The following is a 115,343-nucleotide window of genomic DNA, read 5'->3' on the forward strand; positions in this document are numbered from 1 at the left end:
TCTCCTTGAAGGGAAAGCCCATGAACGTGTTAGGGCAAAAACTCAATATTCTCTACAAAAACGAAGAGATGTATTCCCTGATGAGGGCTCTTGATATCGAGGAATCCATCTCCACTCTTCGTTTTGATAAGATCATCCTGGCCACCGATGCCGACGTCGACGGTCTCCATATCAGAAATCTGCTGCTCACTTTTTTCCTGCATTATTTCGAGCCGTTGGTGAAACTTGGGCATATTTACATCCTGGAAACCCCTATTTTCCGGGTGAGGAATAAACAAGAGACAATCTACTGTTATTCCGAAAAGGAAAAGGTTGCCGCCACCAAAAAACTGCAGGGCAGAGGCAAGCGGAAAGTCAATGTGGAAACCACTCGCTTCAAAGGGCTTGGAGAGATTTCGCCGAAGGAGTTCAAACAGTTTATCGGACCTGATATTCGGTTACGCGATGTTACGCTGGACTCTCTGAGCGAAGTACCGAAGGTTCTTGCCTTCTACATGGGGAAGAACACACCCGAGCGTAAGCAATACATCATGGACAACCTCCTCTCGGTTGAAGAGCAGGCATAAGATAGAGTGGTAAAGAGGCGATTAATTAAGACCAGCAATAACAGCAGAGGCAAGATCGAGTAACTGAATGGATTCTTCACCAGGTAAACTGCATAAGCTTTTTGACGAGAATTTTCTTGAGTACACCTCCTATGTTATCAGGGAGCGAGCAATCCCTGCCATTGAAGATGGATTGAAGCCAGTACAGCGACGCATTCTCCAGACCTTGTTCAATATGGAGGATGGCAGGTTTCACAAGGTAGCTAACCTTGTCGGTGAGACCATGAAGCTTCACCCCCACGGTGATGCTTCGATTTTTGCTGCTCTGGTCAATCTGGCCAACAAGGGCTACCTGATCGACAGACAGGGAAATTTCGGTAATATCTTTACAGGTGATCAGGCTTCTGCCGCGCGATATATTGAGTGCCGCCTGTCACCCCTTGCCAAAGAAGTCCTTTTTAATAAGGATCTTACAGAATTTATCGAGTCGTACGATGGCAGGATGATGGAGCCGGTAACTCTACCTGCTAAAATTCCGATGCTGTTGCTACAGGGGGCAGAGGGGATTGCGGTGGGCATGGCCACCAAGATTATGCCTCATAATTTCTGTGAGTTGCTTGAAGCACAAAAGGCAATTTTACAGGGTAAAGAGTTTATTCTATATCCCGATTTTCCTAAAAAAGGTCTGGTAGATGTCTCAGGGTATGATGACGGAAATGGTAAGATCCGTTGTCGGGCACGGATTGAGGAAGAGAACGATAAAACGGTCATTATCAAGGAAATACCTTATTCTACGACCACTACTTCCCTCATAGAGTCGGTAGAAAAAGCTGCCAAGGCCGGCAAAATTAAGATTGTCTCAATCAGTGATTTCACCGCGGAAGATGTCGAAATTGAGATAAAGCTGGCTCGTGGTATTCACGCCGCCGATACGATAAAGGCGTTATATGCCTTTACCGATTGCGAAATTTCAATTTCACCGAATCTGACCCTGATTTGCGGAGATCGGCCTGATACGCTCTCGGTTTCTGAAGTCTTGCGTTCAAACACCGAAAAGCTGGTAACCGATCTGACCAGGGAGTTGGAAATTGATCTTGGCAGATTGAAAGACAAACTTCACGCCAGGATGCTGGAGCAGATCTTTATTGAAGAGCGACTGTACAAAAACATCGAGGAACAGACTACATACAAGAAAGTCGTCGATACGGTTGAAAGCTCTCTCTTGCCTTTTGCTGACGAGTTGATTCGTCCCGTTGTGCTGGAAGATATTGAGCGGTTGCTGGAAATCAGGATCAAGCGTATTTCAAGGTACGATATTCAGAAACAGCAGAAAGAGATTCGTCAGATCAATAAGGAAATTAAGGTAATAGAGAAGTCTCTCAAGGATATGGTCAAGTACACCATATCGTATCTTGATAAAATTCTGGAAAAATATGGCGCAAACTTCCCACGACAAACCGAGATAACAGAATTCAAGGAAGTGAGTGTCAGAAAGGTTGCGCTGTCAAACCTCGTTGTTGGCTATAACCGTGAGACCGGTTTTCTCGGACACCAGATTAAAGCTGAAGATGAGAAAAAAGGGGACTTCTCAATACCGTGTTCGGAATATGACAGAATATTCCTCCTTTTTGAGAGCGGTGTTTATAAGATCATTCCGGTTTCAGAGAAGATATTTATTGGTCATGACCTGCTTTGGGTTGGCAAAGTCTCTAAAGACCTCGTCTTTAACATGATATATCGGGATGGTGCGGAGAATCTTGTTTACATCAAGAGATTCAAAATGCCGTCCTTTATCATGGAGAAAGAATATCGGGTCTTTGCCGAAGATAAGCGCTCAAAAATATTGTTGCTCAGTTTTGGCGAAGGTAAACATGCCAGGGCCAATCTTATACCATCACCACGTGCCCGCTCTAACTCGGTAAATATCAGTTTTGATGAATATCTCCTGAAAGGGGCGGCCGCAAAAGGCAAACGACTGTCAAACAGAGTGGTTCGGCGTGTTTATGAAACCACAGAAAAAATAAAAGTGACGGAAGAGGAAAAACAGAATCTAGTCCTGCCGGGTCTGGGGGAATCCCAAATTTCCAAAAAAGAATTACCAAATGGCAAAGAAGGGCAGGAGGCTGACTCCAGCCAGACGCCAGAGGTGAAACCAGCCGGGGAAAGCGAGGAAAGTTAATCTGTGTGACAGGTTGATTAAATCTCTTGCCGCAAAATCAGAAAAGGGCTGACAGTATTTTTACTGTCAGCCCTTTTCCGGTCTTAAATATGTTGCGTTCTGAGTGAAGAAATTCGCTTTACCCTGATATCAGCTGTTGATTTTCCCCTTGAGAGAATGCTGACCGGCATGATAAATCTCTGTCATCAGAAGGTCACCGGGGCGGATATTGTCACCAAGCCCTGAACTATCGACATGGACAATGTGATTGGTAGTGGTGCGGCCCTTGATACTGTCACTATTAATGGATTCCACCATTATCTCTTTGGTCGAGCCAAGGTATTCCCTGTTTCGTTCAAGGCTGATCTCATCCTGACGTGCTTGAAATTCAATGAGCCTTCTGGTCTTCACATCCTCAGGGACTTTATCGTCAAAATCGGCTGAACGCGTACCAGGCCGATCTGAGTATTTAAATGAGAATGAACCGTGATAACGGACTTGCTCAAGCAGATCCATCGTTCCCTGAAAATCTTCTTCGGTTTCCCCTGGAAATCCCACAATGATATCAGTGCTTAACGCGATTTCCGGGCGATACGAGCGAAGTGTATCAACCAGTTCAAGATACTGCTGAACAGAATATTTTCTGTTCATTCTTTTAAGAACGGCATCGGATCCAGCCTGTACGGGCAGGTGAAACTGCGGACAAAGTATGGGTATATCCCTGAAACAGCGCATTAACTGATCGGAAAGATCTTTAGGATTTGAGGTAGTAAACCTCAATCTGGACAAGCCGGGTATTTCCGCAACCAGGTGCAACAGGTCGGCAAAAGAGCAGGGGAGTCCGTTATCTGTTACAATATTGGTTTTACCGTAGGAGTTCACGTTTTGACCAAGCAGGGTTATCTCTCTGATACCACCCTCAATCAAAACCTTAATCTCGTCGATTATGTCACTGACTTTACGTGATACTTCACGCCCGCGTGTGTAGGGGACAACACAGTAGGAACAGTAATTGTTGCAGCCCTGCATGATGGTGACAAATTTCCTGAATTCTGCGGGTTTGTTTGCAGATAAATCACTATCAGGCATGAATCGGGGAATATCGTAATTATCCTGCAGATCGATAGCAATAAAACCGGGATTTTTCCTGGCATACTCAAGACACTCGCCGATCCGGTAAATATTTTGTGTTCCTATGATCAGGTCAACATGGGGCATACGTTCGAGTAATTTTTCCCCTTCCTGCTGAGCAACACAGCCAGCGACACAGATTTGCATCCCTTTATTGCTTGCCTTTGCTTTTCTCAGCATTCCGAGCAAACTCATAACCTTCTGCTCTGCCTTGGCCCGGATGGAGCAGGTGTTCAGGATAACAAGATCAGCCTGTTCCATAACCATGCCTTCGACATAGCCGTGCATGGAAAGGGTTTGGGACATGATCTCGGAATCCCGTTCGTTCATCTGGCATCCAAATGTCTTTACAAAAAATGTTCTTTGATTCATCACTTCTAAACAGAGTAAAATTTACCAGCCCTTATAAAAAAAGGAATTTACACCAACTTCGGGGCAATAGAGCTGAGAAGACCATAAAGCTCTTTTGCTGAGTCAGAAATATAACGAACGCGGACTATACCGTTTTTTCTGTCGTGGCTGGAAAGGATGGCCAGATTATCATATCCCTCCAGGATAAATTTCAATATATGAAATTTATCCGGAGAGATTCGCAAAAATATTTCCTGGGAAAAGCTCATTTGATCAAACGGAGAGTGAGGCGTCATATTCGCCTATAAATTCTTTATTATCCTCTAAAACAGGGGATACTATTTCTTTTAGGAATTCTTCAGTCTGCTCGGCGGCCCGACCGGTAAATTTCTGGTAGTCGCCAATGAGTTCATTGAGTTCAGCTATAGAGAAGGGGACACGATCATCGGCGGCCAGACGGCTGAGCAGATCATTATCTCCTCCTTCCTCTTTCACAACCTTACCCGCAGCAACCGAATGCTCCTTAATTACTTCATGCATTTCCTGTCTGCTTTCGCCACGCTCAACTGCCTCCATGAGTATTACTTCGGTTGACATGAACGGCAATTCTGATTTGAGATGCTTTTCTGTTTGTTTCGGATAAACAACCATATCAGAAGTAATGTTAATGAATAACTTTAAGATCGCATCTGTTAAAAGAAAAGCTTGGGGGATGTCCATTCTGCGAATTGCAGAGTCATCCAGTGTTCTCTCAAACCATTGATTGGCATATGTTCCAGCGAAATTCTGTGGCAATCCCATAAGTTTACGGGCAAGACCAGTCATACGCTCAGAGCGCATTGGGTTGCGCTTATAGGCCATGGCAGAGGAGCCGGTCTGTTGCTTGGCAAAGGGCTCTTCCTGGGTTTTCAGATTGGAAAGCAGACGCAGATCAACCGCAAATTTATGCGCGGTAGCACCAATTCCGGAAAGTGTTTCAGCAAGCTTCATATCAAGCTTTCTGCTGTACGTCTGACCGGTCACAGGAATTGTACCTGCAAATCCAAGCTTTTTAGCGACCAATTCGTCGAGTTCACGAACCTTTTTATGATCTCCCTTGAACAGCTCGAGAAAGGTGGCCTGGGTGCCAACAGTACCTTTGGCTCCGCGCGCCTGAATGCGGCTTAAGAAGAAATCAACATAATCAAGATCAGAGAGCAGATCCTGAAGGTAAAGGGTATTTCGTTTACCTACAGTGGTGGGTTGGGCTGGTTGGTAGTGGGTATAACCGAGAGTTGGCAGGCTTTTGTGCTCATTACAAAACTCACCAAGATTTTTGATAACCTGAAGCAGGGCGCTTCGAATAAGTTCGAAGGCTTTTTTCTGTACAAGGAGGTCGGTATTACATACTACGAACTGAGAAGTGGCGCCGAGGTGGATGATGCCGGCAGCCTTAGGGCATTTGGTGCCGAATTCAAAGACATGTGCCATGACATCATGCCGAATTTCCTTTTCCTTTGCAGCAGCCATGTCGTAATCGATGTTATCGACGTTGGCTTTCATTTCGGCAATCATCTCTGCAGAAACGAGCTCAGTGAGACCAAGCTCATATTGAGCTTCAGCGAGAGCAACCCAGCACTTTCTCCAGGTAGTGAATTTCGTTTGCTCAGAAAAGAGCTGCTGCATCTCTATGCTCGTGTATCTACTGACAAGTGGCTCTTGATATATCTCTCTGTTCATTCTCTTCACCAGTGTAGTTTGTAATGTGGTACCCAGAGTTAACGCAAAATTATATAAACTGTCTGCAGACCCTCAAGCGATACGTCGTGTTGAGAAGCCTTTGGGAATTGTAAAATGCAAAACTACCTACTTTACCACTAAACAGCAAAAAGTGAAACCATCCTGTTATCCACATCGACCAAAACCATCGCAAACTCACAACCATCACAATCGACTTTAAATAAACCATTTAAGCAATGTCGCATAATGTATATTATGTATATATATAAATAATACAATAAGAACAAGCACATACAGTCTTTGTCTCCCCGGGTCGTTCTCACCTTCATTGCTGAATCAGCCGAACATCAAGAACTTAAAGAACTGCATGAACAATACATTTAGGCTGATCGATAACCAGGGTTATGCTTTGTTCCAGAGAAAATCTGATGATGGTTTGGGTGTTCCCATTGAATCATTTGCTTTTGGCAATATGCATTTTATTTCTGTCTCATCCTCCAGTGGAAAAATCTGCAGCATGTGCGCTATGCGATTTGCCCTGCTCTGATAAAAATGGATTTACGCATCCCATTGAGAATTGAGAAAACGTAGATGTTTTTTATTCACCTGAGAATTCCTGCTTTATAGAGCCTTCCTGTTCCTTTGGGCGCGTTGAGAATCACAAAATTCTGATCAATATTTTTCAACTCATAAATATTCGCCCTGGAAACAGCTAACTTGACCTTGTTTTCTTGCCGGATAGGATCTGAATGGCAATTGAAGTCAAATCAAGCAATACGCTTCTCCAGAAAATCGTCTGATTTGGATATGTGGCTGTAAAGCCGCAATTATTTACCTTTTAAAGAGAAAAAACAGGCTATTGGCTGAATTCAGACCCTGATCTGTAATCTGATGCTCAGTAAGACCTCTCCTCAAAGAAAGATAAGACGACTTTTTCCAAAAAAAGAAATTTCCTCCAGGGATGGCTAAAATACAAGCATTAGCAACACATGACAATGCTTTCTCTTCGGAATTATTGCAGGAAAAAATACAGTTGGATTGGATTTTGGCGGTCAGGATGCTATGTGTGCCTCGTATGAAGCGGATAATTCGTTATAAAAATAAAATTTCTTTAAATTCGCACTTCTGAAGGCATAATTCTAAAAAGCACCCGGCAATGTCGCATAATGTTAGCGGTCGGGATGTTAATGATGACGCTTATTGACAAAAAGTCAGTGAAAGTGTGTTCTCAGATCTCTATTATTCGGAGTTGCCACTCCACAGAACCTCGAAATCTATTCATCATTGGTGTAAAAGTGATTGATCTCTCAGGTTGCTTCTTCACTTCTGAGATCCGCTCCCCTAAACCGAAACCAATAGCACGATAATTCGAGTATTTACCACGCACAATAAGCTGTAAATGCTGTCCAAGCCCACCTATTGCCTTGCAGGAAATTACCTGCGCTTTTGGATCGGTGAAAGTCGGTTTTTCGTTTTCCGGGCCAAACGGCTCTAATTTCATCAGGTAATCAATGGCATTCCCGGACATTACCTCGTCCAGATTACATTCTATGTTGAGAGTGTTGCCTTGAGCACCCTGTAAAATATTCATTTTTTCAAGCTCAACATGGCGACTCATCTCTTCTCTGAAAGATTCTATGTTGTTTGCAGCAATTGATAAGCCGGCAGCCATAGCATGCCCGCCGTATTTTCCCAGGAGATGTGAACAATTGTGAAGACAACCCAGCAGGTCTATTCCCTCAACAGAACGCCCAGACCCTTTGTATGAAGTCGATTCATTTTCACCCTCTTCTGCAAATACAACGGTTGGCTTCCGGTACACATCCACTATTTTTGACGCGACAATACCGATAACTCCCGGGTGAAAATCACCAGCAACTACTATAGCGGATTTTTCAGCAAGGTTACCCCGCTGTATCAATGTTAAAGCAGTTTCTAGGTTATCTGAACAAATAGACTTTCTTCTTTCATTGTATGATTCCAGCTTTTTTGCCAGATCGCTTCCTGAGGTATGGTTGTCACAGGTCATCAGCTCGACAGCGACATCAGCCGTACCAAGTCTTCCAGCGGCATTGATGCGTGGCCCAATTGAAAATCCTATGTCTTCAGAGGTTAAAAGTGAGCCGTAGAGTCCGGCACTCTCCAAGAGATATCGCAAGCCTGGAATTGAAGAATTGGGTAATGCCTCCATACCTGCCCGTACCAGGATACGATTGGTTTCTGTTATTTCCACGAGATCCGATACAGTTCCAAGAGCTACAAAGCCAAGATAATCTTTGAGATTTGGCTTCTCGTTCTCCCTGAAGTACCCATGTTTTTCTAATTCTGACCTGACGGCTGCGGCAAGGTAGAAGGCAACACCAACTCCGGCCAGCTTTTCGCTGGCAAAATCACAACCGTCCTGATTAGGGTTGAGGATTACACAACCAGGTAAATCCCCTAAAGGGAGCTGGTGATGATCTGTGACTATAACTTTTCCACCAAGTTCGAGAATTTCTGCAACTTCCTTGCTGTTTGAAATTCCGCAGTCGACAGTAATGAGAAGGAAATTATCAATTGAATGCGTACTCTTGAGTTGTTCAAACACCTCAGTGTTCAGGCCATAACCATCTTTTAACCTGTTCGGGATATGCCAATATGGTTCAATGCCTAATTTTCTGAAGAAATTTACTAAAAGTGAAGTCGCTGTGGTGCCGTCAACGTCATAATCACCCCAAATGACGATATCATCGCCCTCCTCTACCCCTTTGACAATGCATTCAACTGCCTGCTGCATGCCCTTCATATTTAAAGGATGCGGAAGAGTTTCGAGTTTAGGGTGAAGGAAGCGAAAAATATCCTGATCATCTGTGATGTTTTTTTTGGCGAAGATTTTTTTAATAAGTTCTGGAAGTTCGTCTTGCATATTGTCTCTGGCTTTAAGGAATTTAGTATCTATTTATTGCTGTTTTTGCAGCCAGTTAGACATATGATCAATTATGATTTTTTTGTTTTCAACTTCAAACCATTCAAGATCGGTAATTTTGTTGAACCAGGTATACTGGCGCTTAGCGTATCGCCTGGTATCACGGGCAAGATATTCCATCATTTCCTCGTAATTCCACAATCCGCTCAAGAAGTTCAACATATGCCGGTAACCTATAGACTTCATGGAGTTGAGATTTTCATGATAACCCATCTTGAGGAGCCCCATAACCTCCTCTTCCAATCCCTGTTCAAGCATGATCTCAGAACGCATATTGATACGCTCATAAAGTTTCTGCCGATCGCAGGTTAAACCAACCTGCAAGATGTTATTCACTATCCCGTTTTGCTCTGACTGTTTCTGGCGACGCAGATGCTCAGACCAGGGAACCCCGGATGCAAGGTAAATCTCAAGCCCTCTGATTATTCTCAAAGTATCGTTGGGATGGATTCTATCGGCGCTAATACGGTCACATAGGGATAATTCCTCGTGTAGTTTCGAGGTGCCTTCGCTTGCCGCTCTCAGCTTAAGCTGTTCCCTGATTTCACGATCTTCGGGAACACCGGCAAAGAGACCGTCAACAAGTGCCTTGAGGTAGAGTCCAGTGCCTCCGGTAAGTAAAGGTGTTTTACCTTTTGCAATGATTGCAGCAATTGCGGCGGCAGCTTCTTTGACAAAACGTGCCGCATCATATTCCTCATCGGGGTAAGCAACATCAATAAGATGATGAGGGATCCCCGCCATCTCTTCCGGCTTGATTTTCGCGGTACCGATATCCATGAATTTGTAAACCTGCATGGAGTCAACACTAATGATTTCGCAGTTACAAACCCTGGCTATTTCCAGGGAGAGATCTGTTTTGCCTATAGCTGTGGGACCAACAAGAGCAAGTACCGGGGTGTTCGTCAGTTCTTGGTAAATAGTGTCTGTGGATTCGGTCATCATTTAAAAGTGATATGGTTTGCGAGCTGTGCTGATCGCTTTTCGCCTATTCCAGGTATTTTTTCAAGTTGTTTTATCGTTGTTACCGGACCATACTGCCTGCGGTGTTGCACTATCCGTTCTGCCATGGCAGGACCGATCCCGGGCAGTGTCGACAGAAGCGAGTAGTCAGCGCTATTGATAGGTACAGGTTCAAAGAAAAACGGTGTCAGATGAGAAGCTCTATCTCTATCATCATCAACGGATTCATCATGTTGCTCATTTACAAGTGTCAACTCACCATTTACCTGACGAAGCATTACCTTCTCCGTTACGACAGTGCTGCACCCCAGTTCAGAGTAAAATTGACCTAAAGCTTGGGTTATCAGGTATATGGCAGCTAATACGAGCAGAATCAGCTGATTAGCATCTAGATTACGAAATTCTCTCATTAGATCTGACGTTAATCTCACAATTAGAAGATTGAACCGCATGGATATCTAATCTATCGCATCAGAAGTCACCAGGAGTCTGTTGGATTAAACCCTTTTTGACTAACTCATCGTTATCGAATGAAAAATAATGCTCGCAATGTCAAAAATATGGCTCTGCTTATTTTTCCTTCGATGCCTCGATTTGAGTGAAAATCGCAATAGTCCGACAGTCTCCTAGAATGTATCTTGAAAAGGGATTATTGCAATATTCATTTGCCGCTGTCAGAATTCGATTAGCCAAAAGGAACGTTTTTTCCTTGTGTTGCCTGAAATCTGGCTGTATAAACCTTGCTTCCAGTCAAAAAATGTTACCGAACATCCCTTGATGGGTACAAGGTGCTTTCGGTAAATGCTAAAACCCATGTAAATCAAATCGGATAAGTAAAGTGATGGATTCAGCAAACACATTTAACATAGTACTCGTTCAACCTGAAATTCCACCAAATACCGGCTCTATAGCCAGGCTGTGCGGAGCAACAAAAACCATTCTTCACCTTATTCATCCACTGGGTTTCTCCACTGATGATAAACATTTAAAGCGTGCAGGGCTCGATTATTGGCAATATGTAGACATTGTTTACTGGGATAGCCTTGATGACTTTTTAGAACAGCAGGATGAAAAAAGGCTCTACTTTTTCACCACAAAAACTGACAAGCCTTTTACAGACGCACAATACAAACCCGGTGATTTCCTTATTTTTGGCAGAGAAACAAAAGGGTTGCCTGAAGAGATAAGAACATTGTATTCTGACCGTTGCTATACGTTACCCATGCAAAGTCCTGATATCAGGAGTCTGAATCTAGCAATGACCGCGGGTATCGTCCTCTACGAAGCACTACGACAGAACAATTACACGATTTAAGTTAACAGTTTTCAGTAAGGAAATTGTGTTGTTATCCAAGGAGAATCCTAAAATGCCAGAGAGAGTCTTTAATTTCAGTCCAGGGCCCGCCACCCTTCCCTACGAAGTTCTGCAGCAGGCAAGCAAAGATATTGTCAATTTCAAGGATTCAGGTATCGGACTCATCGAAATCAGCCATCGCTCAAAAGAGTTCATGGCAGTTATCGAAGATGCCGAATCGCTTTTGCGCGAGCTTATGGCGATTCCCGATAACTACAAAGTACTCTTTCTTCAGGGCGGAGCTTCAAGCCAATTTTTTATGGTGCCGATGAATCTTATGGTTGGGAAAAAGGCAACTTATCTCAATACCGGCACCTGGTCAAAAAAGGCCATTAAAGAGGCAAAGCTTTTCGGTGATGTCGATGTGGCATTTTCCAGTGAAGAGGATAGTTTCAATCGCGTGCCAAAGCAGCAGGAATACAGTGTCGCAGATGATTCAGAATTTCTCTATTTTGTCTCGAACAACACCATCTACGGCACCCAGTTTCATGAGATGCCGGAAACTGAAAAGATGCTTGTTTGTGATATGTCTTCCGACATTCTTGCCCGAAAGATAGATGTTTCCAAATTCGGTCTTATATTTGCGGGTGCCCAGAAAAATCTTGGGCCGGCTGGTGTTACCTTGGTGATTATCAGGGAAGATCTTCTTGGTAAAGCACCTGAGAGTACGCCTACCATGCTGAACTATAAGACCCATGCGGATAAAGGGTCTATGTTCAATACCCCCCCTACTTTTCCCATTTACATAGTGGCTGAAGTATTGAAATGGCTGAAGGCTAAGGGTGGTGTCACGGAGATGGAGAAAATCAATCGGGAAAAGGCAGCTCTCATCTATACTGCTATTGATGCCACTGACTATTATCGTGGTCATTCAGATGCTGATTCACGATCAATCATGAATATTTCTTTCAACCTTCCCACGGCTGAACTTGAAGCAAAATTTATCGCCGAAGCAGCCGAAATCGGACTTAACGGACTCAAGGGCCACCGCTCCATAGGTGGATGTCGTGCTTCCATATATAATGCATTCCCAAGGGAAGGCGTTGTCAAACTGGTTGAGTTTATGAAAGAGTTTGAGGCAAAAAATCCCGCATAACAGATGTGCTTAACATGGGGTGTTGCTGTAATGTTTTCGGGCTGGGATACAACACGTTATCCCGGCCCTTTTAGGTCTATAGATTTCTAAAGACTACAACTGAATCACACCAAAAGCAGTGATAAATTCGCCGCTGCGCTGAACTAAGCTGGTTGATTTTCATTTCTTCAAATATCTTATTTAAAGAGGACTATGCATTACGTAGGACAAATCATCCGTCCACCGAGCGAAGCTCATTCGATCATCCTTCAGGTGACTGTGGGCTGCTCACATAACAAGTGCACTTTTTGCGGTGCTTACAAAGATAAGCGCTTTGAAATCAAAGAAGATCCGATTGTGCAAAGTGATTTAGATTTTGCGGCGCAATATTGCCGGAATCAGAACAAGGTCTTTCTTGCAGATGGTGACGCACTTGTTATCCCCTTTAAGAGATTAAAAAAAATATTTTCAGATATTCGGATAAAACTCCCATGGGTAAACCGTATATCTCTTTATGCCAGCGCCAGGTCAATACGAAGCAAAAGTGTCGAACAGCTCGTTGAACTGAAAAAGCTAGGACTTGATCGGGTCTATCTTGGTCTGGAGAGCGGTAATGACAAGGTGCTCGCTTTAGTAAAAAAAGGCGAAACGGCTGAGTCCATGATTGCAGCGTCCGAAAAAATCAGAGAGGCCGGGCTGTTTCTTTCCGCAATGGTTATTTTAGGTTTAGCCGGGCGTGAATTGTCCAGCAAGCATGCGATAGAGACTGCAAAAGTCTTGAATAAGATGCAACCCAAAAGAATTGCTGCTCTGACTCTTATGCTGCTCGACAATACAGAGCTTGCCAGACTCTATCGCGATGGCCGGTTTGAGCTACTCGAGCCATTTGAAATGTTAAAAGAATTGAGATTGTTGATAGACAATCTCGATACGGCCAGTCAGTTTTTTGCCAATCATGCCTCCAATTATCTGCCGATCATGGGACGGGTGCCCAGAGACAGGGAGAAAATGTTGGAAATGATTGATGATGGATTACAGGATACACACCAGCTTGTACCTGAAGGTTTTAGAAGGTTATGACAGAAAAAAAGACAGATTTACGTAATTTTGACCAGGAACAGCTGATTCAGTTTGTGGAGAGCCTGGGACAACCGGCATTTCGAGGTAAACAGATCATGGCATGGCTCTATCGGCCAGGGATAAATGATTTTGCCGAAATGACCGATCTTGCCAAATCTTTTCGAAAAGTATTGGCAGAACACGCATACTTATCGAGTTTTACGAATCCGATTATTGAGAAATCATCGGACGGTTGTGTGAAGTTCGGTTTTATTCTCGATGACGGACACATTATAGAATCGGTGCTCATTCCAGAGCCAGATCGAAATACGCTCTGCATTTCGTCCCAGGTTGGTTGTGCTATGCACTGCTCTTTCTGCCTTACCGGAACAATGGGTTTCAAACGTAATCTCACCGCAAGTGAGATCGTAAACCAGGTCTGTGCAGTACGGGATTATCTGTTGGCACAGCCGGAGGAAGATCTCATCGGCCCCGACAGGGTGACAAACCTGGTATATATGGGCATGGGAGAGCCACTCAATAATCTGAAGAATGTTATCACTTCGCTCTCTATTCTTACGGAACCGAAAGGCCTCGACCTGACTGCTCGCAAGATCACAGTTTCCACCTGCGGAATTGTGCCGAAAATGAGAGAGCTTGGCTTAAACTCAAAGGCCAATCTGGCAATTTCCCTCCACGCGGTGGACGATAACACCCGTGATGCACTTATGCCTGTCAACGAACGATATTCACTCGACGAGTTGTTGCAGGCCTGTAGGGATTTCCCCATGCCGAAGCGTAGACGAATCATGTTCGAGTATATTCTGCTTGCAGGTATTAACGATTCTGATAAGGATGCCAGAATACTGGCTAAAAAACTTCGAGGTATCCCCTGCAAAATCAATCTGTTGCCGTACAATGAATGTGCTGAACTTCCCTATAAGAGTCCACCTCGTGACAGGATGCTGGCATTTCAGAAAATCTTGCTGGACGCTCACTATTCAGTCTTTATAAGAAATAGCAGAGGATCAGATATTTCAGCAGCCTGCGGGCAGTTGGCTGGCAAAGATCAAGCAAGCTAAGGAGGGGCCGATATGGCGTCTGGAGATATGGTTTCGATGCAATTTATGCAAAAAAGCAGTATCTCAAGAAACGGATTGAAAGCTGAGAGATCGCCGATGCTCAAAGCCGCCCCACCCTTTAAAACCTATCCCGATGCTCAACGCTTTAATCTGCCGGAAAAAAGCAGCGGCTTCACACCTCAAGAACCCGATCTGAACAAATTGCTTAAAAAGAGGAGATCTGGTCGGGTTTATTCAAAAGCACCAATAGCTTTTGATTCTCTCGCCCACATTGTCTGGGCAGGACAAGGAGTAACAGCTGCAGCCGGAGACAGGCTTTTTCGTACGGCACCATCAGCCGGAGCTCTCTACCCCATCGAAACCTATCTCTCTGTTCAGAATGTCGACACTCTCTCTCCCGGCCTGTATCATCTCGATGTAACCAACTTGGCCCTCGAATACCTTCAGGAGGGGCATCTGGGGAGCCAGATCACCAGGGCGTGCCTCGATCAAACATTTCTCTCCCAGGCTGCTGTTATATTTATCTGGACAGCAGTTTTTATGAGAACTTTACCCAGATATGGCGATCGCGGTCTCCGGTTCATTTTCATGGAATCAGCTCATATCTGTCAGAATATTCTGCTTGCAGCTGAAGCGAATGATGCCTGGGGGTGTCCGGTTGCAGCTTTTTTTGATGCCGAGATGAATGATATTCTAAAAATTGACGGGGTACATGAGGCAACTATCTACGTGGCTGCTATCGGAAAGCGATAACAATTGGATTGGTTGCAAAAAAACTGCCGATAAGCGAAATTGATTATGACGGATACTGTCACCTACAAGAACCTCTGAGCACTGCCGAAAGGACGTATGATATGCCTGATCTAAAACAACGTATATTGGAAATCATTGCTGAGCCGCATCTTGCCAGTTTTGCGACACTGACATTAGAAATGAAACCCTGGGTAAGATATGTAATTGCTGTTGGTGATGATGATTTGACGATTCGTTTTGCCTCGTATGTTGACTCGAGAAAGATTGAACAGATACGGGCAAACCCGGAAGTGCATATGACTTCCGGGGTATCTGGTTTGGCCGATATGAACCCTTACCTGCAGATTCAGGCGACAGCAACTTTTTCAACAGACCATCACGACAGGCACGGATTCTGGAACGAAAAACTTCGCTCTATCTTTGCCGGACCTGATGACCCGTTGTACTGCGTGGTGATCATATCACCTTACAGAATCGAATATTGCCGACAAGGCCCCTATGAGCCTGATGTGTGGATAAAAATATAAACTCTGCCAGAGGGTGTTTTTCGTTTCTGTTGAATGGCCAATTAGAATGAGCCCGAGCATACCAGAAAATAATATCAAGACAGCAGTGTTTCACGTATCTGAGTGACCAACTCTGACACATCCCTTCAGTCTCTGTATAGATTGAAGGGATGTGTCGTTGCTAAAAGAAGTTACTTAAAATAGTTCAGCAAAGCATGCAAAGTTGTCAACGGATGTGGCGGACAACCGGGGATGTAGAGATCGACAGGAACCAGGCTGTTTAAGTCACCGATGACCTCTTCACTGCCGCGAAACGGGCCGCCTGAAATCGAGCAGCAGCCGCTTGCAATAACGACCTTGGGCGACGGCACCGCCTCATAAGTATCTATAAGTGCCTGCCGCATATTGCGCGAAATTGGCCCGGTGACATGAATACCATCTGCGTGTCGCGGAGATGCGACAATATCAATACCAAATCGAGAGAGGTCAAAAAACGGTGTATTAAGTACATTGGTATCAGCTTCGCAGGAATTGCAACCCGCTGCCGAGACCTGGCGAAGCTGAAGAGAACGTCCAAAGAGTTTTTTGAAGTGCTGTTTTGAGTGATCAGCCAAAGCTGGCAGTGCCCCACCGGTAACAAGATCTTCCCGGTTCGCTGCCCCTAGTTCAAAATTTTCGCTGAAGCTGACAAATGCACCCCCTTCCCCTTCCACCGATTCGCATTGACCGCAAAAGGTACAACGCCCCAGATCAATAGTTTTTTCCGTAGCGTCAATTGCTTCCTGCGGGCATATACAAACACACTCAGCTATAACATCTGCACTGCAATCTGTGTTGATTACCGGCATCCCTCGATAGCGATGATACAGAGCAATAGGCTCTTTGGGGTACTTTGAGGTTTTGTTCCCCTGCTCAAGTTTGTTCTTTAGTATTTTCAGCATAGTTCAAACCTTATATATCACTCATTGCGGTTTAACCGTTTTACAGATCAAAGCCGCAGTAAGAAAGATTGTAGCTCTTGTTGCAGAGCGGGAAGTCAGAAATTTCCTGATTGCGAAGAGACATTGCCAGGCCGGTCCAGTTATGAAAAGACGGATCTTTAATCTTATAGCGCTGCACCTTGCTTTTATCATCGGTAAGGATGCAATGTGACACTTCCCCCCTCCATCCCTCGTTTATGGTCACCACGAACGAATTCGGGCTAAGAGCGCACTCCTGCATATGAACAGGCTTTTCGGTTGTATCTATTGAATCCAACAGCATGGTTATGAGTTTCAGTGAATGCATGATCTCTTCACGTCTCACCGTTGCCCTGCTGTTCACATCACCGCTGGTTACCTCATTTGTATTAGCAGGCAACTCTGCATAGCATTCCGTCGGGAACGCTACTCGCGCATCATAAGCTATGCCGCAGGCTCTGCCGGAATAACCCACCAACCCAAGATCCTTGGCCATCTTATGCTCTACCATACCAGTATGTTCAAATCGGGCCTGAACGGTGTGGGCGCTGAATAGCAAATCACAGACATTTTCAATTTCAGGCGTAATTTCAGCAAGCTTATCGCGAATCAACTGTCGTTGTTCCTCGCCCATAACCAGCGCAACACCACCGGGTCGAACCAGCCCTTTTCCAAAACGGTTACCGCTCAAGACCTGTAGCAGATTGAGAAATTCACCCCGGATTCTTCCGAAATATGCTGCCGGCGGGTTAAAAGCCACATCTCCACTCAGCGCTCCCAGGTCACCAATATGGTTGGCTATCCGTTCAAGCTCAAGAGCTATGGTGCGTACGATACTCGCACCTTTATCTACACTCTTACCAGCGAGTCCCTCAAAAGCCTGGCTGAAACAGAGTGTATGGGCAATGGTCGTATCACCTGCGATTGATTCACAGATACCGGGATAACGCTTCTGAGGCAGGGTCGGCAACAGTTTTTCTATGCCGCGATGCTGGTAACCAAGCTGAATCTCAAGGTGCAATACCTCTTCACCGGCACACTGAAAACGAAAATGTCCGGGTTCGATGATGCCGGCATGCACCGGACCTACTGCAACTTCATGTATAGACTCGCCTTCTATGGTGAAGTATGGATAATTACCGGGGATTTCTTCAACGTAATTATTTTCGAAGACATCCTTCTCACCAGTGTAATTTTTGTGATAACGAACCATCTTCAACCATGGATGCCCATCCGGTTTAAGCCCGTACTGCTCGGCAATCTCCCGCTCAAACATATGAAATTTTTCACTGGCTGATCCTGTCAGCGATTGAAAAGTAGTTCCTGTTTCAGAACCAATCACGTACAGCGCGGTGTTTCGAACAACAGCTATAAGTCTATAAACACCACTCTCCTCATAGGCGAAAAACTGGACAATATAGCCGTCATTTTTAACAAAAGCTGAGAGAGTCTTAAAAAACTCGCCGTATGGCACCTGAGGAATGTCAGCCCGTAAGATCGCTTTACCATTTTCTATTTTCAGGAGGTTATCCATGAATTCCACCTCCGACAGTTTCGATTGTGTTGATAATTGCCTGGTAAATTACATCCGGCATCCAGATACAGAGAACCACAGAAGCGACTAATAAGGCATAGGGCGGTAAGAGGCGGAGTTTGAGCTCTCCGTGTTCGACCTTGCCACTTGGCTTGCCGAAAGACATCGACATAAACACCCGTCCGGCACCTGCAAAAACAAGAAGCAGAGCAAAGAGGAATACTGCCACGCTTAGATAACGGCCACTCTGAAAAGCGCCTGTAATAATAATGATTTCACTGATAAAAAGCCCAAAAGGCGGTAATCCGGATATCCCGATAAAACCGGCAAAAAAAGAGACGAATGTTTTAGGCAGATGGTTTATTACCCCGCCGATACGCTGGACCCGCTTGGTGCCGAAGGCAAGCAGAATGTTGCCGGCGGAGAGAAATAACGACGACTTCAGCAAGGAATGATGGATCAAATGCAGAAAAGCGCCATACATCGCAAAACCGCCTATGCCGACGCCAAATGCAATTACGCCCATATTCTTGATACTGGAGTAGGCGAGCATTCTTTTATAATCAGGCTGACCGATAATAAAGACTGCCCCAACCAGCATTGAGACCAGCCCGAAACCGATAAGGACATTACTGGAAAAATCACCAAGACCAGCAACATTCATCAGTACGTGCACTTTAAAAATACCGAGAAAAGCACAATTGAGCAGCGCGCCGGAGAGCATTGCCGAGGCAGGGCTCGGTGCCTGGCTGTGGGCATCCGGCAGCCAGGTATGCATAGGTGCTAACCCCATTTTTGTGCCAAATCCAATGACTACAAAGATAAAACCGACTTTTAACCATACAGGGTCAAGCTTTGTGGCCACTTCGTTTAACGAATTAAACGACAAGGGAGCATCTATGTTGCCAAGATCCATGGCGAGTGTAATAAAGAAACACCCAAGGAGTGCAAGAGCAATACCCACAGAGCATATCAGTATATATTTCCAGGTAGCTTCAAGCGCGTCACGGGAATGGTGGACAAAGATCAGTGGAGCGCTGACAAGTGTCGTCGCCTCTACAGCTATCCACAATACAATTGGATGTTCGGCCAGAGTCACCATCGACATTGTACCCAGAAACAGCAGCATACAACAGTTGAAGACCGGTTTATTCTCTACCTCCGTTTCATTCATATACGAGTATGAATAGATGGATATCCAGATAAAAATAAATGAGGTAACCAGCAGAATAAGCAGCCCCTCAGGTGAGGCGCTGAAAAAATTGGGAAATGTCGGGGTGAGCTTGCCGATCCAGCTCATTATGGTCAGCTGAAAATGAAGCAGTGCCGTTATCATGAGCAGTATCCTGCCCATACTCACAGGTAATGCCAGCGCTGTAAGCCCTGCTACTATCGGGAGTATAAAAACAAATTCTATCATAGTATCAATCCTTTAATCGTCCCAGCAAGGTAGTGTCGACATCCTCGAAGGTACTGTTAATGTTGTGCAGGATGATCCCCATAATCATTACACCTACCAAAAGATCGAGCAACACACCGAATTCCACCACATAAATTGTATGGCGATGGTTTGTCAGGGCTGTACCAATCAGGTAGATACCGTTTTCAAGCATCAGGTAGCCGATAATCTGGGTGATAGCCTTGCTTCTGCCCATCATCAGAAAAAAACCGGACGCCATTGTGGTAATGGCGGTTATCAACACCATACCGTGTCCTTCCGGTAGAGAAAGACGAAGGTTATTCGTGATAAAAACTGAAACGAGGATGATTACCAGACCAGCCAGAATCGACGCGTGATAACCGATAAACGGTTCAATCTCACGTTTAATCGCGACCCGCTTGACTGCCAGATATAAAAGGCCTGGAATGAGCAACCCTTTAATAAGAATCATTACCTGGAAAAATATGATTGCCCCGCTGCTGAGCGATCCATGACTCTTTAAGAAGAGCGGTGTAAGCGATACCATAATTCCCTGCAGTGCCATTACCTTCACCAGCATCATCAATCTGGTTGAGCCTAGAGATAGCAACACGGAAAGGAGGGTAATAACCAATATTATTTCTGTAATATTTATCATTGAAACACCCCCATGGTGAGTATTGCTGCAAAGAAGACCAGGGCAAAGGATGTAAGAACAAACTTGGGAACAAGGTCCATTTTGAATCTTGCCATCATCGACTCAGTTACTCCAACAACAGCATAAACCACGGCCAGAAGGCCATAAAACATAAACCAGTTACCGATACCGTCCGCTGTGGAAAACGGATAAATCAGATGGGTAATAAAGGCAGAATAAAAGAAGAGTTTATAGAATGAGCCGAGCTCTATGAGGGCCAGATCAGGCCCGCTATGATCGAGGATCATAACCTCATGAATCATAGTCAACTCCAGATGCGTTGCCGGATCATCGACCGGAACCCTTGAGTTCTCGGTAAGCAGTACCATAAACATCGCAAAGACCACCAAAAATAACAGTGCTCCGGTATCACTCATAAAGGATATCGGGTTCTCCCCGATAAAATACTCAGCGAAGCTCAGTGATCCATTCATCCTGCAAAACAACAGCAGAACTGTAAATATCGTGATTTCGGCAAGCGTTGAAAAAAAGACTTCCCGCGCTGCTCCCATCCCCTCAAAAGGCGAGGCGGTGTCAAGAGCTGCAATAACGGTGAAGAATCGCCCTAATCCCATAAGGTAGAAAAGGACAATAACATCTCCGTGAAACGAAAAGAGCGGCGTAGCGCCAGCAAACGGAAAGAACAGCAGCACAATAAAGGCTGACGCAAAACCGACTACAGGCCCCAGCGTAAATACAAAACTTGTACTATTGCTGTATACAGATCCTTTTCGAAAAAGTTTGGCCACTGTGTAATATTTGATAAACAGCGGCGGCCCCTGTTTACCTGCAAAAAATGCCTTCACCTTCAAAATGATACCGGGGAAAAGCGGCGCTGCCAGTATCGCTATGGCAAGTGATATAAATGTTTCCATATGTTACCTCGAGTATGAAAATGCAATTCTTTCCGCAGCTAGAAAAACAGCAAAAGCGCAATGATAGTCACGACAATATAGCCAATATACAGCTGGATATATCCATGCTGTATCCAGCGGAATTTGCCTATAAGGTAGAGAAGAGGAGTGACTATCCTGTCGACAAGTGCCACTTCGGCAATATCATCTACCCGTGATTCATACGTTGTTCGACCCGGAAAAATCCGATTAATACCGGAATATCTGGTCCTGATCAGAACAAAGGGACGGAAAAAATCGACAATACTCATTGCATATGATGTACCGGTATACTGCATTCGAACGGTTGGCTGAGTAAAACCACAGCCCCATGTCGGCCCCCTGGAAATCTGTTTGCGAAGATACAGTACCTTGCGCAGCAATACGCAGATGAGAAACAGTGCCAGAAACAACCGCGCTGCCAGAGCAAGATTTGCCGTTACCACCGCAATTTCCTCAGCACCGACAGGAGCAAGAGCTTTGACACTTGCAAGCCCCATAAAGGCCAAATCGACAAAAGGTGCTGGAAACAGGCCGATGAGCAGACATGACGCAGCCAGTAAAATCATCGGTGCAGTCATTGCAATACCTACCTCAGAGCCATTAGCCGCCTTTTCAGTCCGTGGTTCACCAAGAAAAACAACGCCTACGACTTTGGTAAAACATGCAGCGGCTAATCCTCCGATAATCGCTAGTGAGAGAATAGCGAGCATCACAAAAATAAAGGAAGAACCATTCAGGGTGATTCCGTGAAAGGCACCGTAGTAGATAAGAAATTCGCTCACAAAACCGTTGAACGGAGGCAGACCGGAGATAGAAATAGAACCAGTCAGAAACGTCTTACCTGTTGTCGGCATGCGTTTCATCAGACCGCCAAGCTGATCGATATGCCTAATTCCGGTTTTTTGCAGCACCGCTCCGGCGCCGAGAAACAAGAGCGATTTGAAAATTGAGTGGTTGAGCACATGGAGAAGGCTGCCGGCAAAACCGAAGCTAGCCATGACCATATTATTGGATGAAATACCGATCATACCTATACCGGCACCGATCAGGATTATACCGATATTCTCAACGCTGTGATATGCGAGAAGTTTTTTCAAATCATGTTTACCGAGCGCATACACCACACCCAGTATTCCAGAAATGATACCAAGACTCAGAACAACCTCGCCAAAAATCAGTTCAGTGACATCGAGGAGCGCATAAAGACGGATGATGCCGTAAATACCCATCTTGATCATCACCCCCGACATCACCGCCGAGATATTACTTGGTGCTGCAGGGTGGGCATATGGTAGCCATATATGCAGAGGGAAAATACCGGCCTTGGAGCCAAATCCAACCAGAGCAAGAAAGAATATGATGACTTTAAAATTGGCAGGAATCGTAGAAAAAGATGAGAAATCGAATGTGCCGGTATGGCTGTATGCCATCGCCATTGCGGCAAAAATAAACAGTGCTCCTGCCTGGGTAAATATAAAGTAGATATACCCTGCTTTACGTGCAGATATCTTCTGATATTCAAAAAGTACCAGCAAGAATGAGGAGAGGGACATGCACTCCCACACCAGGACAAAGCTGATAATGTTATCCGCTGTTGCCACCAGTGCCATTGAAATAATAAGTAAGGTACAAAAGAAAAAACTCACCCCTACTCTTCCCTGTTGCTCCGGGTGATCCATATAGCTAAAGCTATAGACTACTGCCAGAGGGCAGACAGCGAAAATTGGGATGAGAAAAAAGGCTGAAAGCGGATCAAGTGAAAAAGATAATGTGAAAATGTGCAGCCATGATACGGAAAATGTAACAATTTCTCCCCCTTGCAGGGGTGTTGCGATTGCATATAATCCTATCAGGCAGCCAACTGCAGTGATAGCGATATAACCTGCTTTCATCAGGCTGAACAGTCGGTAGGTCAGTAGTGCAAATAGCCCGCCGGCGAGTAAAACAGTAAGTGAAAGTAGAAAGGTATCCATCGTTCCTCGTGGTAATAAATCTTGAGGATATCTTGAAATAGCGGGTTATTCGATCAGGGTTCAAGGCATAGAAAAACATTGTCAGAGATTGGAATCTCTCACGAAATGCTTTCCATAACGCAGATACCCGAAGGAAAATCTCTATTGAAGATAGCCTTAAATAACCTATGGTGAATGTTGTGTTGCCTGTGCGGCCCATTGTGTCAGCATATTAGTGCCATTTACCCTCCATGTTGTAGTTTCTGAAAATGTCATAGTTTCTGTATATTTAATTTATATTATTATATTTTAGTTCGTTCTCCAGTCCCCCGGTTCCCCCTGAAAGGAATATTGAACATTTGCAGAGGGGCGGGTTATTAGACAGCAGATTGGTGATGATCATCAGTAGATTCGATGCATTCGCAGGTAAACCCATACCAATGCTCTCCGACGTCAGAAGAAGGAGACTGAATATGTTTGTACGCGCCGGAGCGCGACATCATGAAATGCATCCAGTTTGAAGCCTCATCTGAGGACTTGAACGGACCAACTATCGCCGTTGTTCCGACTCCTTTAAATTCTGTGAAAATCTTTTGCTCTGTTTTCTCCGAGGCCTGAGTGATTCCAATAAGAACTGTCATTATGGTTTCCTTTGTGGAAAGCTGTGATTAAACATCTATATGGTTGATTCAGTTTCGAGCAATATTCAGAATAACGTCACTCACTATTCACAATGCACGTGCATCACATCATCAAATATCTGCAACTTCTTCATAGGTAAATCCATACCAGATCGAATCTTTACCCGATTGCAGTTTTGGAATTATTTCCTCAAAATCTCCTATCACACTTTTGAGATAAACCAGCCAGTTAAGCGCGTCCATTTTTGATAGAAACGGACCAACCTCTGTCACTGACCCTGATTTCCCATGGTGCAGAAAAAGAAATTCTTTTAATTTTGCCGGTTCCTGAGTAATGCCGATGATAATTTTCACGTTCAACCTTTCCGGAAAGCAAGTTTTAAATGTTGAGCATCCGAGGAATTGATGCAATATGCGTGCCACTACCAATACGGAAGCAGCTAGCAGATTGTTATTGTGAGGTATTTATACATACCATTACAGGTAGTTGGGGGGGATTTGTCGTGATACTGCAGGATCTAGGAGAGATAACTGATGATACGAGAGAAGAATAACGTACATATGGGGCAGGATGCCCCGATGAAAGAGCGATTGTGAAGCAAGCTATTGCAGGTAATTGAATTTACTGCTGAAATATATACAACTCGGCCCTAATCGCAGGCTGTTCCAAACCGTATAGCTCTATCTCGCTCAGGTATTTTGTTAAATGAGGATCATTGGAATTGCCGGGAAAACACAACGGGGCATTTTACCCCACAGTGGCAAAATGCCCCGGCGTCAGCAATATGGTCCTATTATGTGTTGGGCTGTTTTGGCGATCAGCTCTCAACAATTACTGCTCTTCATATCGCTGTAATTTCCTATACAGTGTTTTTCGGTCAACCTGCAGAATTCTCGCGGTTAATGTTCTATTGCCGCCTGTGGTTTTGAGGACATGCATGATATACCTCCGTTCCATCTCTTCCATAGAAATAAGCTCCATGGGATCCTGATCGCCTACCAGGAAATAATCATTTCTGAACAGCCGTATTTTTTCCGGCAAATCTTCAGGAACAATCTTATCAAAGCGTGTCAGGGCTACAGCATGCTCTATGGCATTTCGGAGTTCACGAACATTACCCGGCCATGAATAATCAAGCAGTTTTTCGGCAGCACCATCTGAAAGACCTGTAACCGCTTTGTTCTGTCTGGCTGAAAAATTTTCCACAAACTTTCTGGCCAATTGGAGAATATCCGCCCCTCTGGAGCGTAGCGGCGGCATCTCGATCTGGATGACATTAAGCCTGTAAAATAGATCTTCTCTAAAAACCCCGTCTTCAACAGCAGATTCCAGATCGCGATTGGTTGCCGCAATTATCCGGACGTTAAAAGGACGTTCCGTCGTTCCGCCAACCGGTCTGACGCAGCGTTCTTCCAGAACTCTTAAGAGTTTCGGTTGCAAATCGAGAGGGATCTCCCCCACCTCATCAAGAAAGAGCGTGCCGCCATCCGCCTCGAGAAATAGGCCCTTATTGTGTGATCTGGCATCGGTAAAGGCTCCTTTTTTATGTCCGAAAAGTTCACTCTCCAATAGCTGTGCCGGCATCGCTGCACAATTTATTGTCACCAGGGGATGATCTTTTCTTCGGCTATGCGTATGCACGGCTCTGGCAGTAAGTTCTTTACCAGAACCACTTTCGCCGGTTATCAGCAGCGATGCTTCCGAGTCTGCAATTCGACTCAATTGCGAGAACAGCTCTTCCATCGCAGGGCTTTCACCAATGAGATTATCAAAGTGCAGCGGTTGTCTAGCAGCATTACTGAGTTTTTTTACAGTTTGCTGCAGGTTGCGATACCGGACAGCCCTCTTAAGTGACAATGCCAGAATATCCAGATCCAATGGTTTGGTGACAAAATCGTAGGCACCGGCCCTGATCGCAGCAATTGCTGTATCCATACTGCCGAAAGCAGTCATCATTATCACCGGGATATCAGGCATATTGCTAACAATTGCATTACAGATATCAAGACCATTAATATCCGGCAGGTTTATGTCGGCAAGCACCACATCTGTTAAATGCAGATCAACAGAAGCAAGCCCTTCTTTACCTGAGACAAACGTTTTGACAGAAAAATCCCGCCGGCTCAGTCCTGCTGTCAACAGATCACACATATCCTGGTCATCCTCAATGACTAGAATGTTCCCGCTCATTATTTATTCTCCTTCATAGGGAGGTACACTGAAAAGCATGCACCGTTTCGGATACTGTTCTCGACGTCTATCCAGCCGCTGTGTTCTTCTACAATGCCGTGGGCAATTGAAAGACCAAGGCCTGTGCCGGTGCCAACGGTTTTAGTTGTGTAAAATGGGGTGAAAATATGTTCAATATCCTCCTGGCAGATTCCTTCACCTTCATCAACAATTCGTACTTTTATATATTTTTGTGGTAGTTGATCCGCTTTAAGGGGAGCCTTCAGCATTTCATTTGTAATATTGACTGAAACGGTTCCGCCATCGGGCATTGCCTGGACACTGTTCATCAGCAGGTTAATCAAAACCTGCTGAATTTGTGAACCATCAACACTCAGTTCAACTTCGGCATCTTCGCTTCTGTTAAAACTGAAGCACACATGCTGTCGACTTGCCATAGGGTGAAGTAACTGAAATATCTGTTTCACAAGAAAAGCAATATTTTCTTTTGAAATTTGCTGTTTAGGACGTCTGGTGAAATCGAGCAATTGCCTGATGATAAGCGTCATTCGCTCGGCCTGGCTTTTAATTATCGCCGCACATTCCTTTATTTCCTCGTCACGCAAATCTTCGTTAATGATCATTTTTGCTCTGCCGTCAACGACATTCAGCGGCGTTCCGATTTCATGGGCTATTCCTGCTGAGATGAGACCAAATGTAGATAACCGCTCAGTATGACGAAGCTGATCCAAAGTTTTGAGACGGGCATCATACTCAAATTTAATTTTCTCTTTGGCAATGATCAGACTTGAGCACATATCGTTCATGGTTCTTGCCAGGTCAGCAAGTTCATCATTACCAGCAATATCGGTCTCTACTCTGAGATCACCCTGTCCTATCCGTTTAGCCTGACTTGTAAGACGATTAAGCGGTACACGTATTTTATTATTGATAAAGAGATACAGAATTACGCCGCATATGACGGCAAGAAAAGCAGTAATGATGATTGCACGGGTCAGCATTCTACCAGAATACAGCTCTAAAGCAGTAAACGACTGGCGTAACTCCAGTGCCCCGATTCGATTCAGCCCTATATCTACAGGAACATATGTATAGAGGAGAATTTCCCCTCTTTTGTCATGAATTTTTAAGGTAGTTGTTTCCTGTAATGTCAATTTTTCCAGCTGCTCTTTATCACTGCCGGCCATCATTGAATTATCAGGAAAGCTATCCGCCCATACCCAGCGGATATCAATTGTTCCGGAACTACTGGCATCACGTATCAATTCAAGCGCTTTTTCTTCACCACTTTCCCTCCATACATGAGCAATCATACCAGAAATGCTGTTGCCGTTTTGCACGGCATTAGTAACCATGTCTGCTTCGAATTGCTTTACTTCTGCATGAAAACTCAAATATTCATCCGTTACAATAAGGATGATCATGCCGAGAAGAAGATAGCCGAAGATGTGATAGAAGAGTTTCATTATTTCTGCAATATTTTGAAGGTCGTTAACTAATAATCTTCTTCCAGCCAGAGCAGACCATTAGCCCACCAAATCAATTATGCTCAGCACATTTTGCCAGCTTAATCGTGGAAGAATGATTCTGTATGTGGGGCAGCCCCGGGCCTGAAGGCGAAAAGGGAAACGGGTGGACATGACAAGATAAAAAGCTACCTTGAAAAAGTACATTCTCAGGCAAGTAATTAACACCGGATGCGACAGATCACAATATCAAGATATTATGATCTGTGCAGAACTGGGATAATCTTCAGGCAGAAAAAACAGATTAAGCCTAAGAATCAACACTTCTAAATTCTGAATACTGAACCACAACTGGCATACTTACAGTAACAAAACCGATCAGAAATGTAACATTTTTGAGTATCCCTGATTTCAGAAATTACGTGAGGTGCAGAAACACCAGATTCAGACAACCTAATATAAAACCAAGCAAGGCACCAAAGAGGTTGATATACTTGAACTGCTCTTCCATAATCGAAAGTAGCAACCGTTCCAGGCGCAATAAATCCAGCGAGTTCAGCTTATCGGCAACAATTTGTCTGATATCAAGTGAGTCGACCAGACCGGGAACCTCTTTCTCAAGCATTGAGGAGGCCATTTTCTGGATTGAGAGGTAAATTTCTTTACGGACATCACCTGGCAGCACATTTGATATTTTGCCGATCTTCTTATGAACTACTGTGTCGACCAGGCTTTCAAGCAGTGCATCAAGCGTTTTTTTGGTATCAGCAGAGCGCAGCAGGCTCACACATTCTTTCTTGGCCCAGTTTTTCGCTGTAACCGAACCTGTTGGGCCGAAGAAATCAAAGAGCAGCGTTCTGATACGGACATTGCCATCATCAAGATGAGTCTCAACATTATTCTTGATCATAGCCGAGAGAGCCACTGATACTTCTTTTTCTCTTAACAGAGCAGAAATCTGCGCAGAGGCAGTAGCGCAGAATGTATCAACCTTATCGGCATCTGCTGTATTTATGAGTTTGACCAGTGGCGTGGTGCAAAAGTGTGCAAATCTCTCTGATAAAATCGCCCCAACCTTCTCCTGGAGCTCTTCTGACCCAAGCCAGTTCTGAATATCCTCTTCTTTCTCATCGAGGTATTCTCTGATCTTGACCTCCACAGTCTCCATACTGATGAAATTCTGCACCATGGCAGACATGGGACCAAGAGAAGTAATGAAACTCTCAACTCCACCACAGGCGCCCTGAACTATATTTGTTCGTACCTGCTCGTCTTTGAGAATTTCGGCGAGCTTTTTCAGGATATTGGGAGTCTGTTGACGTATAGAGGTCTCAATCAGCTCAAGCAGCGTTTCAGGGAGAACTTCCGACAGACATTTCTCCTGCTGCAAAGTTTCATACACCTTCTGGCGTACAAACTCATTAACCCATTCCTCCATAACCGGGCTTGCCAGCATTCTCTGCAAAGATTCCTCAAGAAATCCGTAGACAAAGTCACGCTGACCACTGTTCAGCATGTCACCGACCTGACGGTCCAGAATATGCTCGAACTTATTTTCGATAGCCTGTCCAATCTGCTCTTCAAAGTCGTCTGAGTCTATAAACTCATGAACATTTTCCTTAAGCTGATGTTTTACTGTCCTGAGGCCCAGATCAAAGTAGATCGAGAATTTTTGCGGCACCAGCTCGGCAATGGACCCGAGATCCCGGTGGAGGATGTCCCCTACCCTTTCAGAGATAACATTGAGCAAATGTTGTTGGAATTTATCTTCTTTGAGCGCGTTACCAATCTCTGTGCTGGTGAGCAGATGATCCCCGACAACCTCACCCATGTTATCAGCAAGTTGGGCCCTTTTGGAGGGAATGACACCCGGAGTCATAGGCACGCGCAATCCGAAAACCCGCCACTCTTTGAGTGGCCTGAACAGCATGCGGATGGCGACACGATTGGTTAAATAGCCAATGAACGCACCAACCAGGGGCGGTGCAGCATATTTCAGGTAAGGTGCGAGTTCAACTGGTAGCAAGGACATATTCAACGATCTCCTCAGGGCTTGAAACAATTATATCGGCGTTGTTCTGTTGTAACTCTTTCTTTTCCCGAAAGCCCCAGAGAACACCTATGGTATACATACCAGCTGATTTACCCGTTCGCATATCCACAGAGGTGTCGCCAACGTAAATGCATTGAGCTGGATCAACCTGCATAATATTCGCTATCTCTATGGCCCCGGCCGGGTCAGGCTTTTTCTCAACGCCTTCACGTTGACCAAAGACAACTTCAAAATCGTCTGAGTTGAAAAAACGATCGATATAAATCCTGGTAAACTGATGCGGCTTGTTCGAGAGAACGCTGCACCGGATGCCTTGACTCTTCAATTCATGAAGCATTTTGATAATACCGGGATATGGGCGGCTATTCGCATCCCAGCAGCTATCATAGATTTCATTGAACAAGGAACAGCAGGCTTGAATTTCACTCTCATCAACATCAGCTGGAGTAATTCTTTCCATCAGCACCTTTAAGCCATCGCCAACAAAATGTTTATATGACTCGACAGGGTGTTGGGGAAAACCCCGCTTCATCAATACGCTGTTGCCGGCATATGCCAGATCATGGAGGGTATCGAGCAAGGTACCGTCAAGATCAAAGATTGCAGCTTTACAATTCATAACATCATTCTCAAAAAGGGATTGGTGAATGGCTCGGCAAAGCGTTCGACCTAACCAATTTCATTATTATAATCATCTGAATTACTGATATATTCCGAGTCAGAAAGTACTTTCATTTTTACTTAAACTGTAGAACTATTACCGATGTCAACCATTGTACGCTTCCTTAAACCTTCAGCTTCAAGGGTGTCTTCATGTGGTTCATCAATTTTTTCAAAACGTCCATCGGAAGAAAGTATGTCATGGCAATTACCGGTTTGTTACTGGTGCTGTTTCTCTGCACCCACGTCTTCGGTAATGTCACAATCTACCTGAGTGCGTCGGCATTTCAACACTATGCTGATGCATTGCACAGCCTCCCTGTACTGGTATTTATTTTCTCTACATCGTTGTTTACGGTTCTTGCCGCGCATATCGGCTTCGGCCTCTACCTGTTTTTTCAAAACAGAGAGGTCAACAGCTCACGCTATGCTGTACAGGCTGAAATCGTGACAGAGAAGAAATCAATCGCGGCAAAGACCATGCCCTATTCCGGTCTTCTTTTGTTATTGTTTCTGCTGGTTCATGTCTCAGGTTTCACCCTTTCCGGAGGTGAGATGCCAATTTCAGAATTGGTTAAAGAGCGATTCAGCGGCTTTTTCTACAGCCTCTTCTACCTCATTTCATTTGCAGCGATGGCACTGCACCTGACGCACGGTTTCTGGTCTATGCTTCAGACTCTGGGAGCCAACCACCCTCGCTACAACGACGCAATTGACAAACTTACGTATATCGTTCCAGCGTTTTTCCTCATTATGTTTGGCGGAATACCACTCTATTTCATGACCGGTCTGGGATCGAATTTTTAATCCAGGATCTAAAAAAAACAGTGTGGTCTGATACCTAGACACGCAAACATACTCTAAACCTCTGCCCGAAGATGTTTACATCCGGGTTAAAAACACGTCAAGGTTTTATACTATGGAACTTAATTCTCATATCCCTTCAGGCCCCCTCTCAGAAAAATGGGATAATCATAAATTTGCCAATAAGCTTGTCAACCCTGCAAATCGTAGAAAATTCTCCGTGATTGTGGTGGGAACAGGACTCGCCGGCGCTGCCGCCTCCGCCACTCTCGCAGAACAAGGATATAAAGTAAAAACATTCTGTATTCAGGACAGCCCGCGCCGTGCACACTCCATTGCAGCCCAGGGCGGCATCAACGCTGCAAAAAACTATCAGAACGACGGCGATTCGGTTTACAGACTCTTTTACGACACCATTAAAGGCGGTGACTTTCGGGCCCGTGAAGCTAATGTGTATCGTCTCGCCCAGGTGAGCAACAATATTATCGACCAGTGTGTTGCACAGGGAGTGCCGTTTGCCAGGGAATATGGCGGCACTCTGGCTAACAGGTCTTTTGGTGGCGCCCAGGTAAGTCGTACTTTCTACGCCCGGGGCCAGACAGGTCAGCAGCTGCTGCTTGGAGCATACAGCGCCCTTTCACGCCAGATACATGCCGGTAAAGTAGAGATGTACCCCCGACGGGAGATGATGGATCTGGTCGTAGTAGATGGCAAAGCCCGTGGCATAACGGTTCGCAATCATATTACCGGTGAAATTGAAAGTCACAGTGCAGATGCCGTGCTGCTCTGCACCGGCGGCTATGGTAATGTCTATTTCCTCTCCACCAACGCCATGTCATGTAACGTTACTGCAGCCTGGCGTGCCCACAAGCATGGCGCGGGTTTTGCCAATCCATGCTTTGTACAGATTCATCCGACATGTATTCCGGTTCATGGAGATTATCAGTCAAAACTCACTCTCATGAGTGAAAGTCTGAGAAATGATGGCCGGGTCTGGGTGCCGAAAAAACAAGGTGACACGAGACCACCTGCCCAGATACCTGAGTCGGAGCGTGACTATTACCTCGAAGGTAAATATCCGAGTTTCGGAAACCTGGTACCACGTGATGTTGCCTCCCGTAACGCCAAGGAACAATGCGACCTCAACAAAGGTGTCGGTTCGACCGGCCTTGCTGTCTATCTTGACTTCGCAGATGCAATCAAGCGAGATGGCGAACAGACCATTCTCAAGAAGTATGGCAACCTTTTCCAGATGTACGAAAAAATTGTCGACACCAATCCTGTAAACGAGCCAATGATGATCTACCCAGCTGTGCACTATACAATGGGCGGGCTCTGGGTTGACTATAACCTGATGACCACAATTCCAGGTCTTTTTGCCCTTGGTGAGTGCAACTTCTCAGACCATGGTGCCAACCGATTGGGTGCAAGCGCCTTGATGCAGGGACTGGCGGATGGCTATTTTGTTGTTTCGCCTGCAGTCGCCAATTATTTTGGTTCTACCCCGATTGATAAAGTAACAGCCGACAATTCAGAATTTTTGGCATCCCGTGAACGGGTTAACAACCGGATCAGCAAAATTCTCAAAAACTCAGATAAAGGACCCAAAGGTACCGTCACAGTAGATGAGGTCCATAAAGAGCTCGGCAAACTTATGTGGGATAATTGCGGTATGGCCCGCAACAAGGAGGGGTTGAAAAATGCTCTTGAGGCTCTGCCAGCCATTAAGGATAAATTCTGGGACAAAGTATATGTACCCGGTTCCGGCAAAGACCTGAACCAGTCCCTGGAAAGAGCCGGAAGAGTAGCAGATTTCCTGGAATTTGCCGATGTGATGATTCACGATGCGCTGGAAAGAGAAGAATCATGCGGCTGCCATCTCAGAGAAGAGAGCCAGACTGAAGAAAATGAGGCCAAACGTGACGACAACAACTACTCACACGTTAGTGTCTGGGAACATAAGGGTGAAGATGAAGCTCCGGTAATGCACAAGGAGCAACTCGCGTTTGAAAACGTTACCCCAAGCCAGAGAAGTTACAAATAATGGCGAACCATGGTTCTCAGAAAGTGTCGATACCAACTTTCCTAATCGCATTCGATTTTAAAACAGGTGGCTAATATGAGCAGCATTGACCTCACACTACAGATCTGGCGCCAGAGAAATAATGACGCGCTTGGCAACTTCGAATTTTACAACTTAGACGATATCAGTACCGATATGTCCTTTCTTGAAATGCTTGACGTGCTGAACGAAAAGCTGACCAAGGAGGGAAAAGACCCTGTTGCTTTTGACCATGATTGTCGGGAAGGGATTTGCGGGCAGTGCGGTTCTGTCGTCAACGGTATAGCACATGGCCCTGAAAAGGAAGTTACCCTTTGCCAGCTGCACATGCGCAACTTCAAATCCGGCGATACTATCGTTATCGAACCGTTTCGCTCGCGTGCTTTTCCTGTCCGAAAAGACCTGGTCGTAGATCGTTCCGCTCTGGATCGGATAGTCCAGTCTGGTGGATACGTATCGGTGAATACCGGCGGAGTTCCTGATGGCAACGCCACCCCTATTCCTTCAGAAACAGCAGAGCTTGCAATGGATGCCGCTGCCTGCATTGGCTGTGGCGCATGTGTTGCCAGTTGCCCCAATGGGGCGGCGATGCTTTTTACCAGCGCCAAGATCAGCCAGCTCTGCTTATTGCCGCAAGGCCAGGCCGAGCGGAAACAAAGGGCTCTATCCATGGTGGAAACAATGGATAAAGAAGGGTTTGGCAATTGCTCAAACTACAAGGCATGTGAAATAGTGTGCCCTAAATCCATATCCATCCGAAACATAGCCAGAATGAATCGGGAATTTGTGACCGCTACCCTTACTGAGGGATAGCAAAGAGTTCGCTATTTGAGTATACTTTGCTGCCGTACATCCTTCGCAGGCTTTCGTTTACGGGTGTACGGCACTTTTTTTTTCAACATACTCAACCCCATATATGACATTATGCAGTATTCAGTTGTAATTGCCGGCGGCGGCCCCGCAGGTCTTTCCTGTGCCAAAGTTTTGGCTGAGAATGGTACCGACGTACTGGTGCTTGAGAGAAAATCCAGGTTCGGACCGAAGGTATGTGCTGGAGGTATTACCTGGAGCGGTCTGATAAACACTATCCCAGGCCAGATAGAAGAAAAGAGATTCCCAACCCAACACGTCTTTACCAGACTACAGCACGCTAAAGTCGTCGAAAAGGAACCAATTATTGCAACTGTAAGCCGGGAAAAACTCGGCCAGCATATGGCTCAGCTTGCAACAAAGTCCGGCGCAGTACTCAAAGCCAGTTGCCAGATTATCAAGATCAAAAAACACTCGTTAATTTACCTCGATCGCCTTACCGGTGAAGAGCATAAAGTAGATTTCGGGTTTCTGGTTGGCGCAGACGGCTCAAGCTCTGCAGTTCGTAGATATCTCAAAATTCCGACAGAATCAATGGGAGTGGGAATTAACTACCAGGTACCACGACATGCAAATGAAATGGAATGGCATTTGGATAATCGCTTTTTTGGAAATGGGTATGGATGGATTTTTCCTCATACCGACAGCGTTTCGATCGGTGCCTACGCTGATCGAAAAACCATGCCAGCCCAGAAATTGAAATCCGGTCTTATAGACTGGGCCAGAACCCGGGGCTACAGGCTTGATAGACACTGGGCCAGAGCGGAGTATATTAATTTCGATTATCGTGGTTGGGATTTTGGCAATATGTTTCTGGCTGGAGATGCAGCTGGTTTTGCCTCAGGGCTGACCGGCGAAGGGATTTACCCGGCGATTGTATCAGGAGAATATATCGGCAGACAGCTTGCCTCTATAGAAGGTAATGACAAGAATTTCCATAAACTGGTTCGAGTGCAGAAGATTCATGCCAGAGCATTGAAACTGACAGGTAGAAACAGCCTTTTGACCGGGCTGCTTGCAGAGTCGGTTGCTTTAGCCCTCCGCACTGGGCTGCTTGACTTCAAAAATCTCGAAATGGGAAACAGATAGTCAGCAGGAAAGTATCGAAACGTTACCTTTCACCTTAATCTTAGAACGAAACAACGGGAGCTATGCCAAAGTTTTCAAAAGGAAAAATGATTATTCTCAATATCTGCTTCGTGGTGATCGGTGTTTTTATTGTCACCTTTTTATTGCGTGCTCCCAAAGCAACGACTTCGACTTTGCCGCACGATGAGTTGCATGAGGAGTTTTTTGCTATTGAAAGCAAGAAAGAGGCAGAAAAAAACTGTGTATCCTGTCACGTGGAGGGTGGCTCCTCTCCTCTATCAGAAAACCACCCGCCCAAATACCGGTGTCTTTTCTGTCATAAAAGAGACTAGAACGACTACTTCAACTCCCTGTTTTCAATAATATCCTCACGGGGAGTACCACATTGCCAACAGGCAGTGAACTGCTGCTCCAATTGTTCCCCGCAACTGGAACAAACCCAATACTCCCCTATCGTCCCCTCTTCCTTCATCTTGCTGTCATACTCTGTCACAACATTAATGGCCTGCTGGTGATCACTGTCTTGTAGTATCCAGACAGTGGGAAAGGTGTCACCAACCATGGGTAACTCTCCCCGCACGCTGAACAATGCCTCGCCACGAACTTCTGCGATAATATTGTGGGATTCAAGTATTCCACGAACAATATGCGCTTCAGCCGGGTTCGCTGCCGTATACACTTTTTTCATAGCGTTCTGTTATTGTTGAAACTCTCGCACATCTGTATATGCGCCGCTCTTCACCACATCAGGAAGCCGGTCGATGCAATTTGCTACTATGTGTGCTGCTTCGGCAGGTTGTGGCATATATTTTGTGTTTCTGGCTTCTTGTAGCTTCTTCAATACAGGATAATCATTGCTTGCATCCAACCCACAGAGATGTTCCTGCATTGCGGAATCAATTATTCCAGGTGCCAGGGCGCAAAAGTGTGTTTCTGACCGTTCCGCCGCATAGAGCTTCACCATCATGTTCAGCGCAGCTTTGGATATTCCATACCCGTTCCAGCCTCTTGCCCCGCTTACAGAAGCACCGGAAGAGATTGCCACCACCTGTTGTACCGCCACACCATTTTGGAATAGATAATCGAGAATGACCTTGTTGACCCAGAGGTTCACATCCATCACCTCTTTCATCACCTCAAGCCTGGTTGTGGTCATATCTCCAAAATCACCGAGGATACCAGCGTTCAGGACAACGAGATTTATGTTTTTAGTCTCAATGTGTTTCTTTAGAGATTCTTCGGTTGCCGCAAAATCTCTCAGATCAACAGAGCTGAATAAAAATCTTTCATCTTTCATCAACTCGGCCGGCTCTCTTCTACTGAGACCATATACGGTACAGCCCCGCTCCAGATACAATCCAGCCAGCGCTTTGCCAAGGCCGCCACTCACTCCTGTAATCAGTACTTCAGCTCCCATAATCTCTCCTTTTTATAAAAGTTTCAGCTATTGGCTAAAGGATATTACAGTCATCGAAACAACGTTCTGCTTCTGCACTTATTTAGTGATTTTGATTCATTCAGATGGTGCCTGCAGACACCCGCTCTATTATTTTCAGCATTTTCTCATAATGGGTGCCCTTCCAGTACACTTTACCGCACCCTGTGCATCTGGAGAATTCGTCGTAATATTTCCTGGTGAGCGGTTCCAGCAGCTCAAACACTTCTTCTTTACTGACTCTTTGCAGCGGAGAATTGCATTCAAGACATCGACTGAATAATGCAAGAGAATCTGTTTTGAGACAACCAAAACGTTCCAGAACCTCTCGTAACTGCTTTTCAGGATCTTCAGAACGTAATAACTGTCCATAGGCCAGGGATTTAAGCTTTAACAACTCTTTGTTTCTGGTAAGAATAATGCGTTTTTGCTGCCTGGCACTTTCAGCCACTGCACGAATCCTTGTGGAGTGTGCCTGTGAGGTATCAACCCCGAGCATTCGCAGGATTCTTGCCAGTTTCAAAACGTTTACGTCTGCGAGAAAACGTAAGCTTAAAGGAGTCTTCGGGCGTAAAGGGGAATTGACTGCGATGGTGAGGTCTTTCGAAAATGGCAGTATTTCAATAAATTGTGATGCGTCCGGAATGTGTTCGAATTCCGATTCCACACCATTTACCAATATCGCTCCCACCTCGGTATGGGGAATACCAAGGGCTTCGATGATATCTTTCATTGAAGCCCTTCGCTTAAGAGGATAGCGCACTACTCCATCATCGTTGCATGGATATTGCCTCGGCAGCAATGTCTGGTTGTTGCCGATTATCTTGATGAGAAGTATTGATTCAATCATGTGCTGTTCTGCGTACCGTTTGTGCGACTATTGTCTTCAAATTTAGAGGCTTTTCTTTACTATCTCATAAACATCACGCGAAAGCCCTTCTAAACTCACAATTTTTTCAAGCTGATCTCGCATCATTGCCTGACGTTCACTGTCATATTTTCGCCAGGTAGTGAATGGCGAAACCATCCGCGCTGCGATCTGAGGGTTGATTTCATTGAGCTGAATAATTCTGTCTGCCAGAAATGCATACCCTTCGCCTGAATTATCGTGGAACCGGACGTGGTTCATCGCGCAGAAACTTCCGATCAGCGAACGTACCTTATTCGGGTTCTTGATTGAAAATACCGGATGAGCAAGGAGCTTTTTCACCTCTCCAAGGGTTTCCTTACGCTTTGAAGTCGCCTGAAGTATAAGCCATTTATCAGTTACCAATGGATCCTGACGCCATTTCTCCAGGAAATCTTCCAGCATTTCTTCCCGAACATCAAGTTCGCTATTGGAGATAAAGTTCAAAGCGGTTACCACATCCGTCATGTTACTCCCATTCTCATATTGAGCAAGACAGATATCCACCACCTCCTGCGGTAAAGGATCAAGGCTCATCAGGTAACTGAGAGCGGTATTTTTCAGGCTCCGTTGTCCCATTGCCTCCGGAGTTATCTGATACTCACCAGCAACATTATTTTCCTTATACAACGTGAGAAATACATCAGAGAGGCTGCTTGCCAGTTGTCTGGCAACAGCCTCTTTGGCTTCGTGCAAAGCATCTGGATCGATAACGTCCATCTGGGTGGCCAGATATGTTTCAGGCGGCAATTGCAGTGCCTGGGCCAGCAGCATTTTATCTGTTTCCCTGCCGCTGGCGATGTTGGTTGCTACGGCTTGAACATATGCGTCGTCAAGTGTAAATCCCTCTCCCTTCTGATGTGCGGATATACCGTCAAAAATAACATATTCAGCAAGCTTTGAGGCTGCTTGCCACCGATTGAATAAATTTGAATCATGGGCCATTAAAAACGACAGGTCCTGCCTGGACTGGAAATCTTCAACCTTCACCGGGGCAGAGAAATCACGCAGGAATGACAGAACCGGTTCATTTTCAACTCCGTAGAAACTGAATTGTTCTTTTTCCTCCTTGAGTTCCAGAACTATTGAATCTTCTCCTGTTATTGAAATGTCATTGCCATCCTGGTCGAGTAAGCCGATTTTGATAGGGATATGGAATGGTTTCTTTATTTTTTGGCCCGGGGTCGGCGCGCATTTTTGTTCAATAACAACAACGAATTCCTGATTATCGGCGTTAAATTCCGTTGTTACTGCAAGTTGAGGGGTACCTGCCTGGCGGTACCAGCGTTTGAACTGGCTGAGGTCATAACCGTTTGCATCTTCCATGGCAGAAACAAAATCGTCACAGGTTGCCGCCTGACCGTCATGACGCTCAAAATAAAGATCCATCCCCTTGCGATACGACTCGGCACCAAGCAGGGTATGCATCATACGGATCACCTCAGCTCCCTTGAGATACACGGTAGTTGTGTAGAAATTGTTAATCTCCACATAGGAATCCGGGCGAACCGGATGGGCCATGGGACCACTGTCTTCACGGAATTGGGCGGTGCGCAGCACTCGAACGTCATCAATTCGCTGAACCGGCCTGGAATTCATGTCCGCTGAAAACTCCTGATCACGAAAAACGGTCAACCCCTCTTTCAGGCTCAGCTGGAACCAATCCTTGCAGGTCACCCGGTTTCCGGTCCAGTTATGAAAATATTCGTGGGCGATAACACCTTCGATACCGAGATAGTCATTATCTGTAGCAGTTTCAGGAAGTGCCAGCACATATTTGGAATTAAAGACATTGAGGCCTTTATTCTCCATGGCGCCCATATTGAAATCGTCCACGGCCACTATCATGAACTGATCAAGGTCATACTCAAGCCCATACACTTCCTCGTCCCACTTCATCGACTTTTTCAGGGAGCGCATGGCGTGCTCGCATTTGGCTATGTTCCGTTGCTCCACATAAATCTGCAGCGCTATGTCTCGTCCTGATCTGGTGGTGAAGTTGTCTTCGATATATTTCAGGTCACCAGCCACCAGGGCGAACAGATAGCACGGTTTTGGGAAAGGGTCTTCCCAAACCACATAATGCGTGTCTTCATCGAGGTCGCCCTCCTCTATCTTGTTGCCATTGGAGAGCATCACCGGGCAGGAGGTTTTATCCCCTTCAATCCTGGTGGTGAATTTGGCGAGGACATCAGGTCTGTCCAGATAATAGGTGATCTTTCTGAACCCTTCTGCCTCACATTGTGTGCAGAAATTGCCACTGGAACGATAGAGTCCTTCCAGTGAGGTGTTGGCATCCGGGTTTGTTCTGGTAGTGATTTCAAGAACAAAGGCATCATCACTCACATCAATCGACAGCCCTTTCTCACTCACTTCGTAACACTGGTCGGTTAGCGGCAAATCGTTATAAAAAATAGTCAGCAATTCAAGCTGCTCGCCATCAAGCTTGAGTGTTTTGCCGCTGTCACGGGAGGCCGGGTTTTTTCGTATCTCTGTTCTGGCGGTTACATCAGTATGGTTTGCACCGAGCTTGAAGGTAAGCTGGATGGTATCGACAAGGAAAGGCGACGGTTGATATTCTTTTCTATATATAGTGCGATGTTCCTCTGTTTTCATACAGGGCATCTCCTTGGTTAAATTTTATGGTTACAGCCAGGATTGTAACGTTTGTTTATTGACAGAGTTTGTAAGGCCATTATAATCGTTAGTATTCAATCTACTATGCAAGATTTTCACTGTTTTTACCAACAATGGGAACTGTCTGTTCTGAAGCAGTTACCCCCATCTCTTTCCATCCCGCTGCAGAAATTACGCCAACAGCTATATTTAGGCGACAGCAGCACATATCAAGAGAACAATTTTATCGGGGACAGCAGTGATCAAGATTAACGCAAAGTATCAACCAGAGAACTTCAAACAGAGACCACTACAGGAAGCATTTCAATGATTACAATCAATGAGCATTACTTAAAACTTCAGGCATCCTACCTCTTTTCCGATATTGCCAAGCGCGTCGAAACTTTTCAAGAGAACAATCCGGACAAGGAAGTTATTAAACTTGGCATTGGTGATGTAACCAGGGCTCTCCCCAAGGCGAGTACCGATGCATTTCATGCGGCGGTTGACGAGATGGCGACCGAGAAAGGCTTTCGTGGTTATGGCCCTGAGCAGGGGTATGCATTCCTGCGTGAAGCCATTGCCGAAAATGATTTTGCTTCCCGCGGAGCCGAAGTTTCCCCCGATGAAATTTTTATAAGCGACGGTGCCAAGTGCGATACTGGTAATATTCAGGAGTTATTCTCTCAGGATATCACAATTGCAATTCCCGACCCTGTATATCCGGTTTATCTCGATACCAACGTAATGGCCGGTCGCACTGAAGAGTTCGCCGATGGCCGTTTTAAAGGTATTGTCTACCTCGATTCAACTAAGGAAAATCAATTCGTTCCAGCCTTGCCAAAAGAGCAGGTAGACCTGATCTATCTCTGTTTCCCTAATAATCCAACCGGTTCCACCATCACCAAAGAAGAACTGAAGACCTGGGTAGACTATGCACGTGACAACAAGGCACTGATTCTCTTTGACGCTGCATATGAAGCATTCGTGCAGGATGACGATCTTCCGAAATCAATCTACGAAATAGAAGGCGCCAGAGAGGTCGCGATCGAATTCCGCAGTTTCTCCAAAAGTGCCGGTTTTACCGGCACCCGTTGCGCCTTCACTGTAGTGCCTAAAGAATGTGTTGCCTATGATAAAGCAGGCAACAGCCACTCAGTCCACACACTTTGGAACCGTAGGCACTGTACTAAATTCAACGGGGTGTCCTATCCTGTGCAGAGAGCTGCAGAAGCTGTTTACAGTGAAGCAGGAAAGGCAGAGTGCAAAGAACTCGTCGAGTACTACATGAAGAATGCCGCGTTAATCTGTGAAACCATGGACAGCCTCGGATACAAGTATGACGGCGGAAAAAACTCACCATATATCTGGATTGAAGGCAACATGGACTCCTGGGAGTTCTTCGATATGCTGCTCAATAAAGCCGGTGTGGTGTGTACTCCGGGTGCAGGCTTCGGTAAATGCGGAAACGGCTACATTCGTATCTCCGCCTTCAACAGTTATGAGAATGTCGTGAAGGCCATGGAGAGAATCAAGGAAGCTTTGGCTTAGTAAAGGGGCCAAAATGCACTTTGCCTGAACCGGTCAGTAATTCGGGTTTAGGAACCGATACATCAAAAAGGCGAGTTGAATACTATTCAACCCGCCTTTCTTGTTTATTATCTTCGCTTTCTACCTATTATTCCAACTCGGCTGGTTTGAAATGAATGTTCTCCTGCAGGCCATTCATGGTGGCAATATCCTTTGCGCCATGTTTTTTCAAACAATCCGTTACGCCTTCGACCAGTCTCTCAGGAGCTGAGGCACCGGCTGTAATGCCAACGGTTTTCACCGAGGTAAGCCATGCCGGGTCTATATCTGTCCAGTCATCTATCAGAAATGCATCTGTTCCTGCTTTCAGGGCAACTTCCCGTAACCTGTTCGAATTTGAACTGTTTTTGGAGCCAACTACAAAAATCAAATCCGTTTCCATGGCCAGCTTCTTTACAGCGTTCTGTCGATTTTCAGTGGCAAAGCAGACGTTAGACTTCGGCCCGCGAAGCATGGGAAACCGCTCTCGCAGTATTTTTTGGATACCGGTAATATCATCCTTACTCAAGGTGGTCTGGGTTACAAATGCCACTCTTTTACTGTTTTCGATTTCAAGTTCCCTGGCCTCGTCCTCAGTGGAAATTACATGAACCTTTCCGGTGACTCGACCTGCTGTTCCCTCTACTTCCGGATGTTTATGGTGGCCGATAATTATCACATTATAACCCTCAGTGAAGTACCTTTCGACCATATGGTGGACTGAGCCAACCAGTGGACAGGTTGCATCAATGGTACGCAGCGAGAGCTCTTTTGCCCTTTCTTCGACTGCCACAGCAACACCATGAGCACTGAAGATACAGATTTCACCCGACGGAATTTCATCCAACTCCTCTACAAAAATGGCACCGAGTTTTTCAAGTTCATGAAGCACATGCTTGTTATGGACGATCTCATGTAATACATAAACGGGTTTGCCATGGTCCTTTATAGCCTGTCGTACTGTTTCGATGGCGCGTTCAACTCCGGCGCAAAAGCCCCGTGGAGAAGCGAGAATGATGTTAAAACTGTTCATCAGTTAATCCGAATATAATTATGTAAAGAAAAAGGGGATTCTGGTAGCTCAACTGAGCTGGTTCAAGATTCAAGTTTTCTGTATATGCAGTGAAAATCACTATACTTCAGGTTACTGGTTCGGCACAATAAGAACAGGTACTTTTGCCAGACGGTTTACCCATCTGGTGGTTGAGCCCATGACCAGACTGCCCCGTACCTTATGGGTTGATTTTCCAATTACTATCATATCCACATTGTTTTCTTCAGCAACTCGCAGAATTTCCTCACTGGGCTTGCCTGCGACCACTATTATTTCTTCAATAGGTTCACTCTTCAAGCTTTTACCGCCAACTTCTTCCTGCAAAAAATTATCAATGCGCTTTTTCATGTAGTTGAGCACCTTTTTCATACCATCTTTACGTACCTTTTCAACCTGTTCATGAGACAGGTAGGTTTGAATCACTGCGTTTGCTGTTTCTGTCATCGGCTCAACCACGTGCAGAACAGTTAATGATGCATTGTTATTTTTGGCTTGGCCGAGAGCATGCAGGAACACAGGTCTGGTATGCTTGCCGAGATCTGTGACATAGAGGATTTTACGTATAGCGGGAATGTTCATGACAGCCTCCGGTGATTTGTTGACAGAAGACAATTTTAACAGCCTGTTTAAAGTATAATGATCTTTAAGCCAATGGCCAAAATCAGAACATTCGAGCAAAAACTTTTAATGAATGAGCAACAAAAAAAAAGCCTTCAGTTCCAGGTTGGAACAGAAGGCTTTTTTTATTGGCAAGCTAAGAAATCTAACGAGTCATTCGGCTCAATCAATATCCCTGAATTTTATCCAGCAGCTCAGGCAGGAACAGAGATATCTGGGGAACATAGGTGATAAGAATGAGGAATGTAAGCAACACTAATAGCCAAGGCAGAGCTGATTTTATAGCCCAGCCCATACTATGCCCCGTTATACCTGATATGACGAAGAGATTGAGGCCAACGGGCGGTGTGAGCATTCCGATTTCCATATTTACAACCATGATGATACCGAGATGAATCGGATCGATACCAAGCTGGACTGCTATTGGAAAAAGGATAGGTGCCATGATAAGCAGAATTGCGGAAGGCTCCATGAAATTGCCGGCTATCAGCAGCAGGATATTTACGACAATGAGGAACATCCACCAGGAAAGACCAAGATTGACTATAATCTCAGCAATATGGTGAGGAATTCGTTCAGTGGTGAGTACGTGGGCGAAAAGCATTGCATTGGCAATGATAAAGAGCAACATGATGCTCACCTTGGCAGCATCGAGAACAACCTTGTTCACCTCTTTATCATAAATACATTTCGGGAAAGAAATAATAATGCCGGAAATATTTCTAAACAGCATCGCACCAACTGATTCACCATCTTTACGCCAGGGCTCGCCTTTCATGGGCCCCATATCTCGATAGCCGAAAACTGCAACCAAAAATGCATAAATCGCGGATACTGCAGCAGCCTCGGTGGGACTGGCAATACCACCGTAAATTGAACCAAGCACGATAATGATCAGCATCAGGCCGCCAAGGGCGCTGATACCTGAGCTAAACATCTCTTTAAATCCACCCCATGGCTGACATGGAATATTTTTGTACCTGGCAACGAAATAGATAACAATCATCAACATCAAACCCATCATAATGCCCGGGATGAAGCCCGCCATAAACATTCTGGCTGCGGATTCTTCCGTTGCAGCGGCGTAAACCAGCATTACGATTGAAGGTGGGATGAGAATGCCAAGGGTTCCTGCGTTTGCGATAACACCGGCTGCGATTTTTTCAGGGTAGCCGGCCTTTACCATACCGGCGATGACGATCGAGCCAATTGCGGCAACTGTTGCCGGGGAAGAGCCGGACACGGCGGCGAAAATCATACATGCCAGGACAGATGCCATGGCGATACCGCCACGAATGTGGCCAACCACACTCAATGCAAAGCGAATGATGCGCTTGGCGACACCACCAGTAGACAAGAAAGCCGATGACAAAATGAAGAACGGAATTGCCAGCAAAGTGTAATGTTCGGACAGGGCCTCGAAGAGTTTCAGGGCAATGGAAGCAAGGGAGTCACTGGAGAACATCAGGATAGTTGCAATACTCGAGAGACCGAGAGCCATAGCGATCGGCAAGCCAAGCATCATACAGCCAAAGAGCAGGATAAACAGGCAGGCAGTTGTCATTTGTTCTCCCCCTCTTTCTTCAATTCTTCTGCAATTTCCATACTTTCCTTTGCTTCATCGGCGTGTTTAAAACCGTCAGACTGATCGGTGATAATGGACCAGAGAATCTGCAACAGACGAATAGTGATAAAAGTGAAGCCTACAAGCAACATGCTGTGGGCAATCCAGGTAGGAATCGGTACATCTTCGAGATCGATACCGATCATTTTCATTTTTGCCAGGTATATCCAGCTGCCGTAGAGTATCAGGCCACAGTAAACGATACCGATTATGGCTGCGATGCCACTCAGTATCCTGCGCCCTTTTCTGGGAAACAGCTTGACGAAAGCATCCATTCCTATATGGGAGCCGACCTTGAGCCCATAGGATGTTCCAAAGAGAACGAACCACGCCGACATATGCAGCGTAAGCTCCTGCGACCACATAAAACCAGTGTTAAAACCAAATCGCATGACTACGTCGACAAACACGAGTAGTGTCGTTAGCACCAGCAGTAACGATATCACCGCCTCTTCGGTGCGATTCAGGATGCGCCAAAACATATTTTTCCCCTTCTCAATACGAACAGCCGGGGCAGGTATCCACCTGCCCCGGCAGGAAATACTCCACTTCTCCCAGGTACCTCTACAACTAGCAGTTACTCTTACTGATTAGAAGCGTATGCAGCGTCGATAAGGTCTTTGCCGATCTCATCTTCAAACTGTTTCCACACTGGCTTCATGACCTCTACCCACTGAGCGCGCTCTGCGTCGTTAAGGGTTATGATTTCAGTACGTTTGGAGTCGATAATTTTCTGCTTGTCTTCGTCGTCTTTCTTCGCTGCTACTTCGTTACCGAAAGCAATAGCCTCGTCGAGAGCGGCCTTTACTTCAGCGCGAATATCTTCAGGCAGTCCGTACCAGAATTCCTTGGAGGTCACGACCATGTAGTCAAGCAGACCATGGTTCGATTCGGTGATGTAGGGCTGAACTTCAAAGAATTTTTTGGAATAGATATTAGACCAGGTGTTCTCCTGACCATCGATGGCTCTGGTCTGAAGAAGGGTGAAAACCTCTGAAAAAGGCTTTTTGAGCGGGTTGGCACCTACAGCATGGAACTGCGCTTCCAGTACCTCAGAAGACATGATGCGGAATTTCAGGCCATCGGCGTCGGCTGGAACTTTCAGTATCTTGCTGGCAGAAAGCTGCTTCATGCCATTATGCAGATAACCAAGTCCAACCAGTCCCTTTTTCTCAAGAGATGTGAGAAGCTCCTGGCCTTCCTGAGACTGTTGGAACTTATCTACAGCGGTCATATCTTTGAACAGGAATGGCAGATCGTACAGCTGAAGTTTCTTGGTGTATCGACTGAATTTGGAGAGACTCGGAGCGCCCATCTGGACATCACCAAGCAGCATTGCTTCCAGAACCTTATTATCACCAAAAAGCTGCGAGTTAGGGAAAACCTCTACAACAACTTTGCCCTCAAGGCGTTCAGCAACTAAATCTTTGAACTTATTTGCTGCCTGTCCTTTCGGGGTGTTTTCTGCGACAACATGGGAGAATTTGATGGTGATTGGAGCAGCAAAAGCTGACCCAGCGACGATCATGGCGGATACTGCAGCGGTTGCAACCAGGGTGGTGATTGTGCGAAACATACTTTTCCTCCAGATTGATTTTAAGGACTTCAGCACTGCGCCGGTAATAACGTTTGAGATATCACTACCAGACAGACCAACCAGGCAAACACTTGCCTATGTTAACCTTAACGGTAGCAACATGGAGGCCAACTGAAGGAAAAAAATGAATATTCGGGTTAATGGCCCTACCTAAAGGGCTCCCGAAGAAATGTATCAATAATTGTGATGAAAAACATTTGGAGGATTGGTGGATTCCCGCCATTTTCAGAAGTACACTTTGGGGATTTCCGCCAATTTGAGGAGGGATTGGTCTACAAACGATACCGAAAGGCACATTAGCACGCTACGGCAGGGACTTATAGTCACTCTTGTCCAGTCCGTACTTTCGCATTTTATCCGAAAGAGTTTTTCTGGGTACTGCCAGTGCGTCCATTACATCTTTGATCGAACCATTGGAAACAACCAGCGCCTGCTCGATAAGGCTTCGTTCAAAACAGTCAACATGCTGGGACAACGTACGCTGCTGTTCCTTCTCAGCCCCTGATAATAAGGCATCTATCGACCAACCGGATTGTCCTCCCAGCAATACGTAACGCTCTGCTACATTGCGTAGCTCGCGAACATTACCAGGCCAACCGTATGCCATAAGCGAGTTGAGTTGTGCTGCACTGGGCTGTGGAACCTCCTGCTGGTATCGATGGCAGGCCACCAGCAAAAAGTGATGAAATAACAGTGGTATATCTTCTCTCCTATCCCTGAGAGGTGGGATTTCCAGGGTAACTACATTGAGCCGGTAGTATAGATCTTCCCTGAATTCACCTATTTCGGCATGGTTTTTCAGGTCTACCTTGGTTGCTGCAATCACTCTGAAATCAAGCGGTATCAACTCATTGGAACCAAGACGCTCGAGGCTGCGCTCCTGCAGAACCCGCAGCAGATGAATCTGAACACGCAAAGGCATCGATTCGATCTCATCCAGCAGTAAAGTGCCACCATTTGCATACTCGATTTTGCCAATCCGCTGGGATTTGGCATCAGTGAACGCTCCTGCCTCATGACCGAATAATTCACTTTCAATCATTGTCTCAGGCAAAGCTCCGCAATTTACAGCCACAAAATTTTTTCTACGGCGATTACTATGTTCATGCAGAGATCTTGCGACCAATTCTTTGCCTGTTCCTGTTTCACCAAGAACCAATACGTCAGCACCGGTATCGGCCACCTTGGAAATTGTTGTCCTGAGTTTTTCCATCGCCGGGGTATTGCCAATAATTCTGGGCCCAGGTGTTGAGTGAGCTTCGAGCTCGCGTCTGAGATTTCTGTTTTCCAGAGTCAGACCTCTTTTTTCAAGTGCCCGTTGTACTGTTTTGACTAACCTTTCAGCTGAATATGGCTTCTCAATAAAATCATATGCTCCATCGCGCATAGCCTGCACAGCGGTTGAAACGTCGCCATGACCGGTTATCAGAATAATAGGCAGATCCTTATCGATCTTTTGTGCTTCCAGCAGAAACTGAAGTCCATCCATTTTGGGCAACCGGATATCGCACACGACCACCCCCTGCAACTCACTGCTTATGAGCGGCAAAGCCTCTTCTGCAGACTCCAGGCATATCACCTCTAAATCGGCAAGTTCAAGGGTTTGACGGTTTGCTTGTCTGATATGCTTTTCGTCATCTATAAAGAGTACTTTATTAATTTCCATCACTGCGCCTTCTCAAGCTCTATCTCAAAACAGGCACCAGGTTCTGACATTTTCACATACCGAATAGCGCCATTCATATCACGCAAAATTCTATCGGTTATGGCAAGTCCCAATCCCAGACCCTGTCCTGATTTTTTAGTTGTGAAAAATGGATCGAAAATGAACGGCAGGTTGTCTGCATGAATCCCCGCTCCACTATCTGTTACAGTAATAATTACACGTTCTTCTTTACAATAGGAATCTACCAGTATTTTTCGTTTTTCAAGGCCTTCAACTGCATGTACCGCATTGCCAAGCAGATTCACCAATACCTGCTGCAGCAATAAATTATTTGCCTGTACTTCAAGGTGGTCCGGGATGATTGAAATATCTATTGTGACATCATGCTTACGAATAGAAGGTCGTAATATTTCCAAGGCGCCATCAATTACCCCGTGTAATGGCACCACATACATATTGCCACTGGTCTTTCTTGAGAAGGCTTTAAGCTGAATGCCTATCTGCGCCATCCTTTCAGTCAATTCACCAATCTGTTCCAGATTCCAGAGGGCTTCTTCAAGTCTACCTTTTTCGAGGAACTGCCTGCCATTGTCTGCATAACTTCGTATAGCTGCCAGAGGCTGGTTCAGTTCATGATTGATACCTGCCGACATTTGGCCAAGCACTGCCATTTTTGCTGCATGGATCAATTCATTTCTGGCAGTTCTGAGTTTAGCCTCTGTCTGCTGTCGATCTTTTATTTCCCTGACAAGCAACTTGTTTGTTTTGGTCAGCTCGCGGGTACGCGCATCAACTCGAACTTCAAGTTTTTCATTGGCACGTTGCAGAGCCCTTCTGGTTTTCTCTCGTATTCTGGCAAGCTCTTTCAATCGGTACTGGCGTTGCATTAACAACAGGAACAGCAAATAGGTAAGAAGCAGTATACCACCGGTCATCACGTTGACCCACAGTACACGTTTACGTACCGGGAGTGTATCGGTCATTATGTGCACACTCCAACCGGCTTCAGACATCTGACGTGATAATTGCAGATGGTCACGCTTTTTTTTGATGTTTGAATCATTCACCTGAACCAGCTGCCAGCCTTTATCGCGGTTTTCTCTGACATACGACAACTGGGTGAGTGAGGCATTAGGATATCGTCGACTGGCAATAATGCGCTTTTTTGCAGCTGGTTCCAGTTGCTGAATGGTCTTGAAACGCCAGTCCTGGTTGGTGGTCAGGAAGATGACTCCATCCGGATCTGTTACCAGAAAACTGTCTTCACGATCGCCCCAACTCTGTTCCACGTGGTCTATATTTATTTTGATAACAACTACGCCTAATATTTCGCGGGCTTTACGAACCGGATACGCAAAATAATAGCCCCGCTTCGATGAGGTTGTGCCAAGGGCAAAATATCGCCCCAATTCACCCCTCATTGCTTTTTCGAAATAAGGCCGAAACGAAAAGTTTCTGCCGACAAATGGACGTTCCGCCTGCCAGTTGCTCGCAGCGATAGTCAGGCCTTCACTGTCCATCAGGTAGGTATCAGCGGTATCGCTGATGCTGTTGATTGTTTCCAGATACCTGTTGAGTTTTGCTATCCGGTCTTTTTCATGCGGATTCTGTAAGGTATTCACGAGGTTTTTGTCAACCGCAAGCAGTTCTGGGAGACTTTCATATTTTTCCAGAACACCCTGCAGGTATGTGACAAATAGTTCGAGCTTAATAGTTCCCTTTTCAGAGAGAAGATCAAGTCCACGCTGATAGGTGAACTGGGAGGTGAACCAGAGTACGAATATGCTGAATATCAGAAACAATGTTCCGCTTAACAGGAAAAACTTCTTTCTGGGGTTTCTGGTTTTTCCCTTTAACATTGTTCGATCAGCACCTCGTAATAACTTGCTTTTGCTACGGCTGCCTCTCCGGGAAAGATTTTCTTTTCCCGGAGCATTATATCAATTGCAGCTCATTGACTTGTATTGGCTGCAGAAAACATTTTAACGTGTTTCGATCCCATCAGCTGCAACAACCGACTTTACTTCGGAAATAGGTACCTCACCACGGTGAAATATTCCCGCAGCCAGGGCTGCATCCGCATTTGTTTTCTTAAACACTTCAGCAAAATGTTCAGCTGAGCCCGCTCCGCTGGAAGCAATAACCGGAATAGTAACCGCATCTTTGACCATCTGGATCAACTCGAGATCAAAGCCTGAATTGGTACCATCCTTATCGATACAGTTGAGTAGAATCTCACCCGCTCCAAGCGCTTCACAAACTGTCACCAGTTGTACCGCGTCAATATCTCGCCCTTCCCGGCCACCACTTACAGTGCATTGATACCAGCAATATTTTTCACCATTAGGGCCCGGGGTGGCGCATTCGATGGTGTTGTGGCTTGTCTCATCCGGAGAATTTACATAAACTCTGCGCGGGTCGACAGATATGACCACAGCCTGTGCTCCGTAAACAATCGAAATTTGCTCAATGGCAGTCTTGCCGCTCTTTTTCCCCGTAGCAAGATATTCTTCAACTGCGTACACGGCATCGCTGCCAATAGATATCTTGTCTGCGCCAGAGCGAAAATAACGTGAAGCAACGTCAAGCGCGGAATAGAAGTTTCCCTCGCTATCGGTGAATTCACGAATTCCGCCGCCTATTGTAAGGGGTACAAATACATTTTTTGAGGTCTGCTTCAGCACCTCGAGCATAGGCTGATCCTGAAGCGGGAAATCCCTGAACCCTGTAATATTGAGAAATGTTACTTCGTCAGCTCCTTCCTCGTAGTATCTGCGGGCCAGTTCCACAGGTTTACCGAGATTTCTCACCTCCCCTTCTTCACGCACATCATACTGATCGCCCTTGGTGACAACCAGGTCACCAGTATCATTGCTGCGAACATCAAGGCAGGCAATTATTCGCTTGGCGATTCTGGTCGGCTCGGTACGTAAATTCCCTTCTGTGACAACAGACTCAACAACTTCTCTATTCTCGAGGAATCGCTGCAAAAGTCTGAGACCTGCGTCACCACTTTTCTCCGGGTGAAACTGAGTCGCAATAACCTGTCCTCTGGAGACAGAAGATATGAATTCTTCACCATAATCAGTGGTAGTCAGAATCCAATCTTTGTTTTCTTCACTTGGAGTGGCTTTAAAGGAGTGAACGAAATAAAATTTTTCTCCCCGGTACTGTTCAAATATTGAATTGTTTTTCCGTAACTTAATACCATTCCAACCGATTTGAGGAACCGAAAGGGCGTGGTCGGGAAACCGCTCAATCTGTCCGGGGATAATACCAAGACCAGGAACCCCCGGAGACTCTTCGCTCCCTTCGAAAAATGTCTGTAAGGCAACGCAGATACCGAAAGTTGGTTTGTTCAGACCAATTCTCTCGACCAGTTTTTCTGCATATCCGTCCCGAACCAACCTCTCCATTACCACGCCAAAATTGCCCACCCCAGGAAAAATGAGTTTATCCGCGGTAACAATATCATCTGGAGACTGGACATTCCGTACCTCGAAACCGAGCTTGTGTATTGCGTTTCTCACGCTTCGAACATTACCTGCGCCATAATCAAGAAGAGTAATCATCTCAAATCACCACTATATAGTTCAATTACTGATATTTTTTGTGAAATAGCAATTTCCTGCACAATTTTTGCAGTAGACTTTTCCATTTACTTCAACATCTCTACTGTCTTGCACCCAATCGCCGCATTGCTGACATTGAACTCTCCGCGTTGGTTTGCCGGGTAAGTTCTCCTGGGGAATGTCAACCTGAACATGTTCTACACGAAACAGCTCATGTTCAGGCATTATCTTATACGCCTCCAACTGGCGCTGGTGCTTATCGAGTATATGGTCGCAATATTTCTTCGATAGTTCCCGGGACTCCTCCAAGGCAACAATCCGTACAGCCTTACCCGTACCCAGGTGAACAAATGTTGCAGCCATTATGCCGTTATCCTGCCAGTAGAGTGACCGTTTACCAATGGAGCAACCCGTAACCGACTGGATTGCGTCCGTGGCGCAACGATCGATTTCCACTATTACATAAAGATTTTTCCGGTCAGCACCCTTGGGATCATAAATTCCTATCTCTGTTAAACCAAGCATACTGAGACGGACACCGAGCACCTGGCCCGGACAAATATGGCCGTGGATTCTGGTTGATATTTCAAGTAACTGATCAAAAGATTCCATGCGCTCTCCATAATCGTTTCATCTCTATCCCTGATTTTTCATCAGCTCAGGAATACATTGTCATAAAATAATGATGTTTCAAAATTCGGACAAAATAGAAATGAGAAGTGACGGCTAGAAATCGAAGCCTTTCTGGGCTTTAATTCCGGAAGAATACGGATGACGGGTATTTTCCATCTCTGTCACCAGATCCGCAGCATCGATAAATGAATTCGGGGCGTGACGTCCCGTAACTACAACATGAACATGCTCTGGCCTGGACAAAATAGCATCAAGTATCTCATCTTCAACAACCATTTTGTACTTGACGAGGTAGGTGAGTTCATCAAGTATCACCAGTTGATGTTCACCCGCAGCAATGATTTCAGCTGCTCTCTGCCAGGCTTCCCGGGCCAGGGCGGTATCTTCTTCAATATTATCCGATTTCCAGGTGAAGCCCTTGCCGCACACTTGAAAATCCAGTAACCCGGGTTGACTGTTCGAAAGAACTTCTGCGAATTTCTGTTCTCCTGTTCGCCAGCTGCCCTTGATGAACTGAATGACAGAAACTTTCTGGCCATGTCCCAATGCCCTGAAAACAAGTCCTAACGCAGCGGTGGTCTTTCCTTTACCATTGCCGGTGTGAATTGCGAACAACCCTTCAGTCACACCTTGCCTCTCTGGTACCGTGACTGAACCCGGCATCATAAAGTTTAGAGACTGCACTTAGCTCGTCCTGGCCAAATACTTTGCCAACACAGATCATGGCAGTTTTCACAATATTTTCAGATTTCACCAAGGGGCAGATGGTACTCAGGGTACCGCGCACAATTTTTTCATTTTCCCATGTCGCACGCTCAACTACTGCAATAGGGGTGTCGGAGCTGTACCCACCTGCAATGAGTTCTTCGACAACTTTTTCCAGCATACCGACTGAGAGAAAAATCATCATGGTTGTCTGGTGACTGGCAAGATCCCGAAGCTTTTCGAGTTCCGGTACCGGGGTTCGGCCTTCCTGCCTGGTAATGATGACAGTCTGAGAAATCTCAGGCAAAGTAAGCTCAGCTTTTAAGGAGGCAGCTGCTCCTGCAGCCGAAGTCACACCGGGAACGACCTCATAAGGCACACCGAGCGAATCCAGTTTTTGCATTTGCTCTTTTATAGCACCATAAATTGAGGGGTCGCCGGTATGTAGACGAACGACTTTGCCACCTTTTTGCCAGCTACCATGCATCACTTCAATTATCTGTTCCAGATCCATCCCTTTTGAATCATGGATCTCAGCTTTACACCCGGCTAATAACTGTGGATTTACAAGGCTGCCTGCGTAAACGATACAATCTGCATCATCAAGCAGTTTTCTCCCTTTCAGAGTTATCAGTTCTATATCCCCGGGGCCCGCGCCTACGAAATGGATCGAATTTGCTTGGAGTTCAGTCACGTATTTATTCCTTTCTTGCCTGCTTTCTACCAACTATTATGGTAATCGGGTTGAGTGAATTTTCTACCCTTTCCGGGTAACTGGAACGTGTCACGGAGATGGTGTGCATATCAACTTTCAACCCACATTTATGCATGATCTCCGGGGCCATTTCCCGCGTTTTATCCAGCACTGCTGTAACGACCATCAGGCCTTGCCCGGTTAAGGCTTCGTTGCAAAAAGTTATGATATCAGAAAGGTTACCACCACTGCCACCAATAAAAATGCGATCTGGTTTTGGCAGCCCTTGCAGGCTCACTGGTGCCGACCCTTTGATAAGCTGAAGGTTTGTCAGTCCGAATTTCTCTCTGTTCGTCAGGATATTCTGGTGCTGTTCCTGATTCTTTTCGATGGAATAGACGAGTGTATCCGTATGCATTCTGGCAGCTTCCAAACCGACCGATCCGGAACCGGCACCCACATCCCAAAATATCGAGTTATCTGGGATTTGCAAAAGATGTAAGGCTGCGGCCCTGACCTCATGCTTCGTTATCAATCCCCTGGAGTGTTCAATATCCTGTTCTCTCAGCCCGAATGAATAGGGGCAATTATTCTCAATGGTATGGCTATTTTTGGTATTGCAGTCGTTCTTCACCACAATCACCACGGAGAGACTGCCAAAAGATTCCCTACGTACTTCTTCTGGTGAGCCTGAAAAAATCCTTTCATCCTCAAGACCTATATTTTCAGCTACATGCAATGTGAAACGTGTCTGGTCAGCACCCAAAAAAGAACAGATATTTGAGGCGATGATTTCGGCCCGATGAGATCCATCAGTAAGAATGGCAGATTTGTCTGAGCTGAGAATTTTACCAAGATAATTGATTTCCGTTCTGCCATGAAGACTTATAAATTTTGCATCATCCCATGGAATACCAAAACGAGAGAAAGCAAGCTGGATAGAAGAGACCGCTGGGTAGACTGTTGTGTTCTCGATGCCAACCAACTGAATCAATTTCCTGGCTATACCGTATAAGAGTGGATCTCCTGAGGCCAACACCACCGCATCTTTTCCGTTTTGCTGTTTATCGCAGGCAACCGTGAGGGCATTTTGAAGCGGAGTTATTGCAATACGCTCGCAATTATCAATCAAACTGTTTCCTGAGGGAAGAGCTTTCAGGAAACGATCAGTTCCTATGATGGCAGCACAATTTCCCAACGCGCTCTGCGGTATAACAATTTCCCCTGCAGCGTTCTCAAGATCTATGCCGACAATGTGTATTTTTCCCTGTTGCTTCAACCTGCTACTCCGCAATGGTTATAATCTCACCGGTATGATGAACGAGATAAACAGTTACCGGCAGACCTGAGACATCCTCATGATATTTTCTGGCTAAATGGCAGACCAGATGTACCACCTGCTGATCCCCTTTCTGAATCAATCGCTCATATATTTCTCTGGCTGTATTGGAATTATCGAGATATGAAAAATCACGATCAGGCTGTAGGTGTGCTATACAATCTATAGCATTTTGTATCTCAAGAGCGCCAAAACGGACGTGAGTTTGGGGAATTCGTAGAGCCGCTTTTAAAATCTTTGCCCACATTCCAGCCATGTGCAGTCTTTTAAAAGAGTGTTTTGCAGCCGCGAGCAAGGCATATTCAAGATAATCGCCCATCATGATTAGGGCTTCGGGCGTAAATCGACCTGTTTTTTCCAGTGCTTTTTCAGAGGTTCTACCTGTCGACAGAACAATCTCAACCACCCCGTTTGCTTCAGCTACATCCATTGAAGTGCTTATGGTATCGGTCCAGGCTTTGGCAGAAACAGGTTTTACAATACCGGTTGTGCCAAGTATCGAGAGTCCATCTACAATGCCGAGTCGCTCATTCAGCGTTTTCTTGGCAAGTTCCCTGCCTGCAGGAATAGATATTTCGACAATAAGGCTGAGAGTGTCATCTACCCCACTCTCAGAGATTCCCTCAAGGACAGCCTGGTTTATCATCTGTCGGGGGACGGGGTTTATAGCGGGCAAACCAGGACTGACGGCAAGACCAGGCTTCGTTACTGTTCCAACACCTTCTCCGCCAATTAAGGTGATTTTTTCACTCGTGTCTGGCGAATAGCTTACAGTGGCTGCAATCAGGGCACCGTTGGTAACATCGGGATCATCACCGGCGTCTTTGATAACTGACGCGCGGGCTTTCATGGGCTGGTCATTCCCGCCATCTTCCAGTTCGCACTGCTCGAGTGCAAACCTGAATCTTTCGCCTTCAGGGAAAGGAATATCTACTTCCTGGCAACTAAACCCACTTTTCAATAGGAGAAGTGTAGCACCCTTAGCTGCAGCTGCAGCACATGCACCTGTGGTAAATCCTGAACGCAGTTTTTTTTTCATAAACAAAAAAAAGGTCGCCCCTTTTAACAGGAACGACCTTCCTTGTGTACATATTGAGCACATTCAAAGAATGCAATATGTATCAAATGTCCTTTTATCCAGTCCTGTAGTCTGGCAGGAAATCTGTACAGCGAGTATTTCGCCTGTAATCCCCCGCTAGAACCGATTATATTAATCCAGGTTGCAGCAGTCAGATTAGCAGTAATACGTCCGCAAATCCATGATCAACAACTGATCGGACCAGGTCTTAGTTGATAGCTTCGGACAGCTTGCTGCCAGCTTTGAACTTGGCAACTTTCTTTGCTGGTATTTCGATTGCTTTACCAGTCTGAGGATTTCTTCCCTGACGAGCTTCGCGAGTTGATACAGAGAAAGTACCGAATCCTACCAAGGTGACTTTGTCGCCTTTTCTCAGGCTCTCTGCGATTGCAGCAAGAGTACCGTTAAGGGCCTTCTCTGCAGCTGCTTTGCTGATATCTGCAGCGCCTGCGATGCTCTCAATAAGTTCCTTCTTGTTCATGAATGCCTCCCTGCTAATCTTTCTTTGCTTTTACCAGGACAACACTATTGTTGCCTATCTCCTGAGTATGATGCTGTACTCTGACAGCATCGGGATGTCAAAAGATAAAATGTGTCCCAATCTTTTGACATGGAAACGCTAAGTACGCTACAACCCTTTATAATTAGGCTTTTGCGAGCGCAACGAAATCACAATAATTGAATAGAGACACAGAATCAAGAACTAAATCAACTGATAACCCAAGAAAATGCTATTTTTATTGCCTTCCCCGGCTTTCCGAGACCGAATTCCCCACCATCAGGTGCAGTTTCCCCGGTCCAGATGCTGTTTTTGCACAAATTAACCATGCTCAAACATCAAAAAAGGCCGAAATAACTCGAAGATGCTTTTCCGGCCCTCCACCTGTTGAGTAATGAAATTCATCTACCATCGGGCAAAGTTTCTGCGGGCTTATTGAGCAGGAATTTTCCCTGTTCAATTTGAGATTTAAGAATATTTGCTATCTCTCTTGCCTTGGGGAGACTGGACAATGGTGCGGTGGGGATCTCTTTTCCGTTTACAATGATTGTCCCTGACTTCAATTGCGCATAACTCACTTCACCATAATTCCTTGAAATGCCGTTGGTATAGTCATACCCGTAATCTACTACCTGTGTGTAAATATCCTCATCTGAAACACCGGTAAAGGCTGCCATCTCCGCATCAAGAACAGGAATTGGCACGCCAAGGCCAACAGCAAGTGTGTTTCCATATCCAAGTATTGATACACCGCGTACCCAATCGGCTGACATCTGTTTGAGATCGCCTTGAACCATTAATGTACCAGCAGGTCGCTTCGGTACTCCAGAGGCAGTTCTCAGAGCTGAAGGATTATGCTGGGTACCGTGCCAGGTCACATAACCTGTGCCTCCACCGAGAAATATCCTCGTGCCCATACCGATAGTTCGGTAATACGGGTCATTAAACAGCGGACTCAGCTCACCTGCGCTGCAATAATTCGCATTTCGGCATTTCGGTTTAAGCATTCCCATATATGTATAAACAGCTTTTTCAGACAGATTTACGGCACAATTATAATTTTGATAACCATTTCGGGGATTGCACAGCAAAGCGTAAGGCAGGTCATCAAGAGTAACTTCCTTTTTCATTTTCTTTGCTGCATAGCAGTCTGTTCCGTAGGCTTTGGCCTCAAGCAACAGCTTTTTACCACGGAGCAGTTCTTCTATCACATGCCCTCCGCCATATCTGAACTCACCGGGATAAATTTTGTTGAGCGGATCATCCTCCGCTGGCTCTGTTGCTCCTATGTAACTGTCAACAGCAGCAAGTCCTGCATAGGCAGGTACTTTATTCAGCCAGACTTTAGAAGCTTTGATTGTCGGGGTCATTTGACCAAAGTTGAAGAACATTCCTGAGGAACACATTGGAGCAAAGGTGCCGGTGGTAACCACATCAATATCTCTGGCTGCCTGCTCTGGCCCGCGGTCACGGACAATACCCACCATTTCTTCAGCAGTGACGACAACAGCTTCACCAGCCTGTATTTTGGCGTTTATCTCCTCAAATGTCTTTTTGACTTTCTGAACACTCATCTACTCACTCCTATGCAATTGAACATGATTCCACAAAGAAATTTCGCTTATAACATCCAGCGCTTATCTCTGGTAGCTAAAAACAGCTGTTTTACGTGAAGAAACTTCGGTACCAGAGATGATACAAACTTGTGACCACCTCTTGAAGATTTGAAAATCTGCCTTTGATTTCAAGATAATAACTTTCCAGATTGGCAAAAGCATGGACAATAAGCTTTACCATGAGATGCATGAACTTGAAAAGGGAGAAATTCCGGAGAGTTTTCATTACACCTTGACATACATTAATGTTTTGCCTACTTTTAAGCTCTTCGGACAACCAACTGCATTCTCGAATGTTCGCATTTCCCTTCCGTTTGCATTAGCCACAGGACCTTATGACTACCGATAAAAAAGACGAAATTAATGGTGTGCGCACCCGCATCGATGAAATAGACAGCTCAATCCTCGATCTTCTCAAAGAGCGTTTGGGACTTGCCAAAGATATAGGAAAACTAAAAGATGATGGTAACAGAGCCAAGTGGGATCCTTATCGGGAACGGCAAATCTATGAAAAATTATTAGAGACCAACGCCCGAACCTTTCCCGAAGATGCTCTACGCTCTATTTTTCATGAAATTATAACTACCTGCAGGCTCTCTCAGAAAAAAGCTGTGGTTGCCTATCTTGGACCCGAGGCAACTTTTACCCACCTTGCCGGAGTGAAGTATTTTGGCCATTCGGCCAGTTACAGGGCCATGGAAACCATCGACGAAGTTTTCTCGGAGGTTGAAAAAGGCAGGACAACCTATGGAATAGTACCAGTCGAAAACTCCATAGAGGGTGCCGTTTTCTCAACCCTTGACTCTTTCATGAAATACAAGGTTCAGATTTGCGGTGAAATCGAGTTGCCAATCACCCATAATCTGGTTTGCAAGTCAGGAAACATTGAAGATATCCAGACAGTAGCCTCTCACTCCCAGGCACTTGCCCAGTGTCGGGAATGGTTGAGGAAGAATCTGCCCAGCGTCCCTACTCTCGATAGCTTTTCCACGGGTGCAGCGGCGAAGATGGCTTCCAATAATCCTAATATTGGTGCCATAGCCTCCTCGCTGGCAATCAAGACCCATGATCTGCAGGTGGTTGTAAAAGGGATAGAAGATTACGCAGGAAACACCACTCGCTTTCTCATTATTGGAAAAGAGTCACCAAGCCCCAGTGGTGCTGACAGAACTTCCCTTCTCATTGGTACAACCCACAGGCCAGGCGCCCTGAACGAGATTCTCACTATTCTCTCAGATGAGGGCATCAACCTTATGAAACTCGAGTCTCGTCCGGTGAAGGGCAAAAAATGGAAATACCTCTTCTTCCTGGACATGATGGGCCATATGGAAGATGAGCATATTCGTCGAGGCTGTGAAAGCATACGTGACCTCTGCTCATATTACGAATGGCTTGGTTCTTACCCGAGAAGTGAGGCGTAAAACTTCTCCACCCACATTTTGTAGAAAGAAGCAATCAGGCCCTCCCCGTCTTGAAGTAGGCGTTTGGAGGGCCTATTATTTGTTGAATGGTGCACTGTGCAAAGCTGGTGCCGTTTTATGGTAATCTGCAGAGTTGACTTTATCGATGCAGATCTTTATATTGGCGCGTCTTGGCATTTTTTGAAATACTTCATTTATTATCCAGCAGTAGAGACGACGGCAGGTCTGAACCAGCATGCGTATTTTAGGTATAGAAAGCTCTTGCGACGACACAGCAGCCGCAATCCTTGAGGACGACTGTACAGTTTTAAGCAGTGTCATCAGCAGTCAGGATGAGATTCACAGCCGCTTTGGGGGAGTTGTACCAGAACTCGCATCCAGAAAGCATCTTGAAAATATCCACCCTATTGTTTGCGAAGCTCTCGATCGCGCCCAACTTACTCTTGCTGATATTGATCTCATAGCAACTACCCAGGGGCCCGGACTGATTGGTTCTCTTCTGGTCGGTTTTTCATACGCCAAATCCCTTTCGTACCAAACCGGCATTCCCTATATCGGTGTAGACCATATGGCTGGGCACCTGCTGGCTGTTTTCCTTGAGGACGATGTTGAATTTCCATATGTTGCACTTATCGCTTCAGGTGGGACCAGTTCTATATTTCAAGTGCAAAGCCATACCGACTTCACCCACCTGGGAAGAACCCGGGATGATGCCGCTGGTGAAGCTTTCGACAAGGTCGCTAAACTGCTCGGTCTTCCCTATCCTGGCGGACCACATGTATCAAAAATGGCTGACCAGGGAGACTCCGGTGCCATAAAATTTCCCAGGGCCTGGCTTGAAGAGGATTCACTCGATTTTAGCTTCAGCGGCGTTAAAACGGCTGTTTTAAACCACTGCAATCAGCAAAAACAGAAAAACAACTCTCTCAACCTTGAAAATATATGTGCCTCGTTTCAGGAAGCAGTAGTAGAGGTGTTAGTAGAAAAGACGATTCTGGCAGCCAGGAAAGCAGGTGTTACGACAGTTGTTCTCGGTGGTGGAGTTTCTGCTAATCCACGTTTGCGGTCGGCCTTCCAGCATCGTTGCGCTGAAGAGGGTCTTAATTTTCATGTGCCAAAACCCATATTCTGTACAGATAATGGTGCCATGATAGCTTTAGCAGGGTACTATAAATATTTGGAGCAGGGAGCAATGTCAACAGATGAGGATGTGTATTCCAGATCAGCCTTAGGATAGCGCAAGACATGCAAATAGGGCGTTTAGGTAAGTATTATTTCAGAAGATTACAGCGCCTTAAAGGTGATCCGATCGCACTTGCCGGAGGTTTCGCCATAGGTGTCTTTATTGGTTTCACACCGACCATGCCTCTTCACACCGTTGCGATAATTATTGCAACACTGGCTACTAGAACATCAACAATAGCTGGAATTTTGAGCAGTTGGGTAGTCTGCAATCCTCTCACCTATTTTCCTATTTACTACTTTTCGCTGGTTATCGGCAATGCAGTCACGCCATACCATCTGAATTGGGTAAAAATTAAGACAACACTCGATCTGCTTCTTACATCTGAATCCATATCCCAATCCATGAAACTGGTAATGGGACTTGGATGTGAAACAATAGTCGTTATGCTTGTAGGCGGAATAATTTTAGCTCTTCCTTTTACCATTATGAGTTTTTACCTTTCGCTGAAGTTCTTTATTGCAGTAAAGCAGAAAAGAGCTCAAAAGCAGATTCTCAATTAAATACAAACAGATAGTCAATTAAATGACCAGATATGGTGAGACCAGGAAATCCCTGGGCAAACACAATCTCGCGCCGAAAAAGCGGTTTGGGCAGAACTTTCTTGTTCACAAACACACCGCCGAGGCCATAGTCCGTGCAGGCAAAGTTGCTGCCGAAGATGTAATAGTTGAAGTTGGGGTAGGGCTTGGTGCGCTCACTCAGCCTCTGGCTGAAAGAGCCAAACAGGTTATAGGTGTCGAGATTGACAGCGGTCTTATCCGCTTTCATGAAGAGGAAAATGACCTCCCCGAAAATGTCACCTTAATTCATGAAGATGTTCTGAAAGCCGATTTTAAAAAGCTTTCCGACCAATGCGGCGGGCCCATGAAGATCATGGCCAATCTGCCCTATTCGATCTCAAATCCATTCATTTTCAAATTGATTGAGAATAGACAATACGTGATTTCCGCAACCATCATGCTGCAGAAAGAAGTAGCGGACCGGTTAATGGCTGCCCCGGGCAGTAAAGATTATGGAGTGCCTTCGGTTCTCCTGCAAAGTTGCGCGACAATAACCGGCCTGATGACCCTCAAGCCGAGTGAATTCCATCCGCAACCGAAGATCGACTCTACTGTGATTCGAATAGAGTTTGATCACGCTCCTTTCCAGACCAGGCAAGGCACATTGTTTGCCTACCCGGTTTTCCAGCGTATTGTCCGATCAGCGTTTAACCAGCGAAGAAAAACTATTCACAATACGCTGTCAGGTGCCGGATTTTTTATGGAGGATGAAGCAGTTGACAAAGCAGACAACAAAAGAATTACTGAAGAAGTAATAGTTGCTGCCGGGTTATCTCCATCTTTACGCCCTGAGGCACTTTCACTTGACCAGTTTATGGATCTTGCCGTTTCTTTTGAAAAACGCCTTCAAGCTAAGAACACCTGATGCAAAACTTCGTTTACCATAATCCCACCAAGGTTCTTTTCGGTCGAGGGGTGTTGGAGCAGATAGGTTCTGAAACCAGCGTTTATGGCAAGAATGTATTGCTTGTCAGTGGATGTAATCATGCCCGTCAAAGTGGCCTGCTTGAACGCATCGCCAGCATCATGGCAGCGCATGATCTCAATGTCATAAACTTTGATGGTGTTCAGCCCAACCCTTTGCTCAGCCACGTCCAGAAAGGGGTCGCAATTGCAAAAGATAACGAGATAGATGTAATCTGTGCAGTAGGCGGTGGTTCTGTCATTGATTCAGGTAAAGCGATTGCATGCGGCGCCCTGGTTGAACACGATGTCTGGAAGTTTTTTACCGGAAAAAAAGGAATAAAAGAAACACTCCCGGTAATTGCAGTTAGCACACTTGCAGCATCTGGATCTGAGATGAATTCCGGAATGGTACTCACCAGAGAGCGTAGCCAACAAAAATTCGGTTTTGCCCATCGGATGCTTTTTCCTAAAACGTCATTCATGGACCCGGAACTCACCTTCTCTGTCTCGGCAAGACACACTGCGTACGGAGCTGTTGATGCACTTGCCCATTTGGCCGAGTTTTATCTTACATCGTCAGGAGGTACCCCCGTCCAGGACAAATATATGGAAGGACTTGCGGCAACCATTCTTGTGTGCGGTCCTCGGGCAATAGCCAAACCAGATGATTATGAAACCAGAGCTGCCTTGATGTGGGCTGCTGCCTTATCACTCAACGGCCTCTCTGCTGCCGGGCTTGGCAAGGTTGGCTTCCCAATGCACCTGATAGAGCATTCCCTCTCCGCTCTCTATAACGTGCCACATGGCGCGGGATTGAGTGTTGTGATGCCTGGCTGGTTGAAATACAATCAAGGTTCAGGCAATGAGCGAATTTCACGGTTCTTATCTGCATTATTTAACGAGCCTGGCAACCCTGATCTGCTTTTCGAGAAAGCCGGTATCGGAAACCTCATCAATTGGTTAAGGCAAATCAACACCCCGACCACACTTGGTGAGCTGGGTATCTCTGAAAGCGATATTCCAGAAATCGCCGAAAACTGCTTATCACTGGCCAAGGTCTGGCGTATGCGTGAATACGATCAGGTGCGCGTTGAGGAAATACTCCGCCTGTGTGTTTAAACTACTATGGATGCGTCTTTTACAGGGTCAAGCAAAAAAGCCGGTTTACCCTTGAAAAAAAGATAGACCGGCTTTTTTGTATCGTGGACTATCTGTTAGTTAACCGGTTCTCCAAATGGATTGAGTTTGCCGGCTGCTGTCTTGTCAACAGTGATATAAAGAGTTGCAGTGGTGCTACCATACTTGCCGCCGAAACCTTCGGTAATCTCGATCATGCAAGTCTTATTCGGCTTCGTGAAAGCTAATAAGAACCCTTTAGACTGAACTTCCCCCACCAACTTCCACTTGTTGTTATCCATGGAAGAAATTATGAAATTCTTCAACGAATAGAGCTCGACCCTTCCGGAGTAACTCAGAATTCCACCATTAAAGGATTCTGTCTTAATCGCCATACTTTGGTCGCTGTTCCAGGTCATATCGATGGGCAACTCGATATCTTTGAAGTCAGCAACGGTGGCTGAGACAGTACCATAGTCAGCCGGGGCAGCATAATCATCACCTGCGCCGGAAGAGCTTTTTCCCATACAGCCACTGAGAAAAACCATCATCATCAAACCAATCAGGGAAAATAGTGTAGTACGTATTCTGAGTGCTTTTATCATTTCCTGTCCTCCTAAGTTTATAAACTATCGTAAAGGTCTACTTTGAAATCGCACGTATTAACAGACAATTCTGTCAAAGATAGCGTATAGTGCCGAGACTCGCAAGCACACATCTTTCGAGACACTCTTATCAATAACGTTTACCGGTAGAACATTGGAGATAGCACGGATGAACTATATAGATCTCAATTTTTTTCTCCACCCTTTACATCTCTCCTCTAAATAGCAAAAGAGATCATCCCGCCAGTAGCTCCGAGAGTTCATTGCCAGCGTTGCGCTTCAAAACTCTTGTAATTAGTTTATGCTGAACTGATTGTCCAGTATTTAGTATAGAGATTCGAGTGAAGCCATTGAACAGGATGGGAAAATGTGCTTTCTCTATATACAAACTGTTTTATATTATGTGCGAAGTAGCCGATCTGTTCGCGAGTTGGACTTGCACAAAGGTGCTGAATGTGTTTTATGTTCTGCGCTTTCCGATTGTATCTATTATTCATCAATGTCTCGCCAGAATTACTTGCAACCGAACGCAATGAGCGAGAATTAACTTAACACAATATATCTATGTCCAGTCTGCAAAAAATAGTTGTATCAGAACTTCCTATTCGCCTTGGTCAGTTCCTGAAGCTGGCAAATCTTGTTCAGGACGGTTTCGAAGCTAAAATTCGAATTCAGCATGGTGAGGTTTCGGTAAACGGAGTTGTGGAGACTCAAAGGGGAAAACAGCTCAATGAGGGTGACATAATCGCTTATAACGAAAAAGAGTTTGGCATCATCAGGGGATAAATGAAATTCTGAAGACCACTATATTCTTCATCCTTCCCGTTCTCTGATCACGAAATTATTATCAGGTTACCCTTTAAGTTCATGAACAATCGGACGGTAAAAGTGATCCGGGGTGCACGAAATCACATCTTTATTTCATTAGTCAAACTATCCTGCGTAAAATCACTCTCAGCCATTTAAGTCCAGATCAACCATACTGACAAATTTCAGATTTATCTGCCAGCTCTGACGAATCCACCACCGGCATTGACAATATAGCCAACAATTATCAGCCTACTCTTTAGCTGACAACAGTTACTGCAACAGAGCCATAACGGTATTGAAAATATATCACAAAGCGAATAGATTTTAGCAGCCAACCAGCAACTTCCTGTTATATATCAGAGAGTAACCGCGTCATTAACGCTCTCAATAAAATCTACTTCATATTTCATACCTGGCACGAATCATGTTCAGACTACTCACCCTGATTACCCTGTTTTTTCTATCCTCGAATAGTTTCGCTGAAAATAACACCAACGATCTAAACATTTTCTATTCCAATGACCTCCTTGGAGAGCTTGAGCCCTGCGGTTGAAAGTCAAAACAACTGGGCGGTCTGTCCAGAAGAGCTTTATTGATTGAAGAACTTTCAGCCAACGTCGGCGATGTACTTCTCTTGGATGCCGGAAATCTCCTTTTTTCCAGGGATGGAGCAAGGGAATTACTGCAACAGGATGTAGTTACTGCGAGAGGCATTTACGAAATTTATGAAGACCTTGGCTATCACGCGATAGCTGTTGGTCCCTACGATCTCACAGCCGGCCTTAGCACAATTACCGACCTCTCGGGCTCGGTACCCTGGATTTCTTCCAATATTATAACCCAGGGCGGAGAATACATATTTCCTCCCTGGGTTCTTGTTGAATTTGAAAAACAGAAAATCGGGATTGTGGCGCTGACAGCCACTCCACGAATAGTAAACGATAATTACAAGATGCTGGAGTGGAGGGATGCTCTCACTGATGTGTTGACCAGGATCTCTCCTGATTGCGATGCCATCATCCTGCTTTCCTCTTTGGATACAGCAACAAATCAACAGATAGCAGAACAATTTTCTGACATCAGCCTCATCCTGACCGCTAATAAGCGGAATGGAAATCGTCCTCCAAAACAGATAGGTGATGCGATCACCAGTCAGGTGCAAAGCCGTGGCCGATATCTTGGAGTTCTCACCTTCCCCATGGGGCTGAAAAACCTGCTGGCAGACAATAAGAAAACGGAAAACTTCCAATACAGGTCGATAGCTCTTCAGCCCAATCTTGAAAAATCACAAGCTATTGATAACAAGGTTGCTGAAATACAACGTGATATAGCAAAAATTGGCAAGCGTGCGAAATATCAACCCCAGCAAAAAACACAATCAGATACTTCAAACAACCAGTCTGAAATATCTTCTTACAGGACGTGTGTTGATTGCCATAAGGAAACGGTCGCCAGGTGGGAAAAATCCCCTCACGGTCGGGCATATCAGACCCTGGTAGATAATAATCAGCAATACAACCTTCGTTGTTTGCCCTGCCATGTGACTGATTCGGCAAACCAAAAGGCAACAGGGGTTCAATCCATGCAAGCTGATGACCTGAACTATAAACTGCTTCATCTCAGCTCTGAAAAGCAATCCGTCAGCTGTAGTGCCTGTCACCCAGGCTCCGGACTCCATGCCAAAAACAATGGTAATTTAAGGTATCTGCAAAAAGTTTCTCTAGAGCTATGTATCACATGCCACACAAAGGAACTGACTGCGGATTTCAACTTCAATAAAAAGAAAAAAGACGTGCACTGAACACTACTGAACAACAGAGAGACCGTTAGAGATAAATCAGTCCTCAAAAAAGAGCAATCCAGTTATTATTGATCCTCAACTGAAGATTTGCGAAGAGATAGGAGATAGGGGTTGGCGTGGTTCTGCTTCAGATCCGGGTATCAAAAAGAACACTCAGAGTTCATCTCTTTGACGGACAATAAAAAAAAAGGGGGGTTGCACCAGTCGGTGCAACCCCCTTTCTCTTATCACTACAGGTCGAAACTACGGTTTCGACACAATTCAGTATGCTCGAATTAGCAACCGAAAGCGGTCTGCAGGTTAGGAACAGTCTGCTTCTTACGGCTCATCATGCCGTCAACCCACATGGAATTATCTTCCAGTTTGCCACCGAAAGCACCTTCTACAAGTGCGGTATCGTCAGAGAGAACTACCAGATCGGTACCCTCTTTTACAACGTCGGTAAGCATGAGCAGTACAGAATGACGTCCTTCAGCCTTGACCTCTTCCATAGCTTTCAGGAGATCGGCACGGATAGCAGCTACCTGATCAAGAGTAGCAAGCTCGAGCTGGCCTACACCAACTTTGTTGCCATTCATGTCAAAATCTTTGTAGTCACGGAACAGCAGGTCTTTCGCAGGCACACCGTCTACAGAAGACTTCGCCTTGAGCATCCCCATGAAAAGTTCCTCGGTGTCAGCAACACCGGCAACTTCTTTCAGCTCTGCAACTGCAACTTTGTCATCTTCGGTGCAGGTAGGTGACTTGAAGTTTACGGTATCACTGAGAATTGCGGCGAGCATACCACCAGCAATGTCCTTAGGGATAGCAACACCAGCCTCTTTGAACATTTTGTTCAAAACGGTACAGGTACAGCCCACAGGCTCCGCACGGAAGAGAATAGGATTGTTGGTGGTTACATCACCAATTTTGTGATGATCAACAATGGTAACTACGGTAGCTTGATCAAGGTTAGCAGGGCCCTGAGCGATATCGCTGAAGTCAACCAAAGCGATCTCTTTACCGGCAGCGTCAGTAATTTCTTCTGGCGCGGTCAAACCAAAACGCTCGAGAACCATGGTGGATTCCGGGTTCAAATTTCCAGCAGTGGACTGCATAACAGCCTTTGCTTCCTGTCCCTGTGCGTTCAGGAGAGCAGCCAGCGCGATTGCAGAAGTAACTGAATCTGTATCGGGATTTGAATGTCCTACAACTAAAATAGCCATGTTCTTCCTCCGTAAATAAATTAATAATAAAATCAGACTACTATATTAATAACAAACTCGTTTATACTGAGTTTTTTCATTTGAAATTGATGGCTTAACATAGTGTCTTCAACTCATCCAGTCAAGCAGAAAAAAAAGCCTGCAATCCTTGTTGTAAACTCAATTTCTAAGTTGCCAAAATCTATGGCGCAGCCACTTAATATGCTTGCTGTTCTGCTACCGTTTTGTTTGGTGACATTGCTATTCGGTTGTAATATAATGTTTAGTTGTTCACGCCTTCACCTATCCCCTCAACACATCAGATCGCCATGGAAGACCAAATAAAAGAACGAATAGAGGTCCTGAGAAGAAAGCGTCGCAACCGCTCACTTTTTCCAGCTGCTCTAGTATCAGGTATCTTCATCGTTGTTGTTAGTGCATTCTTTTTCTACCAGAACAAAACAGATGTACAATCTCCTGATTCCAGCCAATTAACAGCAACCACACAAGCTGAACCTGCTGTTTCAGTGTCTCCGAAAGTTGTTTCCGAACAGACTTCTGGCGCTCCGAACAAGCTGGATGCTGAAGGGGACCCTATTGGAGATATAATCTCCTCAAGTCAAATTGAAATTCCTGAAATAATACCCCAAGCACAACCTGCTGTAGAACAAACCACGCCAAAGGTTGTCGCTGAACCGGTAATTGAACCGGATGTCTATCAGCAGGCGGCTGATAGAATCAGGCATTTTTACTCAGAGATGGATGAGAAAAGATATATTAAGGGGTATCATCTGAATGAACCAAGTGAGAGCTATTTCTCTTCACTTACCCAGAAGGCTTTGGACAATCCTCCTATCGTCTCCGGCGAAACAGATGACCTTTTCAATGTGCTTAAAAACACCGCACATTTCTTCAGAGTCGTTGGCAAAAAAAACATTATCGTCATCAAATCCATCCTGCATGAAGAAAAGAAGTCATACGAAGATGTGCTAGCAGATTACTATCTTCTCAGCAAGAAACCTGAATACCTAAATAAAGAATTTTCGTTACAGGTTACCGACGATGCCTTATTGGAGTATGCCGGTTTTTTCCTGAACACCATGGGTGGGAGGCTTTACCTCTTCAGACGAGACTCCGTATCCCGTATGCTGGTCAATTATTACGCTATATTAATAGTTGACCAGGCAAACCATGAAGCTCGCAATAGTTACGGTATAGATATCAAGCCTGCCATTACAGCCCTCATTGACGAACTCGAAACGAGCAACGCCCAACTGCAGTCAAAAGAGACATATCTCGATACCCTCTACACCTTAAAGGAAAGGTATTGATCCAGAAATCGGTTAGAGGCGCTTTCAGACCGACACAGGTCTCGTGAATATGCGCGGTGCAGATACAAACTAAAGACGTGATTCTCTGAAACAGGAAGACATCCCATTGGAATTTGAACTTGATGCCGCATTTGAAGCCAGCGCGTAATCTGCCCTTTTCGATATTTACACTAGGCATCAGTGGATAAGGAAGACGTTTCTCACAAAGGAAAATTCCACTGCACAAATTACTGCAGTTGCCTACTCCTGTTTAAACCGTATTTTACAATCACTGGCCAGCAACAGCGTCGAGGGCACCCGGCGCTTAATAATTGTATCTGCTATAATGAACACTGAGCAGCCCTAATCCATTCATAATATTCATAATCATACCATTGCAGCCCCATGACTGAAACTCATCACATGAAAGAACTAACAGAAAGGTATAATTCAGATCTTTTTCAATATCTGGACGCATCTCCCACAGCTTTTCATGCAGTCGAAGAATTAGCAAGTATGTTATCAGCCAGGGGCTTTATAGAGCTTCACGAAACTGAGCCCTGGAAGCTGCTGAAAGGCAAGAGGTATTTCGTAACCCGTGAAAATTGCTCGCTCATCAGCTTTATTTTGGGCAACGAAGATAAACCTTCTGATGGATTCCGCATTATAGGCAGCCACGCTGACAGCCCTGGCCTGCAATTAAAGCCGAAATCCATGGTAATCAATGACCCATACCTTCAACTTGGTGTAGAAATATACGGCGGTCCCCTGCTGAACACCTGGTTCGACAGAGATCTTTCCCTGGCCGGCAGAGTGAGTTGCTCTGACGGCCAGGGAAACCTGGTGGAACACCTGATAAATTTTCAACGTCCTCTGCTTTCAATTCCAAGTCTTGCCATTCACCTGGACAGGGAAGCCAACGAGGGACGCGCCATAGATAAACAGAAAGCTCTTCCTCCTGTATTTGCTCAAACCCTGGATGTCAATATTCCTGAGTTCAACCAGATTATCATGGCCCAGATACAGCAACAAAACCCTGGCTCTGTTGCTGAGAAGGTGCTTGCTTTCGACCTGTTTTGTTACGATCCACAGAAGGCAACCTACCTTGGAATCAATGATGAATTTATTGCCAGTGGCAGATTGGACAATCTCTTGAGCTGTCATGTTGCAGCAACAGCCATGGCGAATTGCAATGGAAAGCACAACAATTTCTTTATCTGCACAAACCATGAAGAAAACGGATCTACCTCTACAACAGGCGCTCAGGGTTCTTTTGCTCAAGATATATTGTCACGAATAATACCTGAGCCCGAAAGTCAGCAAATTTCCATTCGCAATTCGTTTTTTATTTCAATCGATAACGCCCACGCTTCTCATCCGAACTTCAAAGAGACTGCTGAACCTGATCATTGCACAGTGTTAAATGGCGGACCGGCAATAAAGATTAATGCCAACCAGCGTTATGCAACCAATAGCAGGTCTGCTGCCGTTTTTAAGTTATTGGCCCAAAAAGCAGATATTGAGGTGCAGGAGTTTGTAATGCCTACCGGTAAACCGTGCGGGAGTACCATTGGCCCAATGACTGCTGCCAAACTCGGAGTGCAGACTATTGATATTGGTGTCCCCACTTTCGCCATGCACTCCATTCGTGAGATGACAGGTGCCAGCGACCCGTACAAATTACTGCGAGTCATCCAAACCTTTGTTGACTCCCCTCATATGCAAAAGAGCAAATAATCTTGCAACTTCTTGAAAGCCAATTGAATTTTTTTGAAGTTCAAAAAGTGCACCAGTATTCAAACGTAACAGCTATGTGCAAAAATACGCCGGCGTAAACATCACCGAACCTGCGCTGCCGAAACTCAGTCAAGATGATGAGTTGATCGGATACATCACCTCGTTTGATTTTTTTGAAACCGGCCGAAAAGTACACAGTGATTTTTTTTCACGCTCTGATACTTGCCGAGTCCCATGCTGACCCTGATGCAGTTTCAGCCAAAGATGCGATTGGGCTTGGTCAAATTTTTTAGATACCATAAGAGAGGCTGGACACTCAGAATAAAACTTAACTATATCAATATTGACAAACTGCAACACATCGCCAGGAATGATCTCTTTGATCCTGCACTTAATATTCTTCTCACCTGCTATTTGATCAATAAATATAAATATACATTTCGATGGTCTTCTTGATCTTGTCGTTGCTGCCTGGAATGGTGGTGAAAATGTCAGTGCTTTAGTCTTTCGAAAACATCCACCTTACCAGGAAACTGAAAACCTCATAGACAGAGTAAACAGATATTATCTTACACTTTTACAAAATATTTTCGAGCCAGCACCATATCCCCTTACCTCCCCTTCCCCTGCTTCCCATTACGGCAGGCGCGACCCACAGCAATGGATCGCAATTTCTTTGCAACTACAACCACCTCGTAAGCCCAGCAAGCCCAGCCTGCACATTCGACACAGAGCTTTAAAGACACCGATTTTGTTGTCTTTAAAGGAAAATGGCAAAATTTATTGACATGCGGAAGCTAAAGTATTTAAGTATATAGTTATTGACATATGTCGTATACCACTGATTTCCCGTGGATTCGCGTAACTTACGCAAAAAAAAGGATTTTATCAGGTAATGAAATTCCAGACCTAACAAGTCAAATTGCCACAGTGTGGTAATTGACAACGGTGATAGTCACAGGTAGATTTCCACCTCATTTACGAAGGTTATGTTTTATTCACCCTCGTTACAGTACGGTTGATTTGCCGCAAACCAGATGGGCATTATGACAAGCACAACGACTCTACGAATTGCTACACTTTACAGGTTTTGCGCGCAAAGCCTCCAATACCCTGACACAAACTGGCTTAACGCAGATTATTTGCAGGGATTGTATTCACTTCTCGAAAGTCTTGGAGCAGATGATGAACTTGAACAGGTCCAGACAGCTTTTGAGACTGATCCAGACATTCTTGAGACGCTACAAATTGAACACACAAGGTTATTCATAAACGGTGTTCCACACGTTGTAGCCCCACCTTATGGCTCGGTTTACGTGGATAAATCCCTGCAAGGATTACATACAGAAAAAACCCTCAATTTTTATGCAGAGTGCGGATACAGCCTGAAGCACGGGTCAGATCTGCCGGATCACATCATCCACCAACTTGAATTTCTGTCTCTGCTGGCGGAAAACAACGACGCAGAGCACGAATCAGAATTTTTGCAGACCATATTTCTTCCATGGTTCAGCAAGTTTGGCGCGAGAGTAAAGCAGGAGACTCACCACCCGTTTTATTCTGTAATTGTTCAACTCATTGATTATTTAACGAAGGAGGAAGACGAACATGGCATTCAACTTGACGAGGCGTAGATTTTTACAATCTGCCTCTCTGGCAGCTGCTTCCATACCGCTTTCAAAAGTTGTTTCCGCAGAGACCGGGTTTGTTCAATCCCCACTTGAACCGAAAGGCTCCCTCAAGGAAGAAACCGCAACGGGTGGTATCTGTGAAATGTGCTTCTGGAGATGCCAGCTCATAGGTAAAAAACGTGACGGCAGACTTATAAAGCTGGAAGGTAACCCGAAATCAATAGACAACGGCACTTCCATCTGCGCCAGGGGCAACGCTGGCATTAAGCTGCTTTACGATCCTGATAGATTGAAATACCCTCTGAAAAACGTGGGCGAAAGAGGCAAACCCGTCTGGAAACGAATCAGCTGGGAAGAAGCGCTTGCGGAGTGTTCAAGCAAATTGAAGGGTGTTGTCGATAAATACGGCCCCCAGGGGATTGCAGTCTTTCCCCATGGTTCGACCGCCAAATACCCGATGCATTTCTTTGAAAGAACCGTCGGAACGCACAATGTGAGTGAGGCCTCTTTCTTCCAGTGCCGAGGCATTCGTGATACAGCATACTGGGCGACAATCGGCAAAGCTCCAGGCGAAAACGTCGATATGCCGAATTCCAAAGCTATTATGCTGCTCGGCTCGCATATTGGTGAAAATGTTCATGTTTCGCATGTTAAGAGCTTTATTAAAGGTCTGCAAAACGGTTCCAAGCTCATTGTTGTTGATCCACGATATTCTGCAGCTGCGGCGAAATCCGATGTCTGGGTGAAAATCAAGCCTGGCACCGATACCGCTTTTCTGCTGGCGATTATGAACTATCTCGTTAAGACAGAAAAATATAACGTCGACTTCATTGATGAATGGGCAGATGGTTTTGATGAGTTTGCCGAAGGTATCGCTGACTGGACTTTTGAAAGAGCTGCCAAGGAGTGTAATATCCCTGTCGAGCAGATCAAAGAAGTAGCAGACATACTCGCAGAAAACGCTCCCAATGTTTCTATCCATCCTGGTCGCCACGTAAGCTGGTATGGAAACGACTTTCAGCGACAACGCTCACTCGCCTGCCTCACCGCACTTCTTGGCGCTTATTATGTAGAAGGCGGCTGGGTACCAGGTATCAAACCCAAGGTTGGTAAAGTAAGCTGGGCCAAGCATGATCATGGTAACGAGCACAACCTCAATTACAATGAAGACGAGGAACTTCGCCACCCATTTACACCTCCGGGAACACCTACTGAGTTGATTCGAGATGCGGCTCTGACTGGTAAACCGTATCCTATCAAAGGTTGTGTAATCTGGGGCCAGAACCCTATCCAGACCATCCCTGGCCAGGAAAAGATGAAAGATGTGCTCCGCCAGATGGATTTCGTCATGTGTGTTGACGTGATGCCAACAGACGCGACCATGTGGGCTGATATTCTTTTGCCTGAGGCAAGTTATCTCGAACGCTTTGATCTTGTGAAAACCGGTACACAGTGGGATTTCTCCGAAAAGCATCAACAATACATCACTGCCAGGATGCCATTGGTTGAACCAATGTTTGAACGCAAGGACAACGTGTTCATTACCAACGCCATCGCCAAAGGTATGGGTCATGAAGAAGAGATTCCAGTGAAAACCGTTGAAGAAATGGTTGAAAAGAATCTCGCTGTAGCGGGGCTCAGCATAGCACAGCTCAAGAAAGAAGATGGCATTCATCTTCGCGACGGCAAGGACCCATACGGCATCCCTGAAGACTTTGAGGTTCTGCTTTATAACGAAGATATCGAAGATGCAGGATTCCCTGGTGTGCCAACCTATATGCCTGTCGAACCACCACCAGCCGGCTTTGCCCGGCTACTCTATGGCCGTGTGCCTGTCCATACGTTCAACAGGACCCAGAACAACGCCTGGCTCAACTTTGCCATGCCGGAAAACCCTGTCTGGATTAATGATGAGACCGCGAACAAACTGGGCCTGAAAGATGGTGACACTGTCGGTCTGGTTAACAGTGAGGGATTCAAGTCCCACACCACTACTACGGTTAAGGTAACTCCCGGCATCAGAAAAGATTCAGTCTATATGGCCCATGGTTACGGTTCCGCCAATCCACTGCTGAGTGTTGCAGTGAATGCAGGTGTCGATGACACAAGTCTTATGACCAAGATTGCGATAGATCCAGAGACTGGTGCCCATGGTATGCGGAACAACTTTGTCAAGCTGATCAAAGACGGCAAAGTGCTGGACATTCCGGCATAGCTCGCATTAGCGTAAATAATTTCCCTTGAGGAGGAAAATATAAATGCAATACGGAATGATAATAGATCTCGAACGATGCGTTGGCTGTCATGCCTGCACTATTGCCTGCAAGGCAGAGTGGGAAGTTCCTGTCGAATACGGCAGAAACTGGGTACGGCGCCTGGGGCCTTCAATTGTTCAAGGCGAGATGGCGTCCACCTACTATCCCGGGTTGTGCAATCACTGCACTGAGCCACCCTGCGTAGAAGAATGTCCGGCAGATTACGAAGAGCAAACATTTACCAACCCGAAAACAGGTGAAACTATAACTCTTGAGGTTGCAGCCACCTGGAAAGATCCTTTTGACGGTACCGTACAGATAGACAAATCCCGCTGTCTGGGATGCGGAGCCTGTGCAGACGTATGTCCTTACAGCGCACGCTACATCAACCCTGATTTGGTTGACGACATGTCCGAGGACGGCAAGGCTGACAAGTGCACCCTCTGCAAGCCTCGGGTAGATGCCGGCTCACTGCCTGCCTGTGTGCAGACCTGTATTACTAACGCCCGAATTTTTGGCGATCTAGATGATCCCAAGTCAGAAGTTGCCAAGTATATTAAGAAGGGTGCAAAAGGAATCGAACCTGTTGATGGAGAGCTTGGCCCGAATATCAAATATTATGGCTGTAAAAAGGATGTTGACCTGCTCTTCGGCACCTCTACGCCTGAATTGGTAGACGTTGGGCCAATTCGACGCCGGGCAATGCTGGCAGCTCTTGGCAGTGGAGCAAAAAAATCCCTGCGCAATGTCGGACTGCTGGGTATCGCGGGTGCATTTCTTGCGTCGGCAGCCTCAGATGGGGATGCCAGCGACAAATAAGCTTTACGATTCAGAATAGCAGTACATTTTACAGGACCATAATCTCAATTTGATTATGGTCCTTTTTTTATGTATTATCGTGGCACATTTGATATACCCGCTAATTGTGGCAGCCTTTTCATCAAATAATTATATTCATAATGAAAATATGCAGGGTCAACTGATTTTAGTGATTATTACATAGAATACCTGATAGCTTAGTAGAGGCTTTACCGGCTGCTTTTGAGCCAACACCATAATTGTCTCTCTAATAAATTGAAATAATTCCCAAAAGGAAAACCATGAGCACAGACGATAAGAAGATCATTTATTCAATGATCAAAGTATCGAAGTATTACGATAACAAACCAGTCATAAAGGATATATCTCTCTCCTATTTCTATGGCGCCAAAATTGGCGTACTCGGTCTGAACGGCTCCGGTAAAAGTACCCTGCTGAGAATTCTTGCCGGGGTGGACACAGAGTTCAACGGTAAAACAGTTCTTTCTCCCGGGTTGACTGTCGGCTACCTTGAACAGGAGCCTGATCTCGATCCGGAGAGTACTGTTCGCGCAATCGTTGAAGAAGGTGCCCAGGAGACTGTCGATCTGCTCCAGGAATTTAATGAGATCAACGAAAAATTCGCCGAGCCCATGACCGATGACGAAATGCAGAACCTCATCGACCGTCAGGCACAGGTACAGGAAAAACTCGATCACCTCTCAGCCTGGGATCTCGATAGTCGACTTGATATGGCCATGGATGCCCTGCGCTGCCCTCCCCCCGAATCTAAGTGTGGCGTGCTCTCCGGTGGTGAAAAACGTCGTGTTGCTCTCTGCCGTATTCTATTACAAAAGCCAGATATTCTGCTTCTCGATGAGCCCACAAACCATCTCGACGCACAATCAGTAGGTTGGCTTGAACAACATCTTCAGGAATACGAAGGAACAGTTATTGCTGTAACCCATGATCGCTATTTTCTCGACAATGTCGCAGGCTGGATTCTCGAGCTGGATCGAGGGGTAGGAATTCCCTGGAAGGGCAATTACTCCTCTTGGCTGGAGCAGAAAGAGAAACGTCTTGCCATGGAAGAAAAGAAGGAGAGCAACCGCCGCAAAACGCTCCAGCGCGAACTTGAGTGGATCAAGATGTCTCCCAAGGGACGACGTTCGAAATCCAAGGCACGTATCAGCTCTTACGAGAAACTGATGGGCCAGGAGAGTGAAAAGCTCGAAAGAGATCTCGAAATATTTATTCCACCAGGACCACGCCTCGGTAAGGTTGTTATTGATGCTGAAGGCGTGCAGAAAAGATATGGCGACCGAATTCTGGTCGACAATATGACCTTCAATCTTCCTCCCGGTGGAATTGTAGGTGTTATCGGTCCCAACGGTGCTGGTAAAACCACCCTGTTCAGGATGATTACCGAACAGGAAACACCGGATGCCGGTTCTATCAGAAAAGGTGACACCGTTAAGCTCTCATATGTAGATCAGTCCAGGGACTCCCTTGATCCCGAAGCTACTATCTGGGAAACCATCTCTGATGGTCAGGATACCGTCTGGCTTGGCACTCGCGAAGTAAACAGCCGAGCGTACGTCGGAAAATTCAACTTCTCAGGATCTGATCAACAAAAGAAAGTCGGCTTACTGTCAGGTGGTCAGCGTAACCGTGTTCACCTTGCCCGGATGCTTAAAGAAGGCGGCAACGTATTACTGCTTGATGAGCCGACCAACGACCTTGATGTCAACACCTTACGAGCCTTGGAAGAGGCGTTAGAAAATTTCGGCGGCTGCGCGGTTATCATCAGCCATGATCGTTGGTTTCTCGATAGACTTGCAACCCATATTCTCGCATTTGAGGGTAATTCAGAAGTGGTATGGTTTGAAGGAAACTACTCAGACTATGAGAAAGACAGAAAAGCAAGACTTGGGGCAGAAGCTGACCAGCCCCACCGCATAAAATACAGGCAGCTGACAAGATAGCACAGCGGTCGACGTAGGGAGAGCCTCGACAACTTTTGCACTGTCGGGGTTCTTTGGGTTGGTGAACCATGATAATTCTCGTGTTTGCAGAGTGCTCAATTAAGTCTTCAGAGACACCGAGTAGTAATCTGCAGCAAGCGTTTGGCAGTAACGAGTTTGAGGTAAGCGGTCGTGGCGTTGGGTTAAAAAATGATCTGCTCTACCTGGAAAAAGCGGCAAATCCGATGTGCTTTAGCTGATCAGGAGCTTGATATTTTAGGTAAAATTCCACAGGTAACATGACTGCCAATCGTTACAGTTCCTTCAGTTCCTGCTGCATCTGTTGCAGTTTTGGCAGGAGTTCCTTTGCCAGCTCAACCCTGCCGGATCTGGCATCTTGCTCAATTTGCTTAGCGAGCATGGTAACCCCTTCTATCCCCAGAGTTGCTGCGGCCCCTTTGATGGAATGTGCGGCATTTGTTACCTGAAGCGCATTGCCACAGTTGATACCCGCCTCCATCTTAGCAACGTCATTCTCAAAGCTAATTTTAAAAAGATCTAAAAGTTCCTGCAGCAAATCAATATCGCCGGCAGTCTGCTCAAGTGCAAATTCCCTGTTCCAGCCCAGTATATTCATTTATAAATCCCGTTTTGCAGCTCAGACCTTTTTTTTCTGCTGGCAAGCCACCGGCAATACGTTCCATATGTACGTTTTGGCATTTCATCTAAAGGATAACACGGAATACTATCTGGACAAACAGTAACGGCAAAAGGCAATGTGAATTTTTATCGTAATGTGGATCTCAATGGCAGACCCGGCAACCGAATTCGCCCAACTCTCTCAATGCACAAGATACCATCAATCACATTGACTACTGTAGACCCCAGGCCTTCATCAGCCGGCCCCCCGTCTACGACGTACGCAAGCTTGTCACCGAACGCCTCATGAACCTGTTTGGCAGACCGTGCCGGCTCATGCCTTGATGGATTCGCACTGGTAGCAGTGATGGGGTTTTTGAACAGATCTATTATGCGGCAAACTGTTCTATTGGGAGTCAGCCTGATACCGATGGTTCCGGTACCGCCTGTAAGAAGATGAGAGACGCTCGGCCTGGCAGGAAAAACAAGAGTTAGTGGTCCAGGCCAGTAGTGTTCTATCAGACTTTCGTATTGCTTGGGAATAGTCTGAGCATACTTCGCCACCTGTTGAACATTTGAGACAAGCAGCAGGATAGGTTTATTTTTCGGTCTCTGTTTTACCAGGTAGAGACGTTCTATGGCCTGATCGTTATCCGGATTAACGGCAAGTCCATAATAGGTTTCAGTTGGGACGGCTACCACGCCTCCCATCCTTATGGCTTCAACAGCCCGCCGAATGTCATCATTCGACGGGCTGATAACAGACTGTTTATTAGAGTGATTCAAGCTTTTTGGCCTTTTCTTCTACTTCTTTGACCATATTTTCCTTAAATTCAACCAGCTTGGCTGCAATGGCCTCATCACTCAAAGCGAGCATTTTCGCTGCAAAGACAGCACCGTTTTTGGCACCAGCTTTACCGATCCCCATGGTGGCAACCGGGATTCCAGGAGGCATCTGAACTGTTGCCAACAGAGCATCCATACCATTTAAAGGAGAGGCATCCAATGGTATTCCAATTACAGGGAGATCTGTATGAGATGAGATAACACCGGCCAGGTGCGCAGCCATACCGGCACCACAGATGATAACTTTGAGACCACGTTCTTTAGCAGTTTTTGCGTATGTTGCAGCTTTTTCGGGAGTTCTGTGTGCTGATGCCACGGTCATCTCAAAGCCGATACCAAACTGTTTTAATAAATCTCCTGCAGCCTTCATCACAGGATAATCGGAATCACTCCCCATGAGAATTCCAACAACCACTCCTGCATCACCTTCTGTTCTTTTCATTGCTTTTGCTCCAATATCTCTACGAAAATAACTTTCCTGCCAGCTGATACAATCAACTGCTCTGTAACACGAGTCAAGAGCATCTCCCAGCGTGTCACCTATAGCCGTAACACCAAGAACCCTGCCTCCATTTGAAACAACTTTACCGGATGCTTCTGCAGTCCCGGCATGAAAGACAACCACCCCCGGTATTTGACGGGCCTCTTCAAGGCCTGTTATAGGATAACCCTTAGTATAGCTTCCCGGGTATCCACCAGAGGCCAGTACTACACAGACAGTAGGCCTTGGGTCTACTTTCAGATCAATCTCATGTAATGTACCATCTATTGCAGCCTCAAACACATCGACAATGTCAGACTGAATCCTCATGAGCAACGGCTGTGCTTCGGGATCACCAAAACGACAGTTAAATTCGAGTACATCGACCTTGTCGCCATCAATCATGAGGCCTGCATACAGCATTCCCTTATAGGGACGACCTTCCGCAGCGAGACCTTTTACAGTAGGGATCATGACGTTTTCCATTACATAATCACTTATCTCTTGTGTTACCACAGGTGCTGGCGAATAGGCACCCATGCCGCCAGTATTTGGCCCCTTGTCTCCTTCATAGATCGCTTTATGGTCCTGAGAGGTGGGCAACGGTAACACCGTTTTCCCATCAGTGAAGGCAATAAAGGAAGCTTCCTCACCAATCAGACATGCTTCAACCACAACAGTGTTCCCCGCAGATCCAAAAGCTCGATCCTGCATAATAAGGTCGATGGCCTCCTTCGCTTCATCCACTGTGGCAGCGACGATAACACCCTTCCCTGCTGCAAGTCCATCTGCTTTTACAACTATTGGTGCTCCACATTTGTCGATGTAAGCCTTTGCTTCATCACTCTCGGTAAAAACACCAAATGGTGCTGTCGGAATATTGTATTTGGCCAGAAACTCCTTGGTAAAGACTTTACTTCCTTCCAGAATCGAAGCCGCTTTGTTCGGTCCAAAAACCCTCAACCCATTTTCTTCAAAACTATCTACAACTCCCTCGACCAATGCTGCTTCAGGACCAACAACAGTCAAGTCAATTTTCTGGTCCAAGGCGAATTTCAGCAGCTTATCAACCTCAGTAGCACCTATCTCAACACATTCAGCGATTTCGGCAATACCTGCATTACCAGGTGCACAGAAGATCTTTTCAACCTTGCTGCTCTGGTTAATTTTCCAGGCCAGTGCATGCTCTCTTCCACCTGAACCGATGACAAGTACTTTCATGTTAGTGACTCCATGTATAATTGAATGAGAAATTCTATAAACTCTGTAACTCGATGCGAACCCAACATTTTTTTGGCAAAAATATATGTAGTTTGCGCATTGACAAACGGTGTGTCAGCAAATATAAAAAATGAACAGCCATTCATTATAAAATTGCTTCAATTTGCGATTTTTGAAAATCAAAGCTTCCGAAAAGTATGAAAGCAGTCAATAAACATGCAAGGATAATTACAGCGGCAACTAAAGTTTTTGCCAAAAAGGGCTTTTTCAACGCCAGAATATCCGATATTGCCAAAGAAGCCAAGGTTGCTGATGGTACTATATACCTCTACTTCAACAATAAATACGACATTCTTATTTCTGTTTTTGAGGGGGAAATAGGTAAGCTCATTGCCCAGGCTGAAAAAATTCTCGCCAAGGAAAATGATCCCCAAAAAATGTTGGAGCTCTTCGCCACCAATCACCTCAAGGCCATGAAAAAAAATAAAAACCTTGCTGAAGTGATACAGGTAGAACTCCGCCAGACAAACAAGACAGTAAAGGACTACCGCAACACAACCTTCACCCAATACACTGATATTATTGGTCACATCATCCGTGAAGGGCAGAAAGCAGGCATCTTCAATGATAAAATACAACCAGATCTTGCCAAAAGAGCATTTTTTGGTGCTCTGGATGAAATTTCAAGGATATGGAATATCTCACTTGAAACCCATTATACGGTAGATGAAACCGCTAGCCAGGTGCTTCACCTCTTTCTAAACGGTCTGTTACAGCCGGTTCGAGCTGAAAATATTTGATGTGAAATAGCCCTGCGTTCATCTGACAGTAAAAAACTCTGTCCTGTTTTTCAGGAAAAATCTGAAGACTGAATATCCATAACCTCAAATTCTCTACTCCCACCAGGGGTGTTCACCAAGACCTCGTCCCCAATCTCTTTACCAAGAATGGAACGGCCAAGTGGTGAGAGTACCGATATAGACCCTTTTTTCACATCTGACTCTTCAGGGCCAAGTAGCTGATAGGTAACTTCCTCGTCAGTATCGAGATCAAGCAGAGACACAACTGTACCGAAAACAGCTCTTGAAGTTGAAACTTTGGAGCAATCGATCACTTCCGCCCGGGAGAGTTTATCCTTGAGTTCCATTATACGGCCTTCGATGTGTCCCTGACGTTCTTTTGCTGCGTGATACTCAGCATTCTCCTTCAGATCTCCATGCTCCCTGGCAACCTCAATAGACTTTACAACCTCAAGTCTATCTACTTTTTCCAGCCTGCTCAGCTCATCTCTCAAACGCTGGTTACCAGCTTTTGACATTGGAATACGTTGTACCATCTTCTTTCTCCATAAAAAAAAATTCCTGCCAGAATCATTTTCTCCACTGGGCAGGAAACATTGATATTTCTTTAGAAATACTTAATTTTACCAGCGATACATCAAAGACATCGCCGCCGTTTTCTCATTGTAGTTGTCACTCCGTGAATAAAGCACCTCTCCTTTTAATAAGAAATGCTCATTCATTTCAAGAAAAATATCAAAGGCACCAGTATATCTCACATTTCCATCTGCTTCATAACCAATTGCAAAATCTAGTAAATAGAAACTTGGGGTGTTCTGAAAGGTATCAAAATCTTTTAACAGATGCCTGAAGGAGAACGACAGCTCATGTTGCCAATAGCTCCCGGGGCTCCAGTATGGTAAATCGTTGAAATTATCGACGTCGGACCCTGTATCAAAACTTCCATCTGCTGTATCGGTATCTGAAACAATAAAATTGGACTCACTACTTTTCAATAAATCGTAACTGTATTTCACACTAAGGGAAGTATAGTCACTGAAGAACGTATATGAAGACCAAAACTGCATTCCGTCCTGATCATTGCCCCCTTTGAACCACTTATGCTGGAACTCACTACCAATGCTTACTCCGGAAGCCCCATCGATTACCAGGCCTCCTATCAGAGAGCTACGGTAAATTCCCTGATTCAGCGCCTCTACAGTGTCATCAACAACATCTTTGCGAAATTGCAGATAACCCTTTAATACCGGGTCAAACTCATGGTCGAATTTGATGGCATAAATACCCATACTGTCTGGGTCAGATTCCAGCAGATGAAAACCACCTTCCAGCCGTAAAGAAGTATTTTTGCTCAATTCAAACCGGGCTTTTCCTCCAAACTCCCTACCATCGATTGAACTTCCACCAGATTCAGGTTGGTATTTCAATTCTCCGTATTCGAATTGAAACTCTTTTCTTAGTCCTGCCAGATATTTAAAATTCGCACCATAGTAATATTTCTCGATATCGACAGCTCCGTCTCTACCACTCCGCTCGCTGTACATTGCCTCACCGGAAAGAGTCGGCGCCCTTGCTAATCTGTTCCGCTCCATCAATTCCTGAAGCTCCGGCAAGGTTTCTCCGCGAGCCTGGAGATACGCATAAACTTCAGCCTCTTCGGTATAATTCCCCAGCCGTTCGTATACTTTGGCCAGATCCTTGAGGCCTTCTACTGATTGCTCTTCTTTCAGCCGGGCCCGGTTCTGCCGTTCAGCAATAACATAGTTTTTATCTTCGACAGCTTCCCTGATCTGATACTCGTTCTTAATTAACTTTTCCCAACGATAGCTATCATACAATTCGGCGACTATCTCTCCCAGGGGGGTCCCGGTAATTGATAAAAAACCATCTTCCGCTCTGAGTTTATTCAATTTATCAAGTTGCCCCGGGCCCTCATGGGTGAATAACGACCAGAACATAGCCTCGCCCCCCTCCTCCCAGTCTAGGTGGAGATCTTTTTCAGCAAGCCTTTGTTTGAACTGGCTACTCACGTTTGGAGTCAGCAGTTCTCTGTACGTAACCAAGGAGCTTTTCAGCTCACCCAGGGCCCAGAGAGTCCGGGCTAAAAGCAATTTTTGCTCTACAGGCAAAGTCTCAAAATCTTTTTCAGCCAATTCCCCCAGAATAGAATCGTAATTCCCCCTGCGAAATTCAAGCAAAAGATACTCAGTCATAAAGACCCCTGAGTCACCGCCCCGCTCGTTGAGGTCACGAAATTCTTCTGCGGCATCATTGAGGCGCCCAATATTTGACAGTGCTCTGGCCAACTGAATCCTGGCTCTTCTAGATTCAGGCTCAATCTGCAATATGAACTCGGTTATTTTCACGGCGGCATGATTTTCACCATTTCCAACAGCCTTCACCGCAGCTGAGAACAGCCCTCGAAGCCCACTATTTGGCTCTTTGAGATCTCCGTTTTCTGTATACAGTTCTTCTGGAACGAAACGCCCTTCTCCCTCAAGATACTGCTGAGACACCCATACATCGGGATCGTGCAATGTGTTTTCAGGGTATTCCCGCAGTATTGACCTGCATTCTGCGTTTTTATCAATTACAAGATAGAGATCGCAGAGTTTCAACTCGCAGTTTCTATAGCTGGATGGTGAATCGCGGTCCTGCGCTTTGGGGGGAAACTCTTCGAGATAATGTGTAAGATCACTAATGGCCAGATTATAACTTCCTTCTCTTTCTAGCAGATAGATGTAGGTCAAAAAAACCTCTACAAGATCTGACTCCGATGGTTCACGCCAGTTTTTTTCATCAATACCTGATACGTAAAACCAGAAAAGTGACCACCCATCGTTTAAGGAATCATTTTCAGCAACACTTTTTATAAGTTGAATTATGGCATCCTGGTTATAAAGGTCTTCAGCGATTATTTCCCTGAGTACTCTCTGTGAATCAAACAATTTCCCCATGTCACGAAATGTTCTTGCCTTACTGAGAGTAATTTTATTCCGAGCATCTGGTTCGTTCCACTGGGCATTGAGTATCTTTGAATACAGACTTTCAGCAACACTGTATTGCCCATTCAGTCTAAGGCCTTTAGCGTAGGCCAGATACACTTCGAGTTCATCGCTGACAATGGGCCTGCTGGTGAGAGCATCACCCAACGCCTTTAGGGTATCAAGCCTGCCAATATCACCTGCAATCTCAATAGTATTTTTGAGAATTGAAAGATTATCTTTATCCCAATCGAGGGCGCAGAGATACGACTCGAGAGCCTCAACATCAAGCCCTATATTTTCTTCGAGTTTTGCTTTTGCCAAACAAAATTCCATGCTGGCCGACAATTGACCGCTAATGGTTGTCAGGTATTCGTAGGCAAGTTGCTCGTCACCTCTTCCAGCATAGAGATTTGAGAGTTTAAATTTAACATCTTCGTTGTGAAGGCTATTTTCATCGATAACCTCCAGAACTTCGATTAACTCTGTAGTTTTCTCTTCTAACTCCAGACGATTGGCCATTATCTTGAATAGAGCCATCCTGTCATCGGTAATCTTGTCCAGATCGTTCCACAATAGACGTGCGCCGTTATTTTCAACTATAGCAAGAAGAGCGTCGGCGATTTTTTCACGTACCTCTTCTAACTCTCGTTTCGCTTGACTGTTTTGGGGAAAAACTTTCAAATATCGTTCAAAATATCGAAGAGATTGATCTACACGATCACCTTCCCGTGCATAGATACGCGCTGTTATCAGTAATAATTCCGGATCGAAGTTTTTATCATTATCAATGAGGGCAAGAAGATGTGGCAGCGCTTCCCTGCCATTTGCACTGCTCAGATAATAGTCTGCCAGTTTTTGATGATAAGCTAAGGCTTCAGGTTTTAACCGGACTATAGATTTCCAGAGCGGATAGGCTCTTTGGTTTTCTCCATACTCGACGAAGATATCCGCAGCCTCGGCCAGAACAGCAACATTGTCTTTTGACTCATCAGCGAGCAGTGAATAATAGTCCAGCGCCTTTTCGCGCTTGGCAAGTGCTTTACTCTTCCGGGCAAGATCGTGCAGTAAAGAAAAATCTTTGTTTTTACGCTGTCGAAGCTGTTCGTAGAGCACAAATGCCTCTTCCAGCTTCCCCCGACCCTCAAGCGCTTCTGCAAAGTCCTGTAGTAACCGGGCCCCTTCTTCTCCTTCAGGAGTGAGGGAATAAGCCTGGCCAAGATATTGTACAGCCTTCTTGTATTCACCAAGTTCCAGGGCAACCTTGCCCGCGAGCTTTATGTATTCAATATTATAAGGATTGTTTTCTATCAATCCTTCAACTAAAGGCGAAATCTTTTCATATTCGTCCAAGCGAAACAGAATTTTACAGTATTCCCACTTCGCCTCTTCAATTTGCGGCTTGAGCAAAACCAGCTCTTTATAATATGCAGCAGAGTCTTGATATTTCCCAAGTCGGGCAAGTTCCCGACCTCTATCCCAATGCTTTTTCCAGGTCGGAACATCAGGCGCATCTATGGGAATAATTTCGCGTTCAGGAGCTATTGCAGAGTGGAGATTGGCGGAAGGAAGTATCAGCAAAAAAGCGAGGATTGGCAAAAATACTATATGAAGCGGGAACGCATCCGGCTTTTTTGATACCATGATGTAGCCCTTTCAGGCGGGGAGGGTTGTAGAATTCATCCCGACAGGCCGTAACGACCTGCCGGGGACAATAGCATTGCTCTATTGATAGTATTTTTTTATGTTTTCTACAACATATGTCTGCATTTCGTCTGTCAGCTCCGGGTAAACCGGCAGGGCAAGGGTCTCTGCTGCAGCCTTTTCAGCTTCGGGCATAGACCAGTTATCAGCATCAGAGCCAAGACATTCCTGCTTGTGCATTGGCACCGGATAATAAATTTCGCAACCAATTTCATTTTTTAATAACCAGTCTCTCAGACCATCCCTGTCAGTGACTCTGATGATATACTGATTATAGATATGGCTTGCGGAATTTTCCTCACCAGCAACCCCCTTATAAACTGCAGCAGGAGGAACCACCTTACCGCTCTCAATCAGGCCGGATTCAGCAAAAAGGCGGTTGTATAACTCTCCATTTGCCTTTCTGCCTTTATGCCAGGAATCCAGATAGCGAAGCTTAACCCTCAGAGCAGCCGCCTGTATGGCATCGAGCCTAAAGTTGCCGCCTACCATGGAATGGTAATATTTAGGATGTGCTCCATGATTTCGAAGTAATTCAATTTTTTTCGCAAGCTCTTCATCCTGACAGGTGACCATGCCACCGTCCCCTATTCCACCAAGATTCTTGCTTGGAAAAAAAGAAAAACACCCAGCTACCCCCATTGATCCTGCCCTTTGCCATTTCACCTCGTTTCCGTCAACAAACGGATATTCAGCGCCAATGGCCTGAGCTGCGTCCTCAATGACCGGCAGCTTGTACTCGGCAGCAATTTTCAGAATTTCGGCCATATCCGCACACTGGCCATACAGATGAACCGGGATGATCGCCTTAATTTTCTTATCTTTATCAGCTTCTAATGCCTGGCGCATTTTCTGCGGGTCTATGTTGTAGCTGACAGGGTCTATATCGGCAAAAACAGGACGGGCACCAAGTCGAAGGATAACTCCCATGGTCGCAAAGAATGAATACGGGGTAGTTAATACCTCGTCACCCTCTTTGATATCAAGTGCCATAAGTGCAACAAGAAGCGCATCGGTTCCACTGGAGACACCGATGCCGTGGTTTGCACCACAATATTCAGCCACCTCTTTTTCCAACCCGACAACCTCAGGGCCATTGATATACCAAGTAGAGCGAAGGACCTGGGTTACCGCACTGGTAAGTTCATCTTCAAGGTCAACAAATTGCGCCTGCAAATCAAGTAAGGGTACTTTCATAGCGTTGTTAGTTATAGAACAGTAATGGTTTTTTAAATGGGCTGTTCGGTAGAAAAACCACGTCAAGCCTTTAATCCCTGGAATTGATGACTATCTTCTCTCCATCAAAGAAATCAACTATATCCGGCATCTCTGCTTCAAGATATTTTTTCATTTTCTTTAACAGATTTACTTCTATTTGTCGCACCCTTTCACGCGATATGGCAAAGCGATCTGCGATATTCTGCAAAGTCATCGGTTCATCGGTAAGCAACCTTTCCTCAAGAATCATTTTCTCTTTGTCGTTCAGCTTATCCTTGAGCACGTCGAGCAGTTCTGTGAGTTTTAGCTTAATTTCCTTGCCGGCAACGGTTGACTCAATATTAGGGCCCTTGCTTGGAATGAAGCTTTTCTGCTCGTCATCAGAGTCAGAACGAAGGGGGCTTTCGAGAGAAACATCCCAGTTATCCATCCGCTGACTCATCTCGATAACTTCACGTTCCTTCACGTTGAGTCGCTCGGCAAGCAGTTTAGGTTCAGCCTGAAAGCCTTGAGATTCCAGCAGCTTTCTCTCTTTATTAAGACTGAAAAACAGTTTTCTCTGGGCCTGGGTAGTGCCAATTTTAACCAGGCGCCAGTTATCCATTATAAACTTCAGGACATAGGCACGAATCCAGTAGGCTGCATAGTAAGAAAACTTTACCCCCCGATATGGATCGAACTTTTTCGTAGCTTGTACCAGACCAACATTTCCTTCCTGGATCAGATCCATGAAATTTTGCATCCAGTATTTCTGAAAATCCATTGCAACTTTGACAACCAGACGCAAATTAGAAGAAACCAGCCGGTATGCTGCCTCTTGATCTCCATGCTCTTTGAATCGGATAGCCAGTTCGTCGGTTTCTTCTCTGCTGAGCAATTCGTACTGACTAATCTCCTGCAGATACCTGTGAAGGGCTGGATTGCTTAAAGCTGGTAAGTTGTCATCATCTGAAATTGAGACGAGTTGATGTGCCTTTTGGTGATCAATAACTGGGATTTCTTCTTCGAACTCAACTTCCAAATCAACGTGATTTTTACTCATATGAATCAGTCTCCAGACTGTTGTTAAGCGATGAATCACAGAAAAAGATTACAATTTTACCTTGCATAGGTGAAAGTGCAATCATTATGTGCAAAACGCTGTGTGAAACGGTTATATATGCTAATATCAATCATGCAAAAGCCGTTCTCTACTTAAAGGAGAATTGTGTTTTATATTTATTGTTTTTGTGCTAAAAACAACCGTCCCGCTGCATTTATCCAACCTACAGTATACTCTTTTGACTGTAATTTTACCAATTACACGCGATGAAAAATATAAGAAACTTTAGTATCATTGCTCACATAGACCATGGCAAATCGACTCTTGCTGACCGCATGATTCAGATGTGCAATCTCATTTCCGACAGAGAGTTCAAAAACCAGCTCCTCGACAACATGGATATTGAGCGTGAACGAGGAATTACCATCAAAAGCCAGACTGTGTGCCTCCCTTATAGAGCCAAAGACGGCCAGGATTATTCCCTCAATCTCGTAGATACCCCAGGCCACGTTGATTTCAGCTATGAGGTATCCCGTGCTCTCACGTCCTGCGAAGGTGCCCTCCTGCTGGTAGATGCTGCACAAGGCGTTGAAGCTCAGACCCTTGCCAATCTCTACCTGGCAATGGAAAACGATCTTGAGATAATTCCTGTCATCAATAAAATCGATCTGCCCTCCGCGGAACCCGAGAAAGTTGCCTTGCAAATTGAAGAAGACCTTGGTCTCGACAGTGATCTTATCCGTTACTGCTCCGCCAAAAATGGTCAGGGTGTGGAAGAAATCCTTGAGACCATCGTTACAAGTCTGCCTGCCCCTGAAGGGGACCCCACCGCTACACTTCAGGCTCTGATATTCGATGCGAACTATGACGCTTTCCGTGGTACTATCATTTCCGTCCGCATTATCAATGGTACCCTTAAAAGCGGGGACACCATCAAGTTCATGTCCACAAACACAGAGTATCGTGTAGAGGAAGTTGGCACATACCAGGTACAGCGCAACAAAGAAAAACAACTCTCTGCTGGTATGGTCGGCTATATTATCGCCGGAATCAAGAGCGTTCAGGATGCCAAACCTGGTGACACCATCACTCTCGCCGACAATCCTGCCAGTAAACCGCTGCCAGGATTCAAGGAAATTCAGCAGGTAGTTTTTTCCTCTATCTATCCTATTTCCACCGATGAGTATGAAGATCTTGCAGCAGCACTTGAAAAGCTGCAGCTCAATGATGCGGCTCTCACCTTTCAAAAGGACTCTTCTGCGGCCCTCGGTTTCGGCTTCAGGTGTGGTTTTCTGGGTCTGCTTCACCTTGAAGTAGTCCAGGAGCGTCTTGAACGCGAATTCGATGTTTCCCTCATCCTCACTGTCCCGTCCGTACGATACAGTTGCTATCTGAAAGATGGCTCCATGGTTGAGGTGGATAACCCCGCCTATTACCCGGACCCGGCCAATATCGACCGTACCGAGGAACCATACATTAAGGCGACTATCCTGATGCCCGAACGCTACATGGGCGCAGTGATGACACTTTGCATGGAGCGTAGAGGTGAAAACACCCAGTACCACTATCCTACACCCGGCAGGATAGAGTTCACCTGTGAGATCCCACTGGCTGAGGTCATCTATGATTTTTACGATCGATTGAAGTCCATTACCCAAGGTTACGGCTCTTTCGATTACGAAATCCTCGACTACCGCGCTTCTGACCTGGTTAAACTTGATATTCTGGTCAACGGGGAACGTGTTGATGCCCTCTCACAGCTGGTGCATCGCGATAACTCCAGAGCTCGCGGACTGCACGCCTGTGAAATGTTGAAAGAGGAGATTCCCCGCCAGATGTTCAAGATCGCTATCCAGGCAGCGATAGGCGGAACAGTTATTGCTAGAACAACCATCGCAGCTTTGAGGAAAGACGTTACCGCTAAATGTTACGGTGGTGATATCTCTCGAAAGAGAAAACTGCTGGAAAAACAGAAGGCGGGTAAAAAGCGAATGAAGACAGTTGGTAATGTCGATATTCCACAAAACGCATTCCTTGCCGTTTTGAAGTCTGACCAAAAATAGTCACCAACCATTCGCTTCACAACCAGTTTAGGCCACGTCCCATTTTTTTGGGGCGTGGCCTTCTTCATTTAAACCCATGTAAATTGCTCGGCTTAGTTTTTCCTGTTTACGACTCTTTTCGACTCAATTTTTTGCCCTGGTTTGAATGATAAGTCCGGCAACAATAAAAAACAATCCGACCAAGGTGGATATCATGATTTTTTCGCCAAGGATAAAGTAGATAAATATCAGAGAGAGAAATGGTGAAACAAAGATGAGATTAGCTATTCTGGCTGTATTTTCAGTTAATTTCATTGCTGTCAACCAGAGTAGAAATGCCACTCCCATCTCAAATACACCTATATAAACCGCCCCTGCCAATCCTCTCATGTCAGGTATGCTCATTCCTTGAGTAACCAATAAATACAACGCTATCATCGGCACTGCGCAAATGAAATTCATAAGCAGCCCAACGACAGGGTCACGTGAATCTCTGGTGTTACCGATCCAATAGAGGGCCCAGAAAATTGTCGAAAGCAACGCCAGGAAGATGCCAAATGGACTTTCCATGGAAAACGAGAACAGATTGCCATTAGTCGAGATTACCAATACCCCAAAATAGCTGATGGTGATTGCCAACAACTGCCCTCTGGAAAGCTTATGCCCCAGAAGCGGCACAGAGAGTATGGAAAGCGTGATAGCCCAGGTATAATTCAAAGGCTGGGCTTGTTGAGCCGGCAGCAGATCATACGCTTTGAATAACACAAGATAGTAAAGTAATGGGTTGAGCATCCCCAGTTTGGCTGACAGAAACCAATCCGACCACTTCATAGTCGCAAGCAAGGGCAACTTTTTCTGTATGATAAGTACCATTAGCAATACCAGGCATGAAACAATAGAACTGAAGAATACCAGCTCTGCCGGCTTGATATAGTTGAGCGATAGTTTACAGGCAGTGGCGATAGTGGACCATAATCCCACTGTTGCCAATGCATAACAATACGCCCTGCCTTGTCTGGTCATATTTTTCTTTCCTGGTTAAAAAACTCAGAGTCATTCTGTTTCCTGATTGTACTCACGCCCATTCCCCTCTGGTATTCCGTAATTCCCCATGAATGTTTGAATTTTTCATGCACCCGTAACTCAATTTTCGTGAGAAATTACTGCCGGAACAACAAACCTGCCACAAGGGGTAAATACGTCGCTCCTTGCGGCAGGTTTTATAGACCAGCTGAACCGATAGTATACTACTGTTTTGAAAACAATAAAGAAAACTCTATGGCCCCCATATTTACATTTCCAGGGACACTTCCTGTATTTTTCGCTTAGGCGAGAAGCCCCGCAGAGCTTTATGAGATTACAATTTTACCAGCCTTGAGTACCTGTCCCGGATCAGCGAGTGTCAACGCATCCCTGCCGTTGTATTTAACCTGCAGAACCATCACTCCAGGCTCATCAGGAATACGTACGCCTGTCTCAGTGGCCATGGCTTATGCCATCTCAACCCAGTGCTGTATACCATACGACAGTGAACCTGACGCGGCGCTTACTCATGCTCACGTAAATTGAAGAAATCGAGCAACTCGCCAACCCTGTTCCAGCAGTCACGCTCATCAAGACGGCAGTGAGGGGTATGACAGATGCCTTGGAACATGCCCTGGTCTTCTTTGAAAATGAAGGCCAACCACTCTATTTTGGCCACACTCATCTCACTGAAAAGAGGAATTGTCAGGGATGCAGGGCTGAGCGGCAAGCACCTCCATTTCCCATTTCCCAGGAGGTGTGCAGATTACACTATAAAAACAAAAGGAATCAGTCCATATAGGGGTACCTGTATTGTACCGGCGGTACAAAGGTCTCTTTTACAGTTCTGGGTGAAACCCATCGAAGAAGGTTGGTCATTGCCCCGGCCTTGTCATTGGTACCTGATGCCCTGCCTCCACCAAATGGCTGCTGACCAACCACAGCGCCTGTGGGCTTGTCGTTGATGTAAAAATTGCCGGCTGCATTCTCAAGTTTCTCAAGAGCAAAACTTGTCGCTAACCTGTCTCTTGAGAAAATTGCCCCGGTTAGGCCGTACATTGTAGAAGAATCGCAAATCTCAAGTGTTTTTTCAAATTCCTCATCCTGGTAGACAAAGACAGTTAAAACCGGGCCAAAGATCTCCTCCACCATTGTCTTGTATTGAGGGTCGCTTGCAATAATCACAGTAGGTTCAATAAAATAACCGACACTGTCGTCACAGCCACCGCCAATAAGAATCTCTCCACCAGTGCTTTCTCTGGCATAAGCAATATAGTCCCTGATGGTTTCAAAAGCATTTCTATCAATTACTGCGCTGAGAAAATTGCTTAAATCTGTAGTCGGTCCCATCTTGATCGATTCGATCTCCGTGAGTAACAGAGGTTTGACTTCACTCCACAAACTTGCAGGAATGTAGGCCCTACTCGCTGCGGAGCACTTTTGGCCCTGATATTCAAACGCACCTCGTACCATAGCGGTAACAAGTTCTGAGGCATCGGCAGAGGAGTGTGCAAAGATGAAATCCTTACCACCAGTCTCACCAACAATGCGAGGGTATGATTTGTAGTTGGCAATATTATTGCCGATGGTTTTCCACATTTTCTGAAATACTGCCGTTGAACCTGTGAAATGAACACCTGCCAGATTCGGGTCGTTGAGACAAATCTCCCCAACAGCTGAACCGCTGCCAGGCACGAAATTTATGACCCCCGGCGGCATTCCAGCCTCTTCCAGAATTTTCATGAACAGATACGGTGTATATACCAGTGAAGAGGCAGGTTTCCAGACAACGGTGTTCCCCATAATCGCTGGCGCTGTCGGCAGATTCGCGGCTATTGCTGTAAAGTTGAATGGGGTTACGGCAAAAACAAATCCTTCAAGAGGTCTGTGCTGGACAAAATTCCAGACACCTGGCGAGGAATCGGGCTGAGTTGCATAGATTTTTTCAGCAAAATAGACGTTGAACCGGAGAAAATCTATGAGCTCGCAGGCTGCATCTATTTCTGCCTGAAAAACTGTTTTTCCTGCGGAAAGCATAGAACCGGCATTTATTTCATACCGATACTTGGAAGCAAGCAGATCTGCCGCTTTGAGGAATATCGCACATCGTTCTTCCCAGCGCAGTCTACGCCAGTCTTTATGTGCCTTTACGGCAGCGTCGATGGCGGCTTGCACCTCATCTGACCCTGCTTTGTGATAGGTAGCCATGACCTTTTTGTGATCATGGGGCATAACCACCTGACCGGTCTGGCCAGTTCTGTATTCCTGTCCGTTAATGATCACAGGAATATCGATTGTCTCCTTGCCCATCCGCTCAAGAGCTTTTTTCAGGAGGGTTCTTTCATTTGTACCTGGAGCGTAATTATAAATTGGTTCGTTTACAGGCGTGGGGGTTCGTATTATGGCGTTATTCAACAGATTCATCATTACACCCCTTTCTTTTCAGTATTTTAGTGCCCTGCTCCACCTCTTTGTCTTTTGAATATAATCATTTGCACGGCCTGACCATGGGCCAGGCCGTGATTTTATCTAATTCCTGCTATTATCCTTTCTTAAACAGCGCCTTGATAATTACGCCGGCCATTGCCGGGTTCTCTTTCAGGCGTCTGGTACAGTATCCAAACCACTGCTTGCCGAACGGTACATAAACTCTCATTTTATGCCCCCCATCGACAATTGACTTACGCAGTGCAGGGGTAACGCCGTAGAGCATTTGGAATTCATACATGTCTTTTGGAACATTGTACTTTTTAATAAGCTCAAGAGAACCTTCAACAAGGGGCTTATCATGGGTTGCAATCGCAGGATACATTTTGTTCTGCATCATGTACTCAACATCCTCAAGGAAGTGCTTGTTGATGTTCTCATACTGCTTATACGCAATTTCTGCAGGCTCGTTATAAATTCCTTTGCAAATTCGGAAATTGAGCGGGATTTCCTCGCTGTTGAGATCCTTAAGGCTCGCGATGTCATCATGGGTCCGCTTAAGATACGACTGAAAAACAAGACCTACATTTTTGGGGAACTCGGCTTTAATCCTGCGAAGCAATGCTATAGACATGTCGGTACAAGGAGAATCTTCCATGTCAATGCGAACGAAGTTGTCATATTCTGCTGCTTTGGCGACAACTTCACGGATATGCTGATATGCAACTTCCTGGTCAATAAGCAGACCAAAGAAAGTAGGTTTAAGTGAGTAGTTGCCGTCAACGCCAGCGGCCTCGGCTTTTTCGATCACTTCAAGATATTCCTGCTTGTTCGCCTCAGCCTCTTCAAGGGTAGTAATAAACTCACCTAGAACGTCTATGGTTGTCAATATCCCCATATCATTGAGTTTCTTGGCATTTACTATCGCCTCTTCAATTGTCTCACCAGCAATGTATTCCTTAGAGAACAACCACACCAACTTTTTGGGCATAAACGGCAAAATTTGAGAAATAAGCTTGTTGATCATAACTTTCTACCAGTTGAATTGAATTGACAGAACGGCAAACAGCCGCGACCTGGGGCAGCCCGGCAACATCTCTGGTTACCGGAACAATGCATACGTGACATTCACCGGATAACTGCCGGTGGGGGACAGAGTTACTTAGCAAAACAGTGTGACAATATTAAACACAGCATCTTTTTTCAATAGCACACTTCATTTGTATACAATCTCTGCGTGCAGAATAAGTACGCTATAGGTTTGTATAATGTCAATATATTTTTCACTATTGCTCAGACATAGTCTTCTTTCTATCACCAAATCTAACAATCACCAGCTTCCCCATAGCCAGAGTCAAGGCATATCCCAAGCATGAGTCCGGGTCGACCGCACTGTATCGAGACCGTATTTTCAGGCAGATAGGGTTTTGATGGAGCAGCACTCACTCTTCATTATAGAGCATCATTTCGCGATACCAAACACCAGCGTAATGCTTCTTCTCTGGCAATTTTGAGCCATGGATACCTTTTGGAGCTTCAAAGTGAGCTAATTCAGCCCATGTGAATTACCTCATTTTCTAATCGTTTATGACTGGTCGATCCACACAGTTTCACGTTATCTGTTCGGAAAACAAGAAAGGGTTACTTCTTAAGAAGCAACCCTTTCATGAACATCAACCGAGCTACCTGAAAACGTATACTACAGGTTCAATTCAAGCCCCTCACCGGTTTCCAGGGCGCTTTTCAAAAGGAGGTCAGCGGCTACCAGATCTTGAACCGCTACCCCTACAGATTTGAAAAATGTTATCTCCTGCTCACTTTGTCGAGCTGGAAGTGTTCCATTTGCGAGTTGACCGAGTTCGGCATGAATGTGGCTCTCAGCGATAAGTCCCGACATAATTGGTTGAACAATGTCGCCAGCCTCGGCAAGACACGCGGCTCTTTGATCCACGACCACCGTTGCCCTGGCAACGGTGGCAGGGGGGATTTCGATCATATCAGTTTTATACGCACCAACTGCATTGATATGGGTTCCAGGCCTGATATGCTTATCATCAAAAAGAGGCGTTGAAGACGGCGTAGCGGTGCAAACAATGTCAGAGGCTTCAAGATATTCCATCGAATCCGCAACCAGCACACTGATGTTAAGCGTTTCTGCCATTTTCCTGGCAAAGTCCTCAGACTTTTTTTGATTCCTGCCAAACACATATGCTTGCTCTATCGACCTAACAGCGCATACAGCCTCAAGCTGAGCTTCTCCCTGGGCCCCGGGGCCGAATATAGAAACCACTTTAGCATCTTTTCGTGCAAGATAACTGGTCGCCAATCCAGAACCGGCACCGGTTCTCAAAGCGGTTAAAGCTTCTCCATCCATAATTGCCAGTGGCTCACCATTGCTTGAATCAAATAGCATCATCATGGCATGAACAATAGGTAAGCCTTTAGTGCTGTTTTCTTTGTGATTCGTGACTGTTTTAAGGCCAACTCTATGCAAACCCGGCATGTAGGATGGCATAAATAGCGCATTGCCGTTATCAGCCTCAAGTTCCAGCCTTGAGCGAACCGGCACAACCGCCTGATCACTGCTGAGTGCACTGAAGGCGATCTTCATTGCCTCAATACACTTTTCCATGCTCAGGATTTGCCTGATATCTTTGCCCGAAAAATAGCGTATGGTATTACCTTGCATGATTAAACCTAGTTAAATTTTTTTAAATTGAAGGGTGACTAAACTACTTTTTCAGAAAATATGCATTCATGGACCACTTCTATATCAATCCAATTCCTTTGTTGCTCCATTGCCGACAGGTAACTGTTAAATCAGAGCTAAACTCTATGGCAGCTTAGAACTTATGCCGGATAAGATAAGGGAAAACTTGTTTTGTACGAAAGCAAATAATCTCCTCCCTGGTTTTAGCAGAGAGAAGATTATTTACAAATGAGGACTGTCTGGTGCGGAAATATTTTGATCAGAGGATCTGATGCAACACCTTAAAACGGGTCAGGCCATCCTCTTTTCTCTGCAGTGCGTGACAAAATTGCAAACAACATAGCAACCAGATACGCCCAGGGTGCTCCGGTGGTTATTGCTGCCAGGAAAAAGGCAAAGCACAGTATTGCAAAGAGATTCCTATAAAAATTCATACGTAATACTACCACGGTACGCCCATGATGAAATGGGGCAGGAACAGAGAGATTTTAGGGAAAAATACCGTTACGAAAAGTACCGGGACCCAACACAATACAATAAACCATAAGCATGGTCTCATCATCTCGTCGATTGGTGCACCACCTAATCGTCCAGAGAGATAAAGAACTGGTGCCGCAGGTGGAGTAATGCAACCGAGACCGGTATTAACACCGACAATCGCAGCATAGTGAATGGGGTTAAAGCCCAACTCAATAATGATTGGCATCAGAATAGGAGTTGTAAGTACAACAACACTGATGTCATCCATCAACATGCCCATGATTACCAGAAAGATATTAATCATGAACATAATCATCAGCGGATCACTTGAAACAGCATAAAACACCCCAAGCAATACACCCGGCAAATCTTCAAGGATATACAACCGGCTCAGCATGGCAACAGAATAGAGCATTACCATAATAACGCCTGTGGTCACTGCGGTTTCTACGATAATCTTATAGGTACCTTTCAGTGTAAGCCCTTTATAGACAAACATGCCGACTGGGATTGCGTAGAGAACTGCCATCGCCGACGCCTCGGTGGTCGTCATAATACCGCCGTAAATACCGCCGAGCACGATAAACGGCAGCATGAGTGCCGGCAATGCCTGCTTTCCTCTGGTTTGGAAAAGTCGAACTTTGTCTGCGGTAGTTCTGTCTGTTTTAGCTGCAGCCAATACTTCAGTATTTTTTCGCAGCAACCAGCGATTCGCTGAACAGATCAGAATGATAGTAATAAATCCAGGAATTACTGTTGCCAGGAAACAGGCCAGAACTGATTGGCCACTGATCCAGGCAAAGATAATAAGGGTAGCGTTCGGCGGTATGAGTAAACCCAGGAGGGAGGCGTTGGCCAACAGAGCGGCAACAAGACCTCTCGGGTATCCTTCTGCCTCAAAACGCGGAATCATGATGGAGCCGACACAGGAAAGGGTCGCACATGCAGCGCCACAGATTGAGCCAACAATTGCACAGGAGATTGTAGCTACTATTCCCAGTCCACCCTTTAGGTGACCTACAAAAACATCGACAAAATCAATAAGTTTCTCACCAATCTTGCCTCGTTCCATAATGCCGCCTGCGGCGATAAAAAGAGCGATAGCAAGGAGTGAAACGGAATTCATCTGAGCATAACCGTAGGGTAGCAGCTGCGAGGCGGCATACCCTTCTCCACCTGGACCGCCGAAGAAAATCAACCAGGCCGCAGAGGCCATAAAGCTTACTGGCACAGGTACACCAATAATCAGACAAAATACGAGGATTATCAGGGCTATAAAAATCATTTATCTTGCCCTCCTGAAAAGTGCACGGGCGCTTTGAATAAGATCTCTCATGAAGTAGTAAGCCATAAAAGCAAGCCCCAGGAAGACGGAAAGATAGCCAACCCAGAAAGGTATCCTCCATACGGTGGTTTTAGGAATAGCAATTCCAGTTCCGAGCGGACCAGCGTAACCAAACATGAAGAATTCCCAGCCGTACCAGACAAAAAGGAGGCAAACGCTGACAGTTATCAAGTTCCTCAGGAATATCAATGAGTTTTTAAGTGTTCCGTATGACAGGTACGCATTTACAAGATCTGCTGAAACGTGAGTGCGATTATAGGCGCCGATGGCTGCACCGAGAAAATAGAGCCAGAAAGCCAGAATTTTAACCCATTCCTCATATCCGTACAGGTCACCTTGCACGACATAGCGGAAAAAGGTCGCGGCACAAATAATCAAGGTCAGAGCTGCAGTGGCCGCGAAGCAAATAGCGGAGAATGAACCAATAGCTATCCGGTCAAAAAGATTTCTTGGGGCATTAAAAAGATTTATGCAATCAGAAGTGTTAGTGCATTGAGTTTCTATTTTGTTATCTGACACAAACTAGCTCCCTCTCAAGCATCATGAGGCCCAGAGAGCGTACTCTGCCTCTGGGCCTCATTTTATTGGTAAAAACAAATGCAGATGAACTATCGGATTACTTAGGAGCGAGCTCGGTTCTGAATTCGTCCATGAGTTCCTTGGTCATGTTTTTCTCAAGCTTTGGCCAAGTCTCAGCAACAGCCTTCATCATTGGAGCGAGCTCTTCCTTGCTGTAAGTAACAACCTCAATGCCTTTCTCTTTCATGAGGTTCATGTAATGCTCATCAACGCTCTTAGCGTTTTCAATACTACTGATGGTAGCACGGGAGAGGATATCCTGAATTACTGCCTGATCTGCAGCACTGATCTTCGCCCAGGTCTGGCCGCTGATCATGAAATTGAGGATCTCCATGGAATAGTTGGTTGCATACCAGTGCTTGATTACATCGCCAAGAGCGGTGTAAGCAGCTGCGGTCGGATAACCATTAACGCCATCAACAACGCCAGTCTGGATCGCCTGGTAAACGTCAGAATACGGCACGGTTACAGTTCTGTAACCCATTGCCTCTGCAGCCAGTTTGTAAACATCCATGTTAGGCACACGAACGAGAACGCCCTGATCAGCAGCAGGATTCAAAGGATCTTTTGCAGGCTTGGTGGTACCGGTACCAATCATACCCTCAACGAAGAAGCCGAGAAGCTTGACGCCAAGTCTCTCGTTGAACTCATTCATTTTACCGAAGAGCCATCCGTCCTGCGCGAGAACGTTCTTCACGTCATCGTAGTCACCAACAAAACCGTTGATGTAAATCAGTTCCATGCGTGGATCGAACTGGCTAGGAACAGAGATACATGACATATCGATGGTGCCACGAATCTGCTCTTCATATACCAGGCTGTAATCACCAAGCTGGTTAGCAGGGTATACTTTTACCTCGATGCGGCCGTCGGTCTTCTCCGCAATCTCTTTCGCAACATCTTCCATCATCTTACTGGCTGGATGATCAGAAGCATTCTGTCCGGCAAACTTGAGTACCATCTCCGGCTTAGCGAAAGCTGAACCACCAAATGCAAGCAGTGTACTTGCCAGGGCGATACAAACAACAGACTTGAATTTAGAACTCATTCACTTCTCTCCTTTGTTTTGCTCTATAAAAACGGATTATGTCTAATACATAACCCACACCTACCCACTATAACATTGATACAGTGCAGAAATCTCAGTTTAAACATCGCACATATTGCCACGAACAAGCAATTGCTTCAATCATCATCTCCCCACCCTAATAAAGGAAACTGGTGTCGGTGCCTGTATTTCCCCGGAGCATTCAGATTCAAACATCTCGATGCGTTGTCAGTGCTCATTACAGCCTCCATCGCAAGACGTATTTCTACACCCGACAATGGAAAAAATCGCCTAAGATTTCAAAAAGTGTACCAATTAATCGATTCCCCCTGACATTCTAACATTTTGAGGTAGTCAGGATACATCATGTCGACACGTGCACTTTAAACTTGCTGAATCGCTACAGTCAAGATTTTTCATTGTTTTATTAAGAAGTTGGGTAGTCGACAATTGTTGTATACCATTTTAACTACTTGATAATTCAGCAATGTTTCACCCAAAAAAAAAATGCAAAAATTCATCATGCTGGGTAACCATTTTCTAAATATTGGTATTTTTATCGACTCACCCCCCTGTAAATTGCTCCTGTTAAATCCGACAACAACCTTCTGTGGATCTGTCGGATCACAGAAGAACAACATCTTACCAGTTCGACTCAAGACTTCTGAACTGAATTCAACTTGAAGTCAGTCACTAATTTTGCCGTAATCACTTGCTATTAGAATCGTCCCCTCAACCCCCAACATTATTGTTGCCAACATCCCTGCCTGTACTCCCCGCCGTTTTGTGTTGACACCGTGTCGACATGCTGTACATTGATCCGCTTTTGCAGCTATAAGTCGTTAAATCAACCTATGAACCAGACAGATTTCAAAACACTTTGTGCGCTTGAGTGAACAGAAAGAACAGAAATGTGATGACAGAATCAGCTCCCCAAAATGGAAATCAGCCAGAAAAACGTGTTCGAGGAGAAAGAGGTCTTCAAATTTATCAGAACCTCAGGAGAGAGATACTCACTCTAGCTCTAAGGCCCGGCAAACCACTGGACGAGACGAAACTTGCATCCAAATACAACACCTCCAGATCACCTGTTCGAGAGGCCTTGATCAGGCTTTCAGGAGAAGGTTTGGTTTTGACCCTCCCAAATCGTTCAACTCTGGTTGCACCATTTGATCTGCTCCTTATCCCCAAATACCTCGATGCCCTGAGTCTGCTTCAACGCACCACGCACTATCTGGCTGCGATTCAGAGAAATACGGGACAACTGGAAGAGATAAAAAAGGCGCAATCGCATTTTCTCGAAACTTTAGGCCAAAACGATACCTCTACCATTGAAGCCAACATGGAGTTTCATCTTTCCATCAGTGTGGCGTCCTGCAATCCATATTTCACCACTGCCTATAAGCGCCTATTAAACGAAGGAATGCGGATGCACCACATGCACTTGGAATATATAGGGTGGGAATTGGAGGAGAAGGAAATTTCTGAACATCAGGAACTTATCGACGCAATTGAAGGCAAAGACGCTCTTCGGGCTGAAAAACTTGCACAAAGCCATGCCGAAAAGTTTGATCACCGTTTTATTCGCTTTCTTTCCCAAAAGCTTTCTGAGCATATTCAGATAAATACCCATTAATCCGCTGTTACATGCTCGTTTAGCGTTGGTTTCTTCAGATAGTAAGATCGCCTTACTGGGGCACTGGTTGTGCTCTTGCCCTTCTTTCCATAAGGATTCAACCCTGTGGAACTTAGCCAACGCGGTGGTTGTTGAATAATATTCTATTACCTGATTACTATAGATAGATTACTGATTAATTTTCCTGATCATCAATTGCAATGAGGAGTATCCAGAGAATGCATATCCCAAGCATACTGAACGATGTCATAGGACCTGTTATGCGTGGCCCTTCGAGTTCACACAGTGCTGCGGCAGTGCGCATTGGCCAAATTGGCAAAGAGCTGATGGGCGGAGAACTCGACAAAGTGACTGTTCGTTTTGACCTGTCCGGCTCTCTACCAACTACTTACATTTCACAAGGTTCTGACATGGGGCTCTGTGGCGGTTTATTAGGTTTTACAGCCGATGATGCTCGCCTTGTCAATTATAAAGAAGAGTTACAAAAATCAGGATTGACCATCACATATATCAACGACAACTTCGGCGATCCGCATCCCAACACTTACAACCTCAGCCTTCGAAATGGGAAGGAACAGCACCACATGGTGGCGATATCTCTAGGTGGAGGGATGATTGAATTAATAGCTATCGACGACGTGCCGATATCCTTTTACGGCGATAGCCACGCTATCGTTATCTGGACCGATTCAGCTGATTCAGAATTGCTGGAATTGTTAAACGACGCCAATATAGAGCACATTACCGGCAATAACAGTGATGAGACTATCTGCTTTGCCCGACAGGAAACACCTTTTGACGGTGTATTCCTCGAAAAACTTTCCAGTTTGAGCAGTGTCTCAAAGGTCAGGCCACTTTCTCCGGTTCTGCCTATTCTCACCTCCACGAAAACGTCTGTACCTTTTGCCAACGCTCTTGAACTTTCAGGTTATGCGGATAAACATGGAATAACCGATCTTGCCGACCTGGCACTTCATTATGAATCGCAACGCGGCAACGTCAGTCAGGAAGACGTTCTTGCCCAAATGACTGATATTGTCGAAATACTCGAAAAATCAATTCAAAGCGGTTTGCAGGGTACCGATTATGAAGACAGAATACTTGGCTACCAATCAGGCATGTATCTCAAATGTGAAGCTGCAGGCACCTTGCTGGATCTCGGAGTGCTCAACCGGGTCATACCGTATGTTACAGCTTTAATGGAAGTTAAAAGTTCACTCGGAGTTATAGTCGCTGCACCCACTGCCGGCTCCTGCGGTGGGCTGCCAGGAACAGTTATAGCTGCTGCAGACTCTATGAATCTGGACAGACATGCAAAAGTCAGGGCACTCCTTGCTGCTGGTGCCATAGGAGTACTTGTTGCAACCAAGAGCACATTCTCTGCCGAAATTTGTGGCTGCCAGGCTGAGTGCGGCGTCTCCTCCGGCATGATCGCTGCAGCAATGGTGTCAATGATGGGGGGGAACTACAACACCTCCCTCGCCGCTGCCTCCATTGCCCTGCAAAACAGTTTTGGCATGGTCTGCGATCCTGTTGCCAACCGTGTGGAAGTTCCATGCCTTGGCAAAAATATACTTGCGGCCAGCAATGGGCTTTCTGCAGCCAACATAGCCCTGGCAGGATTTGACCATGTCGTTGATTTTGATGATGTCGTACAAACAATGGATGCTGTTGGCCGGGCAATCCCTCATGAATTGCGCTGTACAGGATTAGGAGGGCTGTCGCTCACCCCAGTATCCCAAAAACTCGATCAGAGGTTAAACTGATAACATCAGTGAGAAATGTACCTTCCTGCTAATGGATTAGGTCTTTTTCAAAAAAAAAGAGGCCATCCTTTCAAGGATGGCCTCTTTACCCCAGGTGACCGTTAAGTCAAAATGCGCATGCGGAACCTACCGCACCCGCAAATAGAGTTTACCGCTCAAGCGGTTCACTCTTGTACTTCTGCTTTTGCTACATAAATAATCCGTTCCTCCTCATTTTTCTTAACCACACCGGTTAGATTAACCTTTTTTCCTACTATCTCGTCCAGACTGAGACCTCTGATGCGAAATGCACCTTCTGCGGTCTCCAGGAATAGTGAATCACCAATTTTGCCAACCACACCAGTCAAAGTTTTCTGAATTCGCTGAAGACTGGATTCAAAGACCACCACAGAGTTTTCAGTCATACTCCGCACCGACTGAGCATGTAGTGGCGCGGCAGTCAGGATGACTGCAGTGCAGAGAAACAATGCCTTTACTACTGCTTGTATTTGAATATTTTCCACTATCTCCGCTCCGACTTTTTGCTGGCTATTTCACTATAATTCCCGGTTATCTTTATGCCCTTTTGCAAATTACATTCACAGGCTTTGCAATCTCATAACCTTGTAGCAAATTGCATGCCATCATCTCATGTTTAGAAATTTCAATAGTTTGGCCAACGGACACCATTCACTGACTGCAGATAACGTGCAAATCTCACCCCCTGGTGTGCAATTTCAAGTATCTGTGGCAGGACCTTATTCAATGAATTATTCAATTGAAGACTGCATAACTGTAAAACAACTTCAGTGATGTTGTTTTACAGATGCTCTTTGCTCGCTTTCAACTCCCGTACCTGTTAAATTCCTCATCTACTATCGCCAAAACACCTGCATATTGCGTATCAAGATATCAGCACTGTTTTATTTCTGTCATATGAGGTCCACTTGAAAACCGTATTGCCAAGAATCCCTATCACAGCCAGGCTTGCCATTCTATTGCTGATTTTCGTACTGATTTTCTACGGCACCATTGTCCATGTTTTTCTACATATCCGACATATGGCAACCCTCTCGGAGGAAATAGTACGCATCAACAATGTGGTATCCATCCAGTCTAAAATTCTGATTGAGGACTTGCTTGAAATGGATTCCAACGCCAAAAAGTTCAACCTGCTAAGTCGCGAAATGTACAGGGAATACTTTGAATCCGCCCGTACCACATTCGACAGCAGCCTGCTCACCATCAGTCAACTTTCTTCGCTTGGCTACAAAGCCCCAGCTCCTTTTGTCGACTTTCTCGAGGAGTATGCGGAGCACGTCAATGTCATGGGTTTTGCCAGCCTTGAACATCCTGAGACTATCGCCTGGATAGATGAAGACACCCTGAATGGCTGGTTATCACTCTTAGTGCAGCTCCGTGATCTGAATCAGGATCATATTTCAGAGTCAATGACCGTAATTCACGATCGTACTCTCCAGGCCACAAGAAACGGAATGATATGTTTTGGAATAGCTGTTATTACAGCTTTTTTTGCTGTAATATTTCTTTCTAAATCAATTCTTATCCCTCTGGGACAGCTGACTGAAGGATTGAAAACACTTTCAAAGGGAGATTTCTCAAAGCGGCTTAAGGTTACCTCGAAAGATGAATTTCAAGATCTCGCTACTGCCTACAATGAAATGAGTCTCGAACTCCACGAACAGGAAAGTCTTCGCTCCGATTTTATTGCTACACTCAGCCATGAAATTCGCACACCTCTCTCCACTATACAAGAGTCTGTGAGTATGATGCATGATGAGATACTTGGGAAAATCAATGAAAAGCAGAGGAAGTTTCTGGCTATTGCGGAATCTGAACTTATTCGAATTACAGAACTTCTACACCATCTTATGGATGTCTCCAGGCTTGATGCCCTTCATGGCCAAGGCAACAAGGAGGAGATAGACCTCATGCCTCTCGTTGCAAAATGTGCCGCCAGCGTTACCTCTGCCGCCGACAAGAATGGAATCACCATTGATCATGATTTTACCAGCAAGTCAGATATCATTTTGGCAAATCGAAAAGAGCTGCAACAAGTTTTTATTAATATTATTAGCAATGCTGTTAAATTTTCCCCTCAGGGTGGTCATATTCGCATTGCTATTCTCAAAAAGTCAAAATCAGGGTATGTTCACGTGGGCGTATCAGATGAAGGCCCCGGTATCGCAGAAGAAGAAATCCCATTGATATTCAACAGATACTATCGAAGTAAGATTGTTCGCAAGCACATGGACGGTATGGGTCTTGGTCTCTACATATCTAAAAAGATTATCGATGCGCTCGGGGGGACAATTGTCGTAACCAACAATTCCGGCAATGGCTGCACTTTCTCAGTTACCCTGCCAGTGCAATAATTGAACAACTGAGCCTTAATCATACTGTCAGCATGGTATTGTCAGAAATTAGAGCCACATATACAAAACTTATCAATTTTCACGAGCGGACTATGAGATTATATACTTATATTTTTTTCGTCATATTGCTGCCTCTCATCCTCTCAGGTTGCGGCTCCGTGCCCTTAATGCATCACCTGAACCCTGATTCTCATCAGATCAAATTAGGTGAGAAGGCCTTTGCAGCAGGAAAGTACCAGGAAGCGGAAAAAATATTTTCCGAGGTCTATGACGGTAATAGCACCAAAGAGGCAAAGAACACCGCGCTCTACTATCTCGCCAGTACCCGGATCATTACTGCTCAAAACACCAGTCAATTCATGTCGGCGGTAGGGCTTCTCGAAGAATGGAAAACCAGTTATCCCAAACTCATGTACGGTGAAGACCCAGATGTTTTGAAAAAAGCCCTGGAAGTTGGCTCCAAAAATATGGCCGGCCAGCAACAGTCACTGCGGCGGATTGTCGCAAATCAGAAAATGCAGATCGGTGAGTTACAGGAAGACGTTAAAACCCTGCAGCATCAGATTTCACAGCTTGAAGCCATCGACCAGCAAATCCAGGAAAAGAGAAAACCACTATGAGCAGTACCAAATACACCCTGCTACTTGTCGATGACGACACCAATATCCTCGAAGTACTCGATGCACGATTCAGTGCTGCGGGTTTTCGTACCCATAAGGCCACAAATGGCCAGACAGCCCTGGCATTACTGACCAGCGAACAGATCGATCTCGTTATATCCGACGTAAAAATGCCGAGCATGAGCGGTATAGAACTATATGCAGAGATGCAGCAAAAGTCCCCGGGATTACCGGTGATTTTTCTCACTGCCTTCGGAAATATCCCTGAAGCAGTGACCGCTGTTCAATCCGGCGCCCTGGATTATCTTACCAAACCTTTTGACGGCAAAACTCTGGTTCAAAAAGTAAAAGATTTCTTCGCAGCAGGAAAAACTGTCCCATCACAAACCGGTACTAATGATGTGGAGGAAGGCAGTGCTGGCTTTATCTGGGGTTCCAGTAAGCCTATGGTCGCAATCAAAGAAATGGTTTCCCGCGTAGCGTCCAGCGATGTCAATACACTGATATTAGGTGAGAGCGGTGTTGGCAAGGAGTGCATAGCAAAGGCTATTCATGACGCCAGCCCCAGAAGAAACGGCCCACTCATTGTCGTGGACTGTGGCTCAACCCCACCTGGCATTCTTGAAAGTGAACTCTTTGGCCATACCAAAGGTGCCTTCACTAACGCTATACAGGACAAAACCGGCCTCATTGAAGCGGCTGAGGGTGGCACCCTTTTTCTTGATGAGATCGGCAATATCTCTTCTGAAATGCAGCATAGACTACTCAGATTTCTCGAAGACAGGAAAATTCGCAGGGTTGGCGCGATTGACGAAAAGCAGATTGACTGCAGAGTTCTGGCTGCAACAAATGCGGATTTAACTGCTGATATCGAAGAGGGCAAATTCAGGCAGGATCTCTATTACAGATTAAGGGTAGTAACACTCAATCTGCCCCCCCTGCGAGAACGTCGACAGGATATTCCCAGGCTTGCCAAAATGTTCGTTCAACGCCACTGCAACACTTATAACATACCTGTAGTCCATATCCCTGATTCAACCATGGACTGGCTTGAGCAACTCGATTGGCCGGGCAATGTGCGCGAACTGAAAAACGCGCTTGAAGCCGGTGTAGTGCTCTGTCGAAACAATACTCTTCTGCCTGAAGATTTCCAGCTCGAGCAACCGACGTCAAAATCGCGCAAAGAGGATTCGGCACCTGATCAGGGCAGTGAATTCTCACTGGAAAACAGTGAGCGGGAAGCTATAATCAGGGCCCTGCGTCAAACCAACGGGGTACAAAAAAGTGCAGCAGAACTTTTGGATATCAGCAGGAGATCTATCCATTACAAGCTTAAAAAATACGACATCCAGCCCTCAGATTATAAATAGCAGAGGGCTGGGTACGCTGATGCAAAAGGGCTCAACAGGTTATTGTTGATCTTCCTGCTTATTTTCCAGCTGCTTTTTCACCCAGCCAGCCCTTATGTAATATTGCTGTCCCGCTGTTAACCAGCTGGCACAGACATCCTCATGCCCCATGATCGGATAATCAGGCGACAATGTTTTATCAATACGACAAATCCCCTCTACAGTATCTTGGGGACGAAAATGACGACAAGTGAGGCAACGTTTCACCAAATGCTTCATACTCTCTTACTATCCTAATATTGAAAAATTATCGTATCACCCGGCCAGACAGAGTGTCGAAAATGGCAGACAGGCACCTGGTGCCTCATAGTTTTCAACCCCGTACATCTCAATAAGTGGGCAGTTAAAACCATATTTCCGCAAATTACTTGAGATCATGTCCAGGGAATCCTCTGCGATCCGTAAATCTCTGTCATCGTGGCGGTTATAAACCACACCGGACAATGACATGCTCCTGTTATGCAAAGCCTCCAGAGAAGCAAGTGTATGATTGAGAGAGCCAAGCCGTGAACTGCTTACCAGAATCACAGGTACCTTTTCTTCGAAAAAATAATCAATCAAGGTGACCTCTTCTGTCAGCGGAACAAATAAGCCTCCAGCTCCCTCAAGCAAAACAAACTTATAATGCATAGATAGCTCCCTCGCGTCACGAGTTATCTTCTTCGGGTCAATGCTCTTTTTGGCAAGCCGTGCAGCAAGATGCGGTGAACATGGAACAGGAAATAGGTAGGAGCATGTCTTCCCGTCAAGGTCCACTTGCTGCCTGGGAATACCCATTATGTTTCGATGTGCCACGATATCCTCACTCACATCGTCACAGCCTGTTTGTACAGCCTTGTGGGTTATAACTGATCTCCCGGCCTCCAATAAACCTCTGCCAATCAGACCAGTTGCTATTGTCTTGCCTATATCAGTGTCTATACCTGTGATTGCTATAATTTTGCCTGGTTCTTTTGTCATGAAAGCTTTCTCGCGATTACCGTGATGGCTGCGTAATCCACCGGTACTCCATTATCAGCGCCAAAACGGGAACAGTACTCGGTTTCAAATGCCCTGAGTTTAGAAGGAGTCCAGCGAAAACCACAGACTCCTCCAACCCCGGTATTCTTTATATGGCGCAGTACTTCCCGCGGTGAATCCAGATATATACGGTGATGAGACGTGTCAATGAGTTCTATAGTGAACAGTCGACTGACAATAGCATGGATGCTATTCTCATCCGGGTAGTTCAACCCGACCCCGGTGAGTTGCTGTACCTGGCTCATTGTACCGGGACCAAACATGCAGAAGGCAAAAAAACCACCTTCTGCCAACGTCGCTTCAAGCCTGGTAAAACAGGCAGCCAGATCTTTCAACCACTGATATGTTGATGAAGAAATTACCAGGTCAAGAGATTGTGGGAGCGGCACTGACTCGATATCACCGGGCAAGGCTATGGCTTCTTCCACCTGTACGCATATTCTCTCGGCGGTCATAGAGCAACACTCTTCAACCAGGTCATTCACCCAGATTTTTCTGATATCGAAGGAATCGCAAAGCATAGCGGTAGTGGAACCGGTACAACAACCGACTTCCAGAACACGATTCTGTCTGAGATCACTGCAAGAGGTGAGTTGATCAACCAGGTTCTGTCCCACGACCTGCTGAACAGAGGCATTTTTTTCATAGCTTGGAATACTTCGTTTGAAATAGCTGCAGATTCGCTCTGCATTTCCAACCCCAGCTCCTGTTTCTACATCAGCACGCATAGAAATCCATCACGACCTTACCGTTCTCATTTATTTGGTAATTCAAGTAATTCAGACCAGCTTTGTTTCTGGTAAAAGGGAAAATGGCCACCATCGAGCAGCTGCACATCACTTCCCCAGAAATTCAGTTGGTTTTCGGTAATCATTATTTTATCTTTTTTAGACACCCACGCTTCATCAAAAAAACTCTCTTCTGCCAAACTACAGCTGACGCTATCCAGATACCAATCCAACTCCTGTCGTTGATCTTCAACAGAACGCGCAGGCTCATTTGCGGTGAATCGGTCTGTCAGCTGTTTTTCACCACACATGCGGCGGTAAAACTTTTTTCTGGCCGGGTCTGACCAGTTCAAGGCAGTAGCAGAGAATATTTTTCGGGAAATTCCATAACTATCGTGGATTGGGCAGAGCGTGCCATTGACAGCGATTTTTCTCTGAAAAATAGTAGAATAGCCGTTAAACAAAGTATGTGCGGCCCAGACCCCCATAGACCAGGCGAGCAACACACGCTCCCGGTAATGCTCTACCGGGCCCATCTCCAATAAAATGTCCCTTCTGTCCTGGCCGGAAACTTTTGTGAAATCTGAAAGAACGAGTACATCAATACCTTCTGCGAGCAAAGGAGCAAAAGGCCGCTCATCCATACCCCAACCATTCCAGAAGACCAGCAGTCGATCCGCCCCCTGCCTGGCCAGCCAGTTCCATTTCATCTTTCGGCACCAGCCCGGTGCAAGGGGCCAACGGCTTTCGCTATCCTGGCTGCCAATGGGGCAAGATCAGTCCATTGCATATCTGCAGTCAACGAAAGCCTGAAACGCGCCGTTCCTTCGGGAACAGTTGGAGGCCGGACCGGAAATATCAGATAGCCGTCCTCCTGCAAGCTATTCGCTGCGGAAACGGTGGCTTTGTTCTCACCTATTACTACCGGTACGATATTGGTGCTCCCGGCTGTGCGCAGCCCGTACTCCAGCAGGCTTTCCCGGAGTTGGACACTCAACTCAATCAAATGCTTACGCTCATTGCCCATTTGCTGAATCAGTCTGAATACGTAAAGGTTCCAGCTGGCGATAACCGGTGGCAGTGCCGTTGTGAAAATTAACGACCTGCTGGTATTTACAAGATAATCGTGGATTTCAGCATTCGAGAGTACAAAAGCACCCATGGAGGCACAGGCTTTACCAAAAGGCCCGACAAGCAGATCAATTTTATCAAGAACGCCAAATTCCTGAGCTTTCCCCAGCCCTGTCTGCCCCCAGACTCCCACTGCATGAGCCTCATCCAGATAGAGCAGACAATCATACTTTTCCTTAATTCGTACCAGCTCTGAGAGATCTGCAACATCTCCATCCATGCTGAATACGGACTCTGTAATAATGACAACCCGCTGATAGGTGTCACGATGCTGCTGAATCAACTTCTCAAGGTGAGCGTAGTCACAGTGCCTGTATCGCTTGTAAGTGGCCCTGCACAGGCGAATACCATCATGGATGGAGGCATGATTGAGCTTATCGGTGAGGATAAGGTCATGTTTACCCAATAGAGCGGGAAGAATGCCGATATTAGCATGGTAACCGGAGTTGAAGAAGAGCGCTGCCTCGAAACCGTAAGCCTCTGCAAGCTCCTTTTCCAGTAGATGCATTTGCTCACAGTCACCGCTTAAAAGCCTCGATGAGGTAGAACCCAGACGGAAACTTTCAAGGGAATTTTCCCGGTTAAGGCCACTGTAAAAGAATTCGACATGCTCTCTGTTGCCCGCAATTCCCAGATAGTCGTTGGAAGAGAGGTTCAACAAAGCGCGATCAGCTGTTACATTCAACCGGCAACCGTCTCTGCCGGAAAGAGGTTTAAGCTGCCTGAACCTGCCTGACGCTCTCAACCCATCAAGTATGTCTGAATAGCCGAGATCCATCTATTCATTCCCCAGTGCAACAACATCACAAATCGTTTCAGTCAGTTCAGCCAGGTCGGTATCAGAAATTATATATGGCGGCATCACATAGACCAGTTTTCCAAAAGGACGAACCCATACACCTCTGTCGGTAAATTCTACCTGAATTCTGGCCATATCCACCGGCTCTTTCAGTTCAACCACGCCAATTGCACCAAGAACCCTGACATCCTCTACCTGAGAGTAATCCGCACATGGAGCCAATCCACGTGTCAGGCCAGTGGCTATTCGCTCAATATTTTTCCGCCAGTCTGAATTCAGCAGCAGCTGCAGAGAAGTAACTGCAACACTGCAGGCAAGTGGATTGCCCATAAAGGTTGGCCCGTGCATAAAAACACCAGGCGCAGCTTCGGATATGGTCACCCCGATACGTTCCGTGGCCAGTACCGCCGCCAACGTCATATAACCGCCGGTCAATGCTTTGCCAAGACACATGATATCCGGGCTGATTCCTGCATGATCACAACCAAAAAGCTCTCCGGTTCGACCAAACCCCGTGGCGATTTCGTCGGCGATCAGCAGTACATCATACTTGTCGCAAAGGGTACGCACAGCTCGCAGATATTCGGGGTGATAAAAGTACATGCCCCCAGCACCCTGTACGATAGGCTCAAGAATTACCGCACCAAGTTGATCACAGTTATCGGCTATCAGTTCTGCAAAGGGTTGTATATCTTCAGGATGCCAATCCTGCCCGAATCTGCAGGCAGGCCGCTCGGCAAACAAATATTCAGGCAGCACACCTGAATAGATATTATGCATTCCGGTTACCGGGTCACAGACGGACATGGCATGGAAGGTATCACCATGATACCCTCCCCTGATCGTGAGAAATCTGTTTTTATTTTTCCTGCCCCGGGCATACTGATATTGCATGGCCATTTTCATGGCCACCTCAACAGCGACAGAGCCGGAATCGCATAAGAACACCTTCTCAAGCCCAGCCGGAGAATGCTCTACGAGCAATCGGCAGAGATCTACCGCAGGTTTATGGGTAAGCCCACCAAACATCACATGGGAAAACTTTGCAGCCTGCTCCTGAATCGTTCTGGTCAGCTCAGGGTGGGCGTAACCATGAATCACGCACCACCACGAGGCCATGCCGTCAATCAGTTCTCTGCCGTCAGCCAGGTGGAGGCGGACGCCGAACGCCGACTCAACCGCATACACCGGAAGAGGATCTGTTATGGAAGTATAAGGATGCCAGAGATGTTTTCGATCGAACTCAAGGAGTTGCTGCAAATCTTTCACAATCTCCTCTCCTGTTCCCTGTTTTCGGGCAACTCAACGTTAAAGCCAAGCGAGGTGAACATTGCGATATCTTCGGCAAGACTGTTGCCTGCCGTGGTGAGGTAATTGCCTACTATTGCACCATTGGCCCCTGCCAGAAAACTCTCTCTCTGGCTATTCCCCATAAGCACTCTGCCACCGGCAAGCCTGATGACCGCCTTGGGATTTATGAATCGAAACATGGCAAGACAGGTCAATATTTCAGGGATTTCCAGCGGCGCGACATCAGCCAGTGGAGTATTGGGGATCGGGTTCAGAATATTAATTGGTATTGAAAGGATTCCAAGCTCACGCAGCTCAAATGCCAATTCCAATCGCTGCTCAAAAGTCTCACCCATGCCAATGATGCCACCTGAGCAAACTTCCATCCCAGCCTGCTGCGCAATTGTTATGGTCTCAACCTTTTCATCATAGGTGTGGGTGCTACAGACCTCTGGAAAATAGCTGCGGCATGCCTCAAGATTGCAATGATATCTGCTGACCCCAAAAGATATGAGTTTTTCAGCTTTTGCCTGGGTAAGAAAACCCATTGATGCGCAGAGGGAGTGGTTGGTAGCCTCGGCAATTCGACTGAACAAATTACCAAAACCAGCCAATTGCCCGTCAGTCAGGCTCCTGCCTGCAGTTACAAGAGAAAACCGCTTTACACCATATTCCTCGTTCTCTCTCGCCATTGACAGCGCAAGTTCGTCGCTGACAGAATCATAGGATTCAATAGCGACATCATGCCATGAAGACTGTGCACAGAATTTACAGTTTTCACTACACTTACCTGACTTGGCATTGACGATGGAGCAGAGATCGATGTTGTCTTTGTGAAACTCTCTACGTAACCGGTCAGCGGCTTCGAATAAATGCTCAGGCTGTGTATCCCGGGCCAACGCCACCGCCTGCTCGAAATTAATAGAACCTCCACCCCGAACAAGATGCATACACTGCTTTAGCATAAGACGTACCTGACTGACAGCAATTCAAAATCGGATATCTGTAAGGGATTGTGCTATTCAATTGCAAACACAATCCCTTACAGAAACGGTTTTTGGATGAATGTACTAAGGACTTTCAATCATTAAGACAGCTTGGCGAGACAAGCCGAAAGGGACTCTGGAGTATCACACTGAAGCGTGGTCAGCTTGACACCCTTGGGTTTGATCTTCCGCAACATGCCCTTGAGTACGGTCTTTGGTCCGACCTCGATAAAGGTATCGACGCCATCCTCAATCATCTGGGTAATAATCTCGCACCAACGAACCCGCGAGGCAATTTGTCGCCCCATCATCTTTTTGATATTTATCGGGTCTGCGGAAGTTTCGGCAGAGACGTTAAAATATACAGGGGTCTGAGGCTCCTTAAATTCAACTTCAGTAAGAAAATCTTCAAAATCCGGTACCGCATCCGCCACCAGCGGGCTATGATTTGCTACACTGACATTGAGCGGAATTACCTTGGCGCCTTTTTCTTCTGCCATTACACTGATGTCGTCAAGACCTTGCATATCTCCGGAGATAATAACCTGTTCCGGCGTGTTGTGATTTGCTGTCGTTACAACACCCTCACCCTGGTACTTACTGATAAGCTGGTCAACTTCATCTATTGTCAAACCAACCACAGCCCGCATACCACCAGGATTCTGACGGCCTTCACGCTCCATGAGCGAACCACGCTTAGCCACCAGCCGAATAGTATCTTCAACGCTAAGTACCCCGGCCGCACACAGTGCGGAGTATTCGCCAAGGCTGTGACCTGCAAAGTAACTTACCTTTTGCTCACCGAGTTCTTTCTCCATCGCTTTCCAGCAGATGAGATTGGTCGCGGTAATCGCCGGTTGCAGATTGGCGTTCATGGTAAGTTCTTCCATCGGGCCGTTGTTTATGAGTTTTTCCAACGGCAAATCACTAATCTCTTCGGCAAGTTTCAGCAAATTGTTGCTTTCAACACTTTCCTGTACGAAATCGCTGCCCATACCAAGATATTGTGAACCCTGACCTGGAAATATAACTGCTATTTTCATTGAACGTTCCCCTTCTGACCTTTTCTTGATTCCAAGAGAGAGATCAGGATAAATACACCGGCACCAACACATATGGCTGAATCCGCAACATTAAATGCCGGCCAGTGGTAGTTTCCTACATATACGTCTAAAAAATCGACCACTGAACCAAAGCGAACCCTGTCAACAAGGTTACCGGCTGCTCCTCCCGCAATACTGGCAAAAGCAAAGCAATACCACGGGCTCTCTTTTCTCATTACAAAATAGCCGATGGTCAAGCCAACCATGGCGACAAGTCCCACTCCTAAAAAGAAGTAGTGGCGCCATGGAGAATCCACATCAGCTAAAAAACTAAATGCTGCACCCGAATTCGTCACGAAGACGAGATTGAAGAATCCAGGGATAACTTCCCTGGATTCATACAGGTGAAACGAATTAACTATCACATGCT

Annotated in this window: 99 protein-coding genes (2 of these 99 only partly in view); 34 read left to right on the top strand and 65 right to left on the bottom strand. The window is 45.7% G+C overall.

Annotation, left to right across the window (positions count from 1 at the left end; genetic code table 11):
- Positions 1–566 carry the 3' end of a DNA topoisomerase IV subunit B gene (locus tag FCL45_RS14875; RefSeq protein ID WP_136796743.1) on the top strand. It extends 1,279 nt beyond the left edge of the window, so 566 of the gene's 1,845 nt are visible here — the last part of the coding sequence; the start codon falls outside the window, past its left edge; the stop codon is at positions 564–566.
- Positions 567–633: 67 nt separating this feature from the next.
- Positions 634–2,724: a DNA topoisomerase IV subunit A gene (locus FCL45_RS14880; RefSeq protein WP_136796742.1), complete on the top strand. Its 2,091-nt coding sequence runs from the start codon at positions 634–636 to the stop codon at positions 2,722–2,724.
- A 129-nt stretch (positions 2,725–2,853) separates the two neighbouring features.
- Here the strand turns inward: FCL45_RS14880 and miaB are convergent, their stop codons facing one another.
- The 6 genes from miaB to FCL45_RS14910 all read right to left on the bottom strand — a co-directional run bounded on the left by miaB (position 2,854) and on the right by FCL45_RS14910 (position 10,110).
- Positions 2,854–4,206 carry a tRNA (N6-isopentenyl adenosine(37)-C2)-methylthiotransferase MiaB gene (gene miaB / locus FCL45_RS14885; RefSeq protein WP_136796741.1) on the bottom strand — a complete coding sequence of 451 codons (1,353 nt, stop codon included), beginning with the start codon at positions 4,204–4,206 and terminating at the stop codon, positions 2,854–2,856.
- Between the two features lie 47 nt (positions 4,207–4,253).
- Positions 4,254–4,430 (bottom strand): DUF4911 domain-containing protein, encoded by a 177-nt coding sequence (locus FCL45_RS14890; protein ID WP_167495726.1) that lies wholly within the window; start codon positions 4,428–4,430, stop codon positions 4,254–4,256.
- A 28-nt stretch (positions 4,431–4,458) separates the two neighbouring features.
- A complete protein-coding gene (gene purB, locus FCL45_RS14895; RefSeq protein WP_136796739.1) occupies positions 4,459–5,904 on the bottom strand; it encodes an adenylosuccinate lyase in 1,446 nt (481 codons plus the stop codon).
- Between the two features lie 1,228 nt (positions 5,905–7,132).
- Positions 7,133–8,809 carry a single-stranded-DNA-specific exonuclease RecJ gene (recJ, locus tag FCL45_RS14900; RefSeq protein ID WP_136796738.1) on the bottom strand — a complete coding sequence of 559 codons (1,677 nt, stop codon included), beginning with the start codon at positions 8,807–8,809 and terminating at the stop codon, positions 7,133–7,135.
- A 33-nt stretch (positions 8,810–8,842) separates the two neighbouring features.
- Positions 8,843–9,814: a tRNA (adenosine(37)-N6)-dimethylallyltransferase MiaA gene (gene miaA, locus FCL45_RS14905; protein ID WP_228721343.1), complete on the bottom strand. Its 972-nt coding sequence runs from the start codon at positions 9,812–9,814 to the stop codon at positions 8,843–8,845.
- Positions 9,811–10,110 (bottom strand): helix-hairpin-helix domain-containing protein, encoded by a 300-nt coding sequence (locus tag FCL45_RS14910; protein ID WP_167495725.1) that lies wholly within the window; start codon positions 10,108–10,110, stop codon positions 9,811–9,813. The genes miaA and FCL45_RS14910 overlap by 4 nt, the downstream gene beginning before the upstream one ends.
- Before the next feature lie 563 nt (positions 10,111–10,673).
- On the opposite strand from FCL45_RS14910, the gene trmL reads away from it, so the two are divergent.
- The 6 genes from trmL (at position 10,674) to FCL45_RS14940 (ending at position 15,682) form a co-directional block, all read left to right on the top strand.
- A complete protein-coding gene (gene trmL, locus FCL45_RS14915) occupies positions 10,674–11,147 on the top strand; it encodes a tRNA (uridine(34)/cytosine(34)/5-carboxymethylaminomethyluridine(34)-2'-O)-methyltransferase TrmL (RefSeq protein WP_136796760.1) in 474 nt (157 codons plus the stop codon).
- 52 nt (positions 11,148–11,199) lie between these two features.
- Positions 11,200–12,282 carry a 3-phosphoserine/phosphohydroxythreonine transaminase gene (gene serC / locus FCL45_RS14920; protein ID WP_136796736.1) on the top strand — a complete coding sequence of 361 codons (1,083 nt, stop codon included), beginning with the start codon at positions 11,200–11,202 and terminating at the stop codon, positions 12,280–12,282.
- 192 nt (positions 12,283–12,474) lie between these two features.
- Positions 12,475–13,341, top strand: coding sequence for a radical SAM protein (locus FCL45_RS14925; protein ID WP_136796735.1), 867 nt, complete (start codon positions 12,475–12,477; stop codon positions 13,339–13,341).
- Positions 13,338–14,402 carry a dual-specificity RNA methyltransferase RlmN gene (gene rlmN, locus FCL45_RS14930; protein WP_136796734.1) on the top strand — a complete coding sequence of 355 codons (1,065 nt, stop codon included), beginning with the start codon at positions 13,338–13,340 and terminating at the stop codon, positions 14,400–14,402. Before FCL45_RS14925 ends, rlmN begins: the two co-directional genes overlap by 4 nt.
- Positions 14,403–14,414: 12 nt before the next feature.
- Entirely contained in the window at positions 14,415–15,155 is a 741-nt protein-coding gene (locus FCL45_RS14935; RefSeq protein ID WP_136796733.1) for a SagB/ThcOx family dehydrogenase, read from the top strand.
- 101 nt (positions 15,156–15,256) lie between these two features.
- Complete coding sequence (locus tag FCL45_RS14940; protein ID WP_176360053.1) at positions 15,257–15,682, top strand: pyridoxamine 5'-phosphate oxidase family protein; 426 nt, start codon at positions 15,257–15,259, stop codon at positions 15,680–15,682.
- Positions 15,683–15,852: 170 nt separating this feature from the next.
- Here the strand turns inward: FCL45_RS14940 and FCL45_RS14945 are convergent, their stop codons facing one another.
- From FCL45_RS14945 to FCL45_RS15000, 12 genes are all read right to left on the bottom strand, one after another.
- Positions 15,853–16,602 (bottom strand): NADH-quinone oxidoreductase subunit B family protein, encoded by a 750-nt coding sequence (locus FCL45_RS14945; RefSeq protein WP_136796731.1) that lies wholly within the window; start codon positions 16,600–16,602, stop codon positions 15,853–15,855.
- A 40-nt stretch (positions 16,603–16,642) separates the two neighbouring features.
- Positions 16,643–18,154, bottom strand: a complete 1,512-nt coding sequence (locus FCL45_RS14950) for a hydrogenase large subunit (RefSeq protein WP_136796730.1) — start codon at positions 18,152–18,154, stop codon at positions 16,643–16,645.
- The gene (locus tag FCL45_RS14955; RefSeq protein ID WP_136796729.1) at positions 18,147–19,574 is read right to left on the bottom strand and encodes a proton-conducting transporter transmembrane domain-containing protein; all 1,428 of its coding nucleotides are present in this window, start codon (positions 19,572–19,574) and stop codon (positions 18,147–18,149) included. Before FCL45_RS14955 ends, FCL45_RS14950 begins: the two co-directional genes overlap by 8 nt.
- A 4-nt stretch (positions 19,575–19,578) precedes the next feature.
- On the bottom strand, positions 19,579–20,232 hold the full coding sequence (locus tag FCL45_RS14960; RefSeq protein ID WP_136796728.1) for a hydrogenase: 654 nt from the start codon (positions 20,230–20,232) through the stop codon (positions 19,579–19,581).
- Positions 20,229–21,146, bottom strand: a complete 918-nt coding sequence (locus tag FCL45_RS14965) for a respiratory chain complex I subunit 1 family protein (RefSeq protein WP_136796727.1) — start codon at positions 21,144–21,146, stop codon at positions 20,229–20,231. The genes FCL45_RS14960 and FCL45_RS14965 overlap by 4 nt, the downstream gene beginning before the upstream one ends.
- A gap of 38 nt (positions 21,147–21,184) precedes the next feature.
- A complete protein-coding gene (locus FCL45_RS14970) occupies positions 21,185–23,140 on the bottom strand; it encodes a proton-conducting transporter transmembrane domain-containing protein (RefSeq protein ID WP_136796726.1) in 1,956 nt (651 codons plus the stop codon).
- A gap of 356 nt (positions 23,141–23,496) precedes the next feature.
- On the bottom strand, positions 23,497–23,760 hold the full coding sequence (locus tag FCL45_RS14975; protein WP_136796725.1) for a hypothetical protein: 264 nt from the start codon (positions 23,758–23,760) through the stop codon (positions 23,497–23,499).
- Positions 23,761–23,871: 111 nt separating this feature from the next.
- Positions 23,872–24,114, bottom strand: coding sequence for a hypothetical protein (locus FCL45_RS14980; RefSeq protein WP_136796724.1), 243 nt, complete (start codon positions 24,112–24,114; stop codon positions 23,872–23,874).
- A 478-nt stretch (positions 24,115–24,592) separates the two neighbouring features.
- The gene (locus FCL45_RS14985; RefSeq protein WP_136796723.1) at positions 24,593–25,951 is read right to left on the bottom strand and encodes a sigma-54-dependent transcriptional regulator; all 1,359 of its coding nucleotides are present in this window, start codon (positions 25,949–25,951) and stop codon (positions 24,593–24,595) included.
- Positions 25,951–27,417 carry a sensor histidine kinase gene (locus FCL45_RS14990; protein WP_136796722.1) on the bottom strand — a complete coding sequence of 489 codons (1,467 nt, stop codon included), beginning with the start codon at positions 27,415–27,417 and terminating at the stop codon, positions 25,951–25,953. Before FCL45_RS14990 ends, FCL45_RS14985 begins: the two co-directional genes overlap by 1 nt.
- A 418-nt stretch (positions 27,418–27,835) precedes the next feature.
- Entirely contained in the window at positions 27,836–29,449 is a 1,614-nt protein-coding gene (locus FCL45_RS14995; protein ID WP_136796721.1) for a DUF445 family protein, read from the bottom strand.
- On the bottom strand, positions 29,430–30,089 hold the full coding sequence (locus tag FCL45_RS15000) for an HAD family hydrolase (protein WP_136796720.1): 660 nt from the start codon (positions 30,087–30,089) through the stop codon (positions 29,430–29,432). The genes FCL45_RS14995 and FCL45_RS15000 overlap by 20 nt, the downstream gene beginning before the upstream one ends.
- Before the next feature lie 194 nt (positions 30,090–30,283).
- Between FCL45_RS15000 and FCL45_RS15005 the strand changes: the two genes are divergently transcribed.
- The 5 genes from FCL45_RS15005 to FCL45_RS15025 all read left to right on the top strand — a co-directional run bounded on the left by FCL45_RS15005 (position 30,284) and on the right by FCL45_RS15025 (position 35,287).
- Entirely contained in the window at positions 30,284–30,937 is a 654-nt protein-coding gene (locus FCL45_RS15005) for a succinate dehydrogenase cytochrome b subunit (RefSeq protein WP_136796719.1), read from the top strand.
- A gap of 112 nt (positions 30,938–31,049) precedes the next feature.
- The gene (locus tag FCL45_RS15010) at positions 31,050–32,978 is read left to right on the top strand and encodes a fumarate reductase/succinate dehydrogenase flavoprotein subunit (protein WP_136796718.1); all 1,929 of its coding nucleotides are present in this window, start codon (positions 31,050–31,052) and stop codon (positions 32,976–32,978) included.
- A gap of 66 nt (positions 32,979–33,044) precedes the next feature.
- Positions 33,045–33,809: a succinate dehydrogenase/fumarate reductase iron-sulfur subunit gene (locus FCL45_RS15015; RefSeq protein WP_419174824.1), complete on the top strand. Its 765-nt coding sequence runs from the start codon at positions 33,045–33,047 to the stop codon at positions 33,807–33,809.
- Between the two features lie 111 nt (positions 33,810–33,920).
- Positions 33,921–34,955, top strand: a complete 1,035-nt coding sequence (locus FCL45_RS15020; protein WP_136796716.1) for an FAD-dependent monooxygenase — start codon at positions 33,921–33,923, stop codon at positions 34,953–34,955.
- A 62-nt stretch (positions 34,956–35,017) separates the two neighbouring features.
- Entirely contained in the window at positions 35,018–35,287 is a 270-nt protein-coding gene (locus FCL45_RS15025) for a hypothetical protein (protein WP_136796715.1), read from the top strand.
- A 5-nt stretch (positions 35,288–35,292) separates the two neighbouring features.
- Here FCL45_RS15025 and FCL45_RS15030 read toward each other — a convergent pair whose 3' ends face one another.
- The 4 genes from FCL45_RS15030 to pepN form a co-directional block, all read right to left on the bottom strand.
- Complete coding sequence (locus FCL45_RS15030) at positions 35,293–35,643, bottom strand: putative signal transducing protein (protein ID WP_136796714.1); 351 nt, start codon at positions 35,641–35,643, stop codon at positions 35,293–35,295.
- A gap of 9 nt (positions 35,644–35,652) precedes the next feature.
- Positions 35,653–36,372, bottom strand: a complete 720-nt coding sequence (locus FCL45_RS15035; RefSeq protein WP_136796713.1) for an SDR family NAD(P)-dependent oxidoreductase — start codon at positions 36,370–36,372, stop codon at positions 35,653–35,655.
- A 100-nt stretch (positions 36,373–36,472) separates the two neighbouring features.
- Positions 36,473–37,240, bottom strand: coding sequence for a Mut7-C RNAse domain-containing protein (locus FCL45_RS15040; RefSeq protein ID WP_136796712.1), 768 nt, complete (start codon positions 37,238–37,240; stop codon positions 36,473–36,475).
- Between the two features lie 42 nt (positions 37,241–37,282).
- Positions 37,283–39,913, bottom strand: a complete 2,631-nt coding sequence (pepN, locus tag FCL45_RS15045) for an aminopeptidase N (protein WP_136796711.1) — start codon at positions 39,911–39,913, stop codon at positions 37,283–37,285.
- 327 nt (positions 39,914–40,240) lie between these two features.
- Between pepN and FCL45_RS15050 the strand changes: the two genes are divergently transcribed.
- Positions 40,241–41,464, top strand: coding sequence for an LL-diaminopimelate aminotransferase (locus FCL45_RS15050; protein ID WP_136796710.1), 1,224 nt, complete (start codon positions 40,241–40,243; stop codon positions 41,462–41,464).
- Between the two features lie 127 nt (positions 41,465–41,591).
- Here FCL45_RS15050 and ispH read toward each other — a convergent pair whose 3' ends face one another.
- The 15 genes from ispH to FCL45_RS15125 all read right to left on the bottom strand — a co-directional run bounded on the left by ispH (position 41,592) and on the right by FCL45_RS15125 (position 58,135).
- A complete protein-coding gene (gene ispH, locus FCL45_RS15055; RefSeq protein ID WP_136796709.1) occupies positions 41,592–42,515 on the bottom strand; it encodes a 4-hydroxy-3-methylbut-2-enyl diphosphate reductase in 924 nt (307 codons plus the stop codon).
- A gap of 111 nt (positions 42,516–42,626) precedes the next feature.
- The gene (locus FCL45_RS15060) at positions 42,627–43,115 is read right to left on the bottom strand and encodes a universal stress protein (RefSeq protein ID WP_136796708.1); all 489 of its coding nucleotides are present in this window, start codon (positions 43,113–43,115) and stop codon (positions 42,627–42,629) included.
- 205 nt (positions 43,116–43,320) lie between these two features.
- Positions 43,321–44,718, bottom strand: a complete 1,398-nt coding sequence (locus tag FCL45_RS15065) for a TRAP transporter large permease (protein WP_136796707.1) — start codon at positions 44,716–44,718, stop codon at positions 43,321–43,323.
- Positions 44,715–45,260, bottom strand: coding sequence for a TRAP transporter small permease (locus tag FCL45_RS15070; RefSeq protein ID WP_136796706.1), 546 nt, complete (start codon positions 45,258–45,260; stop codon positions 44,715–44,717). The genes FCL45_RS15065 and FCL45_RS15070 overlap by 4 nt, the downstream gene beginning before the upstream one ends.
- Positions 45,261–45,361: 101 nt before the next feature.
- Positions 45,362–46,306 (bottom strand): TRAP transporter substrate-binding protein, encoded by a 945-nt coding sequence (locus FCL45_RS15075; protein WP_420811236.1) that lies wholly within the window; start codon positions 46,304–46,306, stop codon positions 45,362–45,364.
- A gap of 373 nt (positions 46,307–46,679) precedes the next feature.
- Positions 46,680–48,041, bottom strand: coding sequence for a sigma-54-dependent transcriptional regulator (locus FCL45_RS15080; RefSeq protein WP_136796704.1), 1,362 nt, complete (start codon positions 48,039–48,041; stop codon positions 46,680–46,682).
- Positions 48,041–49,900 carry a sensor histidine kinase gene (locus tag FCL45_RS15085; protein WP_136796703.1) on the bottom strand — a complete coding sequence of 620 codons (1,860 nt, stop codon included), beginning with the start codon at positions 49,898–49,900 and terminating at the stop codon, positions 48,041–48,043. Before FCL45_RS15085 ends, FCL45_RS15080 begins: the two co-directional genes overlap by 1 nt.
- Before the next feature lie 123 nt (positions 49,901–50,023).
- A complete protein-coding gene (gene hisF / locus FCL45_RS15090) occupies positions 50,024–51,613 on the bottom strand; it encodes an imidazole glycerol phosphate synthase subunit HisF (RefSeq protein WP_136796702.1) in 1,590 nt (529 codons plus the stop codon).
- A gap of 21 nt (positions 51,614–51,634) precedes the next feature.
- Positions 51,635–52,225, bottom strand: coding sequence for an FmdE family protein (locus tag FCL45_RS15095; protein WP_136796701.1), 591 nt, complete (start codon positions 52,223–52,225; stop codon positions 51,635–51,637).
- A gap of 114 nt (positions 52,226–52,339) precedes the next feature.
- Positions 52,340–52,873, bottom strand: coding sequence for a cob(I)yrinic acid a,c-diamide adenosyltransferase (gene cobO / locus FCL45_RS15100; RefSeq protein WP_267313993.1), 534 nt, complete (start codon positions 52,871–52,873; stop codon positions 52,340–52,342).
- The gene (cobM, locus tag FCL45_RS15105) at positions 52,866–53,645 is read right to left on the bottom strand and encodes a precorrin-4 C(11)-methyltransferase (protein ID WP_136796700.1); all 780 of its coding nucleotides are present in this window, start codon (positions 53,643–53,645) and stop codon (positions 52,866–52,868) included. The genes cobO and cobM overlap by 8 nt, the downstream gene beginning before the upstream one ends.
- Positions 53,646–53,649: 4 nt before the next feature.
- Entirely contained in the window at positions 53,650–54,924 is a 1,275-nt protein-coding gene (cbiE, locus tag FCL45_RS15110; protein WP_167495723.1) for a precorrin-6y C5,15-methyltransferase (decarboxylating) subunit CbiE, read from the bottom strand.
- A gap of 4 nt (positions 54,925–54,928) precedes the next feature.
- Positions 54,929–56,023, bottom strand: a complete 1,095-nt coding sequence (gene cbiD / locus FCL45_RS15115) for a cobalt-precorrin-5B (C(1))-methyltransferase CbiD (RefSeq protein ID WP_136796698.1) — start codon at positions 56,021–56,023, stop codon at positions 54,929–54,931.
- A gap of 247 nt (positions 56,024–56,270) precedes the next feature.
- A complete protein-coding gene (locus FCL45_RS15120; protein WP_136796697.1) occupies positions 56,271–56,543 on the bottom strand; it encodes an HU family DNA-binding protein in 273 nt (90 codons plus the stop codon).
- Positions 56,544–56,962: 419 nt separating this feature from the next.
- Entirely contained in the window at positions 56,963–58,135 is a 1,173-nt protein-coding gene (locus FCL45_RS15125; RefSeq protein ID WP_136796696.1) for a homocysteine biosynthesis protein, read from the bottom strand.
- A gap of 377 nt (positions 58,136–58,512) precedes the next feature.
- Here FCL45_RS15125 and pheA point away from each other — a divergent pair, with 377 nt between their 5' ends.
- The 5 genes from pheA to FCL45_RS15150 all read left to right on the top strand — a co-directional run bounded on the left by pheA (position 58,513) and on the right by FCL45_RS15150 (position 63,429).
- Entirely contained in the window at positions 58,513–59,598 is a 1,086-nt protein-coding gene (gene pheA / locus FCL45_RS15130; protein ID WP_136796695.1) for a prephenate dehydratase, read from the top strand.
- A 235-nt stretch (positions 59,599–59,833) separates the two neighbouring features.
- Positions 59,834–60,835, top strand: coding sequence for a tRNA (adenosine(37)-N6)-threonylcarbamoyltransferase complex transferase subunit TsaD (gene tsaD, locus FCL45_RS15135; protein WP_136796694.1), 1,002 nt, complete (start codon positions 59,834–59,836; stop codon positions 60,833–60,835).
- An 8-nt stretch (positions 60,836–60,843) separates the two neighbouring features.
- A complete protein-coding gene (locus tag FCL45_RS15140) occupies positions 60,844–61,344 on the top strand; it encodes a DUF2062 domain-containing protein (protein ID WP_136796693.1) in 501 nt (166 codons plus the stop codon).
- Between the two features lie 22 nt (positions 61,345–61,366).
- On the top strand, positions 61,367–62,269 hold the full coding sequence (gene rsmA / locus FCL45_RS15145) for a 16S rRNA (adenine(1518)-N(6)/adenine(1519)-N(6))-dimethyltransferase RsmA (protein WP_136796692.1): 903 nt from the start codon (positions 61,367–61,369) through the stop codon (positions 62,267–62,269).
- On the top strand, positions 62,269–63,429 hold the full coding sequence (locus tag FCL45_RS15150) for an iron-containing alcohol dehydrogenase (RefSeq protein ID WP_136796691.1): 1,161 nt from the start codon (positions 62,269–62,271) through the stop codon (positions 63,427–63,429). The genes rsmA and FCL45_RS15150 overlap by 1 nt, the downstream gene beginning before the upstream one ends.
- Before the next feature lie 95 nt (positions 63,430–63,524).
- Here FCL45_RS15150 and FCL45_RS15155 read toward each other — a convergent pair whose 3' ends face one another.
- Positions 63,525–64,031, bottom strand: coding sequence for a hypothetical protein (locus FCL45_RS15155; RefSeq protein WP_136796690.1), 507 nt, complete (start codon positions 64,029–64,031; stop codon positions 63,525–63,527).
- A 564-nt stretch (positions 64,032–64,595) separates the two neighbouring features.
- Here FCL45_RS15155 and FCL45_RS15160 point away from each other — a divergent pair.
- Together FCL45_RS15160 and FCL45_RS15165 are read left to right on the top strand one after the other, a co-directional pair.
- Positions 64,596–64,817, top strand: a complete 222-nt coding sequence (locus tag FCL45_RS15160) for an RNA-binding S4 domain-containing protein (protein WP_136796689.1) — start codon at positions 64,596–64,598, stop codon at positions 64,815–64,817.
- A gap of 616 nt (positions 64,818–65,433) precedes the next feature.
- The gene (locus FCL45_RS15165; RefSeq protein WP_136796688.1) at positions 65,434–66,642 is read left to right on the top strand and encodes a multiheme c-type cytochrome; all 1,209 of its coding nucleotides are present in this window, start codon (positions 65,434–65,436) and stop codon (positions 66,640–66,642) included.
- A gap of 275 nt (positions 66,643–66,917) precedes the next feature.
- Here FCL45_RS15165 and FCL45_RS15170 read toward each other — a convergent pair whose 3' ends face one another.
- A complete protein-coding gene (locus tag FCL45_RS15170) occupies positions 66,918–67,847 on the bottom strand; it encodes a manganese-dependent inorganic pyrophosphatase (RefSeq protein ID WP_136796687.1) in 930 nt (309 codons plus the stop codon).
- A gap of 308 nt (positions 67,848–68,155) precedes the next feature.
- On the opposite strand from FCL45_RS15170, the gene FCL45_RS15175 reads away from it, so the two are divergent.
- The 6 genes from FCL45_RS15175 to ettA all read left to right on the top strand — a co-directional run bounded on the left by FCL45_RS15175 (position 68,156) and on the right by ettA (position 77,542).
- Positions 68,156–69,157, top strand: coding sequence for a hypothetical protein (locus FCL45_RS15175; protein WP_136796686.1), 1,002 nt, complete (start codon positions 68,156–68,158; stop codon positions 69,155–69,157).
- Between the two features lie 402 nt (positions 69,158–69,559).
- Positions 69,560–70,873, top strand: coding sequence for a M18 family aminopeptidase (locus FCL45_RS15180; RefSeq protein WP_167495722.1), 1,314 nt, complete (start codon positions 69,560–69,562; stop codon positions 70,871–70,873).
- Between the two features lie 1,046 nt (positions 70,874–71,919).
- Entirely contained in the window at positions 71,920–72,507 is a 588-nt protein-coding gene (locus FCL45_RS15185; RefSeq protein ID WP_167495721.1) for a TorD/DmsD family molecular chaperone, read from the top strand.
- Positions 72,482–74,719, top strand: coding sequence for a molybdopterin-containing oxidoreductase family protein (locus FCL45_RS15190; RefSeq protein ID WP_136796683.1), 2,238 nt, complete (start codon positions 72,482–72,484; stop codon positions 74,717–74,719). Before FCL45_RS15185 ends, FCL45_RS15190 begins: the two co-directional genes overlap by 26 nt.
- Before the next feature lie 43 nt (positions 74,720–74,762).
- Complete coding sequence (locus FCL45_RS15195) at positions 74,763–75,578, top strand: 4Fe-4S dicluster domain-containing protein (RefSeq protein WP_136796682.1); 816 nt, start codon at positions 74,763–74,765, stop codon at positions 75,576–75,578.
- Between the two features lie 281 nt (positions 75,579–75,859).
- Positions 75,860–77,542, top strand: a complete 1,683-nt coding sequence (gene ettA / locus FCL45_RS15200) for an energy-dependent translational throttle protein EttA (RefSeq protein WP_136796681.1) — start codon at positions 75,860–75,862, stop codon at positions 77,540–77,542.
- Positions 77,543–77,834: 292 nt separating this feature from the next.
- On the opposite strand, the gene FCL45_RS15205 is transcribed toward ettA, so the two are convergent.
- The 3 genes from FCL45_RS15205 to purD form a co-directional block, all read right to left on the bottom strand.
- A complete protein-coding gene (locus tag FCL45_RS15205) occupies positions 77,835–78,158 on the bottom strand; it encodes an Hpt domain-containing protein (RefSeq protein ID WP_136796680.1) in 324 nt (107 codons plus the stop codon).
- Between the two features lie 149 nt (positions 78,159–78,307).
- Positions 78,308–78,946, bottom strand: a complete 639-nt coding sequence (locus tag FCL45_RS15210; RefSeq protein ID WP_136796679.1) for an L-threonylcarbamoyladenylate synthase — start codon at positions 78,944–78,946, stop codon at positions 78,308–78,310.
- Positions 78,933–80,708 (bottom strand): phosphoribosylamine--glycine ligase, encoded by a 1,776-nt coding sequence (purD, locus tag FCL45_RS15215; RefSeq protein ID WP_136796678.1) that lies wholly within the window; start codon positions 80,706–80,708, stop codon positions 78,933–78,935. Before purD ends, FCL45_RS15210 begins: the two co-directional genes overlap by 14 nt.
- Positions 80,709–80,905: 197 nt before the next feature.
- Between purD and FCL45_RS15220 the strand changes: the two genes are divergently transcribed.
- On the top strand, positions 80,906–81,508 hold the full coding sequence (locus FCL45_RS15220) for a TetR/AcrR family transcriptional regulator (protein WP_136796677.1): 603 nt from the start codon (positions 80,906–80,908) through the stop codon (positions 81,506–81,508).
- Between the two features lie 50 nt (positions 81,509–81,558).
- Here the strand turns inward: FCL45_RS15220 and greA are convergent, their stop codons facing one another.
- The 4 genes from greA to FCL45_RS15240 form a co-directional block, all read right to left on the bottom strand.
- Positions 81,559–82,044 (bottom strand): transcription elongation factor GreA, encoded by a 486-nt coding sequence (gene greA, locus FCL45_RS15225; RefSeq protein WP_136796676.1) that lies wholly within the window; start codon positions 82,042–82,044, stop codon positions 81,559–81,561.
- Positions 82,045–82,131: 87 nt separating this feature from the next.
- Positions 82,132–86,136 carry a tetratricopeptide repeat protein gene (locus tag FCL45_RS15230; RefSeq protein ID WP_136796675.1) on the bottom strand — a complete coding sequence of 1,335 codons (4,005 nt, stop codon included), beginning with the start codon at positions 86,134–86,136 and terminating at the stop codon, positions 82,132–82,134.
- Between the two features lie 81 nt (positions 86,137–86,217).
- Entirely contained in the window at positions 86,218–87,393 is a 1,176-nt protein-coding gene (locus FCL45_RS15235) for a DegT/DnrJ/EryC1/StrS family aminotransferase (protein ID WP_136796674.1), read from the bottom strand.
- Positions 87,394–87,463: 70 nt separating this feature from the next.
- A complete protein-coding gene (locus tag FCL45_RS15240) occupies positions 87,464–88,456 on the bottom strand; it encodes a sigma-70 family RNA polymerase sigma factor (protein ID WP_136796673.1) in 993 nt (330 codons plus the stop codon).
- 266 nt (positions 88,457–88,722) lie between these two features.
- Between FCL45_RS15240 and lepA the strand changes: the two genes are divergently transcribed.
- On the top strand, positions 88,723–90,519 hold the full coding sequence (gene lepA, locus FCL45_RS15245; RefSeq protein ID WP_136796672.1) for a translation elongation factor 4: 1,797 nt from the start codon (positions 88,723–88,725) through the stop codon (positions 90,517–90,519).
- Positions 90,520–90,642: 123 nt separating this feature from the next.
- Here the strand turns inward: lepA and FCL45_RS15250 are convergent, their stop codons facing one another.
- The 9 genes from FCL45_RS15250 to dctP form a co-directional block, all read right to left on the bottom strand.
- On the bottom strand, positions 90,643–91,521 hold the full coding sequence (locus FCL45_RS15250; protein WP_136796671.1) for a DMT family transporter: 879 nt from the start codon (positions 91,519–91,521) through the stop codon (positions 90,643–90,645).
- A 326-nt stretch (positions 91,522–91,847) separates the two neighbouring features.
- A complete protein-coding gene (locus FCL45_RS15255; protein WP_153305542.1) occupies positions 91,848–91,985 on the bottom strand; it encodes a hypothetical protein in 138 nt (45 codons plus the stop codon).
- Between the two features lie 59 nt (positions 91,986–92,044).
- A complete protein-coding gene (locus tag FCL45_RS15260; protein WP_136796670.1) occupies positions 92,045–92,251 on the bottom strand; it encodes a hypothetical protein in 207 nt (68 codons plus the stop codon).
- A 59-nt stretch (positions 92,252–92,310) separates the two neighbouring features.
- Positions 92,311–93,945, bottom strand: a complete 1,635-nt coding sequence (pruA, locus tag FCL45_RS15265; protein ID WP_136796758.1) for an L-glutamate gamma-semialdehyde dehydrogenase — start codon at positions 93,943–93,945, stop codon at positions 92,311–92,313.
- Positions 93,946–94,063: 118 nt separating this feature from the next.
- A complete protein-coding gene (locus FCL45_RS15270) occupies positions 94,064–94,975 on the bottom strand; it encodes a proline dehydrogenase family protein (RefSeq protein WP_136796669.1) in 912 nt (303 codons plus the stop codon).
- Between the two features lie 672 nt (positions 94,976–95,647).
- Positions 95,648–96,637, bottom strand: coding sequence for an ornithine cyclodeaminase family protein (locus tag FCL45_RS15275; protein ID WP_136796668.1), 990 nt, complete (start codon positions 96,635–96,637; stop codon positions 95,648–95,650).
- 463 nt (positions 96,638–97,100) lie between these two features.
- The gene (locus FCL45_RS15280) at positions 97,101–98,423 is read right to left on the bottom strand and encodes a TRAP transporter large permease (RefSeq protein WP_136796667.1); all 1,323 of its coding nucleotides are present in this window, start codon (positions 98,421–98,423) and stop codon (positions 97,101–97,103) included.
- The gene (locus tag FCL45_RS15285) at positions 98,424–99,002 is read right to left on the bottom strand and encodes a TRAP transporter small permease (RefSeq protein ID WP_136796666.1); all 579 of its coding nucleotides are present in this window, start codon (positions 99,000–99,002) and stop codon (positions 98,424–98,426) included.
- 97 nt (positions 99,003–99,099) lie between these two features.
- A complete protein-coding gene (gene dctP / locus FCL45_RS15290) occupies positions 99,100–100,110 on the bottom strand; it encodes a TRAP transporter substrate-binding protein DctP (RefSeq protein WP_136796665.1) in 1,011 nt (336 codons plus the stop codon).
- Positions 100,111–101,026: 916 nt separating this feature from the next.
- Between dctP and FCL45_RS15295 the strand changes: the two genes are divergently transcribed.
- Positions 101,027–101,746: a GntR family transcriptional regulator gene (locus tag FCL45_RS15295; protein WP_136796664.1), complete on the top strand. Its 720-nt coding sequence runs from the start codon at positions 101,027–101,029 to the stop codon at positions 101,744–101,746.
- Between the two features lie 218 nt (positions 101,747–101,964).
- Positions 101,965–103,512 carry an L-serine ammonia-lyase, iron-sulfur-dependent, subunit alpha gene (locus tag FCL45_RS15300; protein WP_136796663.1) on the top strand — a complete coding sequence of 516 codons (1,548 nt, stop codon included), beginning with the start codon at positions 101,965–101,967 and terminating at the stop codon, positions 103,510–103,512.
- A 164-nt stretch (positions 103,513–103,676) separates the two neighbouring features.
- On the opposite strand, the gene FCL45_RS15305 is transcribed toward FCL45_RS15300, so the two are convergent.
- Positions 103,677–104,015 carry a hypothetical protein gene (locus tag FCL45_RS15305; RefSeq protein ID WP_136796662.1) on the bottom strand — a complete coding sequence of 113 codons (339 nt, stop codon included), beginning with the start codon at positions 104,013–104,015 and terminating at the stop codon, positions 103,677–103,679.
- 423 nt (positions 104,016–104,438) lie between these two features.
- Between FCL45_RS15305 and FCL45_RS15310 the strand changes: the two genes are divergently transcribed.
- The 3 genes from FCL45_RS15310 to FCL45_RS15320 all read left to right on the top strand — a co-directional run bounded on the left by FCL45_RS15310 (position 104,439) and on the right by FCL45_RS15320 (position 107,877).
- Positions 104,439–105,887, top strand: coding sequence for a sensor histidine kinase (locus FCL45_RS15310; protein WP_136796661.1), 1,449 nt, complete (start codon positions 104,439–104,441; stop codon positions 105,885–105,887).
- Between the two features lie 92 nt (positions 105,888–105,979).
- Entirely contained in the window at positions 105,980–106,507 is a 528-nt protein-coding gene (locus FCL45_RS15315; protein WP_136796660.1) for an outer membrane protein assembly factor BamD, read from the top strand.
- Positions 106,504–107,877, top strand: coding sequence for a sigma-54-dependent transcriptional regulator (locus FCL45_RS15320; protein WP_136796659.1), 1,374 nt, complete (start codon positions 106,504–106,506; stop codon positions 107,875–107,877). The genes FCL45_RS15315 and FCL45_RS15320 overlap by 4 nt, the downstream gene beginning before the upstream one ends.
- A 39-nt stretch (positions 107,878–107,916) precedes the next feature.
- On the opposite strand, the gene FCL45_RS15325 is transcribed toward FCL45_RS15320, so the two are convergent.
- The 9 genes from FCL45_RS15325 to lspA form a co-directional block, all read right to left on the bottom strand.
- A complete protein-coding gene (locus FCL45_RS15325) occupies positions 107,917–108,135 on the bottom strand; it encodes a hypothetical protein (protein WP_136796658.1) in 219 nt (72 codons plus the stop codon).
- A gap of 36 nt (positions 108,136–108,171) precedes the next feature.
- Entirely contained in the window at positions 108,172–108,876 is a 705-nt protein-coding gene (bioD, locus tag FCL45_RS15330) for a dethiobiotin synthase (RefSeq protein WP_136796657.1), read from the bottom strand.
- Positions 108,873–109,664, bottom strand: coding sequence for a methyltransferase domain-containing protein (locus FCL45_RS15335; RefSeq protein ID WP_136796656.1), 792 nt, complete (start codon positions 109,662–109,664; stop codon positions 108,873–108,875). The genes bioD and FCL45_RS15335 overlap by 4 nt, the downstream gene beginning before the upstream one ends.
- A gap of 26 nt (positions 109,665–109,690) precedes the next feature.
- Positions 109,691–110,374, bottom strand: a complete 684-nt coding sequence (locus FCL45_RS15340; RefSeq protein WP_136796655.1) for a DUF452 family protein — start codon at positions 110,372–110,374, stop codon at positions 109,691–109,693.
- Complete coding sequence (locus FCL45_RS15345) at positions 110,371–111,573, bottom strand: aminotransferase class I/II-fold pyridoxal phosphate-dependent enzyme (protein ID WP_136796654.1); 1,203 nt, start codon at positions 111,571–111,573, stop codon at positions 110,371–110,373. The genes FCL45_RS15340 and FCL45_RS15345 overlap by 4 nt, the downstream gene beginning before the upstream one ends.
- Positions 111,574–112,863: an adenosylmethionine--8-amino-7-oxononanoate transaminase gene (gene bioA, locus FCL45_RS15350; RefSeq protein ID WP_136796653.1), complete on the bottom strand. Its 1,290-nt coding sequence runs from the start codon at positions 112,861–112,863 to the stop codon at positions 111,574–111,576.
- The gene (bioB, locus tag FCL45_RS15355) at positions 112,860–113,849 is read right to left on the bottom strand and encodes a biotin synthase BioB (RefSeq protein ID WP_136796652.1); all 990 of its coding nucleotides are present in this window, start codon (positions 113,847–113,849) and stop codon (positions 112,860–112,862) included. Before bioB ends, bioA begins: the two co-directional genes overlap by 4 nt.
- Positions 113,850–113,971: 122 nt before the next feature.
- On the bottom strand, positions 113,972–114,913 hold the full coding sequence (gene fabD, locus FCL45_RS15360) for an ACP S-malonyltransferase (RefSeq protein ID WP_136796651.1): 942 nt from the start codon (positions 114,911–114,913) through the stop codon (positions 113,972–113,974).
- Positions 114,910–115,343, bottom strand: partial view of a signal peptidase II gene (gene lspA, locus FCL45_RS15365; RefSeq protein ID WP_136796650.1) — the 3' portion only. 52 nt of this gene lie beyond the right edge of the window; the window shows 434 of its 486 coding nt (coding positions 53–486); its start codon lies beyond the right edge, outside the window; its stop codon occupies positions 114,910–114,912. The genes fabD and lspA overlap by 4 nt, the downstream gene beginning before the upstream one ends.

The organism is Desulfosediminicola ganghwensis (genome assembly GCF_005116675.2).
Taxonomy (GTDB): domain Bacteria; phylum Desulfobacterota; class Desulfobulbia; order Desulfobulbales; family Desulfocapsaceae; genus Desulfopila; species Desulfopila ganghwensis.

Excerpts from the sequence above, each read along its gene's own strand:
- rsmA (WP_136796692.1), top strand. The coding sequence starts at position 61,367 with ATGACCAGATATGGTGAGACCAGGAAATCCCTGGGCAAACACAATCTC.
- FCL45_RS15070 (WP_136796706.1), bottom strand. The coding sequence starts at position 45,260 with ATGTTTTGGCGCATCCTGAATCGCACCGAAGAGGCGGTGATATCGTTA.
- FCL45_RS14975 (WP_136796725.1), bottom strand. The coding sequence starts at position 23,760 with ATGACAGTTCTTATTGGAATCACTCAGGCCTCGGAGAAAACAGAGCAA.
- FCL45_RS15075 (WP_420811236.1), bottom strand. The coding sequence starts at position 46,306 with ATGATCGTCGCTGGGTCAGCTTTTGCTGCTCCAATCACCATCAAATTC.
- FCL45_RS14960 (WP_136796728.1), bottom strand. The coding sequence starts at position 20,232 with ATGATAAATATTACAGAAATAATATTGGTTATTACCCTCCTTTCCGTG.
- FCL45_RS15060 (WP_136796708.1), bottom strand. The coding sequence starts at position 43,115 with ATGAACATTCCCGCTATACGTAAAATCCTCTATGTCACAGATCTCGGC.
- pruA (WP_136796758.1), bottom strand. The coding sequence starts at position 93,945 with ATGAATCTGTTGAATAACGCCATAATACGAACCCCCACGCCTGTAAAC.
- FCL45_RS15010 (WP_136796718.1), top strand. The coding sequence starts at position 31,050 with ATGGAACTTAATTCTCATATCCCTTCAGGCCCCCTCTCAGAAAAATGG.
- FCL45_RS15230 (WP_136796675.1), bottom strand. The coding sequence starts at position 86,136 with ATGGTATCAAAAAAGCCGGATGCGTTCCCGCTTCATATAGTATTTTTG.
- FCL45_RS14910 (WP_167495725.1), bottom strand. The coding sequence starts at position 10,110 with ATGCTTCGTCAGGTAAATGGTGAGTTGACACTTGTAAATGAGCAACAT.
- serC (WP_136796736.1), top strand. The coding sequence starts at position 11,200 with ATGCCAGAGAGAGTCTTTAATTTCAGTCCAGGGCCCGCCACCCTTCCC.
- bioD (WP_136796657.1), bottom strand. The coding sequence starts at position 108,876 with ATGACAAAAGAACCAGGCAAAATTATAGCAATCACAGGTATAGACACT.
- tsaD (WP_136796694.1), top strand. The coding sequence starts at position 59,834 with ATGCGTATTTTAGGTATAGAAAGCTCTTGCGACGACACAGCAGCCGCA.
- FCL45_RS15155 (WP_136796690.1), bottom strand. The coding sequence starts at position 64,031 with ATGATAAAAGCACTCAGAATACGTACTACACTATTTTCCCTGATTGGT.
- FCL45_RS15005 (WP_136796719.1), top strand. The coding sequence starts at position 30,284 with ATGTGGTTCATCAATTTTTTCAAAACGTCCATCGGAAGAAAGTATGTC.
- FCL45_RS14940 (WP_176360053.1), top strand. The coding sequence starts at position 15,257 with ATGCCTGATCTAAAACAACGTATATTGGAAATCATTGCTGAGCCGCAT.
- FCL45_RS15315 (WP_136796660.1), top strand. The coding sequence starts at position 105,980 with ATGAGATTATATACTTATATTTTTTTCGTCATATTGCTGCCTCTCATC.
- bioB (WP_136796652.1), bottom strand. The coding sequence starts at position 113,849 with ATGCTAAAGCAGTGTATGCATCTTGTTCGGGGTGGAGGTTCTATTAAT.
- FCL45_RS15160 (WP_136796689.1), top strand. The coding sequence starts at position 64,596 with ATGTCCAGTCTGCAAAAAATAGTTGTATCAGAACTTCCTATTCGCCTT.
- FCL45_RS15180 (WP_167495722.1), top strand. The coding sequence starts at position 69,560 with ATGAAAGAACTAACAGAAAGGTATAATTCAGATCTTTTTCAATATCTG.
- FCL45_RS15170 (WP_136796687.1), bottom strand. The coding sequence starts at position 67,847 with ATGGCTATTTTAGTTGTAGGACATTCAAATCCCGATACAGATTCAGTT.
- FCL45_RS14970 (WP_136796726.1), bottom strand. The coding sequence starts at position 23,140 with ATGGATACCTTTCTACTTTCACTTACTGTTTTACTCGCCGGCGGGCTA.
- ispH (WP_136796709.1), bottom strand. The coding sequence starts at position 42,515 with ATGAACAGTTTTAACATCATTCTCGCTTCTCCACGGGGCTTTTGCGCC.
- FCL45_RS15120 (WP_136796697.1), bottom strand. The coding sequence starts at position 56,543 with ATGAACAAGAAGGAACTTATTGAGAGCATCGCAGGCGCTGCAGATATC.
- FCL45_RS15035 (WP_136796713.1), bottom strand. The coding sequence starts at position 36,372 with ATGGGAGCTGAAGTACTGATTACAGGAGTGAGTGGCGGCCTTGGCAAA.
- greA (WP_136796676.1), bottom strand. The coding sequence starts at position 82,044 with ATGGTACAACGTATTCCAATGTCAAAAGCTGGTAACCAGCGTTTGAGA.
- FCL45_RS15255 (WP_153305542.1), bottom strand. The coding sequence starts at position 91,985 with ATGGCCACTGAGACAGGCGTACGTATTCCTGATGAGCCTGGAGTGATG.
- FCL45_RS14935 (WP_136796733.1), top strand. The coding sequence starts at position 14,415 with ATGGCGTCTGGAGATATGGTTTCGATGCAATTTATGCAAAAAAGCAGT.
- recJ (WP_136796738.1), bottom strand. The coding sequence starts at position 8,809 with ATGCAAGACGAACTTCCAGAACTTATTAAAAAAATCTTCGCCAAAAAA.
- dctP (WP_136796665.1), bottom strand. The coding sequence starts at position 100,110 with ATGAGTTCTAAATTCAAGTCTGTTGTTTGTATCGCCCTGGCAAGTACA.
- pheA (WP_136796695.1), top strand. The coding sequence starts at position 58,513 with ATGACTACCGATAAAAAAGACGAAATTAATGGTGTGCGCACCCGCATC.
- FCL45_RS15235 (WP_136796674.1), bottom strand. The coding sequence starts at position 87,393 with ATGAAAGTACCCTTACTTGATTTGCAGGCGCAATTTGTTGACCTTGAA.
- FCL45_RS14925 (WP_136796735.1), top strand. The coding sequence starts at position 12,475 with ATGCATTACGTAGGACAAATCATCCGTCCACCGAGCGAAGCTCATTCG.
- ettA (WP_136796681.1), top strand. The coding sequence starts at position 75,860 with ATGAGCACAGACGATAAGAAGATCATTTATTCAATGATCAAAGTATCG.
- FCL45_RS14995 (WP_136796721.1), bottom strand. The coding sequence starts at position 29,449 with ATGTCCTTGCTACCAGTTGAACTCGCACCTTACCTGAAATATGCTGCA.
- FCL45_RS14880 (WP_136796742.1), top strand. The coding sequence starts at position 634 with ATGGATTCTTCACCAGGTAAACTGCATAAGCTTTTTGACGAGAATTTT.
- FCL45_RS14955 (WP_136796729.1), bottom strand. The coding sequence starts at position 19,574 with ATGATAGAATTTGTTTTTATACTCCCGATAGTAGCAGGGCTTACAGCG.
- miaA (WP_228721343.1), bottom strand. The coding sequence starts at position 9,814 with ATGATGACCGAATCCACAGACACTATTTACCAAGAACTGACGAACACC.
- FCL45_RS15280 (WP_136796667.1), bottom strand. The coding sequence starts at position 98,423 with ATGATTTTTATAGCCCTGATAATCCTCGTATTTTGTCTGATTATTGGT.
- FCL45_RS15190 (WP_136796683.1), top strand. The coding sequence starts at position 72,482 with ATGGCATTCAACTTGACGAGGCGTAGATTTTTACAATCTGCCTCTCTG.
- lepA (WP_136796672.1), top strand. The coding sequence starts at position 88,723 with ATGAAAAATATAAGAAACTTTAGTATCATTGCTCACATAGACCATGGC.
- FCL45_RS15300 (WP_136796663.1), top strand. The coding sequence starts at position 101,965 with ATGCATATCCCAAGCATACTGAACGATGTCATAGGACCTGTTATGCGT.
- FCL45_RS15270 (WP_136796669.1), bottom strand. The coding sequence starts at position 94,975 with ATGATCAACAAGCTTATTTCTCAAATTTTGCCGTTTATGCCCAAAAAG.
- purB (WP_136796739.1), bottom strand. The coding sequence starts at position 5,904 with ATGAACAGAGAGATATATCAAGAGCCACTTGTCAGTAGATACACGAGC.
- FCL45_RS15175 (WP_136796686.1), top strand. The coding sequence starts at position 68,156 with ATGGAAGACCAAATAAAAGAACGAATAGAGGTCCTGAGAAGAAAGCGT.
- FCL45_RS15205 (WP_136796680.1), bottom strand. The coding sequence starts at position 78,158 with ATGAATATACTGGGCTGGAACAGGGAATTTGCACTTGAGCAGACTGCC.
- FCL45_RS14990 (WP_136796722.1), bottom strand. The coding sequence starts at position 27,417 with ATGAAACTCTTCTATCACATCTTCGGCTATCTTCTTCTCGGCATGATC.
- FCL45_RS14950 (WP_136796730.1), bottom strand. The coding sequence starts at position 18,154 with ATGGATAACCTCCTGAAAATAGAAAATGGTAAAGCGATCTTACGGGCT.
- FCL45_RS15140 (WP_136796693.1), top strand. The coding sequence starts at position 60,844 with ATGCAAATAGGGCGTTTAGGTAAGTATTATTTCAGAAGATTACAGCGC.
- FCL45_RS15040 (WP_136796712.1), bottom strand. The coding sequence starts at position 37,240 with ATGATTGAATCAATACTTCTCATCAAGATAATCGGCAACAACCAGACA.
- FCL45_RS15250 (WP_136796671.1), bottom strand. The coding sequence starts at position 91,521 with ATGACCAGACAAGGCAGGGCGTATTGTTATGCATTGGCAACAGTGGGA.
- pepN (WP_136796711.1), bottom strand. The coding sequence starts at position 39,913 with ATGAAAACAGAGGAACATCGCACTATATATAGAAAAGAATATCAACCG.
- FCL45_RS15065 (WP_136796707.1), bottom strand. The coding sequence starts at position 44,718 with ATGACAACTGCCTGCCTGTTTATCCTGCTCTTTGGCTGTATGATGCTT.
- cbiD (WP_136796698.1), bottom strand. The coding sequence starts at position 56,023 with ATGAAAAAAAAACTGCGTTCAGGATTTACCACAGGTGCATGTGCTGCA.
- FCL45_RS15195 (WP_136796682.1), top strand. The coding sequence starts at position 74,763 with ATGCAATACGGAATGATAATAGATCTCGAACGATGCGTTGGCTGTCAT.
- purD (WP_136796678.1), bottom strand. The coding sequence starts at position 80,708 with ATGAAAGTACTTGTCATCGGTTCAGGTGGAAGAGAGCATGCACTGGCC.
- FCL45_RS15220 (WP_136796677.1), top strand. The coding sequence starts at position 80,906 with ATGAAAGCAGTCAATAAACATGCAAGGATAATTACAGCGGCAACTAAA.
- FCL45_RS15085 (WP_136796703.1), bottom strand. The coding sequence starts at position 49,900 with ATGTTAAAGGGAAAAACCAGAAACCCCAGAAAGAAGTTTTTCCTGTTA.
- rlmN (WP_136796734.1), top strand. The coding sequence starts at position 13,338 with ATGACAGAAAAAAAGACAGATTTACGTAATTTTGACCAGGAACAGCTG.
- FCL45_RS15050 (WP_136796710.1), top strand. The coding sequence starts at position 40,241 with ATGATTACAATCAATGAGCATTACTTAAAACTTCAGGCATCCTACCTC.
- FCL45_RS15030 (WP_136796714.1), bottom strand. The coding sequence starts at position 35,643 with ATGAAAAAAGTGTATACGGCAGCGAACCCGGCTGAAGCGCATATTGTT.
- FCL45_RS15095 (WP_136796701.1), bottom strand. The coding sequence starts at position 52,225 with ATGGAATCTTTTGATCAGTTACTTGAAATATCAACCAGAATCCACGGC.
- FCL45_RS14985 (WP_136796723.1), bottom strand. The coding sequence starts at position 25,951 with ATGAGCGGGAACATTCTAGTCATTGAGGATGACCAGGATATGTGTGAT.
- FCL45_RS14965 (WP_136796727.1), bottom strand. The coding sequence starts at position 21,146 with ATGGAAACATTTATATCACTTGCCATAGCGATACTGGCAGCGCCGCTT.
- FCL45_RS15150 (WP_136796691.1), top strand. The coding sequence starts at position 62,269 with ATGCAAAACTTCGTTTACCATAATCCCACCAAGGTTCTTTTCGGTCGA.
- FCL45_RS15325 (WP_136796658.1), bottom strand. The coding sequence starts at position 108,135 with ATGAAGCATTTGGTGAAACGTTGCCTCACTTGTCGTCATTTTCGTCCC.
- FCL45_RS15275 (WP_136796668.1), bottom strand. The coding sequence starts at position 96,637 with ATGCAAGGTAATACCATACGCTATTTTTCGGGCAAAGATATCAGGCAA.
- FCL45_RS15345 (WP_136796654.1), bottom strand. The coding sequence starts at position 111,573 with ATGGATCTCGGCTATTCAGACATACTTGATGGGTTGAGAGCGTCAGGC.
- FCL45_RS15335 (WP_136796656.1), bottom strand. The coding sequence starts at position 109,664 with ATGCGTGCTGATGTAGAAACAGGAGCTGGGGTTGGAAATGCAGAGCGA.
- FCL45_RS15125 (WP_136796696.1), bottom strand. The coding sequence starts at position 58,135 with ATGAGTGTTCAGAAAGTCAAAAAGACATTTGAGGAGATAAACGCCAAA.
- FCL45_RS15240 (WP_136796673.1), bottom strand. The coding sequence starts at position 88,456 with ATGAGTAAAAATCACGTTGATTTGGAAGTTGAGTTCGAAGAAGAAATC.
- FCL45_RS15320 (WP_136796659.1), top strand. The coding sequence starts at position 106,504 with ATGAGCAGTACCAAATACACCCTGCTACTTGTCGATGACGACACCAAT.
- FCL45_RS15295 (WP_136796664.1), top strand. The coding sequence starts at position 101,027 with ATGACAGAATCAGCTCCCCAAAATGGAAATCAGCCAGAAAAACGTGTT.
- FCL45_RS15000 (WP_136796720.1), bottom strand. The coding sequence starts at position 30,089 with ATGAATTGTAAAGCTGCAATCTTTGATCTTGACGGTACCTTGCTCGAT.
- miaB (WP_136796741.1), bottom strand. The coding sequence starts at position 4,206 with ATGAATCAAAGAACATTTTTTGTAAAGACATTTGGATGCCAGATGAAC.
- trmL (WP_136796760.1), top strand. The coding sequence starts at position 10,674 with ATGGATTCAGCAAACACATTTAACATAGTACTCGTTCAACCTGAAATT.
- FCL45_RS15340 (WP_136796655.1), bottom strand. The coding sequence starts at position 110,374 with ATGAAATGGAACTGGCTGGCCAGGCAGGGGGCGGATCGACTGCTGGTC.
- FCL45_RS15020 (WP_136796716.1), top strand. The coding sequence starts at position 33,921 with ATGCAGTATTCAGTTGTAATTGCCGGCGGCGGCCCCGCAGGTCTTTCC.
- FCL45_RS15185 (WP_167495721.1), top strand. The coding sequence starts at position 71,920 with ATGACAAGCACAACGACTCTACGAATTGCTACACTTTACAGGTTTTGC.
- FCL45_RS15025 (WP_136796715.1), top strand. The coding sequence starts at position 35,018 with ATGCCAAAGTTTTCAAAAGGAAAAATGATTATTCTCAATATCTGCTTC.
- fabD (WP_136796651.1), bottom strand. The coding sequence starts at position 114,913 with ATGAAAATAGCAGTTATATTTCCAGGTCAGGGTTCACAATATCTTGGT.
- FCL45_RS14945 (WP_136796731.1), bottom strand. The coding sequence starts at position 16,602 with ATGCTGAAAATACTAAAGAACAAACTTGAGCAGGGGAACAAAACCTCA.
- FCL45_RS15080 (WP_136796704.1), bottom strand. The coding sequence starts at position 48,041 with ATGGAAATTAATAAAGTACTCTTTATAGATGACGAAAAGCATATCAGA.
- hisF (WP_136796702.1), bottom strand. The coding sequence starts at position 51,613 with ATGATTACTCTTCTTGATTATGGCGCAGGTAATGTTCGAAGCGTGAGA.